Origin of the sequence: Nitratireductor sp. StC3 (assembly GCF_003015025.1) — a bacterium.
Classification (GTDB): Bacteria; Pseudomonadota; Alphaproteobacteria; order Rhizobiales; family Rhizobiaceae; genus Mangrovimarina; species Mangrovimarina alexandrii.
This window is the reverse complement of record NZ_PYBP01000003.1, coordinates 281,108-395,443: the sequence shown is the minus strand read 5'-3', so window position 1 is coordinate 395,443 and position 114,336 is coordinate 281,108. Positions and strand designations below refer to the sequence as shown.

Here is a 114,336-nt window from a genome sequence, read left to right as displayed (position 1 = left end):
GGGTGCGCAGGCGCGCGTTCACCGTCCCCAGGGATAGCGGCTGAAGCTGAATCGTGAGATCGCGGACCGGCGCCTGCCACTTGACTCCGGGCGTATCCGGGGGGCTGGCGGCGGCGCGCGCAAATTCGCTCATGCCGCGGTCGGCGGCGATCGATTTCGCCAGCGCGGAGACGGTTTCGCCCGGCTGGGCGGGACCGAGGCCGATATGGCTGGTCTCGGCGAGCACCTTGATCTTGATCGGCAGCGGCTCGGCCGGCTCGCCGGCCATCGGTGTCGCGGCCCGGCCGGCCGGGCCGGTTTCCTGCGCGGCCGCGCGCGGCTGGTCGGCGCGCGGCGCGTCCTCTCCGCTCTCGGCCGGCACGGTCTCGCCGAGGCGCATTTGCGTGGAAGGCGCCCTGCGGTCGTCGCCGCCCGCGTTTGGCGCAGCCTGTCCGGCGAGGCCCGGACCGCCGGTGCGACGGGGCGCCTCGGCCGTGGCCAAGGGCACTGGCGGCACAATCGCGGCCGGCTCGGCGCCCTCGCCGACCGGTTGGTCTTCGGCCGGTTTTTCCTCGGGCGCGGTCGTGTCGTCCTGGTGCTCGCCGGCGGCGGCCGCGCGCAGGGCAAGGCCCGGATGACGCAGCAGGGCGAACGGACCCTCGACAGGTGCCGGCAAAAGTTCGCGGCGCTGCGCGTCCTCGGCGCGGGCATTTCCGGCCGGCTGGCGTTTGTCCGCGGCCGTGTCGTCCGGGTCGGCCAAGCGGCGTGCTGCTGGCTCTTCCGGGTCGTTGCCGGGCTTGGGCGCTTTGTTGGGCCCGCGCTGCAGGATGCCGGAAAAGGCGTCGTCCTGCGGCTCCCCGTCGCGGCGCGCGAGACGCGCATTGGCCAGCGGCAGGGCGGCGGCCGGGCCGGAAATTTCTGTCATGGGCGTTCCACCTCTTGTTGTTCTTCCAGCATGCGGTCGATGGCCTCGAGTTTTTCGCGCACCGAGGTGACGAGTTCGGAGCCTTGCCGGTAGGCCTCGTCGTCTTCGCCGGGTGCGGCGGCGGTCTCGGTCGCCGCCGGGCCGGGTTCGTCCGTGGCCGGCACCGTCGGTTCGGCGGTCGGTTCGGGCAGCGGCGCGACAGCGGCCTCGGCGGGCGGCTCGGCCGGGGCCACGAGCCGCGGCGCGGGTCCGGGTGCTTGCGCGTCGGGCGCTGGCCCCGCCGGTGCCGCCGGCGGGGCCAGCATCTCGGCCGCGATCGCGCGCGCGGCCTGGAAAAGACGCCGGTCGCGCGGCGACAGGGCGGCCGGATCGACCTTTTCGAGGGTCGCCACGACATCGCGGGCGTTTTCCGAGGTGATCGAGGCAAGGGCGGCGTAGAGCACCGCGCGCGGGTCTTCCGGCTCGTCGGTCTTGCGGGCCACCTCGCGCGCCCTGGTGGAGGCGAAGGCGGACCGTTCTGTCTGTCCCTTGATGGTGCTGCGGCGCGCCAACCGCAGATAGATCGCCTCCTGCTGGGCGGGGCGCATCAGCGACACGATGCGGTCGATCTCCCGCGTGCCGATGCGGTCATGAAAGGCGACGAGACCCTCGACGAAGGCGTCGGCGAATTCGCTGGCATAGGGCGAGCGCAGGAAGCGGCGCGTATATTGCTCGGCCACCGTCATGAAGCGCTCGGGCTGGTTGAGCGTGATGCAGGCCGGCAGCGAGCGCCGCAGCGCGGCCTCCTCGACCAGCGTGCCGGGCGCGAGCAGCCGCGCCTGGTCCATGAAACCCAGAGCCTTGCCCGGCTGGCTGAGCGCGACGATCGAGCCCTTCACCAGCGCCAGATAGGCGCCAACCTCGGGGTCGAGCGCCATCGGGTCGATATCGGCCAGCGCCTGGGCGGCCTTCGGCAACTGGCCGCGCATATAGGCCAGAACGCCCAGCCCGAGCGCGCGGTCGGTGCCGGCCGGCATGGTGCGCGACAGCACCACGTCGAGCGTGGCCGGATTGCCGCCGCTCATCGCGTAGACCATCAGCGCGGTGAAGTTGCGGCGGTCTTCGAATTCCTTGCGGGTCACGGCCCGGAAGCGCTCGTCGGTGAGCTCGAGCAGCTTGCGCTGCATGGGCAGGGCGGCATGATCGCCGCGTGCCAGACGGTCCTGCACCAGTTGCAGCGACCGGACCACCTTGAACGGCGCCATCGCAGCGCCTTGGGCGATCGCGGTTGCCGGACCTGTCGCGATCAGCGCGCCGAGCAGAACCAGGCGGGCGATCACCCTTTCGTCTCCAGGACGATTTCGATACGCCGGTTGCGGTCGTCGAACGGATCGTCGGGCACCTTGAGCTGGCGGTCGGCATACCCGGTGACTTCGCGAATCCGCCTTTCGTCGAGGCCGCCGCGCACCAGCATGTAATAGGCGGAGTGGGCACGGGCGGTCGAAAGCCGCCAATTGTCGTAATCCTTGCTGCGGAACGGCCTGCCGTCGGTGTGGCCGTTGATCGCGATCGCGCCCTTGTGCGTGCTCAGCACCGCGGCGACCTTTTCCATCGCCAGCACCAGGTCGCGGCGCGGAACGGCGGAGCCGATCTCGTACATGCCGTAGTCGAGCTGGTCGGTCAGCGACACCATCACGCCGCGCTCCGTCGGAGTCACCGAAATGCCGTCATAGATCTTCTCGCCGGTGCCGAAGGCCTCGGCCAGTTCCTCGCTGATCGCCTTGGCTTCCGCCAGTGCGGCGGCGTCGGGTTGTTCGGCTTCGGCCTTGGCGTCCTCGGTCTTGTCGCCTTCGTCGGCAGCCGCGCCGGCGGTTTCGTTCTGCGCGCCGGCATCGGGGTTTTCGTCGGGTTTTTTCTCGACGGTGGGCGCGAACGGATCGTCCTCGAATTCCTGGTGGCGGATGCTGGCGCGCGGGTCGGCGCCGTCGGTCGCGGTCTCGACCTGCGGCGTCTCGAACAGATCCGGCTCGCCGGGATCGTCCTGTTCGACCTGCTTGGACCAGAAATCGGGCGCGAACGGATCGCGGTAGGATTCGCCGCCCGAGGCGCCGGTGGCCGCGCCGGCCGTGTCGGAGCCGCCGTCGCCCTTGGCGCTCAGGTTCTGCAGTTCACCGGATTCGGCGGCGATTTCGGCCAACACGGCGTAGGGGTCGGAAAACAGATGCTCGTCCGACGCCGAATCGGTGCTGTCGCCGGCCCTGGCGCTGCGCTCGTCGCCGGTTCCGCTGGCCGAGGGGCCTTCCGACTTGGTGGATTTGTCGGACTCCTCGTCGCTGTCGGACCCCTGTTCCTTCTGCGGTCCGGAGCCGGCGTCGTCGAGGCCGCGCCGGCTCGAATTGCGATCGACCAGCTTGATCGGGTTGAAATAGCTGGCGACCGAGACCTTGGTTTCCTCGTTGGCGGCGTTGATCAGCCACATGACCAGGAAGAAACACATCAAAGCGGTCATGAAGTCGGCGAAGGCGATTTTCCAGACGCCGCCGTGATGGCCGTCGTGATCGTCGCCGCGGGCGTGCTTGACGATGATGATCTCGTGCGGGTGATCGGACTTGTCGGTGGTCATGCCAGCACCTTTGCCGCCGAGATCGACCATTCCGAAAGCCGCGTCTCATAGACACTGCCGTCGAGTGCGACGGAAAGGTCGAGCCCGTTCGATTCGGTGAATTCGAGCAGGCTCGCCTGCTCGCCGAGCGCAGTTTCCAGCGCCTGGTAAAGCGACATCGGTCCATGGACCCGGATCTTGGTCGTCTCGGCGTCGCGCAGGGCGGCGCTGATGATTTCGGCCAGCCGCGCCACGGAGCGTTGTTGCAGATCCTCGGCCAGAACCGGCCCCAGAACGCGCGTCACCACCTCGGCGGTCAGGTCCAGCACCCGCTTTTCGGCGGCCTCGAAACGCTGCCGGATTGCGGTTCCCAATTCCTCGCCGATGCCGGCCTGAAGCGCGGCGACCTCGGCGGTGTGCTTTTCGCGCTCGGCCTCCAGCGCCGCGGCATGGTCGGCCTCCAGCCGCGCGGTGGCGTCGGCCACCGCCTTGTCGACCGCCTTGTCGACCGCCTCGGCGATCAGGGCGTCGACATCCGGCGGGTCCGTTTCGGGCGCGGCCGGCTGCATGACCAGCGGCATGTCGAAGTCCGGCATCGAAACCTGGAAAGGCGCGGGCTCGTCCCGCTTGCCGAAATCGACCAGCATATCCGCGAGCGACAGGTGCGCCATCAGCCCGCCATCGCCTCGCCGACGCTCTCGCCCTGGGTCCATTTACGCAGGATCGCGGCCGTGCGTTCCTCGTTGAGGTCCACCATTTGCGCGAGCCGTTCCTGCGGCGCGGGCCGCAGCCGCATCTTCAGTTCTTCCATGACGTCGTTTTCGTTCGGCGCCATCTCCGCCAGCGGGTCGGGCAGGGCGATATTGTCGAGCGGCGAACCGATGGAAAGCTGCAGGTCCTCGAAATTCGGTGCTTCGCCGTCCTCTTTCTTGGTCAGCATGCCGGCCAGCGGACGCAGGCCGAACCAGGACACCAGGAAGGCGACGACGATGAAGGCGAGTGCGTTCACCATCGACCCGGTATAGTGCGCGGCGATCTCCAGATAGCCGGGCGCGGCGGCGGCTTCGGCCTCCATGGCGTCGACGAAGGAAAGGGCGGTGACGTTGATCTTGTCGCCGCGTTCCTCGTCAAGGCCGGCGGCGGTCGACACCACCTGCTGGATTTCGGCCACACGGGCCTCGACCATTTCCGGGGTCGCGCCCTCGCCGAGTACGGTGGCCAGCCGCTCGCGATTGACCACCACCGCGATCGAGAGCCGCGAGATCGAATAGCCGTTGCTGACCGTGGCGATGCGCTTGGAATTCAGCTCGTAATTGGTGATTTCCTCCTTGCGCTCGCGCTCTTCGCTCGATTGCGGTGTCGTGGCGCCGCCCGTGTCCTCGTCGGGCAGGTTCTGCTCGACGGATGCCGGCGCGGCGGCGGTGCTTTTGTTGGAATTGTCGTTTTCGCGGATGATCTGTATCGAGCGCTCGACCCGCGAATCGGGATCGAAAATCGTCTCCTCGATCTGGCGGCTGTCGGTGTTGACCACCGCCTTGACGCTGGCGCGGAAATTCTCGTGTCCGAGATAGGGCGACAGCGCGCGGTAGATGTTGTCGGCGATCTGGCTTTCGACCGTCCTTTGGATCGAGATCGACTGATTGAGGGAACTGGTGGTCGGATCCTCGCCGGCGGCCAGCAGCGAACCGTCCGCGTCGAGCACGGTCACGTTGTCGGCGGTCAGGCCGGGCACGGCGGCGGAGACGAGATGGCGGATCGAATTGGCGCTGCGCGTGGCGTCGACGCCGCCGGTGCGGATGACGACCGAGGCCGTCGGCTTCTGCTCGCCGCGGCGGAAATTGGCCTGTTCGGCCATGACGATATGGACGCGCGCCGACTTGATGCCGGCGATCGACTGGATGGTGCGGGCGATCTCGCCTTCGAGGGCGCGCACGCGGGTCACTTCCTGCATGAAGGAGGTCAGGCCCAGCGAGCCGACATTGTCGAACAGTTCGTAGCCGGCGTTGGAGCTGGCCGGCAGTCCCTTTTCGGCCAGGATCATGCGGGCGCGGCCGGCCTGGCCGGACGACACCAGGACCGAAGCCCCCTCTGCGCCGATGTCGTAGGTGACGCCGGCTTCGCCCAGAACCACGCCGATCCGGTTGACGTCGCCACGGTCGAGACCGACATAGAGCGTCTCCATCGCCGGTCGGTTCAGATAGAGCGACGCCACCGTGATGACGGCCATCACCAGGGCGGCCATGCCGCCCATGACGATCAGGCGCTGGGTGCCCAGCGCCTTGAGATTGTCGGCGATTTTCTGGAGTTGTTCAGGCAAAGCGCGTCGTCCCGCAGTGAATGGCCCGGGAAGACTAATGCGCGAAGCTTGCGCGAGAATGAAATCGGGCCGCGCTCGTGACGAGCGCGGCCCGGATCGTTTCAGGTGCGGCGCCGACGCGCCGCTTGGTCGATTAGCGGAACAGCGACAGGATCGACTGCGAGTTCGAATTGGCCATCGACAGGGCCTGGATGCCGAGCTGCTGCTGGACCTGGAGGGCCTGCAGGCGGGTCGATTCCTTGTTCATGTCGGCATCGACGAGCGTACCCACGCCGCGATCGATCGTGTCCATCAGGTTGCCGACGAACTCGGTCTGAAGATCGATGCGCTTCTTGGCGGCGCCGAGATCGGAGGCGGCCGTGGTCATCTTGCTGATCGAGTCGTCGACGCCCTTGATGTAGTTTTCCAGCGTCGTCAGGTCGGCGGCGCTGTTGGTCAGGGCCGAGATGTCCAGCGTGGCGACGGTGAAGCCGCCTGTCGACTGGTCGGCGAGCAGCGCGCCGGTGGCGGCGTCGTAGCGGCCATCGAGAATGCCGGTGCCGGCCGCGGCCGCGTCGGCGCCGGCGTCGAACAGCTTGGTGCTGGACGTGTCGATCGTAATCGTGCCGATCGACACCGAACCGTCGGTGGCGCGGGTGAAGGAGGCGACGACCGACTTGGTCGCGCTGTAGCCGGCGGCGTCGGAATCGACCGACAGCCAGTTCTCGCCCGAGAAGGTCGAGGCGGCCGCGTTCGAGGTCAGCTGACCCTGCAGCGCGGTGATCTCGGCCTGGATCTTGGTGCGGTCGACGCCCGGCTCGCGGGCGGCCACCAGCTTGGCCTTGATCTCGTCGACGACGTCGATGGCGGCCGTCATACCGGTATAGGCGGTGTCGACCTTGGCGGCGCCGAGACCGAGCGCGTCCTGGACCGTGGACAGGGCCTTGTTGTCGGAGCGCATCGTGGTGGCGATCGACCAATAGGCGGCGTTGTCGCTCGCCTCGCCGACGCGGTAGCCGGTGGAGATGCGGTTCTGGGTGGTTTCGAGAGCCTTGTTGGTGGCCTGGAGGGTCTTGAGCGCGGTCATCGCCGACGCGTTGGTCATGATACTCGACATGGGTGTCCCCTTACAAAACGCAGATACTCGACATACCGGGCTTCACCGGTAAGACGGCTCGGCATCATGCCAATCAAGCGACCCGAAACACGGGCTTTGATCCGTCCTGAAACGACTAACGTCCCGACCCTTTTAAGGCCGGGACATTTTGATTCAGTTAATGGGGTGGAGACGGTCGGTTAACCGTAAGACTAGCCGCGGAACAGCGACATGATCGACTGCGAGTTCTGGTTGGCGATCGACAGGGCCTGGATGCCGAGCTGCTGCTGGACCTGGAGGGCCTGCAGGCGGGTCGATTCCTTGTTCATGTCGGCATCGACAAGCGTACCCACGCCGCGATCGATCGTGTCCATCAGGTCGGAGACGAAAGTCGTCTGCAGGTCGATGCGCTTTTTCACCGCACCGAGATCGGAGGCGGCGGTGGTCATCTTGCTGAGCGCGTCGTCGACGCCCTTGATGTAGTTCTCAAGCGTCGTCAGGTCGGCGGCGCTGTTGGTCAGGGCCGAGATGGTGAGGTCCATCACACGGAACCCGCCTGCCGACTGGTCGGCGAGCAACGCGCCGGTGGCGGCGTCGTAGCGGCCGTCGAGAATGCCGGTGCCGGCCGCGGCCGCGTCGGCGCCGGCGTCGAACAGCTTGATGCTGAGCGTGTCGATCGCGATGGTGGAAACGGTCACGGTTCCGTCGGCGGCGCGATTGAAGGACGACACGACCGACTTGGTCGCATTGTAGTTGGCGGCGTCGGAATCGACCGACAGCCAGTTCTCGCCCGAGAAGGTCGAGGCGGCCGCGTTCGAGGACAGCTGGCCCTGCAGCGCGGTGATCTCGGCCTGGATCTTGGTGCGGTCGACGCCCGGCTCGCGGGCGGCCACCAGCTTGGCCTTGATCTCGTCGACGACCTCGATCGCCGCTTTCACGCCGGTATAGGCGGTGTCGACCTTGGCGGCGCCGAGACCGAGCGCGTCCTGGACCGTGGACAGGGCCTTGTTGTCGGAGCGCATCGTGGTGGCGATCGACCAATAGGCGGCGTTGTCGCTCGCCTCGCCGACGCGGTAGCCGGTGGAGATGCGGGCCTGGGTGGTTTCGAGAGCCTTGTTGGTGGCCTGGAGGGTCTTGAGCGCGGTCATCGCCGACGCGTTGGTCATAATACTCGACATTGGGAACTGTCCCTTACTGACTGTCACAAACTAACGAACAGGGACATACCGGGCTTCACCGGTAAGACGGCTTGGCATCATGCCAGTCGACATCCCTCGGTCAGGTCGCCGATCCATCCTGCTTAACCATGTTGTGATGGAAAAAATTTACCAAACCGATAATTTTCGGTCGGGATTTCAAGAAAATGACTAACGCTTCCTTACCGCGGCCGCGGGCGGGCCCGAGACGGCGGCGCCGGTCTCGAGCGCGGACGGATGCCGTGCGGCGACGTCAGTTGAAGGAGCGGACCAGACTGCCGACGAGCAGGTTCCAGCCGTCGATCAGTACGAAGAACAGGATCTTGAAGGGCAGCGATATGACGGTGGGCGGCAGCATCATCATGCCCATCGCCATCGTGACGGTGGCAACCACGAGGTCGATCACCAGGAACGGCAGCACGATCAGGAAGCCGATCTCGAAGCCGCGCCTGATCTCCGAGATCATGAAGGCCGGCACCAGGACGCGCAGATCGACCTGCTCGCCCTCGACCACGTTCTGGCCGCGTTCCCGGGCGAGGTCGGCGAACAGGTTGAAATCGGCGTCGCGGACATTGGCCAGCATGAAGTCGCGGAACGGATCGGCGATGCGCTGCATGGCCTCGGTCTCGTCGATCTGGTTGTTGACCAGCGGGCGCACGCCGTTGTTCCAGGCGCTATCGAAAGTCGGGGTCATGACGTAGAAGGTCATGAACAGGGCGAGGCTGATCAGGATGATGTTGGCCGGCGTGGTCTGCAGGCCGATGCCGGCGCGCAGAATGGCGAACACGATCACGAAGCGGGTGAAGCTGGTGACCATGATCAACAGCCCGGGCGCCACCGAAAGCACGGTCAAAAGCCCGAAAATCTGGATGATGTAGCCGATCGTGGCACCGTCGGCCTGACCCGCGATCTGGCCGAGATCGAGTTGCTGGGCGTGTGCGGCCCCGGTCAGCGCGAGCAGGGCGGTTGCGGTGGCGAGTAGCGTTCTCATTCGAACAAAAGGGTCCTGATCACCAGTTCGCGCGCCAGGCCGTTGCTGCGAATGCGGGCGCGTTCTTCAAGATCGGTCTTGAGATGCTGGAAGCCGCTTGCGCCCTGGACCTGCTGGAGGGTGACGGTGCGCATATAGGCGAGAATGTCCTGGTGGATGCTGCGGACCAGTTCGGGATCGGGCGTGGCGGCAAACACCATCGACAGTTCCATGCGCACCCAGATGTCGGCCGGCGCGCTCAAATTGGTGGTGATCGGCTCCAGCGGCACCAGGCGCGGGACGGGCCTCGCCTCGCCGTCGGCCTCCTGTTCGTCCTCGCCGCCATGGGCCTCGTCCGGCGTCTCCGGCACCACCGGCTCGACCGAGACTTTCTGGGTCGCGGGCTCGGCCTCGGACCCGGTCTTGAGATACATGCCGGCAACCCAGCCGCCACCGACCGCCAGCAGGGTCAGCACCGCCATCACGCCGAGCTGGACGATCAGCGAGGGACCCTTCTTGGCTTCGGCTTCGGCCTGGTCTTCGACGTTGGCGAGCGACATTGCCCCTTGTTAATCCTCAGAACGGAGAGATCAGATCCAGGATCTGATGGCCATAGGGAGGCTGCTGGACCTCGGTCAGCCGGCCGCGGCCGCCGTAGGAAATCCGCGCCTCGGCGATGCGCTCGTAGGGGATGGTGTTGCTGGCGCTGATGTCGGCGGGCCGCACGATGCCGGCGATGGTGAGGATGCGCAGCTCGGCGTTGACGCGCACCTCCTGGGAGCCCCGGATCATCAGATTGCCGTTGGGAAACACTTCGGTGACGACGGCGGCGACCGACAGGCGGATGTTTTCCGAGCGCGCCGTCGCCCCGGAACCGGCGGCCGTCGAACGCGAATTGATGTCGAGATCGGCGGACGCGGATTTGCCGACGCCCTCCGCCTCGAAGCCGCCGGACAGGCCCAGCGTGCGGTTGGTGGTGCGGCTGCGGTCGGATTCGTTGTTGAGGATCGCCTTGTCGTTGATCGAGATGAACACGGTCAGGATATCGCCGACCACCAGGGCGCGCGCGTCTTCGTAGAGCTGGCTCTGGCGGTCGTCCCACAAGGAGAAGCGCTTGACCGGCGCGGCCGGCGCTTCGGGATAGGCCTGCACGGAGCCGGCCGCCGGGTCGAGACCCGAGCCGACCGGAGACAGGCTCGGGGCGCGGCCGATTTCGTTCAGCTCCCCGGCGCAGCCGGCCAGAAAAAGCCCCGTCGCCAGGATCGGCAGGCTGCGTTTCATGTCGGATCCTCGGCTTTGGCGACATCGGCGATGATGCCGGTGAGTTTTGCGGCCGCCTGCACGTCCATCTCGTTGAGGATGCCGCCGGCCTGGCGGCCCTTGAGCTTCAGGATGATCGCGGCGGCGAGCATGGCGTCCATCTTTTCCAGCCGTGCGGCGGCCGCGTCGGGGCGCATACGGGCATAGATGCCGACAATGCTGTCCTCGGCGCTGTTGATGACCTCGTCGCGCTTCTTCAGCCACGCCTCGTATTCGCTGCGCTTGGCTTCCAGCGCGACGATGCGCTCGTCGATCTCGGAGCGCAGTTTTTCAAGCTCCTGGGCCTGCACGGCGTAGCGGCGGTCGCGGGCGGCGTCGATGATGTTGGCGCAGAATTCGCGCACCTCGTCGGTCAGGCGGGACGGGACCTTGCGCGCCTGGGCGAAGGAATCGGAGACGGCAAAGGCGCCCGCGCCGAAACACAGCGCGGCGAGCGCGCCGATCGCCAACGCCCTGGGAAGGGCGCGTTTCGCGGTTCGCATCCTTGTCGCCACCTTTCCGTCTCCTATTGCAGAACCAGCTCGGCCTGCAGCGCGCCGGCCGATTTGATGCCCTGCAGGATCGCGATGATGCCGTCCGGCTTGACGCCGATACGGTTGAGGCCGGCCACCAGCGTCTGCAGGTCGGGGCCGTCGAGCAGCGCGACGCGCGCGTCTTCCTGCTGGGCGTCGATGATCGTGGAAGGCTCCTCGGCGGTTTCGCCGCGCGAGAACGGCGCCGGCTGGACGATTTTCGGCTGCTCGGTGATGCGCACGGTCAAGGCGCCATAACTGACGGCGACCTGCGATATCTTCACGTCCTGGCCGATCACGATCGTGCCGGTGCGCTCGTCGATGACCACGCGGGCCGGGGTGTCGGTCCGGATGATCAGGTTCTCGATCTCGGCGACAAAACGCGCGGCCGAGATGCCGCCCGGCCGGGTGATCAGGATCGTGCGCCCGTCCTGTTCGCTCGCCAGGCGCTTGCCGAAGCGGCTGGTGGTGTAGCGATTGATCTCGTCCGTGATCCTGACGGCGGTCGAAAAGTCGGGATTGCGCAACTGCATCGTCAACACGCTGTCGTCGTTGAAGCGGGCGGCGACCTGGCGTTCGACGATGGCCCCGTTGGGGATGCGGCCGGATGTCGGCACACCCTTGGTCAGGGTTTCGGCCTCGCCCTGGGCGGTGAAGCCGGAGACGAAGACGGGCCCCTGGGCGACGGCGTAGATCTCGCCGTCGGGGGCGCGCAGCGGCGTCATGACCAGGGTGCCGCCGGCGAGCGAGGTCGCGTCGCCGAGTGAGGACACGTTGATGTCGATGCGCGATCCCGATTGCACGAAGGCCGGCAGGTTGGCGGTGACGATCACGGCGGCGACGTTCTTGGCCCGTGCGCGCCCGTCCTCCATGGCGATGCCGAGATTGCGCAGCATGGCGCGGATCGACTGCTCGGTGAACGGCGAATTGCGCAGCCCGTCGCCGGTGCCCTGCAGGCCGATCACGAGGCCGTAGCCGATCAGCTGGTTGTCGCGCGCGGTCTGCAGCGTGGCGATATCCTTGATGCGCGATGCCGGTCCGGTGGGGGCGGGCAGGTTGGACGCCTGGCCGCTGGCGGAGACCCGCACGGCCTGCACGCCGTCATACCCGTCATTGAGCTCGCCGCCGGAACTGGCCGGCGCCGCCAGGGTGAGGCCGAAACACAGGGCCAGGGCGAGGCGCTTGATCATATCGCGCCGACCCGGATCGATCCGTCCGCCATCACGATGCCGGTGAACACCGCGCCGGAATCGGCGTTCCTGACCTTGACCATGTCGCCGATCGCGCCCGGCTGGAGCGGGATGCCGATGGTGGAGATCTGAAGTCCGCCATGGACATAGCTGACGGCGACTGGCGCGCCGGCCTCAACCATATAGGCCTCGCGCAGGGCGTTGATCGGGATCAGCTTGCCCGGCAGGAGGGTCCGCTTGGCGACCTTGCCGGTGACCTGGTCGGCATATTGCGCGATCGAGGTCAGAATGCGGTTGTTGCCGCGCCTGAGCTTGACTTCGCTCAGAGCCCCGGCGTCGACGGTCTCGCCGGGATAGATGACGCGCTTCGCCACCACCGCCATCTCCTGCGCGACGGCCGCCCCGGCGAAGGCGGCGAGCGTCAGGGCGGCGCCGAGGACGAGTGAGGACAGGCGAAGCCGCAACATCGATCTACCGGATGCTCTGGGTGACGACGGACGCCATCTCGTCGGCCGCCTTGATAACCTTGGAGTTCATTTCGTAAGCGCGCTGGGCCGAGATCAGCTCGGTGATCTCCTTGACCGGATCGACGTTGGAATTCTCGAGATAACCCTGCTCGATGGCGGCATAACCGGGGTCTCCCGGCACGCCGACATTGGCCGCGCCGGAGGCCGCGGTCTCTTGGAAGAGATTGTCGCCGAGCGGGGCGAGGCCGGCCTCGTTGGGGAAGGTGGCAAGCGTGATCTGGCCGAGATCCTGCAGGTCGACCTGGCCATCGAGACGGGCGAAGACCTGACCCGACTTGTTGACGATCACCTCGACCGTCTCGGCCGGGAAGACGATGTCGGGCACGACGCGGAACCCGTCCACGGTGACCAGTTCGCCATTGGCGTTGGTGTTGAAGGCGCCGGCGCGGGTGTAGAGCGTCTGCCCGTCCGCGCCCTCGATCTGAAACCAGCCGGGGCCGGTGAGCGCCAGGTCGAATTTGTTGCCGGTGCTGTCGAGAGCGCCCTGCATATGCACGTTTCTCACCGCCGACGCCTTGACGCCGAGGCCGATGCTGGCGCCTTCCGGCACGATGCTCTGGTCGGCCCGGTTCGGCACGCCCTGCAGCCGCTCGACCTGGTAGAGAAGGTCGGAGAACTCGGCGCGCGCGCGCTTGAAGCCGGTCGTGTTGATGTTGGCGATGTTGTTGGCGATCACTTCCAGGTTGAGCTGCTGGGCGTTCATGCCGGTGGCGGCAATGGCTAGGGCTTTCATCGCTGTTCCTCAGATCGCCATGCGGCTGATTTCGAGATAGGCGGTCACGATCTTGTCGCGGATCGCGATCGCGGCTTGCAGGGTCTGCTCGGCGCTCATCACGGCGTCGACGACGTCGCGCGCCTGGATGTCGCCGCCTTTCAAGGCATGCATGGACGCGCTCTCGGCGCGCTCCAGCGTGGCGACCGACTGGCTGGCCGCCGCCTCCAGCGCCGCTTCGAACGAGGTCGGCGCGATCGCGGGGGCTACGGGCGGGGCGACCGTCCCGGCGCCGGCCAGGCCGTTGCCCAGAGACGTCTGGTTGAGGCGGTCGACGAGTCCCAGTCCGGCGATCATGTTTGCGACCTCAACAAATCGATGGTCATGGAGATCAGCTGGCGCGCCTGCTTGATCACCTGAAGGTTGGCCTCGTAGGAGCGATTGGCCTCGCGCATGTCGGCCATCTCGATGATCGGATTGACGTTGGGCATCTTCACGAAGCCGCCGTCGTCGGCGGCCTGGTGGCTTGGCAGATATTCGACCGGGAATTCGCTGCGGTCGAGATCGACCGACTGAACGCGTACGAAGGAGCCGCCATTGTCGCGGTCGAGCGCGGTGGCGAAGGTCACAGTCTTGCGCTGATAGGGATCGGCGCCCGGTGTGTTGCCGGTCGACTGGGCGTTGGCCAGGTTCTCGGAGACGACGCGCAGGCGTTCGGACTGCACGCCGAGACCCGAGGCGGCGATCTTGAGGGCGGCGGAAAGCGGATCGATCGCCATCAGCCCCTCGTCGCCATCATCATCATGCGGTGAAAGGATTTCACGATCGCCGTGTTCAGTTCGAAGGCGTGGCGAACCTCGCCGGCTTTCACCAGCTCCTGCTCGACGGTGACCGAATTGCCGGAGGGCGACGTGGTTTCGATCGCGTCCTGACGCACGTTGAAGGTTTCGCGGCCGGCGCCGAGCGGAATGTGGCCGGCCCGGGTCGGCGCGAAGGCGAGCTTGGCGCTGTCGAGGACCTGCTCGAACGGCACGACGTCGATCGCCTGGTAGCCGGGCGTGTTGATGTTGGCGATGTTGCCCGCCACGGCCGACTGACGCACGGACAGCCAGCGCGCCTGCTGCGCGGCGAGATCGAACAGACTTACCGGTTGCATGATCTTTCCCTCGGTCAGGGTCAGATTAGAAACACAGTCTTGCGCGGACCTTGCGTGGCCGCGCCGCCGTTCGTCTTGAGAGGTCTCGTCGAAGGCCGGATGCGGGATCGCCGGTCGCTGCCGGCCGTTTTCCGGGTCGGGACGGTGGCGCCCCGAACGGCCCGGCCCTAGGGCGTCATTTCGATCACGTCGTCGTTGCTGGTGCGCAGGATCCAGGCTCCGGAGCGTTTTTCGATTGCCATGACCCGCGAGTTGTCCGGCAGGATCGAGCCGCGCTCGACCACCCAGAAACCGTTCGCGTCCTGGATCATGGCCCGCCCCTTGGCGACGTGGACCAGCGCGTAGGCGGGCTTGCGAGCCGGAAAGGGCTGCACGCTTCCCGTGGTGTCGGGCGCTGTCCTGTCCGGCAGGACCGTGCCGGTCGGAGCGAAATCCAGTGGCAGTTCGGCGATCTCTTCCTGCGTGAGGCGCTGCGGCGCCCAATTGACCCGCGGCGTGTAGAACGGGCCGGACAGGTCGGATTCGATCTCCGTGCCGTCGAAATCGACGACGCGCACCCCGAACTGTTCCTGATGGAAAAAAACATACCAGGGAAAGGTGAAGCTTGCCGCGCCGATGCCGAGCCCGAGGCCGGCGAGGATGGCGTCGGACAGGCTGTAGCGTCCCTTGCGCCGGGGACGGACGCCCGTGGGCCCGGGGGTCGACGGCGTGCCGGCGAGGGCGGGTTCGTGCCGCTTGCCGCGTTTTTGGCCGAAGATACGCCAGTTAGCCATCCGTTGCCTCCTGAGCCTTGAGATGCCGGGCCAGTTCGGCGAAGGGATCGGGGATCGCGCCGTCTTGCGGCGATTGCATCAGCGCCTGATAGATCGCAGGGACCTGGCGTACCGCATTGTCGAGTTCGCCATCCCCGCCCGGCTTGTAGGCGCCGAGAATGCGGATGTCGCGCGTTTCCTCGAAACGGGAGACCATCGCCTTAAGCCGTGTCACCAGCGTGCGCTCGCCATCGCTCCAGGCGCGGTTGGCCAGCCGCGACACCGACGCCAGCGGGTCGACGGCGGGGTAGCGGCCCTGTTCGGCGATCGCGCGGTCGAGCACGACGTGGCCGTCGAGGATGCCGCGAACCGAATCGGCCACAGGGTCGTTGTGGTCGTCGCCGTCGACCAGGACCGAGATGATCGCGGTGATCGAGCCGGTGCCTTCGCTGCCGGGACCGGCGCGCTCGAGCAGTTTCGGCAGATCTGTGAAGACGGAGGCCGGGTAGCCGCGCGCGACCGGCGGCTCGCCGGCGCCGATCGCGACCTCGCGCAGGGCGTGCGCGAACCGGGTCACCGAATCCAGGATCAGAAGCACCTTGTCGCCGCGATCGCGGAAATATTCGGCCACCGACATCGCGGTACCGGAGGCGCGCTTGCGCATCATCGCGCTTTCGTCGCTGGTCGCCACCACCGCGACGGTCTTTTTCATGCTTTCGGTGCCGATCGTGTCTTCGAGAAACTCGCGCACCTCGCGGCCGCGCTCGCCGACCAGCGCGATGACGACCGTATCGAAGGCCTCGGCGGCGGCGAGCATGGCAAGCAGCGTCGACTTGCCGACGCCGGAGCCGGCGAACACGCCCATGCGCTGGCCGAAACATAGCGGCGTGAAGATGTCGATCACCTTCACGCCGGTGCGGAACGAGGCGTCGACCCGCTGCCGGGACAGGGCCGGCGGGGTCACGGATGTCGCCGGATTGGCGGTGTCGGGCACCAGCGGCGCGCCGCCGTCGACGGGGCGTGCGAGCGCGTCGACCACCCGTCCCTTCCAAGAGATGTCCGGGCGGATGCGGAACGGGCCGCGCAGAAAGACCGGGTCGGAAATGCCGGCGTCGAAGGTGGTCTCGAACGGTGCGACGAGCACGCTTTCGGCGCTGATCTGCACCACTTCCCCGGTTTTCGGTCCGTGGCGGCCGCGATGTTCGACGATGTCGCCCAGCCTGGCCGCCGCCGACAGTCCGCCGACCCTGTAATGGGTGGCGGAGACTTCGCGCACGTGGCCGCCGCGGCGCACGAGCGCCTCGTCCTCGACCAGGCCACGGTGGAGGCGCCCCAGGGCCTCCAGAGCGTCGAGCCCCTTGCCGCCGGCGTCCGGGGCCGGGGCGGGCGCCGACGAGGCGGCGTATTCCTGCAATGGTCCGCTCGGTTCCACGGCGCTAGCCGCCGAGCGCCTTGACGGCGCCGTCGAGCGACTTGTCGCTCTCGCGGATCGCGGCGGCGGCGTTCTCGAAGGCGCGCTGGACCATGATCAGTCGGGTCATTTCCTTGACCGGATTGACGTTGGACTCCTCGACGAAGCCCTGCATCACACCGACCTCGAGATTGTCGACCACCGCCTCGGGCGGGGTCGCCGGGATGACGCCGGAATTGCCGTAGCGCGCGAATTCCGCGCCGGGGGTGAACGTGAACAGGCCGATCGCGCCGACCGGTTGGCCGTTCTGGCGCAGCATGCCGTCGCTGCCGGCGGTCGGGGCGCCCTCGAACGGATCGAGCTGGATCGGCGCGCCGCCGGCGTCCAGAACGGGGTAACCTTCGGTCGAGACCAGTTCGCCGGTTTCCAGCATGGTGAAGCGGCCGTCGCGTGTCATCACCGGGCCGACGGGCGTGTCGATGGCGAACCAGGCCTCGCCGCGCACGGCGAAATCGAGCGGATTGCCGGTCTGCTTGAGCGGGCCGGACGTGGCCGACAGGAAGGTCGAGCCCGGCGAGACATAAGCGACCGAATCCGAGCCGGATTGCGACACCACGTCCTCGAATTTCACTTCCGTCGCCCGGAAGCCGACCGTGTTGGCATTGGCGACGTTGTCGGCGATCGTTCGCAGCCGCTTTTCGAGCGCGACCTGGGAGGAAAGGGCGACATAAAGACCGGTCTGCACGGGCGCGTCCTCAGAATTTCAGCTTCTGCATGGTCAAAAGCAGGTCGGTGGAGATCCCCAGCTCGGCCGGCTGGCCGAACAGGATGGCCGTGTTGGGCACGTTGGCCGAGGTCGGATTGGAGATTTCCCACATGCTCGTGAACCGCGTCAGGAATTTCGACAGGGCCTCGGGGTCCTTGAAATCCTCGATGTCGAGCGAGCGCTCGAAAATCTCGACCTGCTTGTCGACGTCGAGAAGGGCGAAGGAATCGGGCAGGCTCAGCGAGGTGCGCACCACCTTGGCGAGCGCGCTGTCGGCGAGGATGGAATAGAAACTCTCGATATCGGGCGCCTTGCGCTCGAAATAAAGCGCCAGCCTGACGCCTTCGTTCTGGTCGCCGGCGTTTTCCTCCAGCGTCTGGCGCAGATAGCGGTCGACGGTGCCCTGGCGGGTGCGCTCGAAGAGCGTGGCGTCTTCGCCGAAGCGGGCGAAGTTGAAGGTCTCGGCGAACTCGCGATAGCGCTGGTCGTTGAGCGAATTGGCGAAACTGTCGTTGTCGTCGATGCCCCCTTCCAGCACCTTGACCATGAACGCCTTGGCATAGGCCATGTCCTCCAGGCCGAAGGCCTTCATGGCATAACGGTACAGGCGGTCATTGCCGATGAACTCCTCGACCGAGTTCACCTTCTCGATGTTTTCCAGATAATAGTCGCTCTCGCGCTGAACCATCGGCTGGGTCTGAACCCGCTCGAGCGATCGATCGAGATCGCGCGCGATCGCGTTGTAGCTGACAAAGGTGCTGACCAAGCGGGTGCTCCGATACGGGTTCGACCGCCCTCACACTAGGCGCAATTGCTTGCGTGAACCTTTCCGGGGCCGCGCGGCGCGCGGTCAAGCCTCACACAAGCAAGCCGCGCTAGGGGAAACCTTCAAGCGAATTGCGGAGGCGCCGCTTTGGGCATTCTCATCGGTCTGGTCGTCACGTTCGGCTGCGTTCTGGGTGGCTTCATGGCCATGGGCGGGCACATCGATGTGCTTATCCAGCCCTGGGAGTTCGTCATCATCGCCGGCGCCGCGCTCGGCATTTTCCTGATCGGCAATCCGATGTCGACGGTCAAGGACGCCGGCCGGGCGATCGTGGAGGCGTTCAAGCACGCCGTTCCCAACGAGAACGACTATCTGGAAACGCTCGGCGTGCTGCACAGCCTGATGCGGGAGCTGAAGACCAAATCGCGCAGCGAGGTCGAAGGCCATATCGACAATCCCGACGAATCGCCGATTTTCCAATCCTATCCGCTGGTGCTGAAAAACAAGGACCTCACCCATTTCATCTGCGACTATTGCCGGTTGATCATCATCGGCAATGCCCGCTCTCACGAGATCGAGGCGCTGATGGACGAGGAAATCCACACCATCCGCCACGACAAGCTGAAATCCTACCATGCGCTGGTCGCCATCGGCGACGGCCTGCCGGCAATCGGCATCGTCGCCGCCGTGCTCGGCGTCATCAAGGCGATGGGCGCGCTCGACCAGTCGCCCGAAGTCTTGGGCGCGCTGATCGGCGCCGCGCTGGTGGGCACGTTTTTGGGCATCTTTTTGTCCTACGGCGTGGTCGGGCCGATCGCGGCCAAGATCAAGGTCGTGCGCGAAAAGCGCAACCGGCTCTACATCATCGTCAAGCAGACCCTGCTGGCCTACATGAACGGCGCCCTGCCGCAGGTCGCGCTCGAATTCGGCCGCAAGACGATCTCCTCCTACGACCGGCCCTCGATCGACGCGGTCGAGCAGCACACGCTGAACCCGGGCGGCGGCGAAGCGAAAAAGGCGGCCTGACATGGCGGATGGCGCCCCCGTCTCCGAGCGCGGCGGAAACGACATTCTCGAACGTCTGCTCGGCGATACCGGCGAGCCGGATCTGATCCTCGAAAGCGCGCGCACGCTGGGCGAGCGGACGCTGAAGCCGCTGCGCGCGGCGATGGGCGAAGGCATGAGCCACCCGGTCTCGATCGATCTGGGCGAGGTCGACATGGCGCGCATGAAGCAGGCGATCGGCGATGCGGGACCGCACGACGCGGTCGTGGTGGCGGCGTCGGCGAATTCGCCCGACGCTTTGGTCATCCGCGTCGACCCCTTGGCGATCGCGGTGTTCATCAACGCGCTGTTCGGCGCCGAACCCGACGCCGCGCCGCAGGCGATCGACCGCGATCTGTCGTCGCTGGAGCGCGACGTCGCCGGGCTGATCGTCCAACAGGTCGCCACCGCCTTCAACGGGTTCGGCCAGCGCGCTCTGCAGGTCCGGTTTCCGTTGCCGCCTGTGCAGTCGGGCGAGGGGCTGCACAAGATCGCGCTGCGGGACGGGCCGGCGGTCAAAATCGAGTTTCTCGTCGAGACCGACCCCCAACCCGGTCGTGTCGTGGTGACGATGCCGCAGCGCATCCTGCTGCGTCCGCGCGAGGAGGCAGGCGCGGACGAGACGGCGCAGCCGGGCGGACGGGGCGACGACTGGTCGGCGCGTTTCAGCGAGGAGGTGATGCGCTCGAAGGTCACGCTGCAGGCGACGATGCCGCTCGCGCGCATGAGCCTGGGGGCGATCGCGCAGCTGAAGCAGGGCCAGACGATCGCGCTGGCCGCGGACGCGACCGCGCAGGCCACGCTTGCCAGCAAGAACAAGACGCTGTTCGTTTGCGAGTTCGGCCGGCTTGGACAACACTACACCGTACGAATCAAAAGCCCCTGGAATACCGAAGAGGAACTGATCGATGGGCTTTAACCTGCCTGACCTGACCCGTCCCGTCATGGTCGCGGGACCAGGAGCTGGACGATGAACCAAGTCAACGCTCCGGCCGGGACCGGGGACGAGGAAGAGGACCTGAACCGGGCGATCGACGAATTGCGCGGTGTCCTGCACGAAGGCGAGGAGGCGGCCGGCAAACCCGAGCCCACGCCCGATTTTGCCGTTGGGGAAGGGGCGGCTCCGGACTTCACGCTGGGCGCGGCGAGCGACGACACGGACGCGGCCGGTTCGGGCGTCATCATGGGGATCCCCGTCGACGTGCAGATCGTTCTGGGCAGCACGGAAATGCAGGTCTCGGAACTGATGTCGCTGCGCAAGGGCGCAACCGTGGCTCTCGATCGCCGGATCGGCGAGCCGGTCGACGTGGTCGTCAACGGCCGCAAGATCGCGCGCGGGGAGATCACCGTTCTGGAAAGCGATTCGTCGCGTTTCGGAATCCGGCTGACGGAAATCATCAGCAACTCGAAGGCATCCTGACCGTTTCATGGATTTCGACGCGCACACATCGACCACGTCGCAGGGGATAACGGCCGAAAGCCTGACGCGGGCGCAAAAGGCGGCGGCGATCCTGGTGGCGATGGGCAAGCCGGCGGCGGGTCGGCTCTTGAAGTTCTTCAGCCATGAGGAACTCAAGTCGCTGATCGAGGCGGCGCGGATGCTCAAGACGATCCCGCAGGGCGAGCTGGAAAAGATCATCGCCGAGTTCGAGGACGAGTTCGCCGAGGGGGCGGGGCTGATGGATTCGGCCGCGACCATGGACAAGATCCTGAGCGAGTCTTTGTCGCCCGAGGAGGTCAGCGCGATCATGAACCACGGCGCGGAGACGGGCGGCGAGGTGCCGGTGGCGGTCTGGCCGCAGGTCGAAAAACTCGAGCCCGAACGCGTCGGCGCCTTTCTGGCCGGCGAGCATCCCCAGACCGCGGCGCTGGTTTTGACCAAACTGTCCTCCACCGCCACGGCCAACGTCTTGCTGGCCATGCCCAAGCAGCTGCGCGGCGAAGTCGCCAAACGCATGGTGACGATGGGCAACGTCAAGCCCGGCGCGTTGCGGATCGTGGAAAACCAGGTGCGGGCGACGCTTCTCGGCGACAGTGCGAAAAAATCGTCGAGCGAAGGCCAGGCGCGCGTCGCCACCGTTCTCAACGAGCTGGAAAAAGCACAGCTCGACGAGATCCTGTCGGATATGGAAACGGCCGGATCGCAGGACGTGCATGCCATCCGCGCGCAACTGTTCTCGTTCGAGGATCTGCCGCTGCTCAGCCAGAAGGCGCGGCTGATGCTCTTCGATGGGCTGTCGACGGAAATCGTCACCCTGGCGCTGCGCAACGCAAGCAAGGAACTGACGGAAGTGGTGTTGTCGGCGCTCGGCGTGCGCTCGCGCCGCATGATCGAGGCCGAGTTGGCGATGGAGCTCGACGGCCTTCCGGCGGCCGAAATCGCCAAGGCCCGCCGCGCCATCGCCGCCACCGCCATCCGGTTGTCCAAGGACGGCAAGATCGAGCTGCCGTCCACCCAGGCCGCCGCTTAGCCGAGACGCGTCGGCACTCGCCATGCGGCGGCCATGGCGATGAAAGGACGGCTCCTTCATGTCCGAAGATCAGGACAAGGACAGCAAAACCGAACCGGCCACGGAAAAGAAGATCCGTGACAGTATCGAGAAGGGCAACCAGCCGTTTTCGCGCGAGACGCCGATCCTGGCCTCCTTTGCCGCGATCGCCATTTTTTTGCTGTTCTTCGCCTACGATACCAGCATCCGCCTGGCCGGTTTCCTGTCGACATTTCTGGAACGGCCCGAGGAATGGCGGCTGGAGACCGAGCTCGACGCGATCTCGCTCTACCAGACCGTCTTCATGGAGATCGGACGGGCCGTCATGGTGGTGATGTTCCTGCTGGTGGCGGCCGGGCTCGCGGCGTCGGTTTTCCAGAACATGCCGCGTTTCGTCGGCAAGCGCGTGATGCCGAAATTCTCCCGCATCTCGCTGATCGGCGGCTGGAAGCGGGTGTTCGGGGTCAAGGGGTTCGTGGAGTTCCTGAAGTCTCTCGGCAAAGTGCTGTTTGCGATGGTGTTCTTGTATTTCGTCATGCACGACGTCGATGTGCGGCTGCTGCAGGGCATGGTCACACACCCGCTGGGTTTCGGCCTCGTCATCCGGGACCTGGCCGTGGAGCTGGTGGTGACCATCACCATCGTCATGGTCCTCATCGCCGCGGCGGACCTGTTGTGGTCGCGCTATCACTGGCTTGAGGAACTGCGCATGACCAAGCAGGAGGTCAAGGACGAGGTCAAGCAGGCCGAGGGCGATCCGATCCTGAAGTCGCGGATGCGCTCGCTTGCCCGCGATCGCGCGCGCCAGCGCATGATGGCGGCGGTCCCGCGCGCGACGCTGGTGGTCGCCAATCCGACCCACTATGCGGTGGCGCTGCGTTACGTGCGCGAGGAAAGCGCAGCACCCGTCGTGGTGGCCAAGGGACAGGATCTGATCGCGCTCAAGATCCGCGAGATCGCGGAGGAGCACAATGTGCCGGTTTTCGAGGACGTGGCGCTCGCCCGTTCCATCTTCAAACAAGTTTCGGTCGATAGCATGATCCCGCCTCATTTCTACGAGGCGGTCGCGGAACTGGTCCGCATCATTCACAGCAGCCGCAACGGCGCGAAGACAGGCAAGTCGCATTCATGAATCGCCAGCCGCACACTTCTGCACGCGAAATCATCGTAGCCGATGCGATCCGTGAGGTCGTATCGGAACTGCGGCTGGTCGATGTCGCCGATTACGTGGCCTATATCCGGCTGGAATATTTCGCCAATCTGGCCGATATCGTGGAATCGGCGGCCGAACTCTATTTCATGCCCGACACGCTGCGTTTCGGCCATGGCGGCGATGTCGACATCGGCTGGTCGGGGGAGCCGACCGTCAATCTCGACCTGCAATTGCGGCCGAAGGGGGCGACGGTCTATTTCACGCTCAACATGACCGCGCTCAAGGCCGGGGTCGAGATCGGCTATGTCGCGCTCGACGATCCCTCGCCCGATCCGATGGAAAACACGCGGTTTCTGGCAAACGCGCTCGATGCGTCCAAGATCCGCCGAACGGTGCCGCTGGACATCTGAGGGCCGGCCTGGAACCTATTCGATCAGCCCGAGCCGCAGCGCCTTGGCCACCGCGTGGGTGCGGCTCATCGCGTTGAGCTTGTGGGTGGTGGTGGCGAGATACTGGTTGGCGGTGTGGACCGACAGGCCGAGTGCCGCCGCGATATCCTCGCTGGTCTTGCCTTCGGCGGTCATGGTCAGGCATTCGAGCTCGCGTTTCGACATTGGCGGCGTGCCGTCGAGCTGCGACAGGCGCAGCCGGGCGAGCGACCGGAACAGCGAAAAGGCGCGGATGTGCAGGTCGCACACCAGGCCGTCGTCGACGGCCATGTCGCGTCCGGCCAGCACGAAGAAGCCGCCGATGCCGCCCTCGGCAAAAACCGGCAGGGCGAGACCCGGCAGGTTGGGCGTCAGGGCGGGAACCTTGTGGCCGAGCGAAACCAGTGGAAAGGCCGGGCATTGCTGGGCGCCGGTTTCGCAGTACCACCAGGCCGGCGCGAGCGATTCGGCGCGCGTGGCCATCCAGGCCATGCCGGCGGGGCCGCAGATCGCCCGCGACAGGTCGGACGTGCGCGGGAATTCCCGGTCGAAGACGGTGGCCAGTCCGGGTATGCGGCGGTCGCGGGTCTCGACATAAAGGCCGTAGAAGGATGCCGCCGCGCTGGCGGCCAGGCGCCGAGCCTGACGCACCGTGTCGAGCACGACCGCCACGTTCTCCTGGGTGACGTCGAGACCGTCGGCGGCGGCTTTCGCCTTGGCGGGGCTGGCCGGACCGTCCTGGGCCGTGCGGTGCTTCATCACTCAGATGGTCCCGCTGCGGATCGCGGTGGCGATCGCCATGGCGCGGTTGCTGGCGCCGTATTTGCGTATCGCATGGGCGAGATAGCTGTTGACGGTGTTGGCGGTGACCCCGAGGATCATCGCGACCTCGCCGGTGGTCTTGCCCTCCGAAACCCAGCGCAGACATTCGCGCTCGCGCACCGAGAGCGAATTGGGCGGCGGGGTGCCCAGAAGGTCGGCCGGTACCCGCGACAGCAAATAGCAACAGGCGAGTTGCGCCTGCGGCAGCATCTGGTCGTCGATGGCGCCGACCCGGCCGGACGAAAACAGCGCCTTGCAGCGCTGTGCGGTGGCGTTGAGCCCGACACAGTAGATTTCCGCGTGCCCGTGGCGGGCGAGCAGGTGCAGCGCGTCGTCGCCGTCGGTGGCGATCGGTTTCGCCGGCTCGCCGATCGCGCAGGTGCGCGGCCCGGCCGAAAGCCGGGCGAGCCGCTCCAGGCCGAGAATGTGGACGGTGTCGTAGACCCAGTTCGAGGCGATGATGTAGGGCCGCTCGCCGCCATGATCGATCAGGGTGCCCAACAGAAGAAACCGTTCCGCGCCCGCTTCGGCGCAGATGCGGCCGAGACAGTCGGAAAGGTCGCTGCGGGTGGTGACGGCCGGTATCGCGGCCAGGGTCTCGCGCGAGAGCGTTTGCCGCGCGCCGTTCATGACCGCCGGCCCGGGAAGGGCGGCGCGTCGCCGCCACAGGGGCGGGTCGCGGAACTTGGCGAATCACTCGACATGTCCAACGATTTCCACGCAGCGCGAATCGGGTCAACCGCCAAATCTTGCTGCGGATGCCGAAACCGGCCGGCGCGGCTATCGCGGCTTCATCAGGCCGAGCCGTCCGCGCGCCAGCCAGCGCGCCAGCAGCAGCACGCCCACCACGGCCAGGCCGGAGGAGAGGCCGAGCCAGATGCCGGCGCCGCCCAGGTCGGCCCGGAAGGCCAAGAGCGCGCCGACCGGCAGGCCGACGCCCCAATAGCCGAGCGCGGCGTAAAGCATGGGCACGCGGGTGTCGTGAAGGCCGCGCAGCATGCCGCCGGCCACCGCCTGGGCGCCGTCGAATATCTGGAACAGGGCGGCGAAGGCCAGAAAACCGACCGCCAGTTGCGCAACCGCTCTGTTTTCGGGCGTGGAGGCGTCGATGAAGACCCCGATCAGAAGCTCGGGCACCGCGATCATGACCAGCGCCATCAGCGCCATGAAGCCGACGCCGAGCGCGAAGGACGTCCAGCCGGCGCGCGCGATGCCCTCGGGATCGCCGGCGCCGTAGGCGCGGCCGACGCGCACGGTGACCGCCTGAGAGATGCCCATCGGCACCATGAAGGACAGCGAGGCGACCTGCATGGCGATCGCGTGGGCGGCGAGCGCGGTCGTGCCGATCAGTCCCATCAGCATGGCCGCGACATTGAAGATCGAGACCTCGAAGAGCACGATCGCGCCGATCGGCAGGCCGAGGCGGGCGAGGGCGACGAAGCGCGGCCAGTCGGGGCGCCAGAAGCGCCCGAACAGCCGATAGCGGCGAAACTGCTTGTCCACGGTCACGACCAGGGTGACACCGGCGAACATCAACAGGCTCGACAGGGTCGTCGCCAGCCCGGAACCGGCGATGCCCATCGCCGGAAAGCCGAGATTGCCGAACATCAGGCACCAATTGGCCAGAACGTTGAAGGCGACGGCGCAAAAGGTGACCGCCAGCGCCCAGCCCGGCCGCTCCAACGCGGCCATGAAACAGCGCAGCACGATATACCAGAAGAAGGGCAGGATCGCCCATTGCAGCCAGATCATGTAGCGGCCGGCTTCGCGGGCCAGTTCCGTCTGCTGGCCCATCAGCAGCAGCAGCGGTTCGGCGAACCACAAAAACAGCCAGATCGGCAGCGCGGCCAGCGTCGCGATCCACAGGCCCTGGCGCACCGTGCGGCGCACATCGCGCACCGAATGGCGGCGGCGCCCGAGTTCGCTGGCGATCATCGGCGCGGTCGCCAGGATCAGGCCGAGGCCGAAGATCATCGGCGCGAAGTAGAGCGACCAGCCGAGCGTGCCGGCGCCCAGCGTGACCGGGCCGAGCCGCCCCATCATGATGATGTCGGTGGCCGTCATGGCGTTCTGGCCGAGATTGGTCATGACCATCGGCCAGGCGAGCGCCAGGGTGGCGCGGATTTCCCGCCGCCAAACCGTCATCCGCGCCGGCGCCGGGGGCGCGGCCGGGTAGGCTGCCGTTCTGCTCATTGTGGCCTCTTGATACGCGGTCGCGCGGAGCTTTCGCGGGCGTCCGTGCCATGCATCGATCCGGCTCTTGGGACAAGCGGCGCGGCAAGGCAAGCGGCTGCACGCCTTAATCGATTGGTACAGCGGCGCCGTTTTACGGCGCGGTCCGAATTGCCGCAGGCGGGTTTTTGCGATTTCCGCGAAACCGCCGCGCTGTTATGACGGGGCTCGAAACAAAAAAGGCGGACAGCGTGCAAGGACGGCTTCACCGGACACGATCGTGGATCGCCATCGTCGCGACCGCCTTCCTCGTCCTGCAGTCCGTGCTCGCCGGCTTTGTCGGCGGCGCCAATGCCGCTCCGCCGGCGCTCGACGCGTTCGGCAATCCGCTGTGCATCGGCAACAGCGTCGGCGATCCGGGCGAAAACGGCGGCGGCGGCCACCAAGTGCCGGCTTGCTGTGCGGCGGCCTGTTCGATGTTCGCGCCGGTCATGGCGACCGCCGCGCACGAAACCGCGCCATTTCCCGCCCTTTTCGACGACGCCTCCGTTCGCGTATCCCATCGCGCCCTCCCGACGACACGCGGGCGCGGCGAACCGGGCCGGCCGCGCGCGCCTCCGCTTTCGGGCTGATCCGGACCGTTCTCGACGGTTCCGTTTTGGATTTGTCGCCGGGCATGCCCCGGCTCCCGACTGTTCTTGGAGATTATCATGTCGACTGTTTTCGGCGCGGCTTTCGCGCGTTTCTTCCGTCCGCAACCGTCCTTCCTCGCCAGCGTCGAGGAAAGGCTCGGCCTTGCCGTTCTCGCCTTCGCGCTGCTTCTGGCGAGCGCATTGTCACTGATGGCGTCCGAAGCCAGGGTCGGCGACATCGTCGTCGAGCATGGCTGGTCGCGCGCCGCGCCCGCCGGCGCCAAGGTGGCGGGCGGCTTCGTCGTCATCCGCAACCAGGGCAGCGCCGACGACCGGCTGGTCGCGGCGGAGACCGACATCGCCGCGCGCGGCGAGATCCACGAGATGGCGATCGACGACAAGGGCGTGATGACCATGCGCCCGCTGGCGGACGGGCTGGTTGTCCCGGCCGGCGAAACCGTCGAATTGAAGCCGGGCTCCTTCCACCTCATGTTCATGGGGCTCACTGCCCAGCCGGAGGAAGGCGGGACCTTCGCCGTGCGGCTGATTTTCGAAAAGGCGGGGCCGGTCGACCTGACCTTCGAGGTCACCGGCATGGGCGGCGGCCACAAGAAGCACGGCGACTGACCCCGCCGGCTTGGCCGTGATCGGCGTCCGGCGCTTCGGGCAGAACCCGACTGCGCCGGACCTTGCCCGGCTCATGCGCGGTCGGAATCCGGCGCCATATTCGCGAATGCGACACATGCCGCACCCGATTGCGACGTCATATTGACATAAAGATATCCTTATGTGACCATGGAAGGAATTCCAGAACACGATCACGCGAGTATATTTTATGGCTTCCAGCCTTGATGAGCTGTTCGGCCCGGTTGCGGAAAAGCCGGACGGCAAGGAAATTCGCGCCGCGCTCGAACAGGCGGCGCGCGAACGCATTCTCGTTCTCGACGGCGCGATGGGCACGCGCATTCAGGCCCTCGGCTTCGGCGAGGACGATTATCGCGGCGACAAGTTCGCCGGCTGCGCCTGCCACCAGCAGGGCAACAACGATCTCCTGATCCTGTCGCAGCCCAAGGCGATCGAGGACATCCACCTCGAATACGCGCTTGCCGGCGCCGACATCCTGGAGACCAACACGTTTTCCTCGACCTCGATCGCCCAGGCCGATTACGGCATGGAGGCGATGGTCTACGAGCTGAACCGCGACGGCGCCCGGCTGGCGCGCCGCGCCGCGATCCGCGCTCAGCAGAAGGACGGCCGCCGCCGCTTCGTCGCCGGCGCGCTCGGACCGACCAACCGCACGGCCTCGATCTCGCCCGACGTCAACAATCCCGGCTTCCGCGCGGTCACCTTCGACGACCTCAGGATCGCCTATGCCGACCAGCTGCGCGGCCTGATCGACGGCGGCGCCGACATCGTGCTGATCGAGACGATCTTCGATACGCTGAACGCCAAGGCGGCGATCTTCGCCGCGCTGGAAGTGTTCGCCGAAAAGGAGATCGAGCTGCCGATCATGATTTCGGGCACGATCACCGACCTTTCGGGGCGCACCCTGTCCGGCCAGACGCCGACGGCGTTCTGGCACTCGATCTGCCATGCCAAGCCGTTCACGGTCGGGCTCAACTGCGCGCTCGGCGCCGAGCAGATGCGTCCGCATCTGGCCGAGATTTCGAGCGTCGCCGACACCTTTACCTGCGCCTATCCCAATGCCGGCCTGCCGAACGCGTTCGGCGAATATGACGAAAGCCCGGAATTCATGGCCGAGCAGGTCGAGGCCTTCGCGCGCGAGGGGCTTGTCAATGTCGTCGGCGGCTGCTGCGGGTCGACGCCGGAGCATATTCGCGCCATCGCCGAGGCGGTTTCCAAATACGCGCCGCGCGCGCTGCCCGACATCGAGCCGCGCATGCGCCTTTCCGGGCTGGAGCCGTTCGTGCTGACCGACGACATTCCGTTCGTCAATGTCGGCGAGCGCACCAACGTCACCGGCTCGGCGCGCTTCCGCAAGCTGATCACCGCCGGCGATTACGCCGCCGCCCTCGAGGTCGCCCGCGACCAGGTCGAAAACGGCGCCCAGGTGATCGACATCAACATGGACGAGGGCCTGATCGATTCGAAGGCCGTCATCGTCGACTATCTCAATCTGGTCGCTTCCGAGCCCGACATCGCGCGGGTGCCGGTGATGATCGATTCCTCCAAATGGGAGGTGATCGAGGCCGGCCTGCAATGCGTGCAGGGCAAGGCGGTGGTCAACTCGATCTCGCTCAAGGAAGGCGAGGAGGCCTTCCTGAAGCAGGCGCGGCTGTGCCGGGCCTATGGCGCGGCGGTCGTGGTGATGGCCTTCGACGAGACCGGCCAGGCCGATACCAAAGAGCGCAAGGTCGAGATCTGCACCCGCGCCTACAAGATTTTGACCGAGAAGGTCGGCTTCCCGCCGCAGGACATCATTTTCGATCCGAATATTTTCGCGGTCGCCACCGGCATCGAGGAGCACGACAATTACGGCGTCGACTTCATCGAGGCGACGCGCGAGATCACCAGCACCCTGCCGCACGCCCACGTGTCGGGCGGGGTGTCGAACCTGTCGTTCTCCTTCCGCGGCAACGAGCCGGTGCGCGAGGCGATGCACGCGGTCTTCCTCTATCACGCCATCCAGGCGGGCATGGATATGGGCATCGTCAATGCCGGCCAGCTCGCCGTCTACGACACGATCGACGCCGAACTGCGCGAGGCCTGCGAGGACGTGGTGCTGAACCGGACGCCGAAAGGCGAGGGGAGCGCGACGGAGCGCCTGCTCGACCTTGCCGAGCGCTTCCGCGGAACCGGCGGCAAGGCGGCCCGGGAAAAGGACCTGTCGTGGCGCGAATGGCCGGTTGAAAAGCGGCTCGAACACGCGCTCGTCAACGGCATCACCGAATATGTGGTGGACGACACCGAAGAGGCGAGGACCAAGGCGGAAAGGCCGCTGCACGTCATCGAGGGGCCGCTGATGGCCGGCATGAACGTGGTCGGCGACCTGTTCGGCGCCGGCAAGATGTTCCTGCCGCAGGTGGTCAAGTCGGCCCGCGTCATGAAGCAGGCGGTGGCCCATCTGCTGCCCTATATGGAGGCCGAGAAGCGCGAGAGCGGCGACGACACCAAGAATGCCGGCAAGGTGCTTTTGGCTACCGTCAAGGGCGACGTGCACGATATCGGCAAGAACATCGTCGGCGTGGTGCTGGCCTGCAACAATTACGAGATCATCGATCTCGGCGTGATGGTGCCGGCAACCAAGATTTTGCAGACCGCGCGCGAGGAAAAGGTCGACATTATCGGGCTTTCCGGCCTGATCACGCCGTCGCTGGACGAAATGGCGCATGTCGCGGCGGAGATGGAGCGCGAAGGTTTCGACGTTCCGCTGCTGATCGGCGGCGCCACGACCAGCCGCGTGCACACGGCGGTCAAGATCCATCCGCAATATGAGCGCGGACAGGCCGTCTACGTCACCGATGCCAGCCGCGCCGTCGGCGTGGTGTCGAGCCTGCTGTCGCCGGAAACCCGCGCCTCCTATGTCGAGACCGTCCAGGCCGAATACAAGAAGGTGGCGGCCGCGCACGAGCGCAACGAGGCCGAAAAGCGCCGGCTGCCGCTGGCGGCGGCGCGCGCCAACACGTTCAAGCCCGACTGGGCCGGCTACGAGCCGCCGGCGCCGTCCTTCACCGGCACGCGCGTCTTCGACAACTGGGACCTGGAGGAGCTGTCGCGTTATATCGACTGGACGCCGTTCTTCCAGACCTGGGAGATGAAGGGGCGCTATCCCAAGATCCTGCAGGACGAAAAGCAGGGCGAGGCCGCGCGCCAGCTCTTCGACGACGCTCAGCAAATGCTGAAAAAGATCATCGACGAAAAATGGTTCGTGCCCAAGGCGACGATCGGTTTCTGGCCCGCCAACGCGGTCGGCGACGACATTCGCCTTTTCGCCGACGACAGCCGCGACAAGGAACTGGCGACGTTCTACACGCTGCGCCAGCAACTGACCCGCCGCGACGGCAAGCCGAACCTGGCGCTTGCCGATTTCGTCGCACCGGTCGAAAGCGGCAAACCGGACTATATCGGCGGCTTCGTGGTGACGGCCGGGATCGAGGAAATCGCGATCGCCGAACGTTTCGAGCGGGCCAATGACGATTACGCCTCGATCATGGTCAAGGCGCTGGCCGATCGCTTCGCCGAGGCCTTCGCCGAGTGTCTGCACGAGCGCGTGCGCAAGGACTATTGGGGCTATGGCGCCGACGAGGCGTTTACGCCGGAAGAGCTGATCGGCGAGCCCTATCACGGCATCCGTCCGGCGCCCGGCTATCCAGCCCAGCCCGACCATACCGAAAAGGCCACTTTGTTCGGCCTGCTCGACGCCGAGGCGACAATCGGGGTGAAGCTCACCGAAAGCTATGCGATGTGGCCGGGCTCGTCCGTGTCCGGGCTCTATTTCTCGCATCCCGAAAGCTATTATTTCGGCGTCGCCAAGGTCGAGCGCGATCAGGTCGAGGATTACGCCGCCCGCAAGGGCATGGAGGTCGCGGCGGTGGAGCGGTGGCTCGGGCCGGTGCTCAACTATACGCCGAAGAAATATGCCGAGGCGGCGGAATAAGCCGCCTCGCGGACGATCCCGGCGCCTCGGGCGCCGGGACCGGTTTCATGCCGAACGATGATCGGGTAAGGACTGGAGGTCGGATCGCCGCCGTCTCGTTCTCCCGCAGTTCGGAGCTTTCATGAAAATCTTTGCCTACAAGCCTGGCCATGACGGCCATGTCGCGCTGTTGGAGGACGCTCGGCTCGCCTTCTCGATCGAGGCGGAAAAGGATTCCGGCCCACGCTACGGGCCGATCACGCCGGAACTGATGCTGCACGGACTGTCGCTGGCCGACAACGTACCCGACGTCTTGGCCGTATCCGGCTGGCTGCGCTCGTTCCGGCCGATGGCCGATCCGATCGGGGCGGGCTATTTCGGCGAAACCGAGGCCGGCATCATCGACCGGCCGCATCGTTTCCAGGGCCGCGACGTTCGCTATTTCTCTTCCTCGCACGAACGCTCCCATATTGTCGGCAGCTATGCGATGTCGCCCTTTCCGCAGGGCCAGCCCTGCTACGCGCTGGTCTGGGAAGGCGTGATCGGCAGCTTCTACCGGATCGACGAAAAGCTCGGCGTGAGAAGGCTCGGCACGCCAATGTCTGGCCCCGGCCACAAATACGGCTTTCTCTACGGGCTCGTCGATCCGAAACTGCCGGTCGAGGCGCGCAAATCGCGGCGCGAGGATGCCGGCAAGCTGATGGCGATCGCCGGGTACGGACACGACACGCCGGAAACGCCCGAGGAGCGCGCGCTGATGGAACGGCTGATCGCCTGGGACGCGGTCGCCGCGCCGTTGCGCAAGGCCGATTTCACCGACACGCCGTTTTTCGATATCGGCCTCGACAGTCAGGCGTTCCGCAACCTCGCCCGCCGGTTCCAGGATGCCGTGTTCGAGCGCTTCGCCGCATTTGCGCGCCGCGAGATGACCGAGGGCCTGCCGCTGCTGGTGTCGGGCGGCTGTGGGCTCAATTGCGACTGGAACAGCGCCTGGATCGGCTCCGGCCTGTTCGCCGACGTCTTCGTCCAGCCTTGCACCAACGATTCCGGGTCCGCGATCGGCACCGCCGCCGACGCCCAGTATCGCTACACCGGCAACGCCAAGATCGCCTGGGACGCCTATGCCGGCGAGGATTTCGTGCATGACGAGGCCGACCTGTCCGGTTTCGAGGCCGTCGCCCGCGACGATGGTGAACTCGCCGCGCGGCTGAAGGCGGGGGCGGTCTTTGCCTGGGTGCAGGGACGCTACGAGATCGGACCGCGCGCGCTCGGCAACCGCTCGCTGATCGCGGCACCGTTTTCGGCCGAGATCCACACGCGTCTCAACGCCATCAAGCAGCGCGAGGGTTTTCGGCCGATCGCGCCGATCCTTCTCGAAGAAGAGCTCGACCGGTATTTCGGCCATCACGGGCCGAGCCCGCACATGCTGTTCTTCCAGACGGTGACCACCGACGCTTTGAAGGCGGTGACGCATGTCGACGGCTCGGCGCGCGCCCAGACGGTGACGCAGGCCCAGAACCCTCAGATCCATGCGCTGCTGTCGGCGTTCAAGGACGCGACCGGCTACGGGGTGTTGTGCAACACCTCGCTCAATTTTTCCGGCAAGGGCTTCATCAACCGGATGAGCGATCTGGTGCGGTATGCCCGCGACACCGGGCTGGACGGCTTTGTCGTCGGCGACGTGTTTTATCGCAAGGCCTGAGGCAAACGGGACCTCTACCGGACGAGCAGCAGGTTTTCCGCCGTCTCGCCGGCCACGGCATAGCCGCGCCGTGCCAACGCGGCGCGGCAGTCCGTGCGCCACAATTGGGACAAGACGGTCTCGATCAGGATCGCGGCCGGCCATAGCGACGGTTCGGCCTGGTCGAAAAACGGCAACAGGGCGCGATCCTCGAAACCCTCGACGTCGATCTTCAGGAGATCGATCCGCGTAAGCCCCTGGTCGGCGATTTCGGCGGCGAGCGGCCGGACCGCGACCTCGTGTCCGGCGCGCACCGTGCCGGCGGCTTCGGCCAGCAGCGAGGCATGGCCGATATTGCCGCCGCCGTCGCTGTGCAGCGTCATCGTGCCGGCCGTTTCGGCGATCGCGAGGTTTCGGGCGGCGATGGTGTGGTTGCCGTTGGCCGCGACATTGAAGGCGAGCTTGGCGAAGGTGCGCGGATGCGGCTCGAAGGCGACCACCCGCCCGGTCGGCCCGGCGGTTCTTGCCACGAACAGCGCATAGGTGCCGATATTGGCGCCGATGTCGACGAACACCATGCCCGGCGCGAGCCGAGGGGCGATCAGCGCCAGTTCGGCCGGCTCCGGCATCGTTGCGCGGCCGAGCAGGATGCGGTCGTCGCGGTTTTCGGTCGGATAGGCGCGCAGCTTCAGCCCCGCCACCTCGACATCGAACGGGCCGGCAAAGCGGCCGGCGAGACGCTTGCGCACGAGGCGCCGGGAAGCGGGCGAAAGCAGGCCGGCTGTGGCCAGACGCCACGCCGCCGCCGGCGCGAAGCCGGGCCGGCGCTGGCCAAACGGGGTCGTCGTGTCGAGCGGCGGGCGGGGCGTGGTCATGGCGTCGTGCGCTTGCCGGTCAGAGCGCCGGCGTGGTCGATTTGCCGGCGCTCTTGTCGCCGGTGTCTTCCTCGTCGATTGCCGAGCGTACCGACCCCGCGATCGCCTCCTTCTGCGCCGGGCTCAGTTCGCTTGCCTTTTCGCCATCGGCAAGCCGCACGGTGACCTCGCGGTGGGCGAAGCGCACGCCTTCCTTCTCGAACAGATCGCGGATCGCGGCATAGACGACCTTGCGGGTGACGAACTGGTCGCCCGGCCGGGTCATGAACTTGACCCGCACGATCATCGCCGAATCCTCCATCTTGTAGACGCCCTGCGATTTCAGCGGTTGCAGGAAGAGCGGCCCGACCACCTCGTCCTCGAGCAATTGCTGGCCGAGCTTCTTGATCAGCTTGCGGACCTTTTCGACATCGGTGTCGTAGGTCAGCCGCAGCGGCAGCTTCATCATCACCCAGTCGCGGGAATAGTTGGTGAGTTGGTGGATCTCGCCGAACGGCACCGTGTGGACGGCACCGAGATGATGGCGCAGCTGGAAGGAGCGCATCGAGATCTTTTCCACCACGCCCTTCACATTGTCGATCTCGATATATTCGCCTTTGCGGAAGGCGTCGTCGATCAGGAAGAAGGCGCCGGAGAAAATATCGCGGATTAGGGTCTGGGCGCCGAAGCCGATCGCAATGCCGATCACGCCCGCACCGGCGAAGAGCGGGCCGATATCGACGCCGAGATTGGCCAGCACCACCATCGCGCCGATGGCGATGATGGCCGAGATCAGCACGTTGCGGAAGATCGGCAACAGGGTCGCGAGCCGCGACTGGCCCTTGCCGCCTTCGCTGTCGCCTTCGCCGGGATTGCTCGGCTGGTCGTCGAGCGTGCCGCCCTCCTCGACGATGCGGTGATCGATGTAGCCGTTGACGGTCCGGTAGGCCGAGGCCGCGACGATGACGGCAAGCAGGATGTCGAGGGCGGCGGCGAGCGGATGCCCGCCCTCGCGGCCGATATCGATGCCCCACAGCCGGGCGAGCTCGCCGGCCGAGACCACCAGGATCGTGGCCTGGACGACGTTTTCGAAAAACGGCTTGAAGGCGGGAAAATAGGGCCTTATCGCGGTCGAGGGCTCCGGCGTGGTGCGCATGACGGTCATCTCGCCCCCCTCCTCGATCATGTCGCGCATGTCTTCGCTCATCTCCGACATCATCTCGTCGGCGGCCTGCGCGCGCTCCCAGGCCTGCTTTTCGGCCTGCAGCTTCATCTCCTCGCGCCTGAGATGTGCGGCCGCGCGCCGTTCGTAGACGATCTCGATCAGATAGGAGGCGACGGCGTAGGCGAAGATCGCGGCCACGAAGACGATGATCGGGGCGAGGACGGGAATATAACCGCCGGGCAGGCCGAGCGTGAGGCGCACCGAACTGACGAACCAGGCCAGCGCCAGATATAGAAGCAGCAGCGGCACCGCCAGAAAGGCGATGGTTTTCAGCCAGGCCGGTTTCTGCGCGGGGTCGCCCTTGCCCAGGATGATGATGCGCAGATCCTGCTTGTGGACGACGGCGAGAAGAGCCAGCATGGCCGCGCAGATCAGCAGGCCGACGATGAAAGCGAGGCTGTGGGCGTCGGCGTTGACGATGTCCATCGAGGCGCCGGAAGGACCGTCTTTCAACGCCAGGATCTGGATCCAGCGGCACAGCCCGATGATGAGGGCGCCGATCGCCAGCGCGACCGCCCAGTGCCTGAACACGCGCTGCGCCTGGGCGTCGTCGAGTTCGACCAGGCGGTGCGCCGGCGAGGTGGGGGCGAAGAAATTCCAGAACACGACGCCGCGCAGCACGCGGTAGCCGATATAGGTCGACACGACGATGAAAATCGTCGCCCGGGTCGGTTCGTGGCCGGTGTCGAAGATCACCGCGACCAGGATCGCCGTGGCGAACATGATGCCGGCGCTCAAGAGCATCCAGCCCGCCCGCGCCAGCAGATAGGCGAGCTTTCCGGAGCGTTTCTGCTCGTTTTCATCGTAGAGCGCGCGGAAATGATCGCGTCCCCAGCGCGTCACCAGACGGAACATGTAGTGACCGGCAATCAGGCCGCCGACCGCCGTGACCAGCGCGATGACCAGCCACCAGGCGGTGCCGTCCGGGCTCGCCGCCTTCAGCGATTTCGGCAGGTCGTCGAGGAAAACCATCGCGTTGGCGATCATGCGGCGCATGTTGGCGCGCGCCTCGAGCAGGTTCTTGTTCGAAAACGCCATCGTCATCGGCGGGGCGGCGGCCTGCTTGTCGTCGCCGCCGGGCTGGACGACGATCACCGTGGAGCCGTCCTTGCGGGCCGCTTCCAGAAACGCTTCCAGGGCAGCGCCGTCCCGGGGTTGCGCCTGGGGCGCCTGTGCCAACGCCGCGCCGGCATGAAGCAGGGCTTGCAACACGAGGACGCTCAGGACAAACAGGATCGGGCGCAAAAGCCGCAATTTTTGAACGAACGGCCCGAAAAGGGATTGGTTTTTCATGAAATCTGCGCCGAAAATGCCAATCTTTTCGGATTTAATGCCACAAAACGGCGCCCAATCAGAGTAAATTATGGTCAAAATCGCGTTTTACGCAATGCGTCACGGCGAGACGGCGTGGAATGCGCAAGGCCGTTTCCAGGGGCACAGCGATATCGCGCTTTCGCCTGCGGGCCGCGCGCAGGCCTTGGCGGGTGCTGCGGGTCTTCGGGCGATGCTGGCGAACGAGCCGCGATTGTCCGCGCCGGAACGCATCGTGACCTCGCCGCTCGCACGCGCCCGCGAGACGGCCGAGATCGTGCGCGACGCGCTCGGCCTGCCGGAGGCGGCGCTGTGCGTGGACGTGCGGTTGCGCGAGGCGGGATTCGGGAACTGGGAGGGGCTGACGACGCTGGAGGTCAAGGCGCGCTTTCCCCAGGAGCGCCGGCGGCGCAAGGCCGAGCGCTGGTCCTACGCCCCGCCCGGCGGCGAAAGCTATGCCGATATCGACCGCGCGATGCGCGGGCTGATCGACGAGCTGGATCGGGCGCCCTTGTCGCTTTTGGTCACCCATGCCGGCAATCTGCGCATCCTGATGATGCGCGCGGCGGGCCGCGACCCGGCCGAGGCGCTGCGCGACCCGGTCGGCCATGGCACGGTGCATTTTTTCGACGGGCGGCAAGCGCGGCCGGCGTGACGGCCGCCTGGTGAAATACACGCGTCATGCAGCCCTGCCAGAACTGCGGCGACGGGACGTATTGCAAAAATCGAAGGCGCGTCTACCCTGCCGCGACTACGGCGAAGACAGCGCGATCGGGGGAATCGGGCGTGAGCGCGAACAAAGACCTGCTGCGCGTCGAGAACCTCAGCATCTCGATCGCGATCCAGGATACCAGTCTGGAGGTGGTGAAGAATGCGAGCTTTCGCATCCCCGCCGGCAAGACGGTTGCGCTCGTCGGCGAGTCCGGATCGGGCAAGTCGATCATCGCCCAATCCATTCTGGGCATTCTGCCGCGCGTGGCCCGCATCACCGGCGGGCATATCCGGTTTCGCGATCCGCTGAGACCGGACGACGAGTGCGACATCGCCGCGCTCGACGCCGACAGCGCCGAGATGCGGGCCTTGCGCGGCGGGCGTATCGCCATCGTCTTCCAGGAACCGATGACGTCGCTGTCGCCGCTGCACAAGGTCGGCCATCAGGTCGAGGAGGCGCTTGTCCTGCATCGCCAAATCGCCGGCACCGAGGCGCGCGCGACGACGCAGGAAATGTTGCACCTGGTCGGATTTCCCGATCCGGAGCGCGCCTACGACATGTATCCGATGGAGCTTTCGGGCGGGCTGCGCCAGCGCGCCATGATCGCGATGGCGCTGATCTGCCGGCCGGCCCTGCTGATCGCCGACGAGCCGACGACCGCGCTCGACGTCACGGTGCAGGCCCAGGTGCTCGGGCTTTTGAAGTCGCTGCAGGCCAAACTCGGTATGTCGCTGCTTCTGATCACCCACGATCTGGGCGTGGTCGCCAACATGGCCGACGAGGTGGTGGTAATCTATCACGGCGAAGTCGTGGAGGCCGGGCCGCTGGAGGCGATCTTCAAGGCGCCCGGCCATGCCTATACACGCGCGCTGATGAAGGCGGTGCCGGACCTGGATATGGACCGCAACCAGAAGCTCGTCGCCCTGCGCGACAGTACCCCGGTGATCCCGAGCTCGATGAAGGGCCAGACCCGCGATTTTTCACGCATCGACGGACCGTTGCTGCGCGTGCGCAACCTGTCGAAGAGCTATGTCGGCAAGGCGGGGCGCTGGTTCGGCGGCGCGAGCACGCGCACGCTCGCCGTCGACGATGTCAGCTTCGACGTCATGCCTGGCGAGTGTTTCGGCATCGTGGGCGAAAGCGGTTGCGGCAAGTCGACCATCAGCAAGCTGATCATGCGGGCGATCGAAGCCGATAGCGGCACGATCCGGTTCGACAACGGAACCGACGCCTGCGACGTGCTGGACCTTGAAGGGCACGCGCTGAAGGCGTTCCGCAAGCGCATCCAGATCGTTTTCCAGGACCCGTTCGGTTCACTCAGCCCGCGCTCGACGATCCTCAACACGCTGAGCGAACCGCTGGAAATCCACGGCGTCGCGAGCGGCAAGGCCAACAGCCGCAACGCGGCGGAGCTGATGGCGCTGGTCGGGCTGCAGACCAGCCAGTTGAACCGCTATCCGCACAGTTTTTCCGGCGGCCAGCGCCAGCGGATCGGCATTGCGCGCGCGCTCGCATTGTCGCCCGACCTTTTGATCTGCGACGAGCCGGTCTCGGCGCTGGATGTCTCCGTGCAAGCGCAAATCCTCAATCTTTTGAAGGATCTGCAGAAAAATCTCGGCCTGACGATGATCTTCATCTCCCACAATCTGGCGGTGGTCAAGTATATCGCCGACCGGATCGCGGTGATGCGACGGGGCCGCATCGTCGAGGTCGCGGATGTCGAGACGCTGTTTGCGCGGCCCGTCCACCCCTACACCAAAAGCCTGCTTGCGGCCGTACCCACCATTCGCCTCGATCGCAAGCTCGACTTCTCACATCACGACGGCGACACCCATGACCCCGCGCGGGACTGGCCGGACGAGTTCAAGCCGGGCGTAAACGGCGACCCGCTGCGGCTCGTGCCGGTTGCCGAGGACCATTGGGTGCTTGCCCGTTCGCTGCCATCCCGGGAGAGGATACCAGCATGACCGTTTCAGCTCTCGTCCGCCGCATGGGCCTGTCGGCCTGCATGGCCGGCCTGATCGTCGCGTGCGCGCTTGCTGGTGCGCCGGTGCTGGCGCAGGAGCCGCCGGCGCTTAAACAGGCGGTGGAAAGCGGCGCCCTGCCGCCGATGGCCGAAAGGCTGCCGGACACGCCGCGCGTGATCGACCTTGCCGCGCTCGGCCGCAGCGAAGGGCGTTACGGCGGCACGCTGACCATGCTGATGGCCCAGTCCAAGGACATCCGCATGATGACGATCTACGGCTATGCGCGGCTGGTCGGCTTCGACGAGAAGCTGGACCTCGTGCCGGACATCCTGGAGAGCTTCGAAGTCGAGGAAGGCCGCATCTTCACCTTGAAGCTGCGGCCGGGCCACCGCTGGTCCGACGGCCATCCGTTCACGGCCGAGGACTTTCGCTATTCCTGGGAGGAGGTCGAGACCAACGAGGATCTGTCGCGGGCAGGGCCCTCGCAGGTCATGCTGGTCGACGGGGAGCCGCCGGAATTCGAGGTGATCGACGAGCAGACGGTTCGCTACACCTGGTCGAAACCCAACCCGCAATTCCTGCCGTCGCTCGCCGGCGGCAGCCCGAACTACATCGCCGTGCCGGCGCATTATCTGAAACAGTTCCACCAAAAATATACCGACAAGGCCGAACTCGATGCCAAGGTCGCCGAGGCCGGCGTACGCGACTGGGTGGCGCTGCACACGATCCGGGCGCGCGCCTACCGGCCGGAAAACCCGGACCTGCCGTCGCTGGAACCCTGGGTCAACACCACGCCGCCGCCGGCCGAACGCTTCATCTTCAAGCGCAATCCCTATTATCACCGGGTCGACAAGTCCGGCCGGCAACTGCCCTATATCGACGAGATCTTCATGGGCATCAGCTCGGCCGACATCATTCCGGCCAAGACCGGCAGCGGCGACAGCGACCTGCAGGCCCGCTATCTGCGCTTCGACAACTACACTTTTCTGAAGCAGGCCAGCCAGGCGCACGGCTACCAGGTCAAGCTGTGGCGCGACGGCGACGGTTCGCAGGTCGCCTATCTGCCGAACCTCAACGTCAGCGACCCGGTCTGGCGCACGCTCTTTCGCGACGTGCGGTTCCGCCGCGCGCTGTCGGTGGCGATCCACCGCGAGGAGATCAACCAGCAATTCTATTTCGGCCTGGCGCATCCGGCGGCCAACACGGTGCTCGACACCTCGCCGCTGTTCCGGCCGGAATACGACCAGGCCTGGGCGCAATACGATCCCGACCTCGCCAACCGGCTGCTCGACGAGATCGGGCTGGAGCGCGGCGGCGACGGCGTGCGCCGGCTGCCGGACGGCCGCCCGGCCGAACTGATCGTCGAACTGGCGGGCGGCACCGAGGAATCCGACGTCACCCAGCTCGTCGGCGAATATTGGGGCAAGATCGGCATCAAGGTGTTCCCGCGCTCCATGCAGCTCGACAATCTACGCCGCCGGTTCCTGGCCGGCGACACGCAGATGTCGGTATGGAGCGGCCTGAATGTCGGGCTCGCCACCGCCGACATGCCGCCGGAGGAACTGGCGCCGGTTTCGTCGGTGCAAGGCATCTGGCCGCAATGGGGCCAATATGTCGAGACCGGCGGCAAGGCGGGGGAGATGGTTGACGAACCGAAGGCGCTGCGCCTGCACGAACTGTTCCAGTCCTGGCGGGTGTCGTCGACGACCGAGGAGCGCCGGGCGATCTGGCACGAGATGCTGGAGATCTATACCGACCAGGTCTACACGATCGGCACGGTCAACGGGGTGCTGCAGCCGGTGGTGGTGCGCGACACGTTGCAGAACGTGCCCGACAAAGGCATTTACGCGTTTTCTCCGGTCGCCTATTTCGGGGTCTACATGCCGGACACGTTCTGGTTCTCGGCAGGGGATTAGGCCGGTTGCTGCGTTACATCGTCTACCGACTGCTGGCCGCGATCCCGACGCTGTTCTTGATCAGCGCGCTGGTGTTCCTGATCATCGAACTGCCGCCGGGCGATTATTTCGAGACCTATGTCGCCGAACTGCAGGCGCAGGGTGAGACGGTCGATCCGAAGAAGATCGAATATCTCAAGGAACAATACGGTTTCGACAAGCCGCTGCTCGAACGCTACTTCACCTGGGTCGGCGGCATGCTGCAGGGCGATTTCGGCTATTCGTTCGAATATGAGCTTCCGGTTAGCGACGTGGTCGGAAACCGGCTCTATCTCACCATCGTGGTCTCGATGGTGACGATCATCTTCACCTGGTTGATCGCGTTTCCGATCGGCATCTATTCGGCGACGCACCAATATTCCTGGGGCGATTACGGACTGACCTTCATCGGCCTTCTGGGCCTGGCGACACCGAACTTCCTGCTGGCGCTGATCCTGCTTTACCTCGCCAATGTGTGGTTCGGCACCTCGATCGGCCATCTGATGGACGCCCGCTTCATCGACCAGCCGATGAGCTGGGCCAAATTCCGGTCGATGGCCGAGCATATGGTGATCCCGGTGATCGTCATCGGCACGGCGGGTACGGCCGGCATGATCCGCCGGCTGCGGGCAAACCTGCTCGACGAGCTGCAGAAGCAATATGTCGTGACCGCCCGCGCCAAGGGCGTGCCGCCGCTGCGGGCGCTGCTGAAATATCCGCTGCGCATGTCGCTCAACTTCTTCATCGCCGACATCGGCAGTATCCTGCCGGCGGTGATCTCCGGCGCGGAGGTGGTGGCGATCGTGCTGTCGCTGGAGACGACCGGGCCGCTGCTGATCCGCGCCCTGCAGAGCCAGGACATGTATCTGGCCGGATCGTTCCTGATGTTCCTGGCGACGTTGACGGTGATCGGCGTGCTGATCTCCGACATCGCGCTTGCCATTCTCGATCCGCGGATCAGGCTGCAGGAGGGACGCCGGCGATGACGTCTCCCCTGCCGCCGGACGGCGGACCGCTCGAGCATTTCGTTTCGCAGACCGCCTTCGACCCCGAGGTGACGGAGAAACTGACGCCGGCGCAGGAGCGCATCTATCTGGCCTCGCAACTGCGCCTGATGTGGTGGAAGTTCCGCCGCCACCGCGCGGCGGTCGTCTCGGGCATCTTTCTGGTGCTGCTTTACGCCTCGATCCTGATCAGCGAGTTTCTGGCGCCCTACAATCTGGAAAGCCGCAACGTCAACGCGATCTACATGCCGCCTCAGAGCGTGCATCTGTTCCATGAGGGCGCGTTTGTCGGTCCGTTCGTCTACGGCACCAAATTCGAGCTCAACATGGAGACGCTGAAGCGCGAATACACCGCCGACACGTCCCAGGTTCAGAAATTGCGCTTCTTCTGCCGCGGCGACCGCTACCGCTTCTGGGGCATGTGGGAGAGCGACGTACACTTGTTCTGCCCGGCCGAGGGGGGCGATGTGTTCCTGCTCGGCACGGACAGGCTCGGACGCGACGTGCTGTCGCGCATGATCTACGGCACGCGTATCTCGCTGACCATCGGCCTGATCGGCATCACCGTCAGCTTCGTCCTCGGCATTTCGATCGGCGGCGCGGCCGGCTATTACGGCGGCTGGGTCGACCATATCGTGCAGCGCGTGATCGAGGTGCTGCAAAGCCTGCCGAGCATTCCGCTGTGGCTGGCGCTGGCGGCAATCATGCCGGTGACCTGGAGTCCGATCCTGGTCTATTTCGGCATCACCATCATTTTGGGCCTGATCGACTGGACGGGGCTGGCGCGCGCCGTGCGCTCCAAGCTGCTGTCGCTGCGCGAGGAGGAATATGTGGTGGCGGCGGAGCTGATGGGGGCGAGCCCGACGCGGGTGATTTTCCGCCACCTGATCCCCGGCTTCATGAGCCATCTGATCGCCTCGGCGACCATCACCATCCCGACCATGATCCTGGGCGAAACGGCGTTGAGCTTTCTCGGCCTCGGCCTGCGCCCGCCGGTGACGAGCTGGGGCGTGCTGCTCAACGAGGCCCAAAACATCAACGTGGTCGCGCTCTATCCGTGGCTGATCCTGCCGGTCGTGCCGGTGATCCTGGTGATCCTGGCCTTCAACTTCCTCGGCGACGGCCTGCGCGACGCCGCCGACCCCTATCACTGAGCGGGGGGAGGCAGCACGGCGGCGAGATCGTCGGCGTTGCGGAAAGCCAGTCCCTTGTCTTCGGTGAGGTAGGACAGCAGGCCGTCGAGCGTCGCCCAGGCGTCGTCGTCATGGACGAGATGATGCGACAGGATGCCGACCGGCAGGCCGCCGCGCGCGCGCGCCTCGCCGAGCCGGCGGCGCGTCTCGGCGATCGTCCAGTCGAGCGGGCGACCCTTGCGGCCGCCATGCCAGTCGACGATGTCGACATGGGTGTTGAGTTCGGGCAAGCGCGTGCCTGTCGGGCGCCAGCCATGGGTCGAGAGCGCGCGAAATCCGGCTTCGTGGACGCGGGCGGCCACCGCCGGCGCGATCCGGTTCCAGGGCGGCACCAGAATGCCGGAGAGCCGGGAACCGAACAGCTCTTGCAGCCGGGCGCGCCCGGCGCGCAACTCGGCCAGCACCTCGTCGACGTCGCGGTCGCCGCCGAGTTCGACCGCCTTTTCGGTGTCGGGCGTGTGGCGGCGATGGGCATAACCGTGGACGCAGGGCGTCACCAGGGGGTCCATGGCGATGCGCTCGGCGAGCGCCGGCGTCGCGTCGGCCGGAATGATTGCGAGCAGGACCGGCGCCCGGTGCCGCCTGGCAAGCGCGATCAGCCGGTCGAGCGCCGGGGAGGGACGGGTGGCGTCGTCGTCGCGCAAGAACAGGCGCGGCGCGAGACCCTCGCCGGCCCAGCGCGCCAGTTCGTCGTCGAGCTCGGCGAAGGGGCTCATCGCGCCCGCGCCGTTTCGCGCGTGCGTGGAAGAAACGGGTCGAGCGTGTGTTTGAACAGCCGCGCGGCCGCTTCGATCGAATGGTGCTCGGCGACGTTGGTGCGCCCGGCGGCGCCGATCGCCTGCCGGAGCGCGGGCGTGTCGATGAGGCGGGCGAGATTGGCGCGAAAGGCCTCGACGTCGCCTTCGAGGGCGAGCAGACCGCTTGCGGGCGTGACAACGACCGGCACGCCGGCGGCGGCGTAGGCGGCGACCGGCAGGCCGAGCGCCTGTGCCTCGAGATAGGACATGCCGAACGCCTCGCCGAGCCCCGGCCAGACGAAAATGTCGGCCGCGCCCATCCAGCCGGCGACTTCGGGTTTCGGCAGCGCGCCGGCGAAAAAAACGCGGCCGGCGGGCAGCTCGGAAAACATCGCCTCGACGTCGGCGCGGCCGGGACCGTCGCCGACGACGACGAGGGTCCAGCGGCGCGCGGCGAGGCCCGACAGGATCGTGGCCAGGGCCCGGTAGGAGGCCATCTTGGCGCCGGGCCGCATCATGCCGACGGCCAGCAGCAGCGGCGCGTCGTCGCCGAAGGGAACGGGCGGCGGTGCCTGCGGTGCCTGCGCGGCCGTCTCGATGAAGGGGGGCAGGGGGACGATCATGCCGGGATCGTCGAGAAAACTCTCCAGATAGGCCCGGTCCGAGGGTTTGAGGCAGAAATTCGCGGCGGCGCCCGCAACGGCGGCCTGGACGGCGGCGCGTGCCTCTGCCCAGTCGGCGTCGGTTGCCTGGCGGGTGCGGCAGGCTTCGGCCGTCACGTAGGGAATGCCGAACGCCTGGGACACGGCCGGCCCGATCCAGTCCGGGGCCTTGCAATAGGGGTGATAGGTGAACCACAGATCGGGCGCGGTCGCCGGCGTGTGCGACCAGGCGCCGAGCAGCCGGTCGCGCTCGGCCTCGCACGCGGCCCGGCGTTCGCAAAACAGCGTGGACGAGGGGCGCTTTTGATAGGAGATCGTTTCCGTGGCGAGCGTCACCTGGTAGCCGGCCAGGCGCAGCGCCTTCATCATCGCGCGGGCGATCTCGCGATCGCCCGACGGGATCGGGTGATCGGGCGATTTCAAGGGCGCGTAAAAGGCGATTTTTGCGGGCATAGGCATCGACGCTAGAGAGAAGGCGGCGGCGCGGTCAAGCCGTGTGGCCGTGTCACGCCGGCGCGGGCGCGGCGGCGAAGCGGGCAAGGAGCCGCGCCGTTTCCGCGGCGCCGTCAAGGCGGATCGCGGCGCGGTCGGGCACAGGCGCTTCAATCGCACGGTCGATGGCGGCCGCGATCCCGTCCGGCGTTTCGTCGGTATGGGCGACGGCTTCGGCGAGCCCGGAGCGCCCCATCAGCGCGGCGCGGGTGATCTGTTCGGTCTCGATGCCGTCCGACAAGGGCACCACCACCGCCCGGCAGCCGGCGGCGTAGATGTCGGCCACGGTGTTGTAGCCGACCCGCGAGATCGACAGTCTGGCGGCGGCGAGAAGGGCGGGCAGGTCGGGCACGAAGGACAGGAATTCGAGCCTTCCGGAGGCGAGCGCGCTCAATTCCGCCTTCTGGGCCTCGCTGGTCCTCAGGCCGGTGATCACCGTCCATTGCTCGTCGCGCAGGCTGCACAGCGGCTTGGCCTGCAGCGCGGTCCTGAGAAGGGTGTGGCCGAGCGCGCCGCCGCCGACCGACACCACAACCCCGGCGCGCCGGCGCGCGGGGGGCGGCGGTTCGGGCGCGACGAGGCCTGTATAGAAGACCTTGTCGGCGATCTCGCCGGTCAGGCGGAACGTGTCGTCGAGACGCGTGAAGGCCGGGTCGCCGTGAACCAGGACATGGTCGAAATAGGACTGGATAATCTCGACCACCTCGTGGTCGCGTTCCGGCTTCTTGGTGTTGGCCTGGAGAATATCGCGGATCGAGGCGGCGATCAGCGGCTTTGGCCTGCGCGCCCGTGCGGCTTCCATCAGCGGCAGCAGCTCGAAGCGCATCTGGCGCCGGCCGAACGGAAACGCCTCGGTGAGCACGATGTCGGGCCGGGTGCGCTCGAACAGGTCGAGCAGGATGTCGCGCCGCCGGTCCTTCCAGGCGTCGTCGACCGGCGTGCCGTCCGGCAGTTCCAGCTTGTTGAAAACGGCCTCGCCGGCGCGCACCGGCGGCAGAAAATGGGTCCGCGTCGCGCCGCTGTCGAAATCGGGGATGGGCACGCCGCCGAAGACGAGATCGACCTCGAAGCCGGCCGCGACCAGGGCGCGCACGATGCGCGCGGCCCGGAAGACATGGCCAACGCCCATCAGGTGCTGGACGTAGAAGAAGACCTTTTTGGTCACGAGGCGATTTTCTCCGCGGACGGTTTGGCCGGCGCGACGCCGGAGGCCACGAAACGTGCGATCAGGCGTCCGATCGCCCCGCGATGGTCGAACGCCGTGCGCACGCGGTGCTCGGCCGCCTCGCCGATGCGTCGGCGCAGGCCCGGGTCGCGAATGAGGGTTTCGATCGTGACGGCGAGCGGCTCCGGCTCGTCGGGGGCGACCAGAAAGCCGGTTTCGCCGTCGAGGATCAGTTCGGGAATGCCGGAGACGGGCGTCGAAACGCAGACCAGGCCCTGGCTTTGCGCCTCCACCAGCACGTTGGGCAGTCCGTCGCGGTCGCCGTTCGGCGCGATCCGGCAGGGCAGCACGAACAGGTCCGCCTTGCGGTACTCGGCCAGCACCTCGCGTTGCGGCATCGAGCCGTGCAGGCTGACCCGCCCGGCAAGCCCGAGTTCGGCCACCTGCGCCTTCAGCGCCTCGCTCAATTCGCCGCCGCCAATATGGGTCCAGTGCCAGTTCAAGTCGGCGGGCAGGCGGGCGAGCGCGGCGGCGAGCGTGTCGAGCCCCTTCTTGGTCACCGCCCGGCCGACGGACAGGATGCGCGCGGGGTCTCGCGGGTCGGAGCCGTCGCGGGCGTAGGCGGGCGCCGCTGGCGGCGAAAAGCGCGACAGATCGATGCCGTGATAGACGAGGCTCACCTTGTCGGGGTCGTCGGCGAGGCTTTTGAGGTGGCGCGCGCCGCCCGCCGTGCAGGTGACGGTCCAGTCGCTGGCGGCGAGCTTTTCCTGAATCTCCCAATCCGGCGAGGTCCAGATATCCTTGGCGTGAGCCGAGGCGCTCCAGCGCATTTGCCGCATCTCGGCCGCATACCGGGCGACCGAGGACGGGGTGTGCAGGAAATGGCCGTAGATCCAGGCCGCGTCCTGGGGAAACTCGGCGGCGAAGACCAGTGCCTGGCCGAAGCGACGAATGCGGTTGGCGCTCGGATCGCGGCGCAGGTCGCGCAGCCAATTGTTGCGCGCCTGCCGATAGCCCGGAAGGCGGCGTACCTTGCGCCAGGCCGCCAACACGCGGCCGGGCTCGTGGTGGAGATATTCCGGCAAATAGAGGGTCCGCGCGCGGATCTCGTCGTTGATCGGGTGGGTCTTCTTGTCGGTCGGGTGGCGCAGCGAAACCAGCGTGAGACGGAAGCCGGCGCGCTCGAGTTCGAGCAATTCCTGCGCCACGAACGTCTCCGACAGGCGCGGATAGCATTTCAGGACGACGGCGATGTGTGAATTCATAGGCTGGCGGCCCTGAGCGAGGCCGTGGCGGTGGCGGCCTCGCGCCGGCGGTCGAGCAGGATTTCCGACAATGCGCAGATGCGGTTGAGGCCGTCCATGTCGGGGCGGGCAACGGCCGCCGATGGCGGCGCGCGCTCCAGCAGCCGGTCGATCGCGGCCAGGAAGCGGTGCGGGTTCTTGGCGCTTTCGATGTCGAGCACGTCGACCCAGCCGAATTCCTCGGCACGGTGGGCGCGGATCGACTGTTCGCGGCGCGGCGCGGTGCGCGGAACGAACAGCGCCGGCCTGTCGAACGACATCACCTCGCAAAACGTGTTGTAGCCGCACATGCCGATCACCGCGCGCGCATTGGCCACGATCTGTTCGAGATTGGCGTCGAAGTCGACGACGCGCACATTCGCAACGCCCGAGGCGCGCGCCATGATCTCGAAGCGCTGCCCGTCGGTCATGAACGGGCCGAGCACGAACAGGAAGGACAGGTGGCCGCAAAGCCCCTGCTTGATGACGTTGAGCGCGGCGGCCATCAGGTCGTAGCCGTCGCCGCCGCCGCCGGCGGTCACCAGCACGTAGCCGCTGCCATAGTCGTTGGATGCGTCGCCGGTCTCGGGCAGCGCCCGCGGCAGGAAGCCGGTATAGCGCGTGCGCGAGAGCACGGCCTCGGACAGGTCAATGCCGGCGAGCGGATTGTAGAAGCTGCCCGGCCCGTAGATCCAGATCTCGTCGTAGAGGGCTTCGAGATGGTCGAGAATGTGCTTGCGGGCCCATTCCTCGCGCAAAAGCTCCGGCGCGTCGAGAACGTCGCGCAGGCCCAGCACCGTGGTGGCGCCGCGGTCTTTGAGCCGCTGCAAGGCCGGCAGCATCTCGCGCGCCAAGCCAAGCGGCTCCTTGTCGACGATGACCAGTTGCGGATCGATCCGGTCGGCCGCCTCGTCGATCAGCGCTTCGCGCTGGCGGATGGTGTCGTCGAAGGTGGAGGTGGTGCTGCCGGAGACGTAGGAGCCGTCGGAGAGTTTGTGCGCGGCCGGAATCTGCACGTAGTCGACGCGGTCCTCGAACGGGTAGGCCGAAACCACCGGGGACCCGGAAATAATCGACACTTCGACGTTGCGGAAATGGGAGACGAGTGCGTGCGCGATGGTCCGACTACGGCGCAAATGCCCCAGGCCGAAGGTGTCATGGCTGTACATGAGCACTTTGAACTTGTCGAACGGGTTCATGCACAGCCCGGAAGGTTCGCCACCAACGATTAGCTGGTGATAGGCGATATAACTCTTAAGCGCAACGAAACGCTCGCGCGCTCGGCCAAACGAACCTTTTTTCCCGCTGCCGCGGACGCTTCGATCCGACCTGGTTCCCGCGCCAAGTGACCATTCGCAGCCGCCGTTTCAAGGTTTGGCATCGAGGTTTTTGTCCGAATGGTCAAATCGGCGCGTTTCGGGCTCATGGCTCGTCGGGGGTCGGCTGTTGCTGGCGGGGCGGGTCGATCGCGTCCTGCGCGGCACCGGTGACGGCTTCCTTTTCCTCCGCCGACAGGGGACGATCGGACAACACCTCCACCTTGACGTTGCGTTGGGCGAAGTTGATGCCGTTGGCCTCGAACGTGTCGCGCAGTTTCTGGTAGGCGTCCCGGCGGATCACCCATTGCGCGCCGGGTTTGGCCATGAATTTGACGCCGACGACCATGTTGAACTCTTCCATGCGGCGCACACCCTGGGATTTCAACGGTTCGATCAAATAGTGGCCGTAATTTTCGTCGGCCTGGAGCTCGGCACCGACCTTCTTGACCAGTTTCTTGACCAGTCTGAGGTCGGTGTCGAAGGGAACCCTGAACTCCAGCTTCATGATCACCCAGTCGCGGCTGTAATTGGTCAGCGATTTCAGTTCGCCGAACGGAATCGTATGCACGGCGCCGCGATGGTGACGCACGCGCATCGAGCGCAGCGACATCGATTCGACCGTGCCGCGCAGGTCGCCGATCTCGACATATTCGCCGACCCGGAAAGCATCGTCGATCAGGAAGAAGATGCCCGACACGATGTCGCGCACCAGCGATTGCGCGCCGAAGCCGATCGCGACGCCGAGAATGCCGGCCCCGGCGATCAGCGGCGCGATGTTGACGCCGAGCGAGGAGAGCGCCGTCAGGCCGACGAGCGCGATCAGGGCGACCAGAAGAATGTTGCGCGTCAAGGGCAGGAGCGTGGCCATGCGCGCTTCGGGGCCCGGCGGTTCGCCGGGCGGCGGGGCGACGTAACCCGCCATGCGGCGGTCGATCGCGGTCTTGGCCCAGCCCCAGACCAGATCGGCGATCAGCGCGGCGGCGGCGATGTCGATGGCGATTTTGACCAGACGCCCGGCGAAGCGCGGCGAGTCCGACAAGGCGGCGATATTGGTGTTCCAGGCGGCCGCCAGCACCAGCAGCGCCAGGCCTGCCAGGGCAAACCGGGCGACGCGGTGGATCAGCGGCCGATAGATGGCGTAGCGCTCGTCTTCGGCCTGGGCCGGGTCGCGCGCGTCCGAGGGGGCGTCTGCGACCGCGCCGTCGGCGGGTTCTTCCGGTCTCGCGTCGTCTGGCCCGGCGGCGTCGGCCTGCTGCGCGACGGGTGCGTCTTCTCTTGCGCTTTGCTCGGCGCGGTCGACGAAATGGTCGGCCATCACCCGGATCAGCCGCGCGGCCGGCACGAACATGCCGAGGACCAGCACGGTCCACATCAATTCGTGGGCGTCGAAGACCCACAACAGATAGGCGAGGAGGACGACAACGCTGATCACCGTCGGCTGGACACGCAGGCGGGCCGTTTCGAAACGCCGCGCGGCCCCTGCCGGCGGTGCGTGGTCGCGGGCCAGCCCGCGCGACAACGTCCAAACCATGGCGATCACCGCCGCCGTGGCGCCGGCGCCGAGCACGACGGCGACGGCGAGCGCGGCATTGACGGCCTGCGGCGAGCCCGACGGGCCCTGCGCCAGGAAGGCGAACGTGTCGGACAGCATCATCGCGCTGGCGAACACGACGGCCACCACCAGATGCCAGCGATGGATGCGCGCGGCCATCGGTGTTTCGAGAGGCACCAGCCGCAACTGGGCGTTGCGCGGGGCGAGGATGAAGCGCGACAGCATGGCGAGCGCGCGGATGCCGATCACCGTCAACAGCACGCTGACGACCACCCGCTCCAAAAAGGCCGGCCAGCCGAAGCTCAAAAACGTGCCGATGCTGCCGAGTGCGAACAGCAGCAGGCCGCTTGCCTGGAGCAGCAGGCGGCCGCCCGCCCCGCGCAGGCGCTGGGCAAGGCTGTGCGGCGGTGTGTGTTCGATGCGCAGCAGAACCGGATGGAAATATTGCCAGAACAGCCATTCCAGTCCGCCGCCGATAAACAGGAAGACGATCACATAGGTGAGGCTGCGCAGCGCCGCACCGCGCTCGAGCTGCGCGCGCCAGGCCTCTGCGAGCACATCGGGAAGATAAGGAAAATTGGACCAGGCCGCGCCCAATTCGGCGATGCGCCGGCGGGCCGCCTTCAGCCGGTCCTCGATCTCGGCGCGCAGCGACCGGTTCGCCGTTTCCGGCTGCGGCAGATCGGCAAGGCGGGTCTTGAGCCATTCGACGACGCGCGGATCGCCGAGAATGCGCAGCAATTCCTGGACATCGTTGGCGGAGGGCTCTCCGACGGCCTCGTCCTGGGCCTCAGTCTGCGCTGCCGGCTGAGTGACCTGGCCGGCCGCCGGCGCCATGCAGGCGAACCACATCAGCAAGGCGGCGAGGGCACGAGCCGAGCGCATCATCATGCCGTGCTCGGCTCGCCGTGGCGCGGCCCGTCCGCCGCCTCCGCTTCGAGGTCATGCATGTCGCGCGGCCGCAGGAACGGCGACAATACCCGCTCGACCGTCATCTCGCCGGCCGGAGGCTTAAGCTGGCAGGCAAGCCGGACGTCCGGCGGCGCGGCCAGCCTCGCAAGGGTTTTTTCCTCCGCCTCTGTGCGCTCGGGCAGTTTTTCCGTCGTCGCAAGCACGCGCACGCGACATGTTCCGCAACGCCCGCGACCGCGGCACAGATTGGCCATCGGCGTATGGTTCAGCCGGGCGATTTCGAGCAGGTTCAGGCTGGTGGAGCCGGTCATGACCGGCCCGCCGGCAAGGGTGATGCGCGCGCGACCGTGACTGCCGGCGACGCGGAACTGGCGGGCGGCGAAAACGGCGGCCAGCAGGATCAGATAGAGGATGAAGACGGTCCAGTTGATCCGCTTCAAAAGGGCCAGGATCTCGTCGAAGGGGCGGGTCAGGACCGGGGGATCGAGCGGCGGTATGGCGCCCGGGAACGCGGCCGGGTCGTCGACATAGGCGATCGCCTGGTTTCCGGCCTCCACGAAACCGAGCAGGCCGAGCACCGGGATGGCGACGGCGAGCGGGTAGAGGAAGCCCCCGATGCGCGGCCACCAGGGCTGGATGCGCGCCCAGGTGTAGACGCCGACGCAGCCATGGACCCACAAAAAGGCGAGAAGCAGCACCTGCCTGAGACCCTCCTGGGGCTGGTCGATCCAGAAATAGGGGATCAGCAGGGCGAAGCTCGGCACGATGCCGAAACTGGCGGCGACGACCGTGCCGACGACATGCGGGGTCAGCAGCGGCACGATGGCCAGGCTCGCCACGAGCTGGACGCTGTCGGAGGCGGACAGGCGAAGCGTGTTGCGCTGGTAGATCGCGACAAGGCCCAATGCCGCGTGCGCGATCATCGACCCGGCCAATATGGCGGTGCCGAGCGGGTTCGACCACAGGCCCATGAGAACCGGCCTGGCCCGGTCCATAAGGGCGATCGAATGCAGTCCGAGCGCCACGTTGAGGAGATGGATCGTCACGAAGACGAACAAGATCAGGCCGCTGATGATCCTGATCCGCCGTGCCATCGACCCCCCTTTCGTGCCCGCCGATCACCTTGCCGCAAATGACGGTGGCATGGCAACAGGCGCGGCACGCGCCCGGTTCAATCGTCGTGACTAGCGTCGTGACCGGCGTCGTGCGCGCGGGTCGCGTCGGCGTGGGCGCTGTTGCGCAACCGCAAGAAGCTCATAGAGATGTGCGCGCGGCGGATATGGCCGACGACTTCCAGGTCGCCGATCTCCACGGCGGCGACGATGTCGGCCATCTCGCGGTGAAAGATGGTGATCTCGGTGTTGAGCACCGCCTGGTAGCTTTCCAGCCGCGAGGCGGTCTTCAGCCAGATGCGGGTCGTTTGATAATAGAGCAACTCGCTGATGGCGCGCAGCGGCTCGTTCGCGGTCAGCGAGTTCAGCAGATGGAAAAAGTCCATGTTGATCTCGGCGAAGGCGCGCGCGTCGGGTCTCGCCACCAGCGCCTCGCATCGCGCCAGCAAGGCGCGAAAGGCATCGATCTTGTCCGCGTCCGGCTGGACGGGGCTCAACTTGCCGATCAGCTCGGCGAGCTCGACGCGCAGCTGATAGACCTGCTCGAGCGCGTCGATGTCGATATCGGTGACGATGGTGCCGACGCCGTGGACGGAGCGCAGCAGGCCCTCGTCCTCGAGCCGGGCGAGCACCCGGCGGATCGGGGTGCGGCTGACGTCGAACTCGTCGGCCAGCGTTTCCTCGCGCAGGCGTTCGCCCGGCGCGTAGTCGAGCAGGCAAATCCGCTTGCGCAGCACCGCATAGATGCGCTCGATGCGTTCGCGCGACCCTCCGGTCTGCATCGCGCCGTCTGCGGCCGGCAGGCCGCCCAGCGTCGGAACGGCGGTCATCGGCTCATCTTCCGTCGCAACCGCTCCAGCATGCCCAGGCAGGCGTCGAGCTGGTCGAGTGCCACGAACTCGTCCGGCTTGTGGGCCTGGTCGATCGATCCCGGGCCGCAGATCACCGACGAGATGCCGGCGCTTTGAAACAGGCCCGCCTCGGTGCCGAACGGCACGACGCCGGCATGCGTCTCGCCGGTGAGTTCGAACACGATGCGGCGGGCCTCCGAATCGGGCACGGTGCGCAGGCCCTCGACCTCGCCGATCACATGGGTGACGATCTCGGCGTCGGCCGAGACCGCGCGCATGGCCGGGCGCAGGACCTGGTCGACATAGGCGCCGAGATCGGCCTTCACGAAATCCGCGTCCTCGGTGCTGACCGGGCGCATTTCCCAGTCCACGGCGCATTGGCCGGCGATGATGTTGCGCGCCGCGCCGCCGGCGATGCGGCCCACCTGGACGGTCGTCCAGGGCGGGTCGAAACGGCTTTGTTGCGGCGCGCGGCCTTTGAGTTGTTCGCCCAGATCGAGCAGGCGGGCGATGTAGCGGACGGCGTATTCGACGGCGTTGACGCCGCGTTCGGGCGCCGAGCCGTGGCCTTCGAGACCGGTGAACTCGGTCGTGTATTCGTAACAGCCCTTGTGGCCTTCGATCACGCCCATGCCGGTCGGTTCGCCGATGATGGCCACGGCGGGCCGCAGGCCGGCGCCGGCGAGTTCGCGCACCAGCGCCCGGGCGCCGAAGCAGCCGATTTCCTCGTCATAGGTGAAGGCGAAATGGACCGGACGGGCGAGTTCGGTTTCGGCGAAGGCGGGCGCCATGGCGAGCGCGCAGGCGATGAACCCCTTCATGTCGCAGGTGCCGCGGCCGTAGAGGCGGCCGTCGCGCTCTTCGAGCTGGAAGGGATCGCTCGACCAGTCCTGGCCCTCGACCGGGACGACGTCGGTGTGGCCCGAAAGCACGATGCCGCCATCGCCGGGCGGTCCGAGCGTGGCGAACAGATTGGCCTTGCCGCCGGTCTCGTCGCGCATGATCGACATGGTTGCCCCGGCGCTGCTCAACAGGTCGGCGGCGAAGGTGATCAGGTCGAGATTGCTGTCCGCCGAAACGGTGGCGAAGCCGACCAGGTCGGCCAGGATCGCGCGGGTGCGATCGAGATCGGCCATGGCGCTCAGTCCTTGACGAAGAGCTCGCGCGGCCGGACGCACAAGCACTCGGCCGGGCCGCCGTCGCGGATGAGGATGCTCTCGGTGATCTCCAGACCCCAGTCGCTCATCCACAGTCCGGGCATGAAATGAAAGGTCATGCCGGCCTCGAGCACGGTCTCGTCCTCGTGGCGGAAGGAGATCGTGCGCTCGCCCCAGTCGGGCGGATAGGAAAGCCCGATCGGATAGCCGCAACGGCCTTCCTTCTCGATGCCGGCGCGTTCGAGCGACCCGAACAGGGCGCGGGCGACGTCGCCGGCCAGATTGCCGGGCCGGGCTGCTTCCAGTCCCGCTTCCAGCCCTTCCACCAGCGCCTTTTCGGCGTCCAGCATCTCCTGCGGCGGCTTGCCGAGGAAGACGGTACGGCAGAACGGCGCGTGATAGCGCCGGTAACAGCCGGCGATCTCGAAAAAGGTCGCCTCGCCGGATGAAAAGGGCCGCCCGTCCCAGGTCAGGTGCGGCGCGGTGGCGTCGGCGCCGCTCGGCAGCAGCGGCACGATGGCGGCATAGTCGCCCCAGGCTTCGCCCGTGCCGCGGATCGCGTCGGCGTAGATCTCGGCGACGAGTTCGTTCTTGGGAAGGCCGGGCTCGACGCGGGCCAGAATGCCGTCGACGATCTTTTCGGAGATCGCGGCGGCGCGGCGCATGAAGACGATCTCCTCCGGCGACTTGACCGCGCGCTGCCAGTTAACCAGCGCGGTGGCGTCGACAAAGGTTGCCTCCGGCAGGGCTTCGGTCAGCACGAGATGCGCCTTGGCGGAGTAATAATAATTCTCCATCTCGACGCCGATGCGCTTGCCGGCGTAACCGCGCGCGCGCAGCCGCTCGGCCAGGTCCTCCATCGGGTGATAGCGCGTCGACTGGATGTAGCGGTCGGCATAGCCGGCCACGTCGCTGTCTGGCATCCATACCGTGCGCAGGGCGCCGTTGGCGTCCTGGGTGCGGCCCCACCACAGCGGATCGGCGTCGTGGAACACGACCACGCCCTGATGCACGTAAAACGACCAGCCCTCATAGCCGGTCAGCCAGGCCATGTTGGACGGATCCTCGACGAAAAGCACGTCGATATCGGCCTTGGCCATCGCCGCGCGCACCTTGGTCAGGCGGCGCTGATATTCGGTCTGCGTGAACGGTAAGTCGGCGGCCGGCATGGTTCCTCCCTCGGCGACGGTTGCGCGGCGTCGCCCGATGTCGGACGATAATGTGTACATCTATTTGCACGCAAGCAAAAAAATATACTCAAGACTATTGATAAAAGCAGAAATCCGTTGACATCCTGCGCTTGGGCGTGATGTTGTACACAACAAAAGCATAATGGGTGAACCTCACAATGGGAGTATCGTTATGAGACGTGCAATCCTGAAAGGCGCCGTCGCGCTCGGCATCGCTGCGCTGACGGTCGGTTCGTGGGCCGGATCGGCCTCGGCGGGCGACCTGCTCGACAAGATCAAGGCCGGCGAGACGATCCGTGTCGGCTTCTCGAACGAAGTTCCCTGGGCGTATCCGGGCGACAACAACGAGCCGCTCGGTTTCGTCAACGCGATCACCATCGACATTCTGAAGAAGATGGGCACGACCAAGATCGAGCCGGTGGTGACCGAATGGGGCTCTCTGATCCCGGGCCTTCAGGCCGGCCGTTTCGACATCATCACCGGCGGCATGTATATTTTGCCGGAACGCTGCCGCAACGCGCTGTTCACCGAGCCGCTGGGCACGTTCGCCGACGCGCTGCTCGTGCCGAAGGGCAATCCCGAGGACCTGCATTCCTTCGACGACGTGCGCGACAAGGAGCTGATGTTCGTCACCGGCGCCGGCTACAACACCGTCAAGAACGCCAAGAATGTTGGCATCGCCGACGACAAGATCATGCAGGTCGCCGGCCCGGCCGAGATCCTGCAGGCGGTCAAGGCCGGACGCGCGGCGGCCGGCAGCGGCACCTACTTCACCATGAAGGAATTCGCCGACAAGGATGAGGCGGTCGAACTCGCCGACCCGTTCACCCCGCCGGTCATCGACGGTTACCCCGGTCTGGCCTTCCTGCCCAACCAGCAGGAAGAGGTCGACGCCTTCAATGCCGCGCTCAAGGAGTATGTCGGGTCCGAGGAGATGATGAAGTCGGTCGAGCCCTACGGCTATTCCAAGGCCAATCTGCCCGACGGAACCCCGACGGCGGAGCTCTGCAAGGGCTGAGACGGTGCCGCGTTTGGCGTGTCGTATCCGATGTGAACCCGGGGCGTCTTCCGGCCGGTGAGCCGGAGGACGCGGGATGGAAATCGGCTTCATGAACGAGTTCGCCCTCGGTTTCAGCGTCGCTGCCCTGGTCAAGGGCGCGGCGGTCACGCTGCTCGTCACCACCGGCGCCTCGATCGTGGCCATCGTGCTCGGGCTGGCGGTCGGTCTGGTCCGCGTGTCGACGCTGGCGCCGCTGCGCTGGCTGGCCGTGGCCTATATCGAGTTCTTCCGCGGCACCTCGATGCTGGTGCAGCTCTACTGGTGGTTCTTCGTGCTGCCGATTTTCGGTCTGTCGCTGTCGCCGTGGACCGTGGCCATCGTCGGTGTCGGCATGAACGTTTCGGGATACGGGGCGGAGCTGGTGCGCGCGGCGATCCAAAGCGTCGATCGCGGCCAGTACGAGGCCTCGACAGCGCTCAACTTTCCGCGGCTGACCATGATGCGGCGCATCATCGTGCCGCAGGCGATCCGCGGCATGCTGCCGCCCTGGGGCAATCTCCTGATCGAATTGCTGAAGGGCACGTCGCTGATCTTCTTCATCACCATTACCGAACTGACCACCGCCTCGAAGCTCGCCGCCGACGCCACCGGCAATTATCTCTTGTTCTTCGCCGTCGCGCTGTTCGGGTATTACCTGATCGCCCGCGCCATCATCACGCCGCTGGTGCGCTGGCTGGAGCGCCGCTTCTCGCGCGGCTTCATCCGGGAGGCGGTGGCATGAGCATCTGGGACTGGGAGTATGTCAGGGAGGCGATGCCCTATCTCCTTCAGGGCGCGATCGTCACCGTGCAGGCGACGTTTCTGGGCTTCGCGATCGCGCTGGTGCTGGGCCTGGTCTTCGCGCTGATCCGGCAATCGCAAAATCGGATCGTTTCCGGCACGATGGCCGAGATCGTCGAGTTCATCCGCTCGACGCCGCTGCTTTTGCAGATCTTCTTCGTCTATTTCGTCGGTCCGCAATTCGGTATCGTCATTCCGGCCTGGACGGCCGGCATCGGCATGTTGGGCATCCATTACGCCGCCTATTGCTCGGAGTGCTACCGGGCCGGCATCGAGAATGTCGACGGCGGCCAGTGGGAGGCCTGCACCGCGCTCAACCTGTCGACGGCGCGGGCCTGGCGGGTGATCATCCTGCCGCAGGCGATCCCGCCGATCGTGCCCAGCCTCGGCAATTATTTTATCGGCATGTTCAAGGACACGCCGATCCTGGCGGCGATCGCGATCCTGGAAATGCTGCAGCGCGCCAAGAATTTCGGCGCCGAGAACTATCGCTATATCGAGGCGATCACCATGGCGGGCGCGCTTTATCTGCTGTTCAGCCTCGTCGCCTCTGTGATCGTCCAGATGATCAGCCTGTGGCTCAACCGCCGCTACCATCTGCAGTAGGAGCCTCGCCATGAGCGATCCGATGGTCCGTTTCGAAAACGTCACCAAGCGCTACGGGGCGCTGACCGTGCTCGACCAGCTCAATCTCGACATCGAGCGCAACGAGAAAGTGTCGATCATCGGGCCGTCGGGTTCCGGCAAGACGACGGTGCTTAGAATGCTGATGACGCTCGAGCGCATCAATGATGGCGTGATCTGGGTCGACGGCGAGCCGCTGACCCATATGGACAGGAACGGCACGCTGGTGAAGGCCAGCGAGCGTCATTTGCGGCGCGTGCGCGGCAAGATCGGCATGGTGTTCCAGCACTTCAACCTGTTTCCGCACATGACCGCGCTGCAGAACTGCATGGAGGCGCCGGTGTCAGTCCTCGGCCTGCCCAGGGACGAGGCCGAGAGCCGCGCGGCCGAACTGCTCGACATGGTCGGCCTCGCCGACAAGAAAGGGCATTTCCCGATCCAGATGTCGGGCGGCCAGAAGCAGCGCGTGGCGATCGCCCGGGCGCTGGCGATGCGGCCGAAGGTGATGCTGTTCGACGAGGTGACCTCCGCGCTCGATCCAGAGCTCGTCGGCGAGGTGCTCAACGTCATCCGGCAACTGGGCGCCGAGCACGACCTCACCATGCTGATGGTCACCCACCAGATGGGTTTTGCCCGTGAATTCTCCGACCGGGTCTGCTTCTTCTACGGCGGCAAGATCGCCGAGCAGGGACCGCCCGACAAGCTGTTCAACGACCCCGACAGCGACCGCACGCGCCAGTTCCTGAGCGCCGTGCTGGAGGCGGGGTAGCGGGCAGGGTTTTGTTCGACAGCCGCTTTGTCTTTTCTGTTGCGATCTATCCTGACATGACTTCCCTGACCCTTTGCGATATTTTCGAGGCCCGGCGCACCATTGACGGCATCGCGAGCGACACGCCGCTGGTGCCGTCGCCGCATCTGGGCGCGCGCGCCGGCGGCGAATTCCTGCTCAAGCTGGAAACGACGCAGCCCGTCGGCGCCTTCAAGCTGCGCGGCGCGGTCAACGCGGTCTTCAAGCTGAAGGACGCCACGCGCGGCGTGACCTGCTGTTCGACCGGCAATCACGGGCGCGGGGTGGCTTTCGCGGCGCGGGCGCGCGGCATCAGGGCTGTGATCTGCATGTCCTCGCTGGTGCCGCAGACCAAGATCGACGGCATCAAGGCGCTGGGCGCGGAGGTGCGCATCGTCGGCCGGAGCCAGGACGAGGCGCTGGCGGAAAGCCAGCGCCTGTGCGCGGAGGAGGGACTGACGGAGATTTCGCCGTTCGACGACCCGCACGTGATCGCCGGCCAGGGCACGATCGGGCTGGAGATCATGCAGCGCCGCCCCGATCTCGCGACGCTTTTGGTGCCGCTGTCGGGCGGCGGGCTTGCCGGCGGGGTGGCGCTGGCGGCCAAGACGATCAAGCCGTCAGTGCGGGTGGTGGGCATATCGATGGACCGCGGAGCCGCCATGCATGCCTCGCTGGCGGCGGGCCGTCCGGTCGAGGTCGAGGAGGTGGCGAGCCTGGCCGATTCGCTCGGCGGCGGCATCGGGCTCGACAACAAGCTGTCGTTCCGGCTTTGCCGCGATTTTCTCGACGATGTGATCCTGGTGACGGAGGAGGACATCTACCGCGCCCTGCAGACGCATTATTTTGAGGACCGGCTGGTGTGCGAGGGCGCGAGCGCGGTCGGCGCCGCAGCCCTCATCGCCGGAAGGCTGGGCGATCTCGCCGGCCCGGTCGCCACCATCATCACCGGCCGCAATGTCGACATGACGGTGTTCAGCGCCATCATTGGCGGCGCGGCTGTGACGCTTGGCGACTATCGCATCACGGGAGCGCCTTATGCCGCATGAGATCACCATCCTGACCGAAACCGAGTTGCGCGCGGCGGTGCGCCTCGATCTCGCCGCCGTCGACACGGTCGAGCGGGCTTTCGCCGCGCTCGCCTCGGGCAAGGTGGTGATGCCGCCGGTTCTGTCGATGGCGATCCCTGACGCCAATGGCGAGGTCGACGTCAAGACCGCCTATATTCCCGGCTTCGACGGTTTCGCGATCAAGGTCAGCCCCGGCTTCTTCGACAATCCGGCGCTCGGCCTGCCGAGCCTGAACGGGCTGATGGTGCTGTTTTCGGCGAAGACCGGGCTGGTCGAGGCCGTGCTTCTGGACAATGGCTACCTGACCGACGTGCGCACCGCGGCCGCCGGCGCGGTCGCGGCCCGGCATCTGGCGCCGGCGACGGTGACGACCGCCGGCGTCTACGGCGCCGGCGTGCAGGCGCGTCTGCAAATCCAGGCCGCTCACCTGGTGCGTCCGTTCCGGCGTGTGCTCGTGTGGGCGCGCGACGGCGCCAAGGCCGCGGCCTGTGCGGCCGACATTTCGGCCGCACTCGGCATCGAGGCCAGCGCCATCGCCGATCCGGCCGAATTGGCCGCGCAATCGCAGCTCGTGGTGACCACGACGCCGGCCGAGGAGCCAATCTTCCTGGCCGACTGGCTGCATCCCGGTCTGCACGTGACGGCGATGGGCTCCGACCAGGGCGGCAAGAACGAGATCGAGCCGCGCGTGCTGGTCGAGGCGGGGCTTTACGTCGCCGACCGGGTGAGCCAGTGCGAACGGCTCGGCGAGTTGCGCAGCGTGATCGAGGCCGGGCTTTGGCGCGGCGGCACGCCGGGCGAACTGGGCGACATCGTCACCGGTGCCAGGCCCGGCCGGGAAAGCGAGATGCAGGTGACGGTGTGCGACCTGACCGGCACCGGCGCGCAGGATACCGCGATCGCCACCGTGGCGCTGGCGGCGGCGCGCGCCGGCGGGGCGGGCACGGTGATTTCGACCTGAATGGCGTGCGCATGCTGAAACTCGACGATCGCGACATGAAGATCCTCGCCATACTGCGCGAGGAGGGGCGGATCTCGAAATCCGAGCTCGCCCGGCGCGTCAACCTGACCGCGGCGCCCTGCTGGGAGCGGCTGAAGCGGCTCGAAAACGCCGGCATCATCACCGGCTACCGGGCCGAAGTGGCGCTGAAGAAGATCGCGCCGCATGTCGTGATCTTCATGGCGGCCGAACTGGAGGGACACCGGGCCGAACATTTCCAGATTTTCGAGCGCGCGGTCGCCCGCCACGACGAGATCGTGGCCTGCTGGGCGGTCGGCGGCGGTTTCGACTATATTCTGCAGGTGATCGCGCGCGACATCGACGCCTATCAGCGCCTGGTCGACGAGTTGCTGGAAAGCCAGGTCGGGCTGGCGCGCTATTTCACCTATGTCGTGACCAAGCCGGTCAAGATTTCGGCGCGGCTGCCCTTCGCCGCGCTGGTGCCGCCGGCCCCGGAAGACGAATGAGCGCTCCCAGGGCGGGCAAAACGGAAAAACCGTCTGCGCGGGGCGGGGTCTTCAAGAAAAACTTCGCCGGCCGCCGGTCGACACTTCAGGCGCAACCGGAACGGAGGAGCCCTGCCATGAACGCGGTCGCCAAGCTGGAAAAGACATCCCTGTCCGCGCTGCGCGATCCGCGGCTTTTCCGCGAGTTCGCCTATGTCGACGGCGCGTGGGTCGCCGGGGCGTCGGGAACGGCGATCGACGTCACCGATCCCGCCGACGGCCGCAGGATCGGCGCGGTGCCGGCGCTGACGGCAGGCGATGTCGAGACGGCGATCGCGGCCGCGCATCGCGCCTTTTCCGCCTGGTCGGCGAAATTGCCGCAGGAGCGCGCCACCGTGTTGCGGCGCTGGTTCGAGCTGGTCAGCGCGGCGCGCGACGATCTCGCCCGGCTGATGGTGGAGGAGCAGGGCAAGCCGCTGTCGGAAGCGCGCGGCGAGATCGACTACGCCGCCTCCTTCATCGAGTTCTACGCCGAGGAGGCGAAACGGCTCAACGTGGAAAGCGTGACCTCGCATCTTCCCGGGGCCGAGATGTCGGTGATCCGCCAGCCGGCCGGTGTGGCGGCGCTGGTGACGCCGTGGAACTTTCCCGCCGCCATGCTGACGCGCAAGGCGGCCGCCGCGCTCGCCGCCGGCTGCACCGTGGTCGCCCATCCGTCGTCCGAGACGCCGTTTTCGGCGCTGGCGCTGGCCGAGCTGGCCGAACGGGCCGGGCTGCCGGCCGGCGTCTTCAACGTCCTGACCGGACGCGCGGCCGAGGTGGTCGGCGCGATGACGGCCTCGCCGCTGGTGCGTGTCGTCTCCTTCACCGGCTCGACCGAGATCGGACGGCTGCTCTACGCCCAATCGGCGCCGACGGTGAAGCGCCTGGTGATGGAGCTCGGCGGCCATGCGCCCTTCATCGCCTTCGCCGATTGCGATTTCGAACGCGCGGTGGAGCGCGCCGTCGCGGCCAAGTTCGCCACCTCGGGACAGGACTGCCTGGCCGCCAACCGCTTTTATGTCGAACGGCCGATCTATGCGCGCTTCGTGGCGGCCTTTGCCGAACGCGTGGCCCGCCTGACCGTTGGGCCGGGCCTTGCCGATCCCGATATCGGGCCGCTGATCAATGCCCGCGCGGTCGCCAAGCAGCGCGAGCAGGTGGCCGACGCGCTGGCGCGCGGCGCGCGGCTGATGGCCGGGGGCGAACCGCATCCGGCGGGCGAGAATTTCTTTGCGCCGACCGTGCTTGCCGATGTCGACGACGACGCGCTGATCTTTCGCGAGGAAACGTTCGGCCCGGTGGCCGCCTTCGCCCCGTTCGACGCCGAGGACGAGGTTCTGGCCAGGGCCAACGCCACCGAGACCGGGCTGGTGGCCTATCTGCATACCGGCGATACCGGGCGCGCGGCGCGCCTGGCGCGGGCGCTCGAGTTCGGCATGGTGGCGGTCAACCGCACCAAGATCACCGGCGCGCCGGTGCCGTTCGGCGGCGTCAAACAGGCCGGCCTCGGGCGCGAGGGCTCGCGCCACGGTATGGAAGCCTATGCCGAGATCAAATATATCTGCCGCGAAACCGATTGAGGCGCCGATGCACCGCAACCCGTTTTCCGACGCGGAACTGGCCGGGCGCGTGGCGCGGCTGCGTGAGGCGCTTGCGGCGCTCGCCCTGGACGCGGCGCTGATCTCCACGCCGGAAAACATCTTCTATCTGACCGGCCTCGACCATTGGGGCTATTTCGCCCCGCATATCCTGATCGTGCCGGCCGATGGCGAGTTGGTGCTGGTCACGCGGGCGATGGAACGGGTTTCGATCGAGACCTATGTGCGCAATGCCCGCTTCGAGGGGCATGCCGACACCGAGACGGCGGCCGATCTGGCGGTCCGGATCCTGCGCGGCCGGTTCGCCGCCCGGGCGCGGCTGGGGCTCGAGCACTGGTCGGGGGGGCTGAGCCTCGGCCTCGGCCAGGCGCTCAGTGCGGGGCTGGCGGATGTCGACTGGCACGATATGACCGGGCTGGTGGATGCCATGCGGCTGGTCAAGTCGCCGGCCGAGCAGGCGCTGATGCGCCAGGCCGCCGGAGTGACCGACGCGGCGGTGTCGGCGGCGATGGCGGCGCTCGGCGCGGGGGCGGACGAACGCGAGGTGGCCGCGGAATGCCACGCGGCGATGATCCGCGCCGGCGGCGACACGCCGGGCTTCGGTCCCTTCATCCGGCCGGGCACGCGGCTCGGCGAGGAGCACGCGACCTGGGGCGACGGGCGCTACCGGGCCGGCGAGCCGGTGTTTCTGGAACTGTCGGGCTGCGTGGCGCGCTATCATGCGCCGATCGGCCGGCTGGTCCATGTCGGCGGGATCGAAGCCGACGACGCGGCGATGGCGGAGACGGCAAAGGCGGGCTTCGACGCGGTTCTGGCCGCGCTCAGACCGGGACGGACGGCCGGTGCGGTCTATAGGGCCTGGCAGGATGTGGTCGATGCGGCCGGGCTTTCGCATTACCGCCGCCATCATTGCGGCTACGCGGTCGGCATCGGCGTGCCGCCATCGTGGACCGGCGGCAACCGCGTGACCGGGTTGCGCGCCGGCAGCGACATGGAAATCAAGACCGGGATGAGTTTTCACGTACTCTCCTGGCTGATGGGTACGGGCCGGGGCGACTATTTCGTGTCGAACCCCGTGCTGTTGACCGAAAACGGCGCCGAGATACTGACCGAGACGGATCTCGGCCCGACCGTGACATAGGAGGAAGCCATGCTCAGAAACGATCTGCTCGACCAGTGGGACCGGGAGAATTTCTTCCATCCCTCCACGCATCTCGCCCAGCACGCGCGCGGCGAAGCGCCGAACCGCATCGTGTCGGGCGGCAAGGGCGTGTTCATCGAGGATCGCGACGGCAACAGGTTGCTCGACGCCTTCGCCGGCCTTTATTGCGTCAATGTCGGCTATGGGCGGCCGGAAATCGCCGAGGCGATCGCCGAACAGGCCAAGGAACTCGCCTATTATCACGCCTATGTCGGCCACGGCACGGAGGCCTCGATCACGCTCGCCAAAATGGTGCTGGAGCGTGCGCCGCAGGGCATGTCGAAGGTCTATTTCGGCCTTGGCGGTTCCGATGCCAACGAGACCAACGTCAAGCTTACCTGGTACTACAACAATATTCTCGGCCGGCCGGAAAAGAAGAAGATCATCTCGCGCTGGCGCGGCTATCATGGTTCGGGCCTGGTGACCGGATCGTTGACCGGGCTGGAGCTCTTCCACAAGAAGTTCGATCTGCCGCTCGAGCGCATCCTGCACACCGAAGCCCCCTATTATTTCCGCCGGCCCGACCTGGCGATGAGCGAGGCCGATTTCGTCGCCCATTGCGTGGCCGAGCTCGAAGCGCTGATCGCGCGCGAGGGGGCGGACACCATCGCCGCCTTCATCGGCGAGCCGGTTTTGGGCACCGGCGGCATCGTGCCGCCGCCGCAAGGCTATTGGCAGGCGATCCAGACGGTGCTGGAAAAGCACGACATCTTGCTGATCGCCGACGAGGTGGTGACCGGTTTCGGTCGGCTGGGCACGATGATGGGCTCGGACCATTACGGCATGAAGCCCGACATCATCACCATCGCCAAGGGGCTGACCTCGGCCTATGCGCCGCTGTCGGGCTCGATCATCGGCGACCGGGTGTGGACGGTGCTGGAGCAGGGGACCGACGAGAACGGGCCGATCGGCCATGGCTGGACCTATTCCGCGCACCCGATCGGTGCTGCGGCCGGTGTCGCGAATCTGAAGCTGATCGACAGTCTCGGCCTGGTCGAAAACGCCGCCGAAACCGGCGCCTATCTCAACGCGGCGATGAGCGACGCGCTCGCCGGCCACGTTCATGTCGGCGAGGTGCGCGGCGAGGGCATGTTGGCCGCTGTCGAATTCGTGGACGACAAGGACAAGCGGACATTTCTCGATCCGTCCAGGAAGGTCGGCCCGGCCGTTGCGGCCGCGCTCCTGAAACGTGGCGTGATCGCCCGCGCGATGCCGCAGGGCGACATACTGGGTTTTGCGCCGCCGCTCTGCCTGACGCCGGCCGAGGCCGACGAGATCGTTGCCAAGACGGCCGAGGCCGTCGCCGAAGTGCTGGGCTGAACGGCCGGCTGCGCGCGATCCGGCAAGTGGAATGAAATGCCGCTTGCCGGCAAAACCGCGCAAAGCCGTTCCGCAAGCCGGGTTCCGGTGAGAGGACGGTTTCCTGCTAATCCGCCCCGGATGGCGTATTTTGCAGCCAGTGTCATCCGGAGCCTCGAGCCATGGATTTCGTCCCCCTGATCGATCAATTGGGCGAGCGCGGAACCGCGATCGCCGGCGGCGCGCTGATCGGCGCGCTTTTTGGCGTTTTCGCTCAGCGCAGCGCCTTTTGCACCCGTTCGGCCGTGCTCGACCTGACGCGGGGGCGCGATCCGAAGGCGCTCGCCGTCTGGGCGGCCGGTTTCGCCGCTGCCGTGCTCGGCGTGCAATATCTACTCGCAAGCGGCCGTCTCGGCGTCCTGGAAACGCGCTTCTTTTCCACCGCGCAGAGCCTGTCGGGCGCGCTGATCGGCGGCGCCCTGTTCGGCGTCGGCATGGTGCTGGCGCGCGGCTGCGTATCGCGGCTGATCGTGTTGTCGGCCTCGGGCAATCTGCGCGCCCTCTACACATCCGTGGTGATCGCGGTGGTGGGGCTGGCCACCTATAGCGGCGTGCTGGTGCCGGCGCGCGACGCAATCGGCGGCCTGTGGAGCACGGCGCAGCTTGGCGGCAACGACGTTCTCGCCCATGCCGGTCTCGGCCAGCAGGCCGGTGTCGTCATCGGCGCGGCGCTGGCGATTGCGGCGCTGCTGCTGGCGGTGAAGGCGCGGCCGTCGCCGTGGCGGGTCGTCGGCGGGATCGGCGTCGGCCTGTCGGTGGTCGCCGGCTGGTGGTTCACCTACACGCTGTCGCTGCAGGTGTTCGACCCGATCCAGGCCGAGAGCCTGTCCTATATCCGCCCGCTCGCCACGACGGGCGGGCTGGCGGCAGCCGGCAGCGACGGACCCGGTCTCGACCAGGGCGTGCTGGTCGGCACGCTCGCCGGCGCCTTCGCGGCGGCACTGCTGTTCCGCGAGTTCCGGATCGCCCGTTTTTCCGAACCCGGAACGCCTTCGCTCCTGCGCTACACGCTCGGCGCGGCGCTGATGGGGTTCGGCGGCATCCTGGCCGTCGGCTGCACCATCGGCGCCGGTTTCACCGGCGGCGCGGTGCTGGCGCTGTCGTCGCTGCTCGGCCTAGCCGCCATGATCGGCGGCGCGGCGGCGGCCGACAGGCTGATCGACGCCCGCCCGGCGGCGGCTGCCGTGGCGTCGCGTTCGCACGCGGTGCCGGCCGAATAAAGCCCGTAGGCGGCGCAGCGGCCCCGAGGCGGGATGGCGTTTCAAAGGGCCGCCATCCCGGTTGTCTGCGCCACGGAGCCGATCCTTTTCCGACAAGCGGCGTGCGCTCAGCCGAACATGTCGGAGACGATGCCGAAATACCAGCCGATCGATTCCTCGTAGGTGGCCTTGCGCAGCGCGGCGTCCTCGCCGGTCTGACTGATGAAACTCGCCACCGAGGTGATCTTGCCATCCTTGGGCTCGTACTGGGCGCCGACCTTGACGCCGTCGTCGGTCTCGATCAGCGACCAGCAGGTGTTGGAATATTTCGCCGGAAAGACCCTGGAATCCGTCAGGTCGCCGCGGACATTCATGGCCGCGATCTTGGCCTGGCTGTTGGCCGAGAAGCCGGATTTGGGCATGTCGCCGGCGATCGAGGCATCGCCGATCACGAACACCGCCTCGTCCATCGTCGAGCGCATCGAGGCCGCGTCGATCGGGCAGAAGCCGCTGTCGTCGGCAAAGCCGTCGGCGATGGCGCCGGCCTTCTGGGCCGGGATGACGTTTAAGAGCACGCCCTTGAAGGTGTCGAAATCGGTCTCGACCGTGCCGGCAGCGGCGTCGACGGTCTTGATGCCACCATGGATGTCGGGCCCGTACCACTCGACCATGCCGGGATAGTGTTTTTCCCAGCCGGCCTGGAACAGGCCCTGTTTGGAGAATTTCGCCTTCGGATCGAGGACGACGATCTTGGCGCCGGTGTAACCCTTGGCTTTGAGCACATGCGCCATCATCGAGACGCGCTCGTAAGGCCCGGGCGGGCAGCGATAGGGGTTGGGCGGGGCGACCATGACGATCGTCTCGCCGTCGGCGACGGCGTCGAGCCTGGCTTTCAAAAGCTCGGTCTGCGGGCCGGCCTGCCAGGCATGCGGGGCGATCTCGGCCGAGGCCTGGGAATAGCCGGGCACGGAATCCCAGATCATATCGATGCCGGGCGACAGGATCAGCCGGTCATAGGCAAGCGTGGCGCCGTCGGCCATGGTCACGGTCTTGGCGGCGCGGTCGACCGCGCTCGCGCGGCCCGTGACCTTGGTGATGCCGTAGGCCGAGACCAGTTGGTCGTAGCTGTGGGTGATCGACTGCAAGTCGCGGAAGCCGCCCAGATAGAGATTGGAGAAGAAACAGGTGGTGAAACTGTCGCCGTCCTCCACCAGGGTGACGTCGATCGCCCCGTTGGAATCCTTGGCGACATATTTCGCCGCCGTCGCGCCGCCCGCGCCGCCGCCGATCACGACCACGCGCGGCTTGCCCTGGGCGCGCAGATATGTGGGCGCGGCGAGGCTGGCCGCGCCGGCGCCGACCAGTGTTGTAAATTGCCTTCTCGTCAATCCGGTCATGGCATCCTCCCGAGTACCGGTTTTCAGTGAAAGACGTTCTTGCGCGTCATGCTCCAAATCCAAGTGCCGTTCTGCTTGTCACGAAATCGCAGGCCGGCTTCACCTTCTCGTTTCAACGCGTTTCCGGACGGCGAACCGGCATCCCCTTCGCCCGGAAACGCTCTAAGGCGACAGCTCGGCGAAATAGGCGGCTAGGGCGGCGATTTCGTCGGCTTCCAGCCGCGCCGTCATCAATCGCATGACCTCGTTGGCGCGCAGGCCGAGCTTGTATTCCACCAGCGCGCGCACCGTGTGATCGACCGGCAGGCCGGCGATCGGCGGTATGGTGCCGCCGGCACCGGACGACTGGTGGCAGGTCACGCATTCGCCGCCGAGATATTCGCCGAAAGCGGGGTCGCCGTCGAGGGACAGAATTTCGGTCTCCAGATGCTCGGCCCGCAGCAGGTCTTCGGCCGATGGCGGCGGCGGGCCGGCCTCGCTGGCCAGGACGGGGGAGCCCGTGGACAGGGCAACGGCACTGAGCATCAGGCCCAATAGCGGGCCCAGTATCGGGCTCGGTGTCGGGCGCCGCGACACGATACCGGCATTCTTCGGCACGTCGTTCCTCCCGCGCTGCGTCATTGGCGCTGGCATTGCCGGTCAGTCGATGCCGCCGCCGGAGCCGTCCTCGTCGCTGTCGCCGTCCGGCGTCACGTCGAGCACGGCGGCGTGCTGGGCGATCTCGGCCTTGCCCGGCTTGCAGTCGCGCATGCAGGGCTCGGCCCCGGCCGCATAATGCGGTTCCTCATACCGGTCGTCGGCGACGAAGCCGTCCTCGTTCGGCAGCCGGATCGTGGCCAGATTATCCTGGTTCAACTCAAATGCCTCGTCGGTGACGATGTCGTTCAAATATAGCACATAGGCGGTCAAGGCGTAGACGTCGTCGTCCGACAGCGAGCGGGCGTTGCCGAAGGGCATGGCGCGGCGCACATAGTCGTAGACCGTCGACAGATAGGGCCAGTAGGAGCCGATCGTCTTGACCGGACGCTCGCGGGTCAGCGTATCGTAGCCGCCCGCCAGCACCGGCCAGCGCCCGATCGCCTCGCCGAAATCGCCGTGGCAGACCGCGCATTGCTCGGTATAGACCGTCTCGCCCTCCAGAACCGTGCCGCTGCCGACCGGCAGGCCGGCGCCGTCGGGACGGATGTCGATGTCCCAGGCCGCGACCTCCGCCTCGGTGGCGGGGCGGCCGAGATGGAAGACGCCATGCGTGGGCGGCTCGGCCGCAGTTTCCGCCTCCACCACGGCCCCTTCGGGCTCGCCGGCTTTGGGTTCGGCTGCCGCGCCATCCTCGGTCGCCGTGTCGGGCGCGTCGGCCGGCGCTGGCTCGGCGGAGGCCGCGTCGTCGTCGCCCGATTGCGAGAACGTCGCCAGATAGGCGAGGACATCGTCGATTTCGGCGTCCTTCTTCAGACCGGCAAAGGCCATCCGGTTGCCCTTGATGAAGGCGCGCGGGGCGGTGAGATAGGCCGCCAGCGTCTCCTCGTTCCAGACCAGCCCGTCCTCGCCGGCCTTCATCATGGCGGGCGAATAGCGGAAGCCCTCGGCCGTGCCGGCGATACGGCCGAACACGTCGTTCAGTTGCGGGCCGACCCGGTTCTTGGCGCCATCGCCGACGGCGTGACAGGCCTTGCACTTGGCGAAGACCCTTTCGCCGGCGTCAACGTCGCCTTCGGCCAGGGCCGCCGCCGGCAGCAGCGACAGGGCAAGCGCGGCGGCGAGCCTAGGAAATCTCGACATTCTCGACCACTCCGTCTTTCGCCACATGCCAGGTCTGGATGCCGTTATTGTGGTAGATGGAATTCTCCCCGCGCGCGGCGCGCAGATCGTTCTTGGTCGGCTGCACGAAGCCGTTCTCGTCGATGGCGCGCGACTGCAGGAAGAGTTCGGAACCGTCCCAGTCGAAGGCATGGTAGAAGCGGTGCAGCGCCTTGGGCAGGCTCGGCCCGTCGAGACGCGCCGTCGTCCAGTTGCGGCCGCCGTCGATCGAGACGTCGACCCGGCTGATGCGCCCGCCGCCCGACCAGGCAAGCCCGGCCAGAACCAGCCGGCCGCGGCCGTGGGTGACCGGCGCCTGCGGGCTCGGATTGGTGATGACGGATTTGACGTCCATCTGCCAGGTGAAGCGCCTGGCTTTGCCATTGGCGAGCAGGTCGGTATATTTCGAGGTCTCCTCGCGCAGATGCCACGGCTTGTCGCCGATCTCGATGCGGCGCAGCCATTTCACCCAAAGATTGCCTTCCCAGCCGGGCACCACCAGCCGCAGCGGATACCCCTGGCCGGGCCGCAACGCCTCGCCGTTCATCTTGAAGGCGACCAGGCAGTCGTCGAGCGCCTTTTCGAGCGGCAGCGAGCGCGACATCGCCGAGGCGTCCGCGCCCTCGGGCATGACCCAGGCCGCACCCGCGCGGATGCCGGCCTCCTCCAGCAGGTGGCGCAGCTTGACGCCGGTATACATCACGCAATGCACCATACCGTGCGTGTACTGGCAGCCATTGAGCTGCGCGCCGCGCCATTCCATGCCGGAATTGGCGGCGCATTCGAGGAAATAGACGTGGTTTTCGCGCGGAAAACGCATCAAATCGGCCATGGTGAAGACCAGCGGCGTGTCGACCATGCCGTTGATCATCAGCCGGTGCTGCGCGGGGTCGATCTCGGCGATGCCGGCGTGGTGGCGCTCGAAGCACAGCCCGTTGGGCGTGATGATGCCGTCGAGCTCGTGCAGCGGCGTGAAGTTGACCGAGGAAATCGGATCGGCCGTCAGCCACGGCACGTTGCGGCGCACCACATGGGCCTCGTAGGGCGAGGGCACGCCGTAGGGCTCGGCGTCGACGCCCGGCCCGGCATAGCGGTTCCAGTCCTGGATTTCGGTGATGGCGGGATCGTCGGCCGCGCGCGCGGCGGTCGTCGCGGTGGCGAGTGCCGCGCCGGCGGCCAGGCCGCCCTTCAGAAAGCCGCGTCTCGATGGCTGATCAGGCATGGTTCGGTTCCGTCCGGCCGGGTATCTATATACACATATGAATTTTAATATATATCAAGCCGCAACTCATCTGTCCATCGCCGCCCTGTCTCCGTGGTCAGTTTTTCAGCGTGACGAGCCGGTTTTCCTTCAGCTCCACGACCGGGTTTTGGGCGAGATAGTCCTCGACCACCTCCCAGATCGGCGGGCCTTCGGTGGCCTCGTTCACGGAGGCCCAGCCGGCCACGACATAGTCGCGCCCCGGCTCGACGGTCGCGCCGGTCTCGACCAGCGTCATGTCGGTGATGCGGTTGCCCATCGTCGCGCCGGGATCGATCGTGTAGGCCATGCCGCCGACACGCACCATGTCGCCGCCCTGCTGATAATAGGGATCGGCGTTGAACAGGTTGTCGGCCACGTCCTCCAGGATGGCGTGGATGGTCTCGCCGCTCATCGTCGAGCGATAGGCGGCGGGATAGGTCATGGCGCAGGCATTGTGCAGGTCTTCGACGGTGATCTTTTCGCCCGGCAGCACCGAGGTGCCCCAGCGAAAACCGGGCGAGAGCGCGATGTCGGCCTCGCGCACGTCGAGCAGCGCCTGGCAGATCAGATCGTCGAACGTGCCGTTGAAATTGCCGCGCCGGTAAAGCAGCGTTTCGGTGGTCGCCAGCTCGCGCCTCAACTCGTCCTCGAACGGTGCCCGCAGCCGCGTGATGAGGCCGTCCATCTCCGCGTCGGGCGCGATCACGTCGGAAAAGACCGGAATCAGCCGGTGACGGAAGCCCTTGAGCGCGCCGTCGCGCACGTCGAGATCGAGCCGGGTGACGAACTTGCCGTGCGAGCCGCTGGCGATCAGCAGCGTCGAGCCGACCTTGACCGGCTCGGGCAGGGCGTCGTGGGTGTGGCCGGTCAGGATGATGTCGATGCCCGAAACGCGCGCGGCGAGCGCGCGGTCGACGTCGAAGCCGTTATGCGACAAAAGCACCACGAGATCGGCGCCGGCGGCGCGCGCGGCCTCCACATTGGCGGCGATATCCTCCTCGCGGATGCCGAACGACCAGTTCGGAAACATCCAGCGCGGATTGGCGATCGGCGTATAGGGAAAAGCCTGGCCGAGCACGGCGATGTTGACGCCGCCGCGCTCGAACATCTTGTAGGCCTCGAAGGCGGGTTCGTTCCATTCCGCGTCGTAGATGTTGCCGCCGAGGAAGGGGAAGGGCAGGGAACCGATGATCTCGGTGACCCGCTCGGCGCCATAGGTGAATTCCCAATGGCCGGTCATGGCGTCGGGCGCCAGCGCGTTCATGGCCTCGACCATGTCCTGGCCGTTGGTCTTCAGCGCGGTGTAGCTGCCCTGCCAGGTGTCGCCGCCGTCCAGAAGCAGCATCTGATCGCCGCGCTCGGCGCGGATGCGCTTGACGATGGTGGCGATACGGTCGAGCCCGCCCATGCGGCCATAGGTGCGGGCGAGCGCGGAAAAATCCTCCGCAGTCAGCGCATAGGCATGCGGACTGCCCGGGGCGATGTCGTAGAGATTGAGGAAGTCGGCGCCGGTGACGTGCGGCGGCAGACCGGCAACCGCCCCGACGCCGATATTTTGCGACGGCTCGCGGAAATAGACCGGCCGAAGCTGGGCATGGATGTCGGTCAGGTGCACGAGGGTGACGTTGCCGTGCGCCTCGAAGTCGAGCAGCGCGTCTTCGGTGAGTGTCTGCTGCGCGGCGGCCCGCGACCAGCGCCCGACGAGGCCCGGACCGGCGACGGCCGACAGCGCCGCCGTTGCCATGAGGAATTCGCGTCTTGAGATCATGTCCTTGCCCCGACGGCTCCCACGTCCGCCCGGCGCAAGACGGGGCGGAATGCGTTCTGCTTTGGCTTTGACGCGCGACGGCCCGCGCCGCGCACGGTCTTGTCGGCGTTATTGGCGCACGGCCGGCGTTTCGACCGACAGGCCCGTTCCGCGCCAGGTGACGTAGACTTCCAGCGCCATCAGCTCGTCGGAAAAGGCTTTCGGAAATTCCGCCCGCGTGTCACGGATGCAGCCGCGGAAACGGTTGTGCAGCGACACCATGTCGGCCTGTTTCAGCCGGTAGGTGGGAAAGCCGTTCGCCTGGCCCTGGCTCAGATGGTCGGCGCGGATATACTGGCCGGAATTGGCCTCGTGACAGGAGGCGCAGGCGAAGTTCAACTGGCCGGTGCGGGTGTAGTAAATGTCCTTGCCGCGATCCCACCAGCTCTGCAGGTCGCCCTGGCTCAGATCGACGGCGACCGGCGTGCCGAGCGACTGGTGCTTGATATAGGTCGTCAGCGCCTTCTGGTCGGGCGTGTCGAACTTGTAGGCCTCGGCGCCCATGTTCTCCACCCGGCACTTGTCGATCTGCAGTTCGATGTTGATCGGCCGCTTGGCGTCGGCGTCCCATTTGGGATAGTTGGCGGCGATGCCCTTCATCGTGTCGGCGGCGTCGTCGTGGCACGACGCGCACGACTTGCCCATCGTGCCGTCGACCGCGTTCCAGATGTCGGCGCCGCGGTCGACGTAAAGCATGCCCGGGTTCTGGAAGGAATCGGCCTCCAATTCGCGCGTTTCGGCTTCGCGGAACAGCCAGCCGGACAGGAGTTCGTCGAAGGGATGGCCCTCCGGCGCGGCGGTGCGCACCGTCATGGCCTGGCCGTCGATAACCAGTTCGTCGTCGACCGGCTCGGCCGCGGCCGGCAAGGCCGTGGCGACAGCCAGGAGCGCGCCAAGCCCGACAATTGCGTATCTATTCCTCACGGCCTTCCTCCCATTTCTTGCCTCGCGGTTGCGGGCCGGGACCGTTCGCGCGGACCCCCTTTTGCCCGGCCGTCTTATTTGACCTCGATGCCGGCCTCGTGCTCGTAGACCGAGCCGTCGTCGTCGATCCAGGTGAACTTGAAGGTTCCGCTCTCGGGAACCTTGGCGTTGAACTCGAAATAGGGGTTGGCCGAAATCGCCGGGTCGATATCGCAGGAAAACACCGGCGTGCCGTTGAACTCGCAAGTGAACTTGTTGATGATCTGGCGCGGGATCGGATCGCCGTTCTTGTCCTTGCGCTGGCCCGATTCCATCTGGTGGCTGATCAGTGTCTTGATGGTGATGATCTCCCCCGCCGAGGCGGTCTTGGGGAGCTTCACGCGCGGTTTGGGTGTGGCCATTGTGTCGTTTCCTCTCTGATCAACCGCCGCAGCCGCCGATCGTGACCTTGACTTCCTTCTGGTCGATGAAGGTCGAGCCGTCCTTCATCTTCGCCACGGCGATCACGTTTTGCGTCTTGGCCAGACGCATGCGCGTCGTCGCGGCCGCGATGCCGCTGGCTTCGGAGAAATTGAACACCGCGACGTCGGGATTGGGGTTGCCTTCGGCCAGGATCATGACCTGCTCGACGACGTCGTCGCCCTCCATGGCGCTTTCGACCTCGATGGAGATCGGCACGGTGTTGCCGTTTTCGGCGATTTCGGGTGCCGTCAGCGTCAGCCGGCCGGTTTCGGGCGTCTTGCCGCCGGTGAATTCGGCGATGCGCTTTTGAGTTTCCTCGGGGCTTGCCCATGCGGGGCGGCCTGGCAGGCCGGCGGCGGCAAAAGCGACCGCTCCCGCCGCAAGACCCAGCGCCTGGCGTCTGTTGATGGTCATGACTGTTTCTCCTCGCGCTTGCGCTATTCCTTCAACGTGGCGACATAGGCCACGACATCCTCGATCTGTTGCGCCGTCAGGATGGTCTTGCCGACGAGATCCTCGCGAACGTCTTTGCCGACGGCGAGCGAATAGAAGCCCGGCATGACGGTCTGTTCGCCGAAGACCTGCTTGGCGTCCGTGATGATGGCGCGCAGCTGGGCCGGTTCCCACCGGTCGCCGGCGCCGTCCATGGCCGGACCGACCGTGCCGTGGAACAGCTCTTTCTGCATGTCGGCATTGGTATGGCAGGCCAGGCAGTTGCCGAGCTTGCGATCCTTGAACACGTCCCGCCCGGCGGCCGGGTCGCCCGGCTTGCCGGTCAAGGAGGCGGCAACGGCGAGATCCTCGAACTTGACGTCCTGGGGTGCGGTTTCATCCGCCGGAGCGCTGGTGGCCGTGACCGCCAAGACCGCCGTCACGATTGCTGTCACACGAATCATCAGCCCGATTTCCTCCCGTGTTTCCGCTCTTATTGGGCGGATATCCTCTCCTGCCACACGCTATCCATGTCCGTGCAAATCTTCAACGGAAAAATATGATTATTTGCATATGTCGCCGCTCCCCCGGCCTCACTCCGCCTCCAGGCGGCCGGCGGCGCGAAGCTCGTCGAGCTTGCGGGCGTGGTATTTCTGAAAATGTTCGTCACCTTCATAACCCTTTTCGAACACCCATTCGAACATGTGCAGAAAGGTCCACTTGCCGAAGGCGCCGGGCATGGTGGCGACGGCCGCCTCGCTGACGCTGGTGCCGTCCGGCGCCTCCTGCGGCAGGAAGACGATCGTCGGGGTGAAGACGTAGCCCCATTTGCGCGCGGCGGTCTTTTCGGTCAGCACCTCGCCGTCGAGGTCGGTGACCTCCTCGTCGCCGAACATGTTGTATTGCACGACGTTGAAATGCGCCTTGATGTAGTCGCGCACCTGCGGGTCGCTTAGAAGCTCCTCGTGCATCTTGGCGCAATAGATGCAGCCGCGCTGCTCGAAGACGATGGCGAGACGCTTGCCGTCCTGCCGCGCCGTCTCGATATCCTCCGCGACGTCGCGGAAGGTGAGCGAAAACCAGGGCTGCTTGTGCAGGCCATCATCGCCGATCTCGGCGGCGGCGGGCGAGAAAGTCCCGGCAAGCACGAAGAGGGCAGTCAACAGCAGCGAGCGGATCATAACAAGTCTCCTAGCCGATGGTCTGGAAGATGGGGAAGGTTTCGAGCAGCCAGTAGGAGATGGTCGCCATCTGGCCGGTTATGAACAGGATGCCGGTGACGACCAGCAGTCCGCCCATCGCCATCTCGATCTTTCGCATGTGCTGGCGAAAACGCGCCGCCCAGCCGAGAAAGCGGCCGGCGAAGGCCGCGGCCAGCAGGAAGGGAATGCCGATGCCCAGCGAATAAACGGCGAGCAGAAGCGCGCCGCGAGCGGCGGTGTCCTCCGAGCCGGCGACGAACAGGATGGCGGCGAGCACGGGGCCGACGCACGGCGTCCAGCCGAAGGCGAAGGCCAGGCCCATAATGTAGGCGCCGACGATGCCGGCCGGCTTCTTGTCCACCTGCACGCGCGCCTCGCGATAGAGCAGGGCGATGCGGAAGACGCCGAGAAAATGCAATCCCATGACGATGATGACGACGCCGGCGATCACCGACAATATGTCGAAATATTGCGCGATCGTGTTGCCGATCACGCTGGCGGTGGCGCCGAGCGCGACGAACACCGTGGTGAAGCCGAGCACGAAGGCGAGGGCGGCCGCGACGATGCGTCGGCGCGCCCCGGCGGCGACGGCGTCGGTGCGCAATTCCTCGAAACTCAACCCGGCGAGCCAGGCCAGATAGGGCGGAACGATCGGCAGCACGCAGGGCGAGACGAAGGACAGCAGTCCCGCCAGCAGGGCGCCTCCGAGGCTTATATCCAGCATCGCGTTCCTTCCTTGCGGTGAACCGGGCCGCCGGGCCGGCGACAATTCCCTTGGAAGATATGCGAAAATTTATATATATTGCAATCGACGAAAGGACATTGCATGCGCCGAGCGGCGTTCCCTCTGATTTTGTTGATCCTTGCGGGGCTGGCATCGCCCGCCGCGGCGGCCGAGCTGATCATGCTCGAACAGCCCGGGTGCCCGTGGTGCGCGCGCTTCAACGAGGAAATCGCGCCGGCCTATGCCAAGACGCAGGAAGGTCGCAGGGCGCCGCTGCGCCGGGTCGACATCACCCAGGCCTGGCCGGCCGATCTCGACTTCGTCGAACGCGAACGCTTCACGCCGACATTCGTCCTGGTCGAGGGCGGGCGCGAGTTCGGCCGCATACGCGGCTATCCGGGCGATGAATTTTTCTGGTATCTTGTTGGCGATTTGATCGCAAAGCTTGACGAGACCCAACACGAATGACCCTTCCGAAACTCGATCGCAACCAGCCACCGGAGGATTTCGAGGCGCTGCTCGACCAGGCGCGCAAGGCCAGCGAATTGCTGAAAGCGCTGTCGCACGAAAGCCGGCTGCTGATCCTGTGCCTCCTGGCGGAGGGCGAGAAATCGGTCTCGGAACTGGAAAACATCATGGACATGCCGCAGGCGGCGGTGTCGCAGCAGCTTGCGCGCCTGCGCTTCGATCGCCTGGTCAACACACGTCGCGAAGGACGGGTCATTTATTATTCGATCGCCAGCGCGGAGGTCGCCTCGGTGATCGAGACCCTTTACGGGCTGTTTTGCGCCCCGGTCCGGCAGGGAGAGCCGAAGATCCGGAAACCCTGACGCAAGGCAGCCTGCGGCTTAGGGACCGGCCGGCGAAGAGCGCGGTCCCAGGGAGGAACCGCAGGTGCAGAATATCGTCGGATCGCCGTTTTTCCTACCTTTGGCGGGGCTTGTCGCCGGCACGGTCCTCGGCTTCGTCGCGCGGCGCGTGCATTTTTGCGCCATGTCGGCGCTCGAACGCCACTGGTATGCGGGCGACAGCCACGGGGTGCGCGGTTGGGCGCTGGCCGCCGCCGTTGCCCTGGTGCTGACCCAGACCCTCGTCGCGCTCGGTCTCGCCGATCCCGGGCGCAGTTTTTATCTGATGCCGCTTTTCGGCCTGACCGGCGCCGTCATCGGCGGGCTCGCCTTCGGGTTCGGCATGGCGCTGGTGGGCACTTGCGGCTTCGGCGCGCTGGTGCGGCTCGGCGGCGGCAGCCTGCGCTCGCTGGTCGTGCTGATGGTGCTCGGCCTGTCGGCGATGGCCGCGCAGCGCGGCCTGTCGGCGCTGGCCCGGGTCAAGCTGGTCGACGAGCTGGCGCTCGATTTTTCCGCATTCGGCGGCCAGTCGATGGGGGCGATCGCCAGTGCCGTGACCGGGCTCGACCTTCATGCGGCGGTGGCGGCGCTGATCGCCGGCGGCCTGATCTGGTGGGTGTTGCGCGACCGGGGCTTTCGTCGCGCCCGTCTGGCGATTGGCGCCAGCATGACGGTCGGCGCCGTGATCGCGTTCGGCTGGGTGGCGACCACGCTTGCCGCGCGCCATTCCTTCTTTCCCGTGCAGATCGAGGCCGGCTCCTTCGTCGTGCCGGTCGCCGACACGATCCTGCAGGCGATCCTGTTCACCGGCATCGGGCCGGACTACGGCGTCGGCCTGGTGATCGGGGTGGTGGTCGGGGCCGGCCTGCGCGCGTGGCGCAGCCACGACGTGCGCTGGGAAGCCTGCGACGACGCGCGCGAGCTGGGGCGGCATTTCGCGGGCGGTTTCCTGATGGGAACCGGCGGCGTGTTCGCGCTCGGCTGCACGGTCGGCCAGGGCATCACCGCCCTGTCGGCGATGGCGCTCTCGGCGCCGGTGGTGATCGTGGCGATCATGGCCGGGGCGCGGCTCGGCCTGGCCTATCTGATCGAGGGGTCGGTGCTGGCGGCGTTCCGGCGCATGGACGACGCGCCGGCGCGATAGGTTCAGCCAAGCGGCGCGAAGCGATAGGCCTCGCCCTTGCGCTCGACCGTGCCCATGCCGGGATACGGCAGGTGGAAGGCGATCAACCGCGCCCGTTCGCCCGCCATCCGATCGAGCAGGCGCAGGCGGGTCTGCGCGGCCTGTTCGCGGTCCTGATCGCTGCCCGAGTGCAGGGCGGGTCGCCGGAAGGAGACCGCGTTGGTCAGCGCGTCGCCGGCAATCAGCACCGGCTGGTCGCCGCCATGGATCATGAAGGCGACGTGGCCGGGCGTATGTCCGGCGGTGTCGACCGCCTCGACGCCCGGGAACACTTCCTCGCCCGGCGTGAACAGGGCAATGCGGTCTTCCAGCGCGGCCATCCGGTTCTGCGCGCCGACAACGAAGCTCTTGCGGTCCTCCGGCATCGTTGCCAGCGTGTCGTCGGCACGCCAGAAATCCCATTCCGCGCGCGCCATCCGGGGCGTGGCCTCGGGGAAGGCGAGATCGTCGAAATCGTCGAGAACGCCCCACAGGTGATCGGGATGGGCATGGGTGAAGAGGAGGTCTGTGACCTCGGCGGGATCCACGCCGGCCTCCTCCAGCCCGGCGAGAAGCTTGCCCGTGGTGGGCAGGAAATTGGGGCCGGCGCCGGCGTCGAAAAGCGCCAGCCGATCGCCGGCGCGCATCAAGGTGACGTTGCAATCGGGCTCGTAGGCGGTGGTCGACATGCCGCTTTCGGCGAGCAGCGCGTTGCGTTCCTCGGCCGGGATGTCGGGAAAGACGAAGGCCAGCGGCAGCGACATGCGCCCGTCGCTGACGACGGAGATCTCGCCGGCCCCGGTCGACAGGGCGGCGGCGGCAAGCGCTGGCCGGGCAAGGGCGAGGGCAGAGGCGGTTGCGATACCGGCCAGAACGTCGCGGCGTGTTGGCATGAGCGGGCCTCCCGATAACATATTCAATTTTTCGAATGATTTCACGGACTGTCAGGCGCGTCAATCGCCGCACCCGCGGCGGGATCAAATATGCAAAAATTTCTATGTGAATGGACAGGCGCGACGAAGCGGGCGACAATGGCGCGCAAAAGGAGCCAAGCCAATGAAACGTGTTTTGCGGATCGCCGCGTTTGTTCTTGCCATGTTCGCTCCGGCCGCGTTGGCCGAGGCGGCCGACGACATCACCGTCTACGAAACCGACACGCCGTTCGCCGACGTTGCCTTCGACCTTGGCGGCGCGATCGTCAATCGCGGTTTTGTCGTCGACTATCACGGTTTTATCGGCGAGATGCTGCAGCGTACGGCCGAAGATGTCGGCGCGCAGAAGGCGCTTTACAAAAATGCCGAGTTTTTTCAGTTCTGCTCGGCCGTCATCTCGCGCCGCGCGATGGAGGAGGACGTCGCCAATATCGCCTATTGCCCCTATGTCGTGTTCGCCTACGAAACCGAGGCGGCGCCGGGCACGGTGCGCGTGGGTTTCCGGCGTCTGCCGGAGGGCGGCGGCCGCGACCAGGTCAACGCCCTGCTCGACGAGATCGCGCGCGAGGTGGCCGGCGAGTAGCCGGGCCGGCCCGTTGGCGACGGCTTCGCGCGGAAAAATCTCCGATGCGGGTGGAACCGGGCGCGCCAAGCGGTCATTGTGGATGGCGAGGGCGGGGGTGGCGGCAGCCTGCAGCCGCCGCCATGCCGGCCACCGGGGAGACGCGCCATGTGCACAGGAGCCGACCACACCATCCACCGCGCCCGGCATCATTTCGGCTGGGACAAGGCGATCGCGCCGGTCATGCATGTGGAGCCCGGCGCGCGCCTGAGCTTCGAGTGCCTCGACGCCGCGTGCGGCCATTTCACGCCGCAAAGCACGGTCGCCGACGTGGCGACGCTGGGCTCCGACACGATCAACCCGGTCACCGGGCCGGTGTTCGTGGACGGGGCCGAGCCGGGTGATGCGCTCAAGGTGACGATCGAAGCATTCGAGCCGTCCGGCTTCGGCTGGACGGCCAATATTCCCGGTTTCGGCCTGCTTGCCGACCAGTTTCCCGATCCGGCGCTGCATCTGTGGCGCTACGACGTTGCGGGGCGCGTGCCGGCCTTGTTCGGCGCCAATGCGCGCGTGCCGCTGAAGCCGTTCGCCGGCACGATCGGGGTCGCGCCGGCCGCGCCCGGGCGACATTCGGTGGTGCCGCCGCGCCGGGTGGGCGGCAATCTCGACATTCGCGACCTGGCCGCCGGCACGACGCTCTATCTGCCGGTCGAGGTCGCGGGCGCGCTGTTTTCGATCGGCGACACCCATGCCGCCCAGGGCGATGGCGAGGTGTGCGGCACCGCGATCGAAAGCGCGATGACGGTCGCCATGAAGCTGGACCTGGTCAAGCAGGCCGGGCTGTCGATGCCGCGCTTCACCACGCCGGGCCCGGTGACGCGCCATCTCGACGGCGCCGGCTACGAAGTGACGACGGGGGTGGGGCCGGATCTTCAAGAGGGCGCGCGCACGGCGCTCGCCGGCATGATCGAGCTGATCGCGCGCGAGCACGGACTCGCTCCCGTCGACGCCTATATGCTGTGCTCCGTCTGCGGCGATTTGCGGATCAGCGAGATCGTCGACGCGCCGAACTGGGTGGTGTCGTTCTACTTTCCGCGCGCCGTTTTCGCGTAATGGATGTGAGGCGTAAGTCTTTGCAATCAAAGCGATTGGGTCGGTTTGGCTAGCAAGAGTTTCACTTTGACAGCGCGTGGCGGCTTGATGTAGCTTTACCCTGCCGCGTGAGTAGAAGCGCACTAATCCCTGCCGCCTGAAGGGCGGGGGAGATAATTGCTCACTTGTTGGAACGCCAACGAGATGGGTTGCGCTGTACGAATTTGGTTCTTCCCGACTCGTTGTAGACAATTGGGGCTTTCGGCCCCCGGCGGACCGTGTCCGGTGACCGTTGGAGCTGTCCTTCGGGCATGGTTTTGGTGTTGGCGCGAATTCGACCGGTCGCTACCGGCCGGTCTCTGGGAGGAGACGATGCGCAAACTGGCTTTACTACTCAGTGCGATGGTCATGGCGATTGCGGCGCTTCCCGCCGCCGCGCAGGAACTGACCAAAGTCCGGTTTATTCACGAATGGCGTTTCGAGGGCCATGTCGCGCCTTTTCTGGTCGCGCTCGACAAGGGCTATTACAAGGATGAGGGGCTCGACGTCTCGATCGATCCGGGGACCGGCAGCGTCGACGGCATCAACCGGATCGCGTCGGGCTCCTACGATATCGGCCAGATGGACCTCAACGCGCTGATCAAATATCGCGACGCGGCCGACGCCGTGCCGATCAAGGCGGTGCTGGTGACCTATAACGTGCCGCCGTTTTCGATCCTGACGATCAAGAAGAACGGCATCGCCGCGCCGAAGGATCTGGAAGGCAAGATCCTTGGCGCGCCGGCGGCGGATGCGGCCTATTCGCATTGGCCGATCTTCGCGAAGCTCAACGGGATCGACACGTCGACGATCAAGATCGAGAATGTCGGCTTTCCGGTGCGCGAGACCCTTCTGGCGCAGGGCCAGGTCGACGCGGTGACCGCCTTCATCTCCAACAAGCTCGCGGTCAAGGCCGCCGGCGTGCCCGACGACCAGATCGTGGGCATGATGATGAGCGATTACGGGCTCGACCTGTTCGGCAGCGCGGTGATGGCGAGCCCGTCCTTCATCGCCGAGCATCCCGAGGCGGTGGCCGGTTTCGTGCGCGCCACCATTCGCGGCTTCCGCGACGCCATCAACGATCCCGAAGGCGCGATGGACAGCGTCCTCAAACACAATCCGATCGCCAAGCGCGATATCGAGCTCGAACGGCTGAAGCTGGTGGCGCAGCAGTGCTACTTCACCGACGACGTGCGCGAAAACGGGTTCGGCCATGTCGATGCGGGGCGGTTGGCGCGCTCGATCGACCAGCTCGAGGAAACGTTTTCCTTCACCAACAAGCCGCAGGCGTCCGACATCTATACCGAGGATTTCCTGCCGGCGAAGGAAGAGCGGATGATCCAATAGGGTCGAGGCCCGCTACAGGCGGGAGCGGCGCGCGCGCCGCTCTTGCCACCGGTGCGACTTACAAAGGTGGATAAGATGGCACAGACCGATATCGTCTCGCCTCCGGCCAAACCCGCCCGCCGTGGCCCGGACTGGATCTGGCATGCGGAAAACATCGGCTCGCCGGTGCTGTTCACGCTCGGCCTGTTCCTGGTTTGGGAAGTGGGCTGCAGGCTGTTCAACGTTCCCGAATCGATCCTGCCGACGGCCTCGGCGACGCTCGCCGCGCTGTGGGAGTTCCGGGTCGTCATCTTCGACAACATGATCGTGACGTTGTGGACGACGCTGCTCGGCTTCGCGCTGGCGATCGTCATCGGCCTGCTTCTGGGCGTCGCGGTCGGCTGGCACCGCGCCGTCTATTCGGCCGTCTACCCGGCGCTGATCGCCTTCAATTCGATCCCGAAAGTGGCCGTCGTGCCGATCCTGATCCTGTGGTTCGGTCTCGGCACCGTGCCGGCGATCCTGACCGCGTTCCTGATCTCGTTCTTCCCGATCGTGGTCAACGTGGCGACCGGGCTCGCCACGGTCGAACCGGAGCTCGAGGACGTCTTGCGCGCCCTCGGCGCCAAGAAGCTTGTGGTGATGACCAAGGTCGGCATTCCGCGCTCGCTGCCGCATTTCTTCGGCTCGCTCAAGGTTGCGATCACGCTCGCCTTCATCGGCGCGGTGGTGGCCGAAACCTCCGGCGCGTCGAAGGGGCTCGGCAAGCTGATGCTCGACGCCCAGGCCGCCTTCCAGGTGCCGATCGTGTTTGCCGCGCTGTTGGTGCTGTCGGCGCTCGGTATCCTGCTTTACGCGCTTACCGCGCTGGTCGAGCAACGTTTCACCGGCTGGGCGCATCGTTCGCAGAACCACTGAACCCGAGACACCGGGCCGCGGTTTCGCGGACCACCCCAAGACAGGAGGCAGGCTCCGTGACCTTGCTTTATAACGAAACTTCGCTGCATCAAGCCGACGGCGCGGCCGCCAAGCGGCCGGTCAAGCTGGCGCAGATCGATCCGGCCCAGGCCGGCCGGCCGCAAACCGATTTCGTCGAGATTTCCGATGTGACGCTGTCTTATGGCGGCGACGAGGGCGTGACCGCCGTCGAGGAGCTGACCATGTCGGTGCGCAAGGGCGAGTTCGCCGCCGTCGTGGGACCCTCCGGCTGCGGCAAGTCGACCCTGATGAAGCTGACGACCGGCCTGGTCATTCCGCAAAAGGGCCGCATCGCCGTCGACGGCACCATGGTTCGCGGGCCGCTCGACATTGTCGGGATGGCGTTCCAGAACCCGTCGCTTCTGCCGTGGCGGCGCACGCTCGAAAACATCATGCTGCCGCTGGAGATCGTCTCGCCGCACGCCCAGCGGCTGCGCAAGCACAAGGCCGAGTATGTCGCGCGTGCCGAAGCCATGCTCGATCTGGTCGGTCTCGGCGGTTTCGGATCGAACTATCCCTGGCAGCTCTCGGGCGGCATGCAGCAGCGCGCCAATCTGTGCCGGGCGCTGATCCACGAGCCCGGCCTGTTGATGCTCGACGAACCGTTCGGCGCGCTCGACGCCTTCACCCGCGAGGAATTGTGGGGCGTGATCCGCGACCTGCACCAGAAGAAGAAATTCACCGTGGTGCTGGTGACGCACGATCTGCGCGAGGCCGTCTACCTGGCCGATCGCGTCTTCGTCATGAGCGCGCGGCCCGGACGCGTGGTGCTGGAACGCGAGATCGGTTTCGAACGGCCGCGGCCGATCGACCTGACCTACACGGTAGAGTTCAACGACATCGTGCATGAATTGAGGGAAAAGATTGCCGAGGCGCGGGCCGACACGCCGCAAATCGGTTCGAAAGACTAGGCGGGAAGGGGGGCGTTTCGGCTGCACCTATTGGGTGTGGCCGAGGCGCGGATGATAAACGCGCGCCGGAACGCGGCGGGGCTTGCGGAAGGGCCGCAGGCAAGGGCCGCGATGTGCCGATATTTTCCTAAGCATAGGAAATTACTTGAATTTTTTCTCCTTTTTTACTTTCAAATCTTGGCTGAATCGGCTAAGAATTTGTCATTGTCAGTAGAAGCAGAACGCCGAATTTCGGTCGCGTATAACGCGAAAAATCCGGTCGGGAATTGCTGGCAAGAGATCACTTGATCTGCGCCCGACGGTAAGAGCTGACAGAGATTGCGGCAGGATTGTTGTCGGGCGCGGTGGTTTCGCCGCGCACGGGCTCCGTGTTGGCGGGACTTTGCCAATTGTGGAGACAATCGATGATAATCGACATTAGCTGCTACCCCACCAAGCTGGTCGACCTGGCATGGCGGCACGATGGCGATCCGTTTACCGGCGAGCGCCTGCTGAAGATGATGGACGGGCCGTTCTGGGTGAACGGCAAGCCGCGCCGCATCGACAAAGCCTTTATCCAGCCGCCCCAGGGCAACACGATCTATACTGACGGGCACGGCGACCTGACCGGCAAGGACGCGATCCGCGACTACATGGCCTACACGGTCGAGCTGGTTCAAAAATATCCCGACCGCTTCCTCGGCTGCTTCGTCTACAATCCGCGCTACGGCACCCAGAACGGCGCCGAGGAGATCGAGCACCACGCCAAGGAATACGGCTTCAAGATGGTGCAGCTCCAGGCCAACATGCACGCCTACCGGCCTGACCGCGCGCTCGACTGGTTGCGCCCGGCGATGAAGAAATGCGCCGAGCTCGGCCTTCTGGTGAAGGTGCATACCGGCGACGGACCCTATTCGATCCCGACCGAGTTCTATCCGATCATCCGTGAGTTCCCCGAGGTCAATTTCATCCTCGGCCATTTCGGCGTGCAGACGGGCGGCGTCTACTGCTTCGAGCCGTTCCAGATGGCGTTGGACGCGCCCAATGTCTACGCCGAATCGGGCTGGTGCCTGCAGTCGCGCATCGTCGAGTTCGCCAAGGAACTGCCGAAGGAAAAGATCCTGTTCGGCACCGACACGCCGCCCAACGAGCCGGGCATGTGGCTGAGGCTGCTGGAGGTTCTGTGCCATGAGCCGCCGCAGGGCATGAACCTCGATGAGGACACGCTGGAAGATTATTTCGGCAACAATATCGCGCGCATGATCGGCCTCGATCCGACGCCGCCGCCGCGCACCCTCGAAGAGGCGAAAGCACGTCTGAAGGGCGAAGCGCCCAGCCTCGCAACGGCCTGAGGCCGTCCGGCGTATCGCTCTCGAAAAATCCCGGAGATCATCATGATTATCGACACCCACCTGCATCCGACCAATCTGGTCGACGAGGCCTGGCGGCACACCGGCACGCCATTCACCGGCGAGCGCATGCTCAAGCTGATGGACGGTCCGTACTGGATCAACGGCAAGCCGCGCCGCATCGACATGGGTTTCATCCAGCCGCCGCCCGGCAATACCGGCTATCGCGACGGCAACCGCATGGGCCGCGAGGGCATTCGCGACTACATGGCCTACATCGCCGAGCTGTGCCAGAAATACCCGGACCGCTTCATCGGCAACTTCAACTACAACCCGCGCTGGGGCCCGGAGAACGGCGCGGCGGAGCTGGAATTCCACGTCAAGGAATACGGCTTCAAGATGCTGAAACTGCACGCCAACATGCACGGCTACCGGCCGGACCGGGCGCTGGAATGGCTGCGGCCGGCGATGAAGAAATGCGCCGAGCTCGGCGTCGTGGTGCTGATCCACACCGGTGACGGCCCCTACACGATCCCGACCATGTTCTACCCGATCATCCGCGAGTTCCCGATGGTCAATTTCATCATCGGCCATTTCGGCATCCAGACCGGCGGCAACTATTCCTTCGAATCCTTCTGGATGGCGATGGACACCCCCAACGTCTATTGCGAATCCGGCTGGTGCTTCCAGTCACGGATCGTCGAGTTCGCCAAGGAACTGCCGAAGGACAAGATCGTCTTCGGCACCGATTCGCCGCCCAACGAGCCCGGCATGTGGCTGCGCGAGCTGGAGGTTCTGTGCCACGAGCCGCCGCAGGGGCTCGGCCTGTCGGAGGACGACCTGGAAGGTTATCTGGGCAACAACATCGCCAAGCTGGTCGGCATCGACCCCACCCCTCCGCCCCGTACCATGGACGAGGCGAAGGCGCGCCTGACGGACACCTATGCAGGCGTCACGCGCGGCGCGGGCCAGGCTGTTCCCGCCTGATGTCCGCAGGCGGCCCGGCGATGCCGGGCCGCCGCATCTCCCGTGCCCGAGGCAAGATCAAAGAGTATGCTGATGGACAAGCCGGCCCCCCACGACGCCCAGGACATCCGCCGTTTCCTGGCCGATTATCGCGCGGCCTGTCCGCACGATCTCCTGACGATCGACGAGCCGGTCTCCGACGACCAGGACGTCACCGCCTGCATCTGGGCGCTGGCTGCGCAAAACCGGGCGCCGGTGCTGCATTTTCGCAAGGTCGAAAATATCGGGGCCGAGGTCGTCTCCAATATTTTCGGTTCGCGCGAGCGCATCGCGCATCTGTTCGGCGTCGAGGAAAGCCGCCTGCACGAGGCCTATCAGGCGCGCGCGCGCCGCGAGGTCGCGCCGGTGGAACTCGACAGCGGCCCGGTGAGCGAACTGGTCGAGGACGGCGACATCGACCTTGCGACCCTGCCGATGCTGAAGCACTTCGCCACCGATCGGGCGAAATACATCACCAGCGGCGTCATCATCGCCGAGCATCCCGAGACCGGCGGCGGCAATCTGAGCTACCACCGGGCGATGATCCATTCGAAGAACGAACTGGCGACCAGCCTGCATTCGCGCGGCCATTTGTGGCGGCTGTTGAACATGGCCAAGGAGCGCGGCGAGCCGATGCCGGTCGCCATGGTGATCGGTGCGCATCCGCTGTTCATGATCGCCGCCTCGGCCCGGCTCGCCTTCGGCGCCGATGAGCGCGACGTGGCCGGCGGGCTCTTGGGCGAGCCGCTCAAAGTGGTGCGCACGCCCAAGCACGGCATCCGCGTGCCGGCCTTCGCCGAGATCGTGCTGGAAGGGGTGATCGAGCCGGAGGCCCATGTCGAGGAGGGGCCTTTCGGCGAGTTCACCGGCTATTCGTCGGACCGCTCGACCAACAATCTGTTCCGGGTCGAGACGGTGATGCGCCGGCGCGACGCGATGCTGGTGTCGGTCGCCGGCGGCAATTCGGCCGAACATCTCAATCTCGGGCGCGTGCCGCGCGAGGCCGAGATGGTGGAAAAGCTAAAGCAGCGTTTTCCGAGCGTGACGGCCGTGCACTACCCGGCTTCGGGCACCCATTTCCACGCCTATGTGGCGCTCAACCAGATGCGGCCGGGCGAGGCGCGGCAGGTCATGCTCGGCCTGCTCGGCTGGGACGCCTATCTGAAGACGGTGATCGCCGTCGACGCCGATGTCGACGTCACCCGCGACAGCGACGTGCTTTGGGCGCTCTCGACCCATTTCCAGCCGCATCGCGACGTCGTCATCATCGAAGGGCTGCCCGGCAACGCGCTCGACCCGTCGGCGTCGGGCATCGGCACCACCTCGCGCATGGGCCTCGACGCTACGCGCGGCGCCGATTTTCATGGCACGCTGGCCAGGATCGACGATGCGGCGTTCGCCCGCGCCCGTGCCGTGCTCGAACGGCTCGGCACTGCCGGCGGCTGAGGCGGGCGTCCCGTGAAGCCGGCCGATCCCTCCCGCAAGCGGCTGATCGTCGGCATCAGCGGCGCCTCCGGCGCGATCTACGGCATTCGCCTTCTGGAGATCCTGCGCGCGCTCGACATCGAGACGCATCTCATCGTGTCGAACGCGGCGCGGATCACGCTGGCGATGGAAACCGACAGCACGATCGCCGAGGTCGAGCAGTTGGCGGCCGTGGTGCATTCCAACAAGGATATCGGCGCAGCCTGTTCCAGCGGCTCGTTCCGCACGCTGGGCATGATCGTGGCGCCGTGTTCGGTCAAGACGCTGGCCGAGATCGCGTCCGGCGTGACCTCCAGCCTTTTGGCGCGCGCCGCCGACGTGACACTCAAAGAGCGTCGCAAGCTGGTCTTGATGTTGCGCGAGACGCCGCTGCATTCGGGCCATATCCGTTCGATGGCGCAGGCGACGGAGGCCGGCGCGATCATCTGCCCGCCGGTGCCGGCATTCTATGCCAGGCCGCAGACCATCGACGAGATGGTCAACCACACGGTCGGGCGGGTGCTCGACCTGTTCGACATCGATGCCTGCCTCGTGCGGCGCTGGGCCGGGCTGAAGGGCGCGGCCAGGCAGCCGGTGGCCGGGTAGGCCCGTCATTGGTGCCTTGGCCGGGCGCAGACGCTTCAACTTTTCGATTTTCCCGACATACCCGTTCCTCCCGACGACAGGCGGACGATCATTTTGACCTATGTGCCCGCGAACGGAGCAGGCAAAAAATCGCCGGCGTGAAGGCCGGCGACAGGTGGGGTGTCCTGGGAGGATGGGTCGTCTCAGGCGAGACAGGTTTCGAGCATTTTCTCGATCTCGGCGCGGTCGATGTCGCGGCCGATAAAGACCAGCTTGGAATAGGGGCGGTCCTTGCCCCAGGCGTGGTCGGGGCGAAAGTCCATCAGCTTGTGGACGGCCTGGAGCACGAAAAAACGGTCGTCGTCCTCGATCGCGAGAATCCCCTTGGTGCGGAAGATCGCGTCGCCGTTTTCCTGGAGAAAGGCCGACAGGGTCGCCTCCAGCCTGGCGCGGTCGAAGGGCCTGTCGAAGGTGAAGGATTCCGATGCCACCGTCTGATCGTGCGTGTGATGGTGGTGGTGATCGTGGTCGTCGAGATTCAGGAGCTTGGCGCGTTCGGCGACGTAGGAGGGCTGGAAGCCGCTGATGCCGAGAATGTTCGACAGGTCGACCTTGCCATAGCTGGCCTTCAGAATGTCGGCGGTCTCGTTGAGCTTGCGCAAATTGGTTTCCAGCGCGCCGACGGCGGCATCGTCGACCAGATCGACCTTGTTGATGACGATCCGGTCGGCGGCGACGATCTGGTCGACCGCCTGGTTGTCGCGCCCGTCGAGAAGCGGATCGTCGACATGCTGGGCGATGTGCTTGGCGTCGACCATGGTCACGATCGCGTCGAGCTCGACCTGGCCGGCGACCTCGTTGTCGATGAAGAAGCTGGTTGCGACCGGGGTGGGGTCGGCCAGTCCGCTGGTTTCGACCAGGATGTGGTCGAACTTGTCCTTGCGGGCAAGCAGCTTCTGCAGCACCTCGACGAGGTCGTTGCGCACGTCGACGAAGCAGCAGATGCAGCCGTTCTGCATCTGGAAAATCTCCTCCTCCGAGGCGATCACCAGGTCGGAATCGACGTCGATCTCGCCGAATTCGTTCTCGATCACGGCGATGCGGTGACCGTGGCGCTCGGTCAGGATGTAGTTGAGCAGCGTCGTCTTGCCGGCGCCGAGGAAGCCGGTGAGGATGGTGACGGGAACCTTGTCGCCGCTTGTGGTCTCGATGTTGGGCATTGTCATGCCTCCTTGCTTTTCGCGCGCAGGGCGTCGAGGACGTTTTCCGGCGTGATCGGGTAGTGGCGGAAGCGCACGCCGATCGCGTCGTGGATGGCGTTGGCGATGGCGGGCCCGATGGCGATGATCGGGTCTTCGCCGACACCTTTGGCCCCCCAGGGCCCGCCCGGATCGGGCGCGGTCTCCAGGATGATCGTGCGGATCGGGGGCATGTCCATCGACAGCGGCATCTTGTAGTCGACGAAGCTCGGATTGAGCGAGCGGCCGTTGGTCAGGTCGATCACGTAGTCCTCGCTCAGCGTATGGCCAATGCCCTGCTGGATGCCGCCCTCGATCTGGCCGGCGGCGGCGACCGGATGGATGATTTTGCCGATCTCGTGCACCGGGATCACCTGGAGGACGGCGACCTCGCCGGTCTCGGTGTCGACCTCGACCTCCACGAAATGGGCGCCGAAGGAGTAGGATTTGGTCGGCGTATAGGTGCCGACGCCGACGAGCTGGATCGCCGGCATGCCGCGCTGCGGGGCGACCGCCTCGCCGAGCGGGATCGACCGGTTGGAGCCGTCGGTGCGCATGATGAGCCCGTCGACGATCGTTAGGTCCTCGGGGGCGGCGTCGAGCATCGGCGCGGCATGGGCCAGCACCTGGCGGCGCACGTCGGCGGCCGCGATCTGGGCGGCGCGGCCGCCCATATAGGTGGTGTGGCTGGCGAAGGCGCCGATGTCCCAGGGCACGACGTCGGTGTCGCCCTGGACGACGGCGATATCCTCGAACGGCACGCCGAGCTCCTCGGCGACGATCTGCGACAGCGCGGTGTGGGCGCCGGTGCCGAGGCCGGCCGTGCCGGTCAACAGCGTGACCGTGCCGTCCTCGTTCATCTTGACGATGGCGTTGCCCTGTTCCTTGATGCCGGGATAGGCGCTGGACCCGTGCATTTCGCAGCCGATGCCCCAGCCGCGACGCTTGACGCCGTCGCCCTTGGGCGCCTTGCGCGCGGTGTGCCAGTCGCTCTCGGCCATGCCGCGGCGGATGCAGTCCTCCAGGCCGTGGCCGACGATGGGATGGTTGGACGGCGCGATGTCGCCCTCGCGGACCGCGTTCTTCAGCTTGAACTCGGCCGGGTCGAAGCCGAGCTTTTCGGCCGCCTCGTCGACCTGCAGGTCGATGGCGTAATAGGTCTGCACCACGCCGTAGCCGCGAAAGGCGCCGGCGATCGGCGTGTTGGTGTAGATGGCGCGACCTTCCAGATGCACGTTGTCGCAGCGGTAGAGCGAGGTCATCGCGGCGGTGCCGACATTGGTCACGCCCGGGCTGTGCGAGCCATAGGCGCCGGAATTGAAGACCACACGCGCCTGGCGCGCGGTGATGCGGCCGTCCCTGGTGAACCCCTGCTTGAGCCAGATCTTGCCGGGATGACGCGACCGGCCGCCGAAGAAGGTCTCCTTGCGGGAAAACTCCATGCGCACAGGCCGCGCGGTCTCGCGTGCGAGCAGGGCGGCCAGAAATTCGTGCTGGAACAGGTCCTGCTTGGCGCCGAACCCGCCGCCCATGTGGTCGACCACGACGCGGACCTTGTTGAGGGGGACGCCGAGAACCTCGGCCAGCGCGCCGCGCACCATGAAGGCGGTCTGGGTCGAACTCCAGATGGTGAGCTTGCCGTTGCCGTCCCATCGGGTGACGCAGATATTGGGCTCCATATAGGCGGCGGTCGGGCGGCCGAGCTCGTATTCGCCCTCCAGGACGAGGTCGGCCTCGGCAAAACCCTGCTCGATGTCGCCGCGTTCCACGATCACCGGCGGCAGGACGTTGTTTTCGTCCAGGCCGTTGTCGTGGAGGGCCGGGGCGCCGGGTTTCAGCGCGTCCTCGACGGTGAAGACGGCCGGCTGCGGCTCGTATTCGACCTCGATCAGGCCGAGCGCTTCCTCGGCGATTTCTTCGCTGACGGCCGCGACCGCGGCCACGCCCTCGCCCCAGTAGCGCACGCGGTCGTCAAGAATGTACTGGTCCCTGGTGACGGAGGCCGAGCGCGGATGCGGCGAGCCGTAATGCAGGACGCGGGGCACGTTCTCGTGGGTGAGCACGGCCTTGACGCCCTTGAGCGCCAGCGCCTTGGAGGTGTCGATCGCCTTGATGCGGGCATGGGCGATCTCGCAGCGCTTGATCTTGCCGTGCAGCATGCCGGGCAGGATGATGTCGCCGGCATAGACGGCGCTGCCGGTAACCTTTTCCAGCGTGTCGGAGCGCTTGACGCTCTTGCCGACGACCGAGAAGGTCTGCCTGGTCGCGACGGGAAGCTCGTGAACGGTCATTGCGCCCTCGCTTTGTTCAATTCTTCGGCCGCGCTCTGAACGGCCTCGATGATCTTGGTGTAGCCTGTGCAGCGGCAGATATTGCCGGCCAGCGCGAAGCGGATCTCGTCCTCGCTCGGGGCGGGGGTTTCGTCGAGCAGGGCCTTGGCCATCATGACGATGCCGGGCGTGCAGAAGCCGCACTGGGCGCCGCCGTGCTCCATGAATTTCTCCTGCAACAGATGCGGTCTGTCCGGCGCGTGCTGCAGACCCTCGATGGTCAGGATATCGGCGCCTTCGGCCTCGACGGCCAGCACAAGGCAGGCATTGACGGGCTTGCCGTCCATGATGATCGTGCAGGCGCCGCAATCGCCGACGTCGCAGCCCTTCTTGGTGCCGGTCAGGCCGCCTTCGCTGCGCAGCACATCAAGCAGGGTGCGGTTGGCGGGCGAGGGCAGCTCGTGCTCCTGTCCGTTAACGGTCATTGTGACGATACGGGTCATCAAACGCCTCCCATGGCCTGGCCGATGGCGCGCCGGGTCAACACGCCGACCATGTCGCGGCGGTAGGCGGCGCTGGCGCGCACATTGCTGATCGGTGTGGATTCCGCCATCGCGGCATCGGCGATCGCGGTGAAGGCGGCCGGGTCGATGGCGCGGCCGCGCAGAAGCGCCTCGGCGTTGCGGGCGCGGATCGGGGTGGGCGCGACCGCGCCGAGCGCGATACGGATTTCGGTGCAGGTGTCGCCGTCGCGCTCGAGGCTGACGGCAACGCCGACGGTGGCGAGCTCCATCGCCTTGCGGCGGCCGTGCTTGATATAGGCGCGGCCGCTTTGCGGGCGCGACGGCGGCACCGAGATGCCGGTGACGATGTCGCCGGGCACCAGGACCGTGCGGCCCGGCCCGATAAACAGATCCTCGATCGGGATCTGCCGCTCGTCGCCGCGATTGTAGACGGACAGCGACGCGCCGTCGGCGATCAGCGGCGGAATGGTGTCGGCCGATGGCGAGGCGCGGCAGACATTGCCGACCACGGTGGCGCGGTTGCGAACCTGGATCGAGCCGAGCGCGGCGACGGCGGTGCGCAGGTTTGGATAGTGCTCGATTACCGGGGTCCAGATTTCCAGGTCGCGCGCCGTGACCAGGGCGCCGAAACGCAGACCTGTCTCGGCGTCGTAGGAATAGTCGCGCAGGCCGGGTATCTTCTTGATGTCGACGACATGGCGCGGCTTGCGCAACTCCTCCTTGATCTCGACCAGGAGATCGGTGCCGCCGGCGATGATGCTGGCCTCGGAGCCGAGATCGGCCATGAGCGCGGAGGCCTCCTCCAGGCTTTTCGGCTGGTAGTAGTCAAAACGTCTCATGGCGGCTCCATCCCTTTATCTATTTGTTCTTCAAGATCATTTCCGGCGGGCGCCGGCGGTCAGCCGGGGCGCGGACGCGGAACCTCGTCGGCGTCCTCGGCGCCGACGGTCTTGAGGGCGCTTTCGCGGTCGGTGCGAAGCTCCCGTTCGAGTTCGCGCAGATGCTCGGTGTTGAGGCGCGCGGCCTCGGCGCCGTCGCCGCGCGCCAGCGCCTCGACGATGCGCTTGTGCGCGTCATTGCCGCAAAAGCGCGATTGGCGGACCTCGCGCGTCCACGACAGCAGCGGCTGGCGGTTGATGAGATCGCGCACGAAGCCGGTCAGGACGTCGTTGCCGGACAGTTCGGCGACGAGCAGGTGGAAGCGCCGCGACAGGTGGCGGGCCTCTTCCATGCGCCCGGCCTCGTAGGCGGCATGTTCCTCGTCGATAAAGGCGTCGAGCCTGGCGCGGCCGGCTTCGTCGAGCGTGCGGGCGAGAATGTCGAGCACCGAAGCCTCGATGACGATGCGCGCCTCGAAGATCTGTCTTGCCTCCTCCGGCGAGCACATGGCGATGGTCGCGCCCTTGTTGGGGCTGAGCTCGACGAGCCCGGCATGGGCAAGCGTAAGCAAGCCATTACGGATGGCGGAGCGGCTGGCGCCGGCATAGTTGGCGAGTTCGCGTTCGATCAACCGCGTGCCCGGCGCGATCCGGTGGCCGAGAATGGCCTCGACCACCGCGCTGACGACGCGTTCTTCGGCTTCCGGTCCGCTCATCGATGCGCCGGGCGTGGCGGCGTTGCGACCGGGGCGGGTGCGAAATGGGGATTCCGGCATGCGACCTCCGCTTTGATTGTCAACAATTTATTCTTTAAGTAAAGATTGTCAACAAAAATTGGAACTGTAAAAAATTCATTAAAATCAATATGATATAAATCGTATTCCGAAATGAGGTAATTAAAATCAACAATTTTTGAAAGATATTTATATTTATATAATTATCGCATTGTGAAATGCACTATAATTTGCATATCAGAAATAATAATTGAAAAATTGTGAGTTTTTAATGTGAGATGTTCACGATTTATCCTGCTTTCAGATCGATTCATGCCGCTGGCGCTCGGCGCGCCGCATGGCTACCGACGCTCGAGGCGCCCTGGTTCTATTTATTGATATTCAGAAAGAATTTATCTGGATAATGAATTTGCCTAATCAATGGGGCCAGGGATAGCGTTGCCGTCGATGGTGAAAGCCAGGAAAGGGAGTTTGGGATGCTGGCAAACGGCAGCGTGTTTCATCCTCGTGCTGGTCGCGCTTACATCTTGCGCGGCGGACGCGTCGTCGCCGGGGCCGGTGACATACGCAGCGCCGACATCCTCGTTGGCGCCGACGGGCGCATCGCCGGCATCGGCGAGGGGTTGACGGCGCCCGACGCCGATGTCGTCGACATTGCGAACCGTTTGGTCACAAGCGGCCTCGTCGACGCCCACCAGCATCTCGACAAGACAGGCGTGCTGCGGTTCACGCCGAACCCGTCCGGCACGTTGCAGGGCGCGCGCGAGGCCTTTGCCAAATATGCCCGCACCGCGCCGCCGGACGACATCACGCGTCGCGCCGAGCGCACCATGGCGCGCTGCCTGTCGCGCGGAACGACCGCGATCCGCAGCCATATCAATGTCGACAAGGATGCCGGCTTCAACGGCATCGAGGCGCTGGCGGCGCTGCGCGGGGCCTGGGCGGAGCGGCTGACCCTGCAACTGGTCGCCTTCATGACCCCGCATCCGGGCCAGGACCTGGAATGGCTCGACGCCAATATCGACGCGGCGGTGGAAAAGGCGGACGTGGTCGGCGGCACCCCGGCCGTCGCCGAGGACCCCTACCGCTATATGGACATTCTGTTCGGCGCTGCCGCCCGCCACGGCAAGCCGGTCGATCTGCATCTCGACGAACATCTCAACCCGCAGCGGCCGCTGTTCGATGCCGTGTTCGACCGGGTGCGCAAATACGGGCTCGAAAGCCGCACGGTGCTGAGCCACGTTTCGGTGCTGAGCGCCATGCCGCGCGCGGCCTTCGAGCGCATCCGCGACGAGATCCTCGAACTCGATCTCGGCGTCGTCACCTTGCCGGCGGCCAATCTCTATCTGCAGGGGCGCGACGCCGACATGCTGCCTCCGCGCGGACTGACGCGCGTGGCCGAACTCGTGCGCGCGGGCGTGCCGATCGCGACCGCATCGGACAATATCCAGGATCCGTTCGTGCCGACCGGTGCCGGCGACATGCTGGAGATCGGCCGCTGGACGCTGCTTGCCGGCCATCTGCGCGGCGACGAACTGAAAACCATCTATTCGATGATGACCGAAATCCCGGCTCGGCTGATGGGCCTGGGAGCCGATTACGGCCTGCGCGAAGGCGCGTTCGCCGACCTGTTGGTCACCGATTGCGCCGATGTCGACACGTTCGTTGCCGGGGGCGCCGATACGATGACGGTGATCGCCAAGGGCAAACCCGTTTTCGAGATGGCCTCCAGGCCGGTCGCGGGAGACGAGCACCGCCAGCCGGCGGGGAGCGGCTGACCGGTTCCACCGGGGCCGGGACGCATGATGAAAGAAATCTGGGAGGAGCATCATGAACCTGAATAGACGCAGTTATATTGCGGGCATGGCGGTTGCGGCCGCGGTGACGATGTCGTTGCCGACGGCAGCCTGGGCCGACACGCTCAAGATGGGGCTGCTCGTGCCGGGCAGCGTCTCGGAGGAGGGCTGGAACCGTATCGGCTACAACGCGCTGAAGGGCGTGGAGAAGGAGCTGGGCGCGCAGGTCAGCTATGTCGAGCTGCAGCAGAACCCGGCCTCTTTCGAAAAGGCGTTCCGCGACTACGCCAGCCAGGGCTACGACATTATCCTGGGGCATGGTTTCGAATTTCAGGATTCCGCCCTCGACGTGGCGCCGGACTATCCCGACACGGTCTTTCTGATTTCCTCGAGCCACGTTTACGAAGACAATGTGATCGGCCTCAACACCGACACCAGCCAGCCTTTCTACCTGATGGGCGTGGTCGCCGCGAAGATGGGCAAGAAGGCCGGCCTTGTCGGCGGTATGGAAATCCCGCCGATCCAGCAGGCGTTCGAGGGCTTCAGGAACGGCGCGCGCAGCGTCGATGCCGAGTTCCCGATCAGTGAGGCCTATATCGGCAACTTCTCCGACACCACCGCGACCAAGGAGGCGGCCTTGAGCATGATCGCGCAAGGCGTCGACTTCCTGGTGCCGAATGCGTCGGGCGCCACGATCGGCGGCTACCAGGCGATCGCGGAAGCGGGCAAGGATGTCGGCACGTTCAGCATCTTCAGCGATTTCACCGAGGTCGCGCCGGACCATATTCTGGGCCTTTACGTCGCCGACTACGCCCAGGGCGTGGTGAAGGTGGCGCGGATGATCCAGGAGGGCGACGTGCCGACCCAGAACTACGAGTTCGGCCTGAAGGATCCCGAGGTGATGAAGTTCACCTTCCGCGACGACGTCAAGAATCCGGTTCCGGCCGATATTCGCGCTGTCGTCGAGGAGGTCAGGGCCAAGATCGCCGCCGGCGAAATCCAGACGCGCGCCCGCTGAGGCCCGACCGCGGAGCCGGTCGCCGGCTTCCGGAAACGATCGAGCCACACCAGGCACCATGAAGGACGGGGGCGCGCAGGGCGCGCCCTCACGGCGGCGGCGAAAGCTCGTCGCGCCGTGCCAGGTGATGATGAGGGAGGGAGCGTCGTGAAGTGTTCGAGGAGGGCTTTCTCCTACAACGACCATTCCGCCCGCCCGGTGCCGGACGATGTCCGTCACACAGTGGAGGACGCCAGGAACCGCATCATCGCCGGCGAGATCGCTACCCGCGGCCAATAACACCATCACCCGCGCGGGTCGGCAGCCGACCGGTCTCCGCTTCCGCGCTTTCGAGAGTTTTTTCAACGACGACAGGATCATGGCGAACATCGAAAACGAGCGGCCAGGCGCCGCGGATACCGATCTTATGGGAAATGCCATGAGCATGTTGGTTCGGATCGCCCAAGCGATCGCCTTGCCCGCCGCGGCGGTTCTCGTCGCGCTGATCTGCGGCGGTATTTTGCTGAGCCTGAACGGCTTCAACGGCTGGGACGTGTTTTCGGTGATGATCGTCGGCGTGTTGCAGGACACGCGCTCGATCGCGGAGATCCTGCTGAAGTCGATCCCGCTCATCCTGATCGGCGTCGGTCTGTGCGTGGCGTTTCGCTGCAGCATCTGGAACATCGGGGCGGAGGGCCAGCTCTATGCCGGGGCGGTCGCGGCGACGATCGTCGGCGTGGCCTTCGAGGGGCTGACGCCCTGGATCTACGTGCCGCTGATCATGGTGGCCGGCGCCGCCGCCGGCGCGGCCTGGGCCGGGATCGCCGGCCTGCTCAAGGTCTATTTCCGCGCCAGCGAGATCGTCACCACGATCATGCTCAACTATATCGCGCTGATCGGGACCAGCTATCTCGTCACCGGTCCGCTGCGCGACGCCGCCTCGGCCTATCCGCAATCGGCGCGGCTGTTGAAGGAGGCTTGGATGCCGCGCATCCTGCCGCCGACGCGGCTGCATATCGGCATCCTGGTCGCCGTCGCGCTGGCGATCGCCTTCTATATCTTCCTGTTCCGCAGCAGTGCCGGCTACGCCGTGCGCGTGGTCGGCATCAATGCCAACGCGGCGCGCTATGCGGGTATCAATGTCGGCCGCAACATCATGATCGCCATCTGCATCAGCGGCGGCATGGCCGGGCTGGCCGGGGCGTTCGAGATCGCCGGCGTCACGCGCCGGCTCTACCAGAACATCTCGCCCGGTTACGGTTTCGAGGGCATCGCCGTTGCGCTTCTGGCCAACAACAACCCGATCGGGGCGATCTTTTCCGGCGGGCTGTTCGCCATACTGCGCTCCGGGTCCGAACTGATGCAGATCACCGCCCAGGTGCCGCAGGTTCTGGTGTCGGTGATCCAGGGCATGGTCATTCTCTCGGTCGTCGCCTTCGGCGTCTACCGGTTCCGCTCCGCCTCCCGTTCGCAGTAGGTTCATCATGGAAGACGTCGCGACACTCGGTTTCATCGCCACCACGATCGGCGCCTCCTGGCGCCTGGCGACGCCGCTGATCTTCGCCGCGATCGGCGAGGTGTTTTCGGAACGCGCCGGCGTGCTCAATATCGGGCTGGAGGGCGTGATGCTGGTCGGCGCCTTCGTCGGTTTCGCCACCATGTTCACCTATGGCAGCCTGCCGCTCGGACTGGCCTCGGCGATCGGCGCCGGCATGGCCGTCGGGCTGCTATTCGCCTTTTTCACCATCACCATCAAGGCCAACCAGATCGTGGTCGGTGCGGCGATAAACCTGCTCGGGATGGGACTGACGGCCTTTTTGTTCCGCACCTATTTCGTCGGCACCGGCCGCGGTGTGGAAATCGCGCAGCCGCTCGACATTCCCGGGCTCAGCGATCTGCCGTTCTTCGGCGAGGCGTTTTTCCGTCACAACGCCATCGTCTACAGCACGCTGCTCGTCGTGGTGCTCGCGGTGGTGGTGCTCTACAAAACCTCGTTCGGCCTGACCCTGCGCGCCGTCGGCGAGCATCCCAAGGCGGTCGACGTGGTCGGACGCAGCGTGGCCGCCTATCGCTACGGGGCGGTCATGATCGGCACCGGACTGGCCGGCCTCGGCGGCGCGTTTCTGACGCTTGGCCATTCCAACCAGTTCGTCGAGAACATCACCTCCGGCCGCGGCTTCATCGCACTCGCGGTGGTGGTGTTCGCGCGCTGGTCGCCGGTGGGCGCGTTCTTCGTCGCGATGCTGTTCGGCCTTTTCTATGCGCTCCAGCTCCAGCTTCAGGCGCAGCCGGCGCTCAACATTCCCTATCAGGCCCTGCAGGCGCTGCCTTACGTGATGACCATCGTCGCGCTGGTGATGGTGCGCAACAAGGCCGACACGCCGAAGATGCTCGGCGTCCCCTATAACAAGGCGTGAGGCGGGATCGATGACCACACAGCCCTTCCTTCGCATGGACAATATCCACAAGCGCTTCGGCGACCTCGTCGCCAGCGGCGGGGTGACGCTCGAGGTGGAGGAAAACGAGATTCACTCCCTGCTCGGCGAGAACGGCGCCGGCAAGAGCGTGTTGATGAACATTTTGTGCGGGGTCCTGTCTCCGAACGAAGGCCAGATCATCTACAAGGGGGCGCCGTTGCGGCTGGGCTCGCCGCGCGAGGCGATCCGGCACGGCATCGGCATGGTGCATCAGCACTTCATGCTGGTGCCCAACCTGACGGTGGCGGAAAACTACGTGCTCGGCCAGGGCATGCCGGCACGCGTCATCACCGACATGGGCGACGTGCATGCGCGGATTCGCGACCTGTCGGAGCGCTACGGGCTCGACGTGCGTCCCGACGCGCTGATCCAGGACCTTTCGGTCGGCGAACAGCAGCGGGTCGAGATCTTGAAGGTGCTGTTTCACGGCATCGACCTTCTGATCCTCGACGAGCCGACGGCGGTGCTGACGCCGCAGGAGACCGACCGCCTGCTGGTGCTGTTGCGACACCTCGTGAAGGACGGCAAGACGGTGATCTTCATCTCGCACAAGCTCGACGAGGTGATGACGGTCAGCGACCGCGTCAGCGTGATGCGCGATGCCAAGGTGGTGTTCACGACCCGGGCCGCCGACACCAATCCGCGCGAACTGGCGCGCATGATGGTTGGCCGCGACGTCCTGATGGACCTGCCGCGCACGAACGGGGCGCCGGGCCGCACCGTGCTTCGGGTCGAGGGGCTGAGCTGCGACAACGAGATCGGCCTGCCGGCGGTGCGCAACGTCTCGCTCGAGGTTCGCGAAGGCGAAATCGTCGGGATCGCGGGCGTGTCCGGCAACGGCCAGAGCGAACTCGCGCTCGCCATGACCGGGCTGTTGCCGGTCACGGCGGGCACGATTTCGCTCAATGGCGAGGAGATCAGCCGGCTGCCGCCGGATGAGGTCAATCGCCGGCCGCTCGCACACATTCCCGAAGACCGCCACAAGATGGGGATCGTCTTGCCGCTGGCGCTGACGGAAAACGTTCTGCTGCAGCGCTACAACAGGCCGCCCTTCGCCAGGCACGGGCTGTTGAAATTCGGCACGATCGCCGAGCACACGCGCGACCTGATCCGCCGGTTCCGGGTCAAGGCGTCGGGCGAGTTCGACCTGATCCAGAACCTGTCCGGCGGCAACCAGCAAAAGCTGGTCGTGGCGCGCGAGCTTGCCCGCGATCCCGATTTCCTGCTGATCAACCAGCTCACCCGCGGCATCGACATCGGCGCCATGGAACTGGTGATGCAGGAAGTACTCAAGCAGCGCGAGGCGGGGCGGGCGATCCTGCTGATTTCGACCGAGCTGGAGGAGTTGTTCGCCATTTGCGACCGCATTCTGGTGATGTTTCATGGCGAGCTGGTCGGCGAGTTGCCGCCCGACCGGAGCCGCATCGAGGAGATGGGCCTGCTGATGGCCGGCGACAGGCAGGAAGCGGCCCGACTGGCCGCCGCGTGTGTGTGATGCGCGAGCGCGGACGGCACTCTCATTCAAAATTCGAAACAATTTCGCGAATATTGTCGGATTGAAAATCAATCGCGATAGCGTCACCCTGCCGGATGGAGATGGCCGCGACGGCCATCGGACCCAGCAGGACGGAACCCGCCGTGTGAACGTAACGCTTCGCCAGATCCAGGCCTTCGTCGCCGTGGCGGAGCTTGGCCGTTTCAACCTTGCCGCCGGCCGGTTGAACCTGACCCAGTCGGCGATCAGCATCCTGATCAAAGAGCTGGAGACCGAGCTCAGGCAGAGGCTGTTCGACCGCCATACCCGCATGGTCAGCCTGACGGGGGCGGGGCGCGAGTTCTTTCCCCAGGCCCGCAAGGTGCTGGAAGACCTGGAAATCGCCGTCGACAGCGTGCACGAACTCGCCTCGCTGCGGCGCGGGCGGGTTCTGGTGGCCTCGGCGATCGTCCTGGCCGCCACCTTTCTGCCGCCGGTGATCGCCCGGTTCAACCGGCGCTATCCCGATATCAGCGTGCAGGTGCGCGACATGCCGGAGGAGGAGATCCGTCCGGCCTTGAAGCGCAACGAGGTCGATCTCGCCATCGGGACGGTCGCAGACGAGGACCCGGAGGTGGAATCCACCCATATGATGCGCGATCGGCTGATGCTGGTGTGCCGGGCCGACCATCGTTTCGCGCGCCAGAAGAATGTGCGCTGGTCGGATCTATCCGGCGAGGCGCTGATCGCGCTGGCGAAGGAAAATCCGCTGCGCGACCTCGTCGACCGGGCGCTGCTGCGTGTTGCCCCGGATGTCCGGCCGTCCTACGAGGTGCGGTTCTCGACCACCGCGATCAGTATGATCGCGGCCGGGCTCGGCGTTTCCGTGTTGCCCGAAAACGCCCGCCAACTCGCGCCGCTGGTCGACGTCAAGGTGATGAAGCTGGTCGAGCCGGCGATCAGCCGCGACGTGTCGGTGCTGCAGCACCGTCAGCGCGCCCTGTCGCCTGTGGCCCAGAAAATGAAGGAATATCTGCTCGACGCCGAACGCGAGCGCTGAGGCCGGGCGAGGGCGGCCAGCCAAGCTGGATCAGGCCCGCCGGGGCGTTTCTTCACGCGGTTGCGTAACGCCGCCGGCGGGCGATGGCTGGGAGGGAGGCGTATGCCTCCCAGGCTCAGAACACGACGACGCTTCGGATGCTTTCGCCCTTGTGCATGAGATCGAAGCCTGTGTTGATCTCGTCGAGGGTGAGCGTGTGGGTGATCATCGGGTCGATGGAGATTTTGCCGTCCATGTACCAGTCGACGATCTTCGGCACGTCGGTGCGGCCCCTGGCGCCGCCGAAGGCGGTGCCCTTCCAGGTGCGGCCGGTGACGAGCTGGAACGGCCGGGTCGAAATCTCCTGGCCGGCGCCGGCCACCCCGATGACGATGCTCTCGCCCCAGCCGCGATGGGCGCTTTCCAGCGCCTGGCGCATCACTTTGACATTGCCGGTGCAGTCGAACGTGTAGTCGGCCCCGCCGATCTGGTCGGCGCCGCGCTTGGTCAGATTGACGATCTCGGCCACCACGTCGTCCACCTGCGTCGGGTTGACGAAATGGGTCATGCCAAACTTCTCGCCCCACGCCTTCTTGTCGTCGTTGATGTCGACGCCGATGATCCGGTCGGCGCCGGCCAGCCGCAGGCCCTGGATGACGTTCAGGCCGATGCCGCCGAGCCCGAACACGGCCGCCGTGGCGCCGATCTCGACCTTGGCCGTGTTGAGGACGGCGCCGATGCCGGTGGTGACCCCGCAGCCAATATAGCAGATCTTGTCGAACGGGGCCTCGGGATGAACCTTGGCCAGCGCGATCTCCGGCAGCACGGTGAAGTTGGAAAAGGTCGAGCAGCCCATATAGTGGTGGAGCTTGTCCTTGCCGATCGAGAACCGGCTGGTGCCGTCGGGCATCAGGCCCTGGCCTTGCGTGGCGCGGATGGCGGTGCACAGATTGGTCTTCTGCGACAGGCAGGACGGGCATTGGCGGCATTCGGGCGTATAGAGCGGGATGACGTGGTCGCCCTTTTTCAGGCTTTCCACGCCCGGACCGACATCGACCACCACGCCGGCGCCCTCATGGCCCAGGATCGCCGGAAAAATCCCTTCCGGATCGGCGCCCGACAGTGTGAACTCGTCGGTGTGGCAGATGCCCGTCGCCTTGATCTCGACCAGAACCTCGCCGGCGCGCGGCCCCTCAAGATCGACCTCCATAACCTCGAGCGGCTGGCCCGCCCCAACCGCAACAGCCGCACGTGTCTTCATGGCAATAGTCCTCTTCGATCACATCATTAGGGGTTTGGGGATGGCGCGGCGCTGCGCGACCCGCGTCATCCTTTAAAGCGCGGAACGGTCGGAAAATCGATTCCCGTCCGTGGTGCCGATACCTTAAGCCGCACGTGCCCGGCTGGCCGGGAAGATGCCCGACATGACGATGAAGCCGTCAACCCGCTTGAGCCGGTCGCACCAGCGGCGGATCGCCGGATAGTCCTGGCGCGATATGCCGCCTTCCTCCGACAGCATCACATAGGGAAAACAGGCGATATCGGCGATGGTGGGAGCGGCGGCGGCGCACAGCCAGTCGCGGCCTTCCTGTTCGCCGAACCACAAATGCTCGTCGAGGATGCGAAACAGGCGGTGTGCGCCGGCACGGCAGGCGTCGATATCGACATCGTAGAACAGGCCGTCATGCAGCCTGGCGGCCGAAGCGGTGGCGGTGATGCCGTCGGCGAACGCCAGCCATTGGCTGACTTCGCCCAGAAGCCTGGGATCGTCGCGCGGATACCAGGTGCCGGAGGGGTCGTAACGCGCGGCCAGATAGACCAGGATCGCCTGGGCATCGCGCAGCACCAGTCCGTCATCGTCGACAACCGGAAGCTGGCCGAGCGGGTTCAGGCGCAGGAACCAGTCCGATTTGTGTTCGCGGCCGGGATAGAAATCGACCGGCACGGTCTCGTAGTCGACGCCAAGAATGCTCATCAAGAGCCGCAGCTTGTAGCAATTGCCGGAAAGTTCGTAATCGTAGAGCTTGATCATCCGCCTTGCCTCACAAATCCAGCACCAGCCGCGCCGAACGGGCGCGCGACACGCAGGTCATGATCTTGGTGCCACTGCGCTTTTCGGTGTCGTTCAGATAGACGTCCTGATGGTCCGGCTCGCCTTCGATGACGGTCGCAAGGCAGGTGCCGCACGCGCCCTGTTCGCATGAGGACGGCATGTCGACGCCGTTTTCGCGGACCATGTCGAGAATGGTGCGGCCGGCCGGAACCTGGAAGGTGAGGCAGGACCGCGCCAGCGCGACCTCGAAGGTGGAGCTGTCGTCGATCTCGTTGGTGTTCTTGAAGTACTCGAAATGGATCGCCTGTTCGGGCCAACCCCGTTCGGCGGCGACGCGGCGCGCGGCCTCGAGCATCGGTCCGGGACCGCACAGATAGAGGTGCATGCCATCCTGATAGGTCGAAAACAGGCTCGACAGCGTGTCGCCGGTGGCTTGCGGATCGAGGCCGAGATGCGGATGCAAGGTTGCGCCCAATCCGTCGAGCCGCTCGCGAAACGCCATCTGCGCCTCGTCGCGGGCGAAATAATGCAGCTCGAAGGCAAGGTCCTGATTGTGCAGGGCCTGGGCCATGGCGAGCAAGGGCGTGATGCCGATGCCGCCGGCGACCAGCAGCGTTTTGGAGGCGTCGCGGCGCAGCGGGAAATTGTTGCGCGGCTCGGAGATCGCCAGCACGTCGCCCTCGCGCACGGTGTCGTGCATGCACGAGGACCCGCCGGCGGATTCGGGCTCGCGCTTGACGCCGATGGTGAAGCGGTCGCTTTCGCCGGGGCCGTTGACGACCGAATATTGGCGGATTTCGCCGTTTGGCATGTGCACGTCGATATGCGCGCCGGGCTGGAAGGTCGGCAGGCCGCCGCTCAGCGGCGTAAGCTCGAAGCCGGCGATGCCGTCGGCTGCGGCCCATTTGCGTGCGACCTCGACCCGCAAGGTCGCCTTGCGGCCGTGCGGCGTCGGCTGCGGCATCTCGGCGAGCTCGGCCGGCACCGGATCGAAGATCGGTTCGATCGGGGCGGGCGCGGGCTCGCCGCGCACGGCGTCCTCGATCCGCTCGCGCAGGGCCGACAGGCGCTCATTGTGGTGGCGCAGCACCGCCATCCGTTGAGCGGCTTCCGGCTGCCGGTCGAGCACGCCGCGGATCACGGAACGCGCCGCGTCGACCGGCTGGACGAAGAACACGCAGCGTGTCTCGGCCGTTCCTTGGCGAGCCAGCAGCGCCAGCGAGAACGCGTCGGCGGTCTCGACGACCATTTCGGCGCCGTCGGCATCGAGTGCGCCGACCGGCTGGAAACGATGGGTTTGCAGATGCTCGACAACCCGGTCGGCGGCGGCATTGACGGGAATGCCGCGCAGCACCAGCAGGTCGCCCTCCGCCAGTCCGGCGATGCCGGGCACCTCGCCGACCGGTTCTTCGGCCGTCCACACGAAGCCGTAGCGCTCGACGGCGGAAAAGGTGCGGTTGGTGATGGTGCGGGCCGGCGCGTCGGCTGGGTGGGCGGGGATATAGGTGCAGCCGGCGGTGCGGTTGGAATAGCGCCAGCCATGATACTGGCATTTGAGCTCGCGACCGTCATTGATGCCGATCGACAGGCGCACGCCGCGATGCAGGCAGCGGTTCTCCCAGATGTTGACGAAATCGTCGTCGGCGCGCCAGACGGCGAATTCGCGCCCGAGCAGCTGCCCGTGGAAGACGTGGCGATAGGCGAGGTCGTGCGATGCGGCAATCGGGTGCCAGCGGTTCCTGGATTGGTCCAGCATGGTGCGCTCCGGATGAGGGGATCAGGCGGCGGCCGGGATGACGCCGTAGGTGACGCCCTTCTGGCTCAGCCAGCGGCGATAGGCGATGGCCGATTTGTCGGCGCGGATCGGGGTTTCGGCACGCGGGTCGAGCGGCAGCCGCTTGGGATACTGGTTTTCCAGGATCGGCTTGTCCTGGCCGAAGATCGTCTGCTGGAAACGCTTGATGACCTTGTCCTCGTTTTCGTCGTCGAGGACGCACAGCATCATGTGGGCGCGGATATGCTCCTGGTCGAGGGGCTGGAGGAACACCGCGATCACGTCCAGCCGGGTCTCGTCGAGCGGGCTCGACTTGTAGAGCACCGAGCAGAACGGGTGCGGCACGCGATAGATATAGTCGACATCGGCGCCGCCATCGGACGCGGTGGAGGCCATCGGCTGGAAGAAGCGGCAGCGCGTGGCAAGGATCTCGTCGCGATCGGTCGAGATCTCGACATCGTATTCCTTGACCTCGGTATGGGGTTCGGCACCCAGAATGTCGGTGTGGACATAGGGAAAATGGCCCATGTCGAGGAAATTCTCGATCGCGCGCGGGGCGGAGACATTGACCCCGATGGTCGCCGCATTGAGCTTGCGGCGGTCGGGCTCGGCATATTCGGGAATCGGGAAAAGCGCGGCCGGCGGCCTGCCGAGCGAGGCCCATACATAACCGTAGGCGCTGATTGCCGGCAGCGTGTCGGTCAGCGCCGCGACGTCGACCGGCGTGCCGGGCTTCAGGTCCTCGCGTCTGCGCCAGGCCGCCACGGTGCCGTCTCCGGCGACGGCGTAGGACAGGTTTTCCTCAAGCAGGACGGTGTCGATCGCGCGGGCGCGCGGCGCCTCGTCGATGGCGCCAAGCGGGTACCATTGATTGAGGGTCACGTGATCGGTGCATTTCGGCTCGGTCATGGCGGGTCTTTCGTTGTGGTCTGGGCGGCGCATCAGTGATGGGCGGGAATCGCGCCGTAGCGTACATTGTGGTCGCGCAGCCAGCGACGGTAATAGACCGACACGGCGTCGGCGCGGATCGGGGTTTCGGCGCGCGGGTTGAGCGGCAGCCGCTTGGGGTACTGGTTTTCCAGGATCGGCTTGTCCTGGCCGAAGATCAACTGCATGAAGGCGCGCACGCCGGCCGCGTCGATCCCGTCCTTCAGATAGCACAGCAGCGGGTGGGCGACGCAGTTTTCCTCGTCGACCGGCTGCACGAACAGAAAGATCACGTCGAGCCGGTCGGTCTGGACGGGATTGCTCTTATAGAGCGCGACGGTGTAGGGCCGCACGACCTTGTAGATATAGTCGACCATCATGCCGCCGCTGGCGGTCGGCGAGGCGGCGGGCTGGAAGAAGCGGCATTCGGTGGCCAGCACCTCGCCGCCCTCGGTGAGACGGACCTGATACGGCTGCACCTCGGTATGGGGCTCCTCGCCGAGCCAGCCCGTGTGCACGAAGGGGAAATGGCCCATGTCGAGGAAGTTTTCCACTGCCCGCAGGCCGGAAACCCGGACCCCGATCGAACCGCCAGTGATGATGTGACGGTCGGGTTCGTCGGTTTCGGGTATCGCCACGATGTCGCGCTCGGGGGTGCCGAGACAGGCCCACAAAAAGCCGTAGCGTTCGGTCGCGGCGACCGGCTCGTTCGTGTCCAGGCGGGTCACCGCATAGCCGGTCCGGCTCTCCCGCGCGGCCAAATCGACACCGAGCAGGCGCGCCCTATGGGTTTGGCCTTGCGGCAGGGTGGCGAGGTCGGCAATGATATGCCAGTCATTGACCAGCACGGGGTCGTTGCAACTGCGGTCTTGGCTCACGAAAAAAACCTCCCGGGCGGCCGTTTTTTGGCTCATTTTGCGTTGGAGCGAAGCCTGTTCGATGTGAAATTGGATAGCAATTCCTGTTTTTTTGAAAGTCCTTTCGGCATTTATTGATTGTGAAACCCTATCCATTGCCCTCCAATCGGCGCGTGCTGCAGGTTCCCGCGATGTGGCTTACCCCGGACGGGGTGCGCCCGGCTGTCGGGATGGGAGACCGCGGCCGGGAGGAGACCCTGTCATGAGCAGCCGCTCGCAGGCCATTGCCGACATTCTGACGCGGGCGATCATCGATCATCGTCTCGTGCCCGGCTGTAAGCTGGGGGAGCGCGAGCTCGCCGAGATCTTCGGCGTCAGCCGGATCGTCGTGCGCCAGGCCGTAATCAGGCTGGCCGATGACGGGCTTGCCCAGATCGAGCGCAATCGCGGTGCCTTCGTCGCCAAGCCGAGCATGCAGGAGGCGATGGAGATCTACGACGCGCTGACGCTCGTCGAACAGGGCGTGGCGGCGCAGTTGAGCGAGCGGCTCGGTCCCGGCGGATGGGCCGAATTGCGCCAGCACGTGGAACGCCAGCGCCAGGCCGTGGCCGCCGGCAACGACGCGCTCGCCGACGTGCTCGGCCAGGAGTTCCATTCCGTGTTCGTGCGGCTGAGCCGCAACAAGGTCATGCAGGACATCCACGCCCAGCTCGTGCGGCGCACGACCTTGCTGCGCTCGCTGGTCACGGCGGATTTCGACTATTGCAATCTTCTCGACGACCATTCGCGTGTCATCGACCTTCTGGAAAAGGGGCGGTTGAAGAAGGCGATGGAACTGATCGACACGCATCACCGCTCGGTGGTACGCGGCTACATCATGGACCGGGCCGTTTTTCCCGAACTCAGCCCGCACGAGGCGCTTGCGCCCTATCTCGCGGATGGGGCGGCAAACACCGAAGCGGCCAACGACGAGGCGGGCTCCGAGCATAAGGGCGCACAGATCTATGCGATTCCGCCAGCCAATCTCCGGCGCAACCAAGCCGGCGATCCGTAACCAACAGAGGGAACGATGATGAACGGATTTTCCAGACGAACCTTTCTAAAAAGCGCGGGCGCGGCGGGCCTGGCGCTGGGCGCCCCCGGCCTTGCGGGGTTTGCGCGCGCGCAGGAAAAGCTGAAGATCGGCGTCGTCTACGTTTCGCCGGTGGCCGAAATCGGCTGGACCAAACAGCACAGTCTCGGCGTCGAGGCGATCAGGGCCGAGTTCGGCGACGAGGTCGAGCTGACCGTGATCGACAATATCTTCAATCCGCAGGACGCCGAGCGGGTGTTCCGCGAGTTGGCAGCCAGCGGCAACAAGCTCGTCTTCGGCACCAGCTTCTCGCACGGTACGCCGCTGCAGAAGGTCGCGCCGCGTTTTCCAGACGTGGCGTTCGAGCACTGCTCGGGCATCGTGCACCTGAAGAATCTGGGCACGTTCGAGGCCAAATATTACGAAGGCACCTATGTCGCCGGCGCGGCCGCCGGCCATATGACCGAATCCGGCAAGATCGGCTTTATCGGCGGCTTCCCGATTCCCGACATTGTCGGCCCGGCCAACGCGCTGCTGCTCGGCGCGCAGAGCGTCAATCCGGACGTGACCTGCAACACCATCTTCCTCAATTCCTGGTTCGATCCGGGCAAGGAGAAGGAAGCGGCCAACACGCTGGTTTCGCAGGGTTGCGACGTCATCTGCTCGATGACGGACACGGCGACCGGCGTGCAGGTGGCCGGCGAGAAGGGCGCCTGGTCGATCGGCTATGCCAGCGACATGAGCCCGTTCGGCAACGGCAAGCACCTGACCGCCTTCGTGCTCGACTGGTCGAGCGAATATGTCGGCGCGGCCAAGGCCGTCGCTGCCGGTACCTGGAAGGCGGAGGAGCGCTGGCAGGGGCTTAACGGCGGCTTCGTCAAGATGGCGCCCTTTAACGAAGCGATCCCGGCCGAGGTGCAGGCCGAACTCAAGCAACTCGAGGCCGATATCGGCAGCGGCGCCGTGCACCCCTATGCCGGCGAGCTGCAGGACCAGGATGGGAACGTGAAGGCGGCGGCCGGCTCGGTGCTGTCCGACGCCGACATCCGCAGCATGAACTGGTTCGTCAAGGGCATGATCGGCCAACTCGGCTGAGGACTGCAATCACGGCGCGTCCGCCTGGAGGCGATGCCTCCCGGGCGGACGCTGCGCGCCCCAGTGAACGCGACCTTTTTGCGGTTCGTGCGGACCGCAAAAGATCCTAGCCAGGCAAACCCGCAATGACCCCACGCCTTGAACTGCGCAATATCTGCAAGACCTATCCGGGCGTCGTCGCCAATGACGATATCTCGATGTTGATCGCGCCGGGCGAGATCCATGCCGTTCTCGGCGAGAACGGCGCCGGCAAATCGACCCTGATGAAAATCATCTACGGCGCCGCACAGGCCGATTCCGGGACCATCCATTGCGACGGCAAACTGGTCGAGACGCACAACCCCGCGAGTTCGCGCGCGCTCGGCATCGAGATGGTCTACCAGCATTTCGCGCTGTTTGAGTCCGTCACGGTGGTCGAAAACATCGCGCTTTCGGTCAGCAGCACCTTTCACCTGGAAAGCCTCGCCGTAAAGATCACGGAACTGTCGCAGCGCTACGGCATGCCGATCGACCCCTATCGGCGGGTGCACGACCTGTCGGTCGGCGAACGCCAGCGCGTGGAGATCGTGCGCTGCCTGTTGCAGGCGCCGAAGCTGTTGATCCTGGACGAACCGACCTCGGTGCTGACGCCGCAGGCGGTGGTGAAGCTGTTCGAGACGCTGCGCCAACTCGCTGCCGAGGGCTGCAGCATTCTTTATATCAGCCACAAGCTCGACGAGGTGCAGGAACTGTGCGATTCGGCGACCGTGTTGCGCAACGGCCGGGTGACCGGCACGGCGCGGCCGCGCGAATCCACCTCCGTCGAGCTCGCGCGCATGATGGTCGGCTCCGACCTGCCGGAAATGCGGCTCGAGCCGGCGACGCCGAGCCCGGAGCCGGTTCTGGAGGTTCGCAACCTGTCGGCGTCGCCGAAGGACCGCTACGGCGTCGGCCTGAAGGACGTGTCGTTTTGTGTCCATGGCGGCGAGATCGTCGGCCTTGCCGGCGTGTCCGGCAACGGCCAGGCGGAGCTGATTTCCCTGCTGAGCGGCGAGCGACTCCACGCCCAGGCCGATACGATCCGCATCAACGGGCAGCCGGTCGGCCGTCTCGACGCGGCGGGGCGACGGCGGATCGGTACGGCGTTCGTGCCCGAAGAGCGGCTCGGCCGCGGCGCCGTGCCGCCGCACGCGCTGTGGGAAAACGCCATCCTGACCGGTCATCGCACGGGGCTGGTGCGCAACGGGCTCGTCAACCGGCCGAAGGCGCGGGACTTCGCGCGGGCGATCATCGACCGCTTCAACGTCAAGGCCAACGGGCCGGGAGCGAGCGCGCAGAGCCTTTCGGGCGGCAATCTGCAGAAATTCATCGTCGGCCGCGAGATCGAGCTGGCGCCAAAACTGTTTCTGGTCTCGCAGCCGACCTGGGGTGTCGACGTGGGGGCGGCGGCCTTTCTGCGCCAGACCCTGATCGATCTCAGTCGCGCCGGGGCCGCCGTGCTGGTGGTTTCGGAGGAACTCGACGAGCTGTTCGAGATCTGCGACCGGCTGCTGGTGATCTGCCAGGGCCAGGTTTCGGCGCCGCTGCGCACCGCCGAAACGGATCGCGAAGAGGTGGGCCTGTTGATGACACGGCTCGGTGGACAGGACGGCGACAAGAGGAGCGGCGAGCTTGCACTTCAGGATTGAACAACGGCCCGAACCGTCGGCGCGCATGCGCGTCGCCGCGCCGATCGTGGCGACCGCGCTGACGCTGTTGGTCGGCTCGATCGTCTTCGCCGCGCTGGGGCACAGCCCGCTTGCCACGCTGCACGCGTTTTTCATTGCGCCGCTCAGTTCCATGAACGGGCTTTCGGAGTGGCTGTTGAAGGCCTCGCCGCTGATCCTGATCGCCTGCGGCCTGGCGGTCGGGTTTCGCGCCAATGTGTGGAATATCGGCGCCGAGGGGCAGTTGATCATCGGTGCGATCGCAGCCAGCGGCGTCGGGCTCTTCTACCCCAGCCCGGAAAGCGTCCTCTTGCTGCCGCTGATGTTCGTGGCGGGCGCGCTCGCCGGCATGGGCTGGGCTGCGATCCCGGCCTTCCTGCGCGCGCGCATGAACACCAACGAGATCCTGGTCACGCTGATGCTGACCTATATCGCGGTGCTGCTGTTGTCGTGGCTCGTGCATGGCCCCTGGCGCGACCCGGCCGGCTTCAACTATCCCCAGACCGCGCTCTTGCCGCCGGCGGCGATGTTCGAGCCGTTCGACTATGCCTATCGGCTCAACGGCTCGGTCTTCATCACCGTGGTCGCGGTGGTTGCGATGTGGCTTTTTACCGACCGCAGCTTCCTCGGCTACAAGATGTCGGTCAGCGGCGCGGCGCCGCTTGCCGCGCGCTATGCCGGGTTCCGCGAATCCGCGGCGGTGTGGACGGGGCTGCTTGCCGGCGGGGCGGCGGCCGGCATTGCCGGCATGGCCGAGGCGGCGGGTCCGCTCGGCCAGCTTTCCTCGCAGATTTCGCCCGGCTACGGCTTTGCGGCGATCATCGTCGCCTTTATCGGCCGGCTCAACGCCTTCGGCATCGTTTTGGGCGGGCTGCTGATGTCGCTGCTTTTTCTCGGCGGGGATTCCGTGCAGATGACGCTCGGCCTGCCGTCGGCGCTGACGCGCATCTTCCAGGGCATCCTGCTGTTTTTCTTGCTGGCCGCCGATTTCTTCATCTTCTACCGCATCCGCCCGCTACGGGAGCACGCCTGATGGACCTTTTCATCGCGATCTTCACCGGCACGATCATTGCCGCCACGCCGCTGATCTTCGCCGCGCTCGGCGAACTGGTGGTGGAAAAGTCCGGCGTGCTCAATCTCGGCATCGAGGGCATGATGCTGGTCGGGGCGGCGTTTGCCTTCTGGGGGGTGATCGCCGGCCTGCCGATGCCGCTCGCCATCCTTGCCGGCGCGCTTGCCGGCGCGGCCTCCTCGCTGCTGTTCGGCGTTCTGGCGCTCACCTTCCTAACCAATCAGTACGCCGCGGGGCTGGCGCTGGCGATCTTCGGCTCGGGCCTGTCGGCCTTTATCGGGAGGGGGTTCGGCAGCGCGCCGATCGATGCGCTCGATGCGATCCACCTGCCGGTGCTGTCCGACATTCCGCTGATCGGGCCGCTTCTGCTGCGGTTCGACCCGCTGGTCTATCTGGCGCTGGCGATGTTCGCTCTCATCAGCTGGTTTCTCTACCGCACCAAGGCGGGGCTGGTGCTGCGCACGATCGGCGAATCGCCGGAGACCGCGCACGCGATCGGTTTTCCGGTGATTGGAATACGCTATCTCGCCGTGCTGTTCGGCGGACTGATGGCGGGGCTGGGCGGTGCCTATCTGTCGGTCGCCTATACCCCGCTATGGGTGGAGAACATGACCGCCGGACGCGGCTGGATCGCGCTGGCGCTGGTGGTGTTCGCGACCTGGCGTCCGCTCCGGGTGCTGCTAGGGGCCTGGCTGTTCGGCGGCATGACCATCCTGCAATTGCAGGGCCAGGCGCTCGGGCTCGGCGTCCCGTCTGAGCTTCTGTCGGCGCTGCCTTACGCCGCCACCATCGTGGTGCTGGTGATCATCTCGCAGAACCGCCAGATGCTGGCGCTGCATTTTCCGGCCTCTCTGGCCAAGCCGTTCCGGCCCGCGAACTGAGGCGCCTAAGGGCGCGGATCGCGGCGCCTCGGGCTCTCAGTAGCCGAGAATGTCGAGAAACCGGTTCCAGCGCATGCCGAGATTGAGCATCGGCGCGCGCAGGCGATGCAGCGGAAACGGACGCAACGGCGTCTCGGGCATTGAATGCTCTTCCGGCGTGCCGGCCAGGCGCGCGGCCAGCCAGGCGCCGAGGCGATGCGACAGCGCCACGCCGCGGCCGTTGAAGCCGGCAAGCACGTGGAGCTCGTCGGCGAGCCGGTGATAGTGCGGGAGGTAGTCGAAGGTGATGCCGACCAGCCCGG

At 66.1% G+C, this 114,336-nt stretch carries 107 protein-coding genes and 1 pseudogene (2 of these 108 only partly in view); 49 read left to right on the top strand and 59 right to left on the bottom strand.

The genetic code is table 11. The features are described from left to right. The 21 genes and pseudogenes from C7T96_RS09005 to C7T96_RS08905 form a co-directional block, all read right to left on the bottom strand. Nucleotides 1-904, bottom strand: the 5' portion of a protein-coding gene (locus C7T96_RS09005) for a flagellar hook-length control protein FliK (RefSeq protein ID WP_106570860.1). The gene continues 341 nt to the left of window position 1, outside the view; only the first 904 of its 1,245 coding nucleotides appear in the window; it begins with the start codon at nt 902-904; the stop codon falls past the left edge of the window. Continuing rightward, nucleotides 901-2,223 (bottom strand): chemotaxis protein MotC, encoded by a 1,323-nt coding sequence (locus tag C7T96_RS09000; RefSeq protein ID WP_106570859.1) that lies wholly within the window; start codon nt 2,221-2,223, stop codon nt 901-903. Before C7T96_RS09000 ends, C7T96_RS09005 begins: the two co-directional genes overlap by 4 nt. Further along, entirely contained in the window at nt 2,220-3,506 is a 1,287-nt protein-coding gene (locus tag C7T96_RS08995; protein ID WP_106570965.1) for a MotB family protein, read from the bottom strand. Before C7T96_RS08995 ends, C7T96_RS09000 begins: the two co-directional genes overlap by 4 nt. Continuing rightward, the gene (locus tag C7T96_RS08990; RefSeq protein WP_106570858.1) at nt 3,503-4,156 is read right to left on the bottom strand and encodes a valine--tRNA ligase; all 654 of its coding nucleotides are present in this window, start codon (nt 4,154-4,156) and stop codon (nt 3,503-3,505) included. The genes C7T96_RS08995 and C7T96_RS08990 overlap by 4 nt, the downstream gene beginning before the upstream one ends. Then, nucleotides 4,156-5,802, bottom strand: coding sequence for a flagellar basal-body MS-ring/collar protein FliF (fliF, locus tag C7T96_RS08985; RefSeq protein ID WP_106570857.1), 1,647 nt, complete (start codon nt 5,800-5,802; stop codon nt 4,156-4,158). Before fliF ends, C7T96_RS08990 begins: the two co-directional genes overlap by 1 nt. Nucleotides 5,803-5,935: 133 nt before the next feature. Next, nucleotides 5,936-6,898 carry a flagellin gene (locus tag C7T96_RS08980; RefSeq protein WP_106570856.1) on the bottom strand — a complete coding sequence of 321 codons (963 nt, stop codon included), beginning with the start codon at nt 6,896-6,898 and terminating at the stop codon, nt 5,936-5,938. Nucleotides 6,899-7,089: 191 nt separating this feature from the next. After that, entirely contained in the window at nt 7,090-8,055 is a 966-nt protein-coding gene (locus C7T96_RS08975; protein ID WP_106570855.1) for a flagellin, read from the bottom strand. A gap of 271 nt (nt 8,056-8,326) precedes the next feature. Beyond that, nucleotides 8,327-9,064, bottom strand: coding sequence for a flagellar type III secretion system pore protein FliP (fliP, locus tag C7T96_RS08970; RefSeq protein WP_106570854.1), 738 nt, complete (start codon nt 9,062-9,064; stop codon nt 8,327-8,329). Then, a complete protein-coding gene (locus C7T96_RS08965) occupies nt 9,061-9,603 on the bottom strand; it encodes a flagellar basal body-associated FliL family protein (protein WP_106570853.1) in 543 nt (180 codons plus the stop codon). Before C7T96_RS08965 ends, fliP begins: the two co-directional genes overlap by 4 nt. Nucleotides 9,604-9,619: 16 nt before the next feature. Beyond that, on the bottom strand, nt 9,620-10,324 hold the full coding sequence (gene flgH, locus C7T96_RS08960; RefSeq protein WP_106570852.1) for a flagellar basal body L-ring protein FlgH: 705 nt from the start codon (nt 10,322-10,324) through the stop codon (nt 9,620-9,622). After that, nucleotides 10,321-10,845: a MotE family protein gene (locus C7T96_RS08955; RefSeq protein ID WP_106570851.1), complete on the bottom strand. Its 525-nt coding sequence runs from the start codon at nt 10,843-10,845 to the stop codon at nt 10,321-10,323. The genes flgH and C7T96_RS08955 overlap by 4 nt, the downstream gene beginning before the upstream one ends. A 23-nt stretch (nt 10,846-10,868) precedes the next feature. Continuing rightward, on the bottom strand, nt 10,869-12,065 hold the full coding sequence (locus C7T96_RS08950; protein WP_106570850.1) for a flagellar basal body P-ring protein FlgI: 1,197 nt from the start codon (nt 12,063-12,065) through the stop codon (nt 10,869-10,871). Further along, nucleotides 12,062-12,532, bottom strand: a complete 471-nt coding sequence (gene flgA / locus C7T96_RS08945; RefSeq protein WP_106570849.1) for a flagellar basal body P-ring formation chaperone FlgA — start codon at nt 12,530-12,532, stop codon at nt 12,062-12,064. Before flgA ends, C7T96_RS08950 begins: the two co-directional genes overlap by 4 nt. A gap of 4 nt (nt 12,533-12,536) precedes the next feature. Beyond that, a complete protein-coding gene (gene flgG / locus C7T96_RS08940) occupies nt 12,537-13,325 on the bottom strand; it encodes a flagellar basal-body rod protein FlgG (protein WP_106570848.1) in 789 nt (262 codons plus the stop codon). Nucleotides 13,326-13,334: 9 nt separating this feature from the next. Beyond that, nucleotides 13,335-13,550 (bottom strand): annotated as a pseudogene (locus C7T96_RS24340) (flagellar hook-basal body complex protein FliE); the annotation flags it as partial. Between the two features lie 107 nt (nt 13,551-13,657). After that, on the bottom strand, nt 13,658-14,077 hold the full coding sequence (gene flgC, locus C7T96_RS08930; RefSeq protein ID WP_106570964.1) for a flagellar basal body rod protein FlgC: 420 nt from the start codon (nt 14,075-14,077) through the stop codon (nt 13,658-13,660). A 5-nt stretch (nt 14,078-14,082) separates the two neighbouring features. Then, nucleotides 14,083-14,460: a flagellar basal body rod protein FlgB gene (gene flgB / locus C7T96_RS08925; protein ID WP_106570846.1), complete on the bottom strand. Its 378-nt coding sequence runs from the start codon at nt 14,458-14,460 to the stop codon at nt 14,083-14,085. Between the two features lie 167 nt (nt 14,461-14,627). Next, complete coding sequence (locus tag C7T96_RS08920; protein ID WP_106570845.1) at nt 14,628-15,233, bottom strand: hypothetical protein; 606 nt, start codon at nt 15,231-15,233, stop codon at nt 14,628-14,630. After that, nucleotides 15,226-16,557, bottom strand: a complete 1,332-nt coding sequence (gene fliI, locus C7T96_RS08915) for a flagellar protein export ATPase FliI (RefSeq protein ID WP_164749928.1) — start codon at nt 16,555-16,557, stop codon at nt 15,226-15,228. The genes C7T96_RS08920 and fliI overlap by 8 nt, the downstream gene beginning before the upstream one ends. Before the next feature lie 91 nt (nt 16,558-16,648). Continuing rightward, complete coding sequence (gene flgF / locus C7T96_RS08910; RefSeq protein ID WP_106570843.1) at nt 16,649-17,368, bottom strand: flagellar basal-body rod protein FlgF; 720 nt, start codon at nt 17,366-17,368, stop codon at nt 16,649-16,651. Nucleotides 17,369-17,378: 10 nt separating this feature from the next. Then, nucleotides 17,379-18,155 (bottom strand): DUF1217 domain-containing protein, encoded by a 777-nt coding sequence (locus C7T96_RS08905; RefSeq protein WP_106570842.1) that lies wholly within the window; start codon nt 18,153-18,155, stop codon nt 17,379-17,381. 147 nt (nt 18,156-18,302) lie between these two features. On the opposite strand from C7T96_RS08905, the gene motA reads away from it, so the two are divergent. From motA to C7T96_RS08875, 6 genes are read left to right on the top strand one after another with little or no spacing between them, the layout of a single operon-like run. After that, nucleotides 18,303-19,181, top strand: a complete 879-nt coding sequence (gene motA, locus C7T96_RS08900) for a flagellar motor stator protein MotA (protein WP_106570841.1) — start codon at nt 18,303-18,305, stop codon at nt 19,179-19,181. A 1-nt stretch (nt 19,182) separates the two neighbouring features. Beyond that, entirely contained in the window at nt 19,183-20,118 is a 936-nt protein-coding gene (locus tag C7T96_RS08895; protein ID WP_106570840.1) for a FliM/FliN family flagellar motor switch protein, read from the top strand. A 51-nt stretch (nt 20,119-20,169) separates the two neighbouring features. Next, on the top strand, nt 20,170-20,619 hold the full coding sequence (gene fliN / locus C7T96_RS08890; RefSeq protein WP_106570839.1) for a flagellar motor switch protein FliN: 450 nt from the start codon (nt 20,170-20,172) through the stop codon (nt 20,617-20,619). 7 nt (nt 20,620-20,626) lie between these two features. Continuing rightward, entirely contained in the window at nt 20,627-21,670 is a 1,044-nt protein-coding gene (locus tag C7T96_RS08885; RefSeq protein ID WP_106570838.1) for a FliG C-terminal domain-containing protein, read from the top strand. 58 nt (nt 21,671-21,728) lie between these two features. After that, nucleotides 21,729-22,820 carry a flagellar biosynthesis protein FlhB gene (flhB, locus tag C7T96_RS08880; RefSeq protein ID WP_106570837.1) on the top strand — a complete coding sequence of 364 codons (1,092 nt, stop codon included), beginning with the start codon at nt 21,729-21,731 and terminating at the stop codon, nt 22,818-22,820. Then, entirely contained in the window at nt 22,817-23,251 is a 435-nt protein-coding gene (locus C7T96_RS08875) for a hypothetical protein (RefSeq protein WP_106570836.1), read from the top strand. Before flhB ends, C7T96_RS08875 begins: the two co-directional genes overlap by 4 nt. A gap of 15 nt (nt 23,252-23,266) precedes the next feature. Here the strand turns inward: C7T96_RS08875 and C7T96_RS24335 are convergent, their stop codons facing one another. From C7T96_RS24335 to C7T96_RS08860, 3 genes are all read right to left on the bottom strand, one after another. Continuing rightward, nucleotides 23,267-24,028 carry a helix-turn-helix transcriptional regulator gene (locus tag C7T96_RS24335; RefSeq protein WP_245414103.1) on the bottom strand — a complete coding sequence of 254 codons (762 nt, stop codon included), beginning with the start codon at nt 24,026-24,028 and terminating at the stop codon, nt 23,267-23,269. 3 nt (nt 24,029-24,031) lie between these two features. Continuing rightward, complete coding sequence (locus tag C7T96_RS08865) at nt 24,032-24,721, bottom strand: helix-turn-helix transcriptional regulator (RefSeq protein WP_106570835.1); 690 nt, start codon at nt 24,719-24,721, stop codon at nt 24,032-24,034. 150 nt (nt 24,722-24,871) lie between these two features. Beyond that, on the bottom strand, nt 24,872-26,236 hold the full coding sequence (locus C7T96_RS08860; RefSeq protein ID WP_106570834.1) for an MATE family efflux transporter: 1,365 nt from the start codon (nt 26,234-26,236) through the stop codon (nt 24,872-24,874). A 278-nt stretch (nt 26,237-26,514) separates the two neighbouring features. On the opposite strand from C7T96_RS08860, the gene C7T96_RS08855 reads away from it, so the two are divergent. From C7T96_RS08855 to C7T96_RS08840, 4 genes are all read left to right on the top strand, one after another. Then, complete coding sequence (locus C7T96_RS08855) at nt 26,515-26,895, top strand: hypothetical protein (RefSeq protein ID WP_127600352.1); 381 nt, start codon at nt 26,515-26,517, stop codon at nt 26,893-26,895. Nucleotides 26,896-26,973: 78 nt separating this feature from the next. Continuing rightward, entirely contained in the window at nt 26,974-27,522 is a 549-nt protein-coding gene (locus C7T96_RS08850) for a copper chaperone PCu(A)C (protein ID WP_106570832.1), read from the top strand. Nucleotides 27,523-27,730: 208 nt separating this feature from the next. Beyond that, nucleotides 27,731-31,513: a methionine synthase gene (gene metH, locus C7T96_RS08845; protein WP_106570831.1), complete on the top strand. Its 3,783-nt coding sequence runs from the start codon at nt 27,731-27,733 to the stop codon at nt 31,511-31,513. 121 nt (nt 31,514-31,634) lie between these two features. Next, on the top strand, nt 31,635-33,194 hold the full coding sequence (locus C7T96_RS08840; protein WP_106570830.1) for a carbamoyltransferase C-terminal domain-containing protein: 1,560 nt from the start codon (nt 31,635-31,637) through the stop codon (nt 33,192-33,194). Between the two features lie 14 nt (nt 33,195-33,208). Here C7T96_RS08840 and C7T96_RS08835 read toward each other — a convergent pair whose 3' ends face one another. Then, nucleotides 33,209-34,048, bottom strand: a complete 840-nt coding sequence (locus C7T96_RS08835; RefSeq protein WP_106570829.1) for an FkbM family methyltransferase — start codon at nt 34,046-34,048, stop codon at nt 33,209-33,211. Between the two features lie 19 nt (nt 34,049-34,067). After that, nucleotides 34,068-36,545 (bottom strand): mechanosensitive ion channel family protein, encoded by a 2,478-nt coding sequence (locus C7T96_RS08830; RefSeq protein ID WP_199190435.1) that lies wholly within the window; start codon nt 36,543-36,545, stop codon nt 34,068-34,070. Between the two features lie 70 nt (nt 36,546-36,615). Between C7T96_RS08830 and C7T96_RS08825 the strand changes: the two genes are divergently transcribed. The 5 genes from C7T96_RS08825 to C7T96_RS08805 all read left to right on the top strand — a co-directional run bounded on the left by C7T96_RS08825 (nt 36,616) and on the right by C7T96_RS08805 (nt 43,334). Then, nucleotides 36,616-37,218, top strand: a complete 603-nt coding sequence (locus tag C7T96_RS08825; RefSeq protein WP_106570828.1) for a histidine phosphatase family protein — start codon at nt 36,616-36,618, stop codon at nt 37,216-37,218. 131 nt (nt 37,219-37,349) lie between these two features. Continuing rightward, complete coding sequence (locus C7T96_RS08820) at nt 37,350-39,242, top strand: ABC transporter ATP-binding protein (protein WP_106570827.1); 1,893 nt, start codon at nt 37,350-37,352, stop codon at nt 39,240-39,242. Beyond that, complete coding sequence (locus C7T96_RS08815; protein WP_245414102.1) at nt 39,239-41,158, top strand: ABC transporter substrate-binding protein; 1,920 nt, start codon at nt 39,239-39,241, stop codon at nt 41,156-41,158. Before C7T96_RS08820 ends, C7T96_RS08815 begins: the two co-directional genes overlap by 4 nt. A 5-nt stretch (nt 41,159-41,163) precedes the next feature. Beyond that, a complete protein-coding gene (locus C7T96_RS08810; RefSeq protein WP_106570826.1) occupies nt 41,164-42,162 on the top strand; it encodes an ABC transporter permease in 999 nt (332 codons plus the stop codon). After that, a complete protein-coding gene (locus tag C7T96_RS08805; protein WP_106570825.1) occupies nt 42,159-43,334 on the top strand; it encodes an ABC transporter permease in 1,176 nt (391 codons plus the stop codon). Before C7T96_RS08810 ends, C7T96_RS08805 begins: the two co-directional genes overlap by 4 nt. Here C7T96_RS08805 and C7T96_RS08800 read toward each other — a convergent pair. The 10 genes from C7T96_RS08800 to doeA form a co-directional block, all read right to left on the bottom strand. Then, complete coding sequence (locus C7T96_RS08800; RefSeq protein WP_106570824.1) at nt 43,328-44,089, bottom strand: polysaccharide deacetylase family protein; 762 nt, start codon at nt 44,087-44,089, stop codon at nt 43,328-43,330. The two genes, C7T96_RS08805 and C7T96_RS08800, sit on opposite strands and share 7 nt — an antisense overlap. Continuing rightward, nucleotides 44,086-45,225 carry a glycosyltransferase family 4 protein gene (locus C7T96_RS08795; RefSeq protein WP_158264330.1) on the bottom strand — a complete coding sequence of 380 codons (1,140 nt, stop codon included), beginning with the start codon at nt 45,223-45,225 and terminating at the stop codon, nt 44,086-44,088. The genes C7T96_RS08800 and C7T96_RS08795 overlap by 4 nt, the downstream gene beginning before the upstream one ends. Before the next feature lie 52 nt (nt 45,226-45,277). Beyond that, a complete protein-coding gene (locus tag C7T96_RS08790) occupies nt 45,278-46,429 on the bottom strand; it encodes a glycosyltransferase (RefSeq protein WP_106570822.1) in 1,152 nt (383 codons plus the stop codon). Then, entirely contained in the window at nt 46,426-47,694 is a 1,269-nt protein-coding gene (locus C7T96_RS08785; RefSeq protein WP_106570821.1) for a glycosyltransferase family 4 protein, read from the bottom strand. Before C7T96_RS08785 ends, C7T96_RS08790 begins: the two co-directional genes overlap by 4 nt. Further along, nucleotides 47,691-48,911 (bottom strand): glycosyltransferase, encoded by a 1,221-nt coding sequence (locus C7T96_RS08780; RefSeq protein ID WP_106570820.1) that lies wholly within the window; start codon nt 48,909-48,911, stop codon nt 47,691-47,693. Before C7T96_RS08780 ends, C7T96_RS08785 begins: the two co-directional genes overlap by 4 nt. Nucleotides 48,912-49,134: 223 nt before the next feature. Beyond that, complete coding sequence (locus tag C7T96_RS08775; protein ID WP_106570819.1) at nt 49,135-51,474, bottom strand: mechanosensitive ion channel family protein; 2,340 nt, start codon at nt 51,472-51,474, stop codon at nt 49,135-49,137. After that, the gene (locus tag C7T96_RS08770) at nt 51,471-52,589 is read right to left on the bottom strand and encodes a 2Fe-2S iron-sulfur cluster-binding protein (RefSeq protein ID WP_106570818.1); all 1,119 of its coding nucleotides are present in this window, start codon (nt 52,587-52,589) and stop codon (nt 51,471-51,473) included. The genes C7T96_RS08775 and C7T96_RS08770 overlap by 4 nt, the downstream gene beginning before the upstream one ends. A 77-nt stretch (nt 52,590-52,666) precedes the next feature. Continuing rightward, nucleotides 52,667-53,437 carry a GntR family transcriptional regulator gene (locus C7T96_RS08765; protein ID WP_245414101.1) on the bottom strand — a complete coding sequence of 257 codons (771 nt, stop codon included), beginning with the start codon at nt 53,435-53,437 and terminating at the stop codon, nt 52,667-52,669. Further along, on the bottom strand, nt 53,434-54,594 hold the full coding sequence (argE, locus tag C7T96_RS08760) for an acetylornithine deacetylase (RefSeq protein ID WP_106570817.1): 1,161 nt from the start codon (nt 54,592-54,594) through the stop codon (nt 53,434-53,436). The genes C7T96_RS08765 and argE overlap by 4 nt, the downstream gene beginning before the upstream one ends. 5 nt (nt 54,595-54,599) lie before the next feature. After that, a complete protein-coding gene (gene doeA, locus C7T96_RS08755; RefSeq protein ID WP_106570816.1) occupies nt 54,600-55,784 on the bottom strand; it encodes an ectoine hydrolase DoeA in 1,185 nt (394 codons plus the stop codon). 193 nt (nt 55,785-55,977) lie between these two features. Here doeA and ehuB point away from each other — a divergent pair, with 193 nt between their 5' ends. The 11 genes from ehuB (at nt 55,978) to C7T96_RS08700 (ending at nt 66,992) form a co-directional block, all read left to right on the top strand. Continuing rightward, nucleotides 55,978-56,823: an ectoine/hydroxyectoine ABC transporter substrate-binding protein EhuB gene (gene ehuB / locus C7T96_RS08750; RefSeq protein WP_106570815.1), complete on the top strand. Its 846-nt coding sequence runs from the start codon at nt 55,978-55,980 to the stop codon at nt 56,821-56,823. A gap of 91 nt (nt 56,824-56,914) precedes the next feature. Continuing rightward, the gene (gene ehuC, locus C7T96_RS08745; protein ID WP_106570959.1) at nt 56,915-57,586 is read left to right on the top strand and encodes an ectoine/hydroxyectoine ABC transporter permease subunit EhuC; all 672 of its coding nucleotides are present in this window, start codon (nt 56,915-56,917) and stop codon (nt 57,584-57,586) included. Further along, nucleotides 57,583-58,251 (top strand): ectoine/hydroxyectoine ABC transporter permease subunit EhuD, encoded by a 669-nt coding sequence (gene ehuD / locus C7T96_RS08740; protein WP_106570814.1) that lies wholly within the window; start codon nt 57,583-57,585, stop codon nt 58,249-58,251. The genes ehuC and ehuD overlap by 4 nt, the downstream gene beginning before the upstream one ends. Nucleotides 58,252-58,261: 10 nt before the next feature. After that, complete coding sequence (ehuA, locus tag C7T96_RS08735) at nt 58,262-59,038, top strand: ectoine/hydroxyectoine ABC transporter ATP-binding protein EhuA (protein ID WP_106570813.1); 777 nt, start codon at nt 58,262-58,264, stop codon at nt 59,036-59,038. 56 nt (nt 59,039-59,094) lie between these two features. Continuing rightward, nucleotides 59,095-60,105 carry a hydroxyectoine utilization dehydratase EutB gene (eutB, locus tag C7T96_RS08730; protein WP_106570958.1) on the top strand — a complete coding sequence of 337 codons (1,011 nt, stop codon included), beginning with the start codon at nt 59,095-59,097 and terminating at the stop codon, nt 60,103-60,105. Beyond that, the gene (locus C7T96_RS08725; protein ID WP_106570812.1) at nt 60,095-61,087 is read left to right on the top strand and encodes a cyclodeaminase; all 993 of its coding nucleotides are present in this window, start codon (nt 60,095-60,097) and stop codon (nt 61,085-61,087) included. The genes eutB and C7T96_RS08725 overlap by 11 nt, the downstream gene beginning before the upstream one ends. A gap of 11 nt (nt 61,088-61,098) precedes the next feature. After that, nucleotides 61,099-61,593: an Lrp/AsnC family transcriptional regulator gene (locus tag C7T96_RS08720; RefSeq protein WP_106570811.1), complete on the top strand. Its 495-nt coding sequence runs from the start codon at nt 61,099-61,101 to the stop codon at nt 61,591-61,593. Nucleotides 61,594-61,709: 116 nt separating this feature from the next. Continuing rightward, nucleotides 61,710-63,194 carry an NAD-dependent succinate-semialdehyde dehydrogenase gene (locus C7T96_RS08715; protein WP_106570810.1) on the top strand — a complete coding sequence of 495 codons (1,485 nt, stop codon included), beginning with the start codon at nt 61,710-61,712 and terminating at the stop codon, nt 63,192-63,194. 7 nt (nt 63,195-63,201) lie between these two features. Then, nucleotides 63,202-64,353, top strand: coding sequence for a Xaa-Pro peptidase family protein (locus C7T96_RS08710; RefSeq protein WP_106570809.1), 1,152 nt, complete (start codon nt 63,202-63,204; stop codon nt 64,351-64,353). Between the two features lie 9 nt (nt 64,354-64,362). Beyond that, nucleotides 64,363-65,733, top strand: coding sequence for an aspartate aminotransferase family protein (locus tag C7T96_RS08705; RefSeq protein ID WP_106570808.1), 1,371 nt, complete (start codon nt 64,363-64,365; stop codon nt 65,731-65,733). A gap of 161 nt (nt 65,734-65,894) precedes the next feature. Then, complete coding sequence (locus C7T96_RS08700) at nt 65,895-66,992, top strand: YeeE/YedE thiosulfate transporter family protein (RefSeq protein WP_106570807.1); 1,098 nt, start codon at nt 65,895-65,897, stop codon at nt 66,990-66,992. A gap of 107 nt (nt 66,993-67,099) precedes the next feature. On the opposite strand, the gene C7T96_RS08695 is transcribed toward C7T96_RS08700, so the two are convergent. From C7T96_RS08695 to C7T96_RS08645, 11 genes are all read right to left on the bottom strand, one after another. Then, nucleotides 67,100-68,368: an NAD(P)/FAD-dependent oxidoreductase gene (locus tag C7T96_RS08695; RefSeq protein WP_106570806.1), complete on the bottom strand. Its 1,269-nt coding sequence runs from the start codon at nt 68,366-68,368 to the stop codon at nt 67,100-67,102. A 162-nt stretch (nt 68,369-68,530) separates the two neighbouring features. Beyond that, nucleotides 68,531-68,965, bottom strand: coding sequence for a c-type cytochrome (locus C7T96_RS08690; RefSeq protein ID WP_146149154.1), 435 nt, complete (start codon nt 68,963-68,965; stop codon nt 68,531-68,533). A gap of 42 nt (nt 68,966-69,007) precedes the next feature. After that, nucleotides 69,008-70,147 (bottom strand): c-type cytochrome, encoded by a 1,140-nt coding sequence (locus C7T96_RS08685; protein ID WP_106570804.1) that lies wholly within the window; start codon nt 70,145-70,147, stop codon nt 69,008-69,010. After that, nucleotides 70,131-71,387 carry a sulfite dehydrogenase gene (gene soxC / locus C7T96_RS08680; protein ID WP_106570803.1) on the bottom strand — a complete coding sequence of 419 codons (1,257 nt, stop codon included), beginning with the start codon at nt 71,385-71,387 and terminating at the stop codon, nt 70,131-70,133. Before soxC ends, C7T96_RS08685 begins: the two co-directional genes overlap by 17 nt. 97 nt (nt 71,388-71,484) lie before the next feature. Then, nucleotides 71,485-73,176 carry a thiosulfohydrolase SoxB gene (gene soxB, locus C7T96_RS08675; RefSeq protein WP_106570802.1) on the bottom strand — a complete coding sequence of 564 codons (1,692 nt, stop codon included), beginning with the start codon at nt 73,174-73,176 and terminating at the stop codon, nt 71,485-71,487. Between the two features lie 108 nt (nt 73,177-73,284). After that, entirely contained in the window at nt 73,285-74,139 is an 855-nt protein-coding gene (soxA, locus tag C7T96_RS08670; RefSeq protein ID WP_106570801.1) for a sulfur oxidation c-type cytochrome SoxA, read from the bottom strand. A gap of 74 nt (nt 74,140-74,213) precedes the next feature. Beyond that, complete coding sequence (gene soxZ, locus C7T96_RS08665) at nt 74,214-74,540, bottom strand: thiosulfate oxidation carrier complex protein SoxZ (RefSeq protein ID WP_106570800.1); 327 nt, start codon at nt 74,538-74,540, stop codon at nt 74,214-74,216. A 19-nt stretch (nt 74,541-74,559) separates the two neighbouring features. After that, on the bottom strand, nt 74,560-75,015 hold the full coding sequence (gene soxY, locus C7T96_RS08660; RefSeq protein WP_106570799.1) for a thiosulfate oxidation carrier protein SoxY: 456 nt from the start codon (nt 75,013-75,015) through the stop codon (nt 74,560-74,562). Nucleotides 75,016-75,038: 23 nt separating this feature from the next. Then, nucleotides 75,039-75,497, bottom strand: a complete 459-nt coding sequence (gene soxX, locus C7T96_RS08655) for a sulfur oxidation c-type cytochrome SoxX (protein ID WP_106570798.1) — start codon at nt 75,495-75,497, stop codon at nt 75,039-75,041. Nucleotides 75,498-75,626: 129 nt separating this feature from the next. Continuing rightward, entirely contained in the window at nt 75,627-76,214 is a 588-nt protein-coding gene (locus tag C7T96_RS08650; protein WP_106570797.1) for a thioredoxin family protein, read from the bottom strand. A 10-nt stretch (nt 76,215-76,224) separates the two neighbouring features. Then, entirely contained in the window at nt 76,225-76,959 is a 735-nt protein-coding gene (locus C7T96_RS08645) for a cytochrome c biogenesis protein CcdA (RefSeq protein ID WP_106570796.1), read from the bottom strand. Between the two features lie 102 nt (nt 76,960-77,061). Here C7T96_RS08645 and C7T96_RS08640 point away from each other — a divergent pair, with 102 nt between their 5' ends. From C7T96_RS08640 to C7T96_RS08630, 3 genes are all read left to right on the top strand, one after another. After that, the gene (locus C7T96_RS08640) at nt 77,062-77,427 is read left to right on the top strand and encodes a thioredoxin family protein (RefSeq protein WP_106570795.1); all 366 of its coding nucleotides are present in this window, start codon (nt 77,062-77,064) and stop codon (nt 77,425-77,427) included. Next, the gene (locus C7T96_RS08635; RefSeq protein ID WP_106570794.1) at nt 77,424-77,789 is read left to right on the top strand and encodes a metalloregulator ArsR/SmtB family transcription factor; all 366 of its coding nucleotides are present in this window, start codon (nt 77,424-77,426) and stop codon (nt 77,787-77,789) included. The genes C7T96_RS08640 and C7T96_RS08635 overlap by 4 nt, the downstream gene beginning before the upstream one ends. A 64-nt stretch (nt 77,790-77,853) precedes the next feature. Next, nucleotides 77,854-78,951, top strand: coding sequence for a YeeE/YedE family protein (locus C7T96_RS08630; RefSeq protein WP_245414100.1), 1,098 nt, complete (start codon nt 77,854-77,856; stop codon nt 78,949-78,951). 2 nt (nt 78,952-78,953) lie between these two features. On the opposite strand, the gene C7T96_RS08625 is transcribed toward C7T96_RS08630, so the two are convergent. Continuing rightward, the gene (locus tag C7T96_RS08625) at nt 78,954-79,862 is read right to left on the bottom strand and encodes an MBL fold metallo-hydrolase (RefSeq protein WP_106570793.1); all 909 of its coding nucleotides are present in this window, start codon (nt 79,860-79,862) and stop codon (nt 78,954-78,956) included. 163 nt (nt 79,863-80,025) lie between these two features. On the opposite strand from C7T96_RS08625, the gene C7T96_RS08620 reads away from it, so the two are divergent. The 9 genes from C7T96_RS08620 (at nt 80,026) to C7T96_RS08580 (ending at nt 89,212) form a co-directional block, all read left to right on the top strand. Next, nucleotides 80,026-80,484, top strand: coding sequence for a DUF302 domain-containing protein (locus tag C7T96_RS08620; RefSeq protein ID WP_106570792.1), 459 nt, complete (start codon nt 80,026-80,028; stop codon nt 80,482-80,484). Nucleotides 80,485-80,631: 147 nt separating this feature from the next. Then, a complete protein-coding gene (locus C7T96_RS08615) occupies nt 80,632-81,576 on the top strand; it encodes an acetamidase/formamidase family protein (RefSeq protein ID WP_106570791.1) in 945 nt (314 codons plus the stop codon). A 351-nt stretch (nt 81,577-81,927) separates the two neighbouring features. Continuing rightward, nucleotides 81,928-82,941 carry an ABC transporter substrate-binding protein gene (locus C7T96_RS08610; protein WP_106570790.1) on the top strand — a complete coding sequence of 338 codons (1,014 nt, stop codon included), beginning with the start codon at nt 81,928-81,930 and terminating at the stop codon, nt 82,939-82,941. A 75-nt stretch (nt 82,942-83,016) separates the two neighbouring features. Further along, the gene (locus tag C7T96_RS08605) at nt 83,017-83,838 is read left to right on the top strand and encodes an ABC transporter permease (protein WP_106570789.1); all 822 of its coding nucleotides are present in this window, start codon (nt 83,017-83,019) and stop codon (nt 83,836-83,838) included. Between the two features lie 194 nt (nt 83,839-84,032). Next, nucleotides 84,033-84,809 (top strand): ABC transporter ATP-binding protein, encoded by a 777-nt coding sequence (locus C7T96_RS08600; RefSeq protein ID WP_245414110.1) that lies wholly within the window; start codon nt 84,033-84,035, stop codon nt 84,807-84,809. Between the two features lie 404 nt (nt 84,810-85,213). Next, nucleotides 85,214-86,140, top strand: coding sequence for an amidohydrolase family protein (locus C7T96_RS08595; RefSeq protein WP_106570788.1), 927 nt, complete (start codon nt 85,214-85,216; stop codon nt 86,138-86,140). Between the two features lie 42 nt (nt 86,141-86,182). After that, nucleotides 86,183-87,124 (top strand): amidohydrolase family protein, encoded by a 942-nt coding sequence (locus C7T96_RS08590; RefSeq protein WP_106570787.1) that lies wholly within the window; start codon nt 86,183-86,185, stop codon nt 87,122-87,124. A gap of 72 nt (nt 87,125-87,196) precedes the next feature. Beyond that, entirely contained in the window at nt 87,197-88,588 is a 1,392-nt protein-coding gene (locus C7T96_RS08585) for a UbiD family decarboxylase (RefSeq protein WP_106570955.1), read from the top strand. A 12-nt stretch (nt 88,589-88,600) separates the two neighbouring features. Beyond that, nucleotides 88,601-89,212, top strand: a complete 612-nt coding sequence (locus tag C7T96_RS08580; protein ID WP_106570786.1) for a UbiX family flavin prenyltransferase — start codon at nt 88,601-88,603, stop codon at nt 89,210-89,212. 182 nt (nt 89,213-89,394) lie between these two features. Here the strand turns inward: C7T96_RS08580 and C7T96_RS08575 are convergent, their stop codons facing one another. Genes C7T96_RS08575 through C7T96_RS08555 form a run of 5 tightly spaced genes read right to left on the bottom strand, consistent with a single transcriptional unit; the run spans nt 89,395 to nt 94,877 of the window. Next, a complete protein-coding gene (locus tag C7T96_RS08575; protein WP_106570785.1) occupies nt 89,395-90,411 on the bottom strand; it encodes a GTP-binding protein in 1,017 nt (338 codons plus the stop codon). Nucleotides 90,412-90,413: 2 nt separating this feature from the next. Next, complete coding sequence (locus tag C7T96_RS08570) at nt 90,414-92,720, bottom strand: xanthine dehydrogenase family protein molybdopterin-binding subunit (protein WP_106570784.1); 2,307 nt, start codon at nt 92,718-92,720, stop codon at nt 90,414-90,416. Next, on the bottom strand, nt 92,717-93,202 hold the full coding sequence (locus C7T96_RS08565) for a (2Fe-2S)-binding protein (RefSeq protein ID WP_106570783.1): 486 nt from the start codon (nt 93,200-93,202) through the stop codon (nt 92,717-92,719). The genes C7T96_RS08570 and C7T96_RS08565 overlap by 4 nt, the downstream gene beginning before the upstream one ends. Beyond that, nucleotides 93,202-94,062 (bottom strand): xanthine dehydrogenase family protein subunit M, encoded by an 861-nt coding sequence (locus tag C7T96_RS08560; protein WP_106570782.1) that lies wholly within the window; start codon nt 94,060-94,062, stop codon nt 93,202-93,204. Before C7T96_RS08560 ends, C7T96_RS08565 begins: the two co-directional genes overlap by 1 nt. A gap of 59 nt (nt 94,063-94,121) precedes the next feature. Then, entirely contained in the window at nt 94,122-94,877 is a 756-nt protein-coding gene (locus C7T96_RS08555; RefSeq protein WP_238719956.1) for a GntR family transcriptional regulator, read from the bottom strand. 434 nt (nt 94,878-95,311) lie between these two features. On the opposite strand from C7T96_RS08555, the gene C7T96_RS08550 reads away from it, so the two are divergent. From C7T96_RS08550 to C7T96_RS08525, 6 genes are all read left to right on the top strand, one after another. After that, the gene (locus C7T96_RS08550) at nt 95,312-96,613 is read left to right on the top strand and encodes an amidohydrolase family protein (protein ID WP_106570780.1); all 1,302 of its coding nucleotides are present in this window, start codon (nt 95,312-95,314) and stop codon (nt 96,611-96,613) included. A gap of 85 nt (nt 96,614-96,698) precedes the next feature. Beyond that, a complete protein-coding gene (locus C7T96_RS08545; protein ID WP_338036312.1) occupies nt 96,699-97,649 on the top strand; it encodes a BMP family protein in 951 nt (316 codons plus the stop codon). Nucleotides 97,650-98,067: 418 nt separating this feature from the next. Beyond that, nucleotides 98,068-99,105, top strand: coding sequence for an ABC transporter permease (locus C7T96_RS08540; RefSeq protein ID WP_238719957.1), 1,038 nt, complete (start codon nt 98,068-98,070; stop codon nt 99,103-99,105). A 7-nt stretch (nt 99,106-99,112) separates the two neighbouring features. Further along, on the top strand, nt 99,113-100,045 hold the full coding sequence (locus tag C7T96_RS08535) for an ABC transporter permease (RefSeq protein ID WP_106570777.1): 933 nt from the start codon (nt 99,113-99,115) through the stop codon (nt 100,043-100,045). Nucleotides 100,046-100,055: 10 nt separating this feature from the next. After that, nucleotides 100,056-101,600 carry an ABC transporter ATP-binding protein gene (locus C7T96_RS08530; protein WP_106570776.1) on the top strand — a complete coding sequence of 515 codons (1,545 nt, stop codon included), beginning with the start codon at nt 100,056-100,058 and terminating at the stop codon, nt 101,598-101,600. A gap of 145 nt (nt 101,601-101,745) precedes the next feature. Continuing rightward, nucleotides 101,746-102,639, top strand: a complete 894-nt coding sequence (locus C7T96_RS08525) for a LysR family transcriptional regulator (RefSeq protein WP_106570954.1) — start codon at nt 101,746-101,748, stop codon at nt 102,637-102,639. 115 nt (nt 102,640-102,754) lie between these two features. On the opposite strand, the gene C7T96_RS08520 is transcribed toward C7T96_RS08525, so the two are convergent. The 5 genes from C7T96_RS08520 to C7T96_RS08500 all read right to left on the bottom strand — a co-directional run bounded on the left by C7T96_RS08520 (nt 102,755) and on the right by C7T96_RS08500 (nt 108,250). After that, a complete protein-coding gene (locus C7T96_RS08520; protein WP_106570775.1) occupies nt 102,755-103,879 on the bottom strand; it encodes an S-(hydroxymethyl)glutathione dehydrogenase/class III alcohol dehydrogenase in 1,125 nt (374 codons plus the stop codon). Between the two features lie 123 nt (nt 103,880-104,002). Continuing rightward, nucleotides 104,003-104,650, bottom strand: coding sequence for a glutathione S-transferase (locus tag C7T96_RS08515; RefSeq protein ID WP_106570774.1), 648 nt, complete (start codon nt 104,648-104,650; stop codon nt 104,003-104,005). Between the two features lie 10 nt (nt 104,651-104,660). Next, nucleotides 104,661-106,427, bottom strand: a complete 1,767-nt coding sequence (locus C7T96_RS08510; RefSeq protein ID WP_106570773.1) for a Rieske 2Fe-2S domain-containing protein — start codon at nt 106,425-106,427, stop codon at nt 104,661-104,663. A 21-nt stretch (nt 106,428-106,448) separates the two neighbouring features. Beyond that, nucleotides 106,449-107,354: an aromatic ring-hydroxylating dioxygenase subunit alpha gene (locus C7T96_RS08505; RefSeq protein ID WP_106570772.1), complete on the bottom strand. Its 906-nt coding sequence runs from the start codon at nt 107,352-107,354 to the stop codon at nt 106,449-106,451. A gap of 32 nt (nt 107,355-107,386) precedes the next feature. Further along, complete coding sequence (locus tag C7T96_RS08500) at nt 107,387-108,250, bottom strand: aromatic ring-hydroxylating dioxygenase subunit alpha (RefSeq protein ID WP_106570953.1); 864 nt, start codon at nt 108,248-108,250, stop codon at nt 107,387-107,389. Nucleotides 108,251-108,491: 241 nt separating this feature from the next. Here C7T96_RS08500 and C7T96_RS08495 point away from each other — a divergent pair, with 241 nt between their 5' ends. The 5 genes from C7T96_RS08495 (at nt 108,492) to C7T96_RS08475 (ending at nt 114,034) form a co-directional block, all read left to right on the top strand. Then, nucleotides 108,492-109,283 (top strand): GntR family transcriptional regulator, encoded by a 792-nt coding sequence (locus C7T96_RS08495; RefSeq protein WP_245414099.1) that lies wholly within the window; start codon nt 108,492-108,494, stop codon nt 109,281-109,283. Between the two features lie 18 nt (nt 109,284-109,301). After that, nucleotides 109,302-110,396, top strand: coding sequence for a BMP family ABC transporter substrate-binding protein (locus tag C7T96_RS08490; RefSeq protein ID WP_106570952.1), 1,095 nt, complete (start codon nt 109,302-109,304; stop codon nt 110,394-110,396). A gap of 125 nt (nt 110,397-110,521) precedes the next feature. Next, nucleotides 110,522-112,063 (top strand): ABC transporter ATP-binding protein, encoded by a 1,542-nt coding sequence (locus C7T96_RS08485; protein WP_106570771.1) that lies wholly within the window; start codon nt 110,522-110,524, stop codon nt 112,061-112,063. Then, nucleotides 112,047-113,114 (top strand): ABC transporter permease, encoded by a 1,068-nt coding sequence (locus tag C7T96_RS08480; RefSeq protein WP_106570770.1) that lies wholly within the window; start codon nt 112,047-112,049, stop codon nt 113,112-113,114. The genes C7T96_RS08485 and C7T96_RS08480 overlap by 17 nt, the downstream gene beginning before the upstream one ends. After that, entirely contained in the window at nt 113,114-114,034 is a 921-nt protein-coding gene (locus C7T96_RS08475; protein ID WP_106570769.1) for an ABC transporter permease, read from the top strand. Before C7T96_RS08480 ends, C7T96_RS08475 begins: the two co-directional genes overlap by 1 nt. Before the next feature lie 36 nt (nt 114,035-114,070). On the opposite strand, the gene C7T96_RS08470 is transcribed toward C7T96_RS08475, so the two are convergent. Continuing rightward, nucleotides 114,071-114,336: the end of an FAD-dependent oxidoreductase gene (locus C7T96_RS08470; RefSeq protein ID WP_158264329.1), read on the bottom strand. 1,033 nt of this gene lie beyond the right edge of the window; 266 of the gene's 1,299 nt are visible here — the last part of the coding sequence; its start codon lies beyond the right edge, outside the window; it ends in the stop codon at nt 114,071-114,073.

Coding starts and splice junctions, on each gene's coding strand:
- C7T96_RS08995 (WP_106570965.1), bottom strand. CDS start 3,506: ATGACCACCGACAAGTCCGATCACCCGCACGAGATCATCATCGTCAAG.
- C7T96_RS08990 (WP_106570858.1), bottom strand. CDS start 4,156: ATGGCGCACCTGTCGCTCGCGGATATGCTGGTCGATTTCGGCAAGCGG.
- C7T96_RS08980 (WP_106570856.1), bottom strand. CDS start 6,898: ATGTCGAGTATCATGACCAACGCGTCGGCGATGACCGCGCTCAAGACC.
- C7T96_RS08975 (WP_106570855.1), bottom strand. CDS start 8,055: ATGTCGAGTATTATGACCAACGCGTCGGCGATGACCGCGCTCAAGACC.
- fliP (WP_106570854.1), bottom strand. CDS start 9,064: ATGAGAACGCTACTCGCCACCGCAACCGCCCTGCTCGCGCTGACCGGG.
- C7T96_RS08965 (WP_106570853.1), bottom strand. CDS start 9,603: ATGTCGCTCGCCAACGTCGAAGACCAGGCCGAAGCCGAAGCCAAGAAG.
- flgH (WP_106570852.1), bottom strand. CDS start 10,324: ATGAAACGCAGCCTGCCGATCCTGGCGACGGGGCTTTTTCTGGCCGGC.
- C7T96_RS08955 (WP_106570851.1), bottom strand. CDS start 10,845: ATGCGAACCGCGAAACGCGCCCTTCCCAGGGCGTTGGCGATCGGCGCG.
- C7T96_RS08950 (WP_106570850.1), bottom strand. CDS start 12,065: ATGATCAAGCGCCTCGCCCTGGCCCTGTGTTTCGGCCTCACCCTGGCG.
- flgA (WP_106570849.1), bottom strand. CDS start 12,532: ATGTTGCGGCTTCGCCTGTCCTCACTCGTCCTCGGCGCCGCCCTGACG.
- flgG (WP_106570848.1), bottom strand. CDS start 13,325: ATGAAAGCCCTAGCCATTGCCGCCACCGGCATGAACGCCCAGCAGCTC.
- flgB (WP_106570846.1), bottom strand. CDS start 14,460: ATGCAACCGGTAAGTCTGTTCGATCTCGCCGCGCAGCAGGCGCGCTGG.
- C7T96_RS08920 (WP_106570845.1), bottom strand. CDS start 15,233: ATGGCTAACTGGCGTATCTTCGGCCAAAAACGCGGCAAGCGGCACGAA.
- C7T96_RS08895 (WP_106570840.1), top strand. CDS start 19,183: ATGGCGGATGGCGCCCCCGTCTCCGAGCGCGGCGGAAACGACATTCTC.
- fliN (WP_106570839.1), top strand. CDS start 20,170: ATGAACCAAGTCAACGCTCCGGCCGGGACCGGGGACGAGGAAGAGGAC.
- C7T96_RS08885 (WP_106570838.1), top strand. CDS start 20,627: ATGGATTTCGACGCGCACACATCGACCACGTCGCAGGGGATAACGGCC.
- flhB (WP_106570837.1), top strand. CDS start 21,729: ATGTCCGAAGATCAGGACAAGGACAGCAAAACCGAACCGGCCACGGAA.
- C7T96_RS08875 (WP_106570836.1), top strand. CDS start 22,817: ATGAATCGCCAGCCGCACACTTCTGCACGCGAAATCATCGTAGCCGAT.
- C7T96_RS24335 (WP_245414103.1), bottom strand. CDS start 24,028: ATGAAGCACCGCACGGCCCAGGACGGTCCGGCCAGCCCCGCCAAGGCG.
- C7T96_RS08865 (WP_106570835.1), bottom strand. CDS start 24,721: ATGAACGGCGCGCGGCAAACGCTCTCGCGCGAGACCCTGGCCGCGATA.
- C7T96_RS08860 (WP_106570834.1), bottom strand. CDS start 26,236: ATGACGGTTTGGCGGCGGGAAATCCGCGCCACCCTGGCGCTCGCCTGG.
- C7T96_RS08850 (WP_106570832.1), top strand. CDS start 26,974: ATGTCGACTGTTTTCGGCGCGGCTTTCGCGCGTTTCTTCCGTCCGCAA.
- metH (WP_106570831.1), top strand. CDS start 27,731: ATGGCTTCCAGCCTTGATGAGCTGTTCGGCCCGGTTGCGGAAAAGCCG.
- C7T96_RS08840 (WP_106570830.1), top strand. CDS start 31,635: ATGAAAATCTTTGCCTACAAGCCTGGCCATGACGGCCATGTCGCGCTG.
- C7T96_RS08835 (WP_106570829.1), bottom strand. CDS start 34,048: ATGACCACGCCCCGCCCGCCGCTCGACACGACGACCCCGTTTGGCCAG.
- C7T96_RS08830 (WP_199190435.1), bottom strand. CDS start 36,545: ATGAAAAACCAATCCCTTTTCGGGCCGTTCGTTCAAAAATTGCGGCTT.
- C7T96_RS08825 (WP_106570828.1), top strand. CDS start 36,616: ATGGTCAAAATCGCGTTTTACGCAATGCGTCACGGCGAGACGGCGTGG.
- C7T96_RS08815 (WP_245414102.1), top strand. CDS start 39,239: ATGACCGTTTCAGCTCTCGTCCGCCGCATGGGCCTGTCGGCCTGCATG.
- C7T96_RS08805 (WP_106570825.1), top strand. CDS start 42,159: ATGACGTCTCCCCTGCCGCCGGACGGCGGACCGCTCGAGCATTTCGTT.
- C7T96_RS08800 (WP_106570824.1), bottom strand. CDS start 44,089: ATGAGCCCCTTCGCCGAGCTCGACGACGAACTGGCGCGCTGGGCCGGC.
- C7T96_RS08795 (WP_158264330.1), bottom strand. CDS start 45,225: ATGCCCGCAAAAATCGCCTTTTACGCGCCCTTGAAATCGCCCGATCAC.
- C7T96_RS08785 (WP_106570821.1), bottom strand. CDS start 47,694: ATGAATTCACACATCGCCGTCGTCCTGAAATGCTATCCGCGCCTGTCG.
- C7T96_RS08780 (WP_106570820.1), bottom strand. CDS start 48,911: ATGAACCCGTTCGACAAGTTCAAAGTGCTCATGTACAGCCATGACACC.
- C7T96_RS08775 (WP_106570819.1), bottom strand. CDS start 51,474: ATGATGATGCGCTCGGCTCGTGCCCTCGCCGCCTTGCTGATGTGGTTC.
- C7T96_RS08770 (WP_106570818.1), bottom strand. CDS start 52,589: ATGGCACGGCGGATCAGGATCATCAGCGGCCTGATCTTGTTCGTCTTC.
- C7T96_RS08765 (WP_245414101.1), bottom strand. CDS start 53,437: ATGACCGCCGTTCCGACGCTGGGCGGCCTGCCGGCCGCAGACGGCGCG.
- argE (WP_106570817.1), bottom strand. CDS start 54,594: ATGGCCGATCTCGATCGCACCCGCGCGATCCTGGCCGACCTGGTCGGC.
- doeA (WP_106570816.1), bottom strand. CDS start 55,784: ATGCCGGCCGCCGACTTACCGTTCACGCAGACCGAATATCAGCGCCGC.
- ehuB (WP_106570815.1), top strand. CDS start 55,978: ATGAGACGTGCAATCCTGAAAGGCGCCGTCGCGCTCGGCATCGCTGCG.
- ehuC (WP_106570959.1), top strand. CDS start 56,915: ATGAACGAGTTCGCCCTCGGTTTCAGCGTCGCTGCCCTGGTCAAGGGC.
- ehuD (WP_106570814.1), top strand. CDS start 57,583: ATGAGCATCTGGGACTGGGAGTATGTCAGGGAGGCGATGCCCTATCTC.
- ehuA (WP_106570813.1), top strand. CDS start 58,262: ATGAGCGATCCGATGGTCCGTTTCGAAAACGTCACCAAGCGCTACGGG.
- eutB (WP_106570958.1), top strand. CDS start 59,095: ATGACTTCCCTGACCCTTTGCGATATTTTCGAGGCCCGGCGCACCATT.
- C7T96_RS08725 (WP_106570812.1), top strand. CDS start 60,095: ATGCCGCATGAGATCACCATCCTGACCGAAACCGAGTTGCGCGCGGCG.
- C7T96_RS08720 (WP_106570811.1), top strand. CDS start 61,099: ATGCTGAAACTCGACGATCGCGACATGAAGATCCTCGCCATACTGCGC.
- C7T96_RS08715 (WP_106570810.1), top strand. CDS start 61,710: ATGAACGCGGTCGCCAAGCTGGAAAAGACATCCCTGTCCGCGCTGCGC.
- C7T96_RS08710 (WP_106570809.1), top strand. CDS start 63,202: ATGCACCGCAACCCGTTTTCCGACGCGGAACTGGCCGGGCGCGTGGCG.
- C7T96_RS08705 (WP_106570808.1), top strand. CDS start 64,363: ATGCTCAGAAACGATCTGCTCGACCAGTGGGACCGGGAGAATTTCTTC.
- C7T96_RS08700 (WP_106570807.1), top strand. CDS start 65,895: ATGGATTTCGTCCCCCTGATCGATCAATTGGGCGAGCGCGGAACCGCG.
- C7T96_RS08695 (WP_106570806.1), bottom strand. CDS start 68,368: ATGACCGGATTGACGAGAAGGCAATTTACAACACTGGTCGGCGCCGGC.
- C7T96_RS08685 (WP_106570804.1), bottom strand. CDS start 70,147: ATGTCGAGATTTCCTAGGCTCGCCGCCGCGCTTGCCCTGTCGCTGCTG.
- soxC (WP_106570803.1), bottom strand. CDS start 71,387: ATGCCTGATCAGCCATCGAGACGCGGCTTTCTGAAGGGCGGCCTGGCC.
- soxB (WP_106570802.1), bottom strand. CDS start 73,176: ATGATCTCAAGACGCGAATTCCTCATGGCAACGGCGGCGCTGTCGGCC.
- soxZ (WP_106570800.1), bottom strand. CDS start 74,540: ATGGCCACACCCAAACCGCGCGTGAAGCTCCCCAAGACCGCCTCGGCG.
- soxY (WP_106570799.1), bottom strand. CDS start 75,015: ATGACCATCAACAGACGCCAGGCGCTGGGTCTTGCGGCGGGAGCGGTC.
- soxX (WP_106570798.1), bottom strand. CDS start 75,497: ATGATTCGTGTGACAGCAATCGTGACGGCGGTCTTGGCGGTCACGGCC.
- C7T96_RS08650 (WP_106570797.1), bottom strand. CDS start 76,214: ATGATCCGCTCGCTGCTGTTGACTGCCCTCTTCGTGCTTGCCGGGACT.
- C7T96_RS08645 (WP_106570796.1), bottom strand. CDS start 76,959: ATGCTGGATATAAGCCTCGGAGGCGCCCTGCTGGCGGGACTGCTGTCC.
- C7T96_RS08640 (WP_106570795.1), top strand. CDS start 77,062: ATGCGCCGAGCGGCGTTCCCTCTGATTTTGTTGATCCTTGCGGGGCTG.
- C7T96_RS08635 (WP_106570794.1), top strand. CDS start 77,424: ATGACCCTTCCGAAACTCGATCGCAACCAGCCACCGGAGGATTTCGAG.
- C7T96_RS08625 (WP_106570793.1), bottom strand. CDS start 79,862: ATGCCAACACGCCGCGACGTTCTGGCCGGTATCGCAACCGCCTCTGCC.
- C7T96_RS08620 (WP_106570792.1), top strand. CDS start 80,026: ATGAAACGTGTTTTGCGGATCGCCGCGTTTGTTCTTGCCATGTTCGCT.
- C7T96_RS08615 (WP_106570791.1), top strand. CDS start 80,632: ATGTGCACAGGAGCCGACCACACCATCCACCGCGCCCGGCATCATTTC.
- C7T96_RS08610 (WP_106570790.1), top strand. CDS start 81,928: ATGCGCAAACTGGCTTTACTACTCAGTGCGATGGTCATGGCGATTGCG.
- C7T96_RS08605 (WP_106570789.1), top strand. CDS start 83,017: ATGGCACAGACCGATATCGTCTCGCCTCCGGCCAAACCCGCCCGCCGT.
- C7T96_RS08595 (WP_106570788.1), top strand. CDS start 85,214: ATGATAATCGACATTAGCTGCTACCCCACCAAGCTGGTCGACCTGGCA.
- C7T96_RS08590 (WP_106570787.1), top strand. CDS start 86,183: ATGATTATCGACACCCACCTGCATCCGACCAATCTGGTCGACGAGGCC.
- C7T96_RS08585 (WP_106570955.1), top strand. CDS start 87,197: ATGGACAAGCCGGCCCCCCACGACGCCCAGGACATCCGCCGTTTCCTG.
- C7T96_RS08575 (WP_106570785.1), bottom strand. CDS start 90,411: ATGCCCAACATCGAGACCACAAGCGGCGACAAGGTTCCCGTCACCATC.
- C7T96_RS08570 (WP_106570784.1), bottom strand. CDS start 92,720: ATGACCGTTCACGAGCTTCCCGTCGCGACCAGGCAGACCTTCTCGGTC.
- C7T96_RS08565 (WP_106570783.1), bottom strand. CDS start 93,202: ATGACCCGTATCGTCACAATGACCGTTAACGGACAGGAGCACGAGCTG.
- C7T96_RS08560 (WP_106570782.1), bottom strand. CDS start 94,062: ATGAGACGTTTTGACTACTACCAGCCGAAAAGCCTGGAGGAGGCCTCC.
- C7T96_RS08555 (WP_238719956.1), bottom strand. CDS start 94,877: ATGCCGGAATCCCCATTTCGCACCCGCCCCGGTCGCAACGCCGCCACG.
- C7T96_RS08550 (WP_106570780.1), top strand. CDS start 95,312: ATGCTGGCAAACGGCAGCGTGTTTCATCCTCGTGCTGGTCGCGCTTAC.
- C7T96_RS08545 (WP_338036312.1), top strand. CDS start 96,699: ATGGCGGTTGCGGCCGCGGTGACGATGTCGTTGCCGACGGCAGCCTGG.
- C7T96_RS08540 (WP_238719957.1), top strand. CDS start 98,068: ATGAGCATGTTGGTTCGGATCGCCCAAGCGATCGCCTTGCCCGCCGCG.
- C7T96_RS08535 (WP_106570777.1), top strand. CDS start 99,113: ATGGAAGACGTCGCGACACTCGGTTTCATCGCCACCACGATCGGCGCC.
- C7T96_RS08530 (WP_106570776.1), top strand. CDS start 100,056: ATGACCACACAGCCCTTCCTTCGCATGGACAATATCCACAAGCGCTTC.
- C7T96_RS08520 (WP_106570775.1), bottom strand. CDS start 103,879: ATGAAGACACGTGCGGCTGTTGCGGTTGGGGCGGGCCAGCCGCTCGAG.
- C7T96_RS08515 (WP_106570774.1), bottom strand. CDS start 104,650: ATGATCAAGCTCTACGATTACGAACTTTCCGGCAATTGCTACAAGCTG.
- C7T96_RS08510 (WP_106570773.1), bottom strand. CDS start 106,427: ATGCTGGACCAATCCAGGAACCGCTGGCACCCGATTGCCGCATCGCAC.
- C7T96_RS08505 (WP_106570772.1), bottom strand. CDS start 107,354: ATGACCGAGCCGAAATGCACCGATCACGTGACCCTCAATCAATGGTAC.
- C7T96_RS08495 (WP_245414099.1), top strand. CDS start 108,492: ATGAGCAGCCGCTCGCAGGCCATTGCCGACATTCTGACGCGGGCGATC.
- C7T96_RS08490 (WP_106570952.1), top strand. CDS start 109,302: ATGAACGGATTTTCCAGACGAACCTTTCTAAAAAGCGCGGGCGCGGCG.
- C7T96_RS08485 (WP_106570771.1), top strand. CDS start 110,522: ATGACCCCACGCCTTGAACTGCGCAATATCTGCAAGACCTATCCGGGC.
- C7T96_RS08475 (WP_106570769.1), top strand. CDS start 113,114: ATGGACCTTTTCATCGCGATCTTCACCGGCACGATCATTGCCGCCACG.